Origin of the sequence: Arthrobacter sp. MAHUQ-56 (genome assembly GCF_019710585.1) — a bacterium.
Classification (GTDB): domain Bacteria; phylum Actinomycetota; class Actinomycetes; order Actinomycetales; family Micrococcaceae; genus Arthrobacter.
The window spans coordinates 55,542-167,538 of record NZ_JAIFZQ010000008.1 but is presented as its reverse complement, the minus strand read 5'-3'; the positions used below and the strand labels follow the sequence as shown (position 1 = coordinate 167,538).

Annotated in this window: 113 protein-coding genes (2 of these 113 only partly in view); 65 read left to right on the top strand and 48 right to left on the bottom strand. The window is 67.1% G+C overall.

The genetic code is table 11. The features are described from left to right. Nucleotides 1-627 carry the 3' portion of a PhzF family phenazine biosynthesis protein gene (locus tag K4G53_RS04960; protein WP_221384389.1) on the top strand. It extends 225 nt beyond the left edge of the window, so only the last 627 of its 852 coding nucleotides appear in the window; its start codon lies beyond the left edge, outside the window; it ends in the stop codon at nt 625-627. Between the two features lie 93 nt (nt 628-720). After that, nucleotides 721-1,347, top strand: coding sequence for an FMN reductase (locus K4G53_RS04955; protein WP_221384752.1), 627 nt, complete (start codon nt 721-723; stop codon nt 1,345-1,347). Nucleotides 1,348-1,359: 12 nt separating this feature from the next. Here the strand turns inward: K4G53_RS04955 and K4G53_RS04950 are convergent, their stop codons facing one another. Further along, nucleotides 1,360-1,926 (bottom strand): hypothetical protein, encoded by a 567-nt coding sequence (locus K4G53_RS04950; protein ID WP_221384388.1) that lies wholly within the window; start codon nt 1,924-1,926, stop codon nt 1,360-1,362. Between the two features lie 3 nt (nt 1,927-1,929). Beyond that, on the bottom strand, nt 1,930-2,247 hold the full coding sequence (locus K4G53_RS04945; RefSeq protein ID WP_221384387.1) for a hypothetical protein: 318 nt from the start codon (nt 2,245-2,247) through the stop codon (nt 1,930-1,932). A gap of 650 nt (nt 2,248-2,897) precedes the next feature. Between K4G53_RS04945 and dnaB the strand changes: the two genes are divergently transcribed. Further along, on the top strand, nt 2,898-4,283 hold the full coding sequence (dnaB, locus tag K4G53_RS04940) for a replicative DNA helicase (RefSeq protein ID WP_221384386.1): 1,386 nt from the start codon (nt 2,898-2,900) through the stop codon (nt 4,281-4,283). Here the strand turns inward: dnaB and K4G53_RS04935 are convergent. Continuing rightward, a complete protein-coding gene (locus K4G53_RS04935; protein WP_221384385.1) occupies nt 4,280-5,281 on the bottom strand; it encodes an acyl-CoA thioesterase in 1,002 nt (333 codons plus the stop codon). The two genes, dnaB and K4G53_RS04935, sit on opposite strands and share 4 nt — an antisense overlap. A gap of 150 nt (nt 5,282-5,431) precedes the next feature. Next, nucleotides 5,432-5,866: a DoxX family protein gene (locus K4G53_RS04930; RefSeq protein ID WP_221384384.1), complete on the bottom strand. Its 435-nt coding sequence runs from the start codon at nt 5,864-5,866 to the stop codon at nt 5,432-5,434. Between the two features lie 121 nt (nt 5,867-5,987). Between K4G53_RS04930 and K4G53_RS04925 the strand changes: the two genes are divergently transcribed. The 3 genes from K4G53_RS04925 to K4G53_RS04915 all read left to right on the top strand — a co-directional run bounded on the left by K4G53_RS04925 (nt 5,988) and on the right by K4G53_RS04915 (nt 8,450). Beyond that, a complete protein-coding gene (locus K4G53_RS04925) occupies nt 5,988-7,340 on the top strand; it encodes an MATE family efflux transporter (RefSeq protein ID WP_374226146.1) in 1,353 nt (450 codons plus the stop codon). Nucleotides 7,341-7,397: 57 nt separating this feature from the next. Next, entirely contained in the window at nt 7,398-7,988 is a 591-nt protein-coding gene (locus K4G53_RS04920) for a hypothetical protein (protein ID WP_221384383.1), read from the top strand. Between the two features lie 102 nt (nt 7,989-8,090). Next, nucleotides 8,091-8,450, top strand: coding sequence for a hypothetical protein (locus K4G53_RS04915; protein WP_221384382.1), 360 nt, complete (start codon nt 8,091-8,093; stop codon nt 8,448-8,450). Nucleotides 8,451-8,478: 28 nt separating this feature from the next. Here K4G53_RS04915 and K4G53_RS04910 read toward each other — a convergent pair whose 3' ends face one another. Further along, a complete protein-coding gene (locus K4G53_RS04910) occupies nt 8,479-9,024 on the bottom strand; it encodes a CGNR zinc finger domain-containing protein (protein ID WP_221384381.1) in 546 nt (181 codons plus the stop codon). Between the two features lie 71 nt (nt 9,025-9,095). On the opposite strand from K4G53_RS04910, the gene K4G53_RS04905 reads away from it, so the two are divergent. Further along, nucleotides 9,096-10,139, top strand: a complete 1,044-nt coding sequence (locus K4G53_RS04905) for an EamA family transporter (protein ID WP_221384380.1) — start codon at nt 9,096-9,098, stop codon at nt 10,137-10,139. Nucleotides 10,140-10,242: 103 nt separating this feature from the next. Here K4G53_RS04905 and K4G53_RS04900 read toward each other — a convergent pair whose 3' ends face one another. Further along, the gene (locus K4G53_RS04900; protein WP_221384379.1) at nt 10,243-10,509 is read right to left on the bottom strand and encodes a WXG100 family type VII secretion target; all 267 of its coding nucleotides are present in this window, start codon (nt 10,507-10,509) and stop codon (nt 10,243-10,245) included. Between the two features lie 214 nt (nt 10,510-10,723). Here K4G53_RS04900 and K4G53_RS04895 point away from each other — a divergent pair, with 214 nt between their 5' ends. Continuing rightward, on the top strand, nt 10,724-10,996 hold the full coding sequence (locus tag K4G53_RS04895) for a DUF2277 domain-containing protein (RefSeq protein ID WP_221384378.1): 273 nt from the start codon (nt 10,724-10,726) through the stop codon (nt 10,994-10,996). A 3-nt stretch (nt 10,997-10,999) separates the two neighbouring features. On the opposite strand, the gene K4G53_RS04890 is transcribed toward K4G53_RS04895, so the two are convergent. The 6 genes from K4G53_RS04890 to K4G53_RS04865 form a co-directional block, all read right to left on the bottom strand. Beyond that, entirely contained in the window at nt 11,000-13,276 is a 2,277-nt protein-coding gene (locus K4G53_RS04890; RefSeq protein WP_221384377.1) for a cation-translocating P-type ATPase, read from the bottom strand. A gap of 43 nt (nt 13,277-13,319) precedes the next feature. Next, entirely contained in the window at nt 13,320-13,559 is a 240-nt protein-coding gene (locus tag K4G53_RS04885) for a cation transporter (RefSeq protein ID WP_308287822.1), read from the bottom strand. Nucleotides 13,560-13,609: 50 nt separating this feature from the next. Further along, complete coding sequence (locus K4G53_RS04880; protein WP_221384375.1) at nt 13,610-13,969, bottom strand: metal-sensitive transcriptional regulator; 360 nt, start codon at nt 13,967-13,969, stop codon at nt 13,610-13,612. 278 nt (nt 13,970-14,247) lie between these two features. Next, nucleotides 14,248-14,763, bottom strand: a complete 516-nt coding sequence (locus K4G53_RS04875; protein WP_221384374.1) for a universal stress protein — start codon at nt 14,761-14,763, stop codon at nt 14,248-14,250. A gap of 55 nt (nt 14,764-14,818) precedes the next feature. Further along, nucleotides 14,819-15,580 (bottom strand): class F sortase, encoded by a 762-nt coding sequence (locus K4G53_RS04870; RefSeq protein ID WP_221384373.1) that lies wholly within the window; start codon nt 15,578-15,580, stop codon nt 14,819-14,821. Between the two features lie 106 nt (nt 15,581-15,686). After that, nucleotides 15,687-16,373, bottom strand: a complete 687-nt coding sequence (locus K4G53_RS04865) for a hypothetical protein (RefSeq protein WP_221384372.1) — start codon at nt 16,371-16,373, stop codon at nt 15,687-15,689. Between the two features lie 281 nt (nt 16,374-16,654). Between K4G53_RS04865 and K4G53_RS04860 the strand changes: the two genes are divergently transcribed. Genes K4G53_RS04860 through K4G53_RS04850 form a run of 3 tightly spaced genes read left to right on the top strand, consistent with a single transcriptional unit; the run spans nt 16,655 to nt 18,299 of the window. Then, the gene (locus tag K4G53_RS04860) at nt 16,655-16,855 is read left to right on the top strand and encodes a hypothetical protein (RefSeq protein WP_221384371.1); all 201 of its coding nucleotides are present in this window, start codon (nt 16,655-16,657) and stop codon (nt 16,853-16,855) included. Nucleotides 16,856-16,912: 57 nt separating this feature from the next. Next, complete coding sequence (locus K4G53_RS04855) at nt 16,913-18,019, top strand: exo-alpha-sialidase (protein WP_221384370.1); 1,107 nt, start codon at nt 16,913-16,915, stop codon at nt 18,017-18,019. Next, on the top strand, nt 17,979-18,299 hold the full coding sequence (locus K4G53_RS04850; protein WP_260323248.1) for a MoaD/ThiS family protein: 321 nt from the start codon (nt 17,979-17,981) through the stop codon (nt 18,297-18,299). Before K4G53_RS04855 ends, K4G53_RS04850 begins: the two co-directional genes overlap by 41 nt. A 92-nt stretch (nt 18,300-18,391) precedes the next feature. Here the strand turns inward: K4G53_RS04850 and K4G53_RS04845 are convergent, their stop codons facing one another. Together K4G53_RS04845 and K4G53_RS04840 are read right to left on the bottom strand one after the other, a co-directional pair. Next, nucleotides 18,392-18,628: a hypothetical protein gene (locus K4G53_RS04845; RefSeq protein WP_221384368.1), complete on the bottom strand. Its 237-nt coding sequence runs from the start codon at nt 18,626-18,628 to the stop codon at nt 18,392-18,394. Between the two features lie 106 nt (nt 18,629-18,734). Then, nucleotides 18,735-19,985 (bottom strand): pyridoxal phosphate-dependent aminotransferase, encoded by a 1,251-nt coding sequence (locus K4G53_RS04840; RefSeq protein WP_221384367.1) that lies wholly within the window; start codon nt 19,983-19,985, stop codon nt 18,735-18,737. Nucleotides 19,986-20,471: 486 nt separating this feature from the next. Between K4G53_RS04840 and K4G53_RS04835 the strand changes: the two genes are divergently transcribed. From K4G53_RS04835 to K4G53_RS04815, 5 genes are read left to right on the top strand one after another with little or no spacing between them, the layout of a single operon-like run. Beyond that, the gene (locus K4G53_RS04835) at nt 20,472-21,554 is read left to right on the top strand and encodes an ABC transporter substrate-binding protein (protein WP_260323245.1); all 1,083 of its coding nucleotides are present in this window, start codon (nt 20,472-20,474) and stop codon (nt 21,552-21,554) included. 3 nt (nt 21,555-21,557) lie between these two features. Then, nucleotides 21,558-22,439 (top strand): ABC transporter ATP-binding protein, encoded by an 882-nt coding sequence (locus tag K4G53_RS04830; RefSeq protein WP_221384366.1) that lies wholly within the window; start codon nt 21,558-21,560, stop codon nt 22,437-22,439. Further along, nucleotides 22,439-23,320 (top strand): ABC transporter permease, encoded by an 882-nt coding sequence (locus tag K4G53_RS04825; protein WP_221384365.1) that lies wholly within the window; start codon nt 22,439-22,441, stop codon nt 23,318-23,320. Before K4G53_RS04830 ends, K4G53_RS04825 begins: the two co-directional genes overlap by 1 nt. A gap of 52 nt (nt 23,321-23,372) precedes the next feature. Next, nucleotides 23,373-24,341: a TauD/TfdA family dioxygenase gene (locus tag K4G53_RS04820; RefSeq protein ID WP_221384364.1), complete on the top strand. Its 969-nt coding sequence runs from the start codon at nt 23,373-23,375 to the stop codon at nt 24,339-24,341. Then, the gene (locus K4G53_RS04815) at nt 24,338-25,690 is read left to right on the top strand and encodes an LLM class flavin-dependent oxidoreductase (protein WP_308287821.1); all 1,353 of its coding nucleotides are present in this window, start codon (nt 24,338-24,340) and stop codon (nt 25,688-25,690) included. The genes K4G53_RS04820 and K4G53_RS04815 overlap by 4 nt, the downstream gene beginning before the upstream one ends. A 130-nt stretch (nt 25,691-25,820) precedes the next feature. On the opposite strand, the gene K4G53_RS04810 is transcribed toward K4G53_RS04815, so the two are convergent. After that, nucleotides 25,821-26,321, bottom strand: coding sequence for an SRPBCC family protein (locus K4G53_RS04810; RefSeq protein WP_221384363.1), 501 nt, complete (start codon nt 26,319-26,321; stop codon nt 25,821-25,823). Between the two features lie 252 nt (nt 26,322-26,573). On the opposite strand from K4G53_RS04810, the gene K4G53_RS04805 reads away from it, so the two are divergent. Further along, nucleotides 26,574-27,089 (top strand): flavin reductase family protein, encoded by a 516-nt coding sequence (locus K4G53_RS04805; protein WP_221384362.1) that lies wholly within the window; start codon nt 26,574-26,576, stop codon nt 27,087-27,089. Nucleotides 27,090-27,128: 39 nt separating this feature from the next. On the opposite strand, the gene K4G53_RS04800 is transcribed toward K4G53_RS04805, so the two are convergent. Both K4G53_RS04800 and K4G53_RS04795 read right to left on the bottom strand, forming a co-directional pair. Further along, a complete protein-coding gene (locus K4G53_RS04800) occupies nt 27,129-28,823 on the bottom strand; it encodes an alpha-amylase family protein (RefSeq protein WP_221384361.1) in 1,695 nt (564 codons plus the stop codon). Then, nucleotides 28,820-29,860: a TIGR03885 family FMN-dependent LLM class oxidoreductase gene (locus K4G53_RS04795; RefSeq protein WP_221384360.1), complete on the bottom strand. Its 1,041-nt coding sequence runs from the start codon at nt 29,858-29,860 to the stop codon at nt 28,820-28,822. Before K4G53_RS04795 ends, K4G53_RS04800 begins: the two co-directional genes overlap by 4 nt. Before the next feature lie 169 nt (nt 29,861-30,029). On the opposite strand from K4G53_RS04795, the gene K4G53_RS04790 reads away from it, so the two are divergent. Together K4G53_RS04790 and K4G53_RS04785 are read left to right on the top strand one after the other, a co-directional pair. Continuing rightward, on the top strand, nt 30,030-30,953 hold the full coding sequence (locus K4G53_RS04790) for an AEC family transporter (protein ID WP_221384359.1): 924 nt from the start codon (nt 30,030-30,032) through the stop codon (nt 30,951-30,953). A 52-nt stretch (nt 30,954-31,005) separates the two neighbouring features. Next, the gene (locus K4G53_RS04785; RefSeq protein WP_221384358.1) at nt 31,006-32,094 is read left to right on the top strand and encodes an ATP-dependent DNA ligase; all 1,089 of its coding nucleotides are present in this window, start codon (nt 31,006-31,008) and stop codon (nt 32,092-32,094) included. 151 nt (nt 32,095-32,245) lie between these two features. On the opposite strand, the gene K4G53_RS04780 is transcribed toward K4G53_RS04785, so the two are convergent. After that, entirely contained in the window at nt 32,246-33,565 is a 1,320-nt protein-coding gene (locus tag K4G53_RS04780; protein ID WP_221384357.1) for an MFS transporter, read from the bottom strand. A 233-nt stretch (nt 33,566-33,798) separates the two neighbouring features. On the opposite strand from K4G53_RS04780, the gene K4G53_RS04775 reads away from it, so the two are divergent. The 12 genes from K4G53_RS04775 (at nt 33,799) to K4G53_RS04720 (ending at nt 45,227) form a co-directional block, all read left to right on the top strand. Further along, nucleotides 33,799-34,668, top strand: a complete 870-nt coding sequence (locus tag K4G53_RS04775; protein ID WP_221384356.1) for an IclR family transcriptional regulator — start codon at nt 33,799-33,801, stop codon at nt 34,666-34,668. Nucleotides 34,669-34,808: 140 nt separating this feature from the next. Continuing rightward, nucleotides 34,809-35,690: a shikimate dehydrogenase gene (locus K4G53_RS04770; protein WP_221384355.1), complete on the top strand. Its 882-nt coding sequence runs from the start codon at nt 34,809-34,811 to the stop codon at nt 35,688-35,690. Beyond that, entirely contained in the window at nt 35,690-37,570 is a 1,881-nt protein-coding gene (locus K4G53_RS04765) for a bifunctional sugar phosphate isomerase/epimerase/4-hydroxyphenylpyruvate dioxygenase family protein (RefSeq protein WP_221384354.1), read from the top strand. Before K4G53_RS04770 ends, K4G53_RS04765 begins: the two co-directional genes overlap by 1 nt. Nucleotides 37,571-37,612: 42 nt before the next feature. Continuing rightward, nucleotides 37,613-38,485, top strand: a complete 873-nt coding sequence (gene pcaH / locus K4G53_RS04760) for a protocatechuate 3,4-dioxygenase subunit beta (protein ID WP_221384353.1) — start codon at nt 37,613-37,615, stop codon at nt 38,483-38,485. Nucleotides 38,486-38,487: 2 nt separating this feature from the next. Next, nucleotides 38,488-39,045 carry a protocatechuate 3,4-dioxygenase subunit alpha gene (gene pcaG / locus K4G53_RS04755; protein WP_221384352.1) on the top strand — a complete coding sequence of 186 codons (558 nt, stop codon included), beginning with the start codon at nt 38,488-38,490 and terminating at the stop codon, nt 39,043-39,045. Beyond that, complete coding sequence (locus K4G53_RS04750) at nt 39,042-40,517, top strand: lyase family protein (protein WP_221384351.1); 1,476 nt, start codon at nt 39,042-39,044, stop codon at nt 40,515-40,517. Before pcaG ends, K4G53_RS04750 begins: the two co-directional genes overlap by 4 nt. After that, a complete protein-coding gene (locus K4G53_RS04745; protein ID WP_221384350.1) occupies nt 40,510-41,328 on the top strand; it encodes an alpha/beta fold hydrolase in 819 nt (272 codons plus the stop codon). The genes K4G53_RS04750 and K4G53_RS04745 overlap by 8 nt, the downstream gene beginning before the upstream one ends. After that, complete coding sequence (gene pcaC, locus K4G53_RS04740; protein WP_221384349.1) at nt 41,325-41,795, top strand: 4-carboxymuconolactone decarboxylase; 471 nt, start codon at nt 41,325-41,327, stop codon at nt 41,793-41,795. Before K4G53_RS04745 ends, pcaC begins: the two co-directional genes overlap by 4 nt. Then, nucleotides 41,792-43,006 carry a thiolase family protein gene (locus K4G53_RS04735; protein ID WP_221384348.1) on the top strand — a complete coding sequence of 405 codons (1,215 nt, stop codon included), beginning with the start codon at nt 41,792-41,794 and terminating at the stop codon, nt 43,004-43,006. The genes pcaC and K4G53_RS04735 overlap by 4 nt, the downstream gene beginning before the upstream one ends. A gap of 3 nt (nt 43,007-43,009) precedes the next feature. After that, nucleotides 43,010-43,711: a 3-oxoacid CoA-transferase subunit A gene (locus K4G53_RS04730; protein ID WP_221384347.1), complete on the top strand. Its 702-nt coding sequence runs from the start codon at nt 43,010-43,012 to the stop codon at nt 43,709-43,711. A gap of 1 nt (nt 43,712) precedes the next feature. Then, nucleotides 43,713-44,390: a 3-oxoacid CoA-transferase subunit B gene (locus tag K4G53_RS04725; protein WP_221384346.1), complete on the top strand. Its 678-nt coding sequence runs from the start codon at nt 43,713-43,715 to the stop codon at nt 44,388-44,390. Nucleotides 44,391-44,414: 24 nt separating this feature from the next. Next, nucleotides 44,415-45,227, top strand: a complete 813-nt coding sequence (locus tag K4G53_RS04720; RefSeq protein ID WP_221384345.1) for an IclR family transcriptional regulator C-terminal domain-containing protein — start codon at nt 44,415-44,417, stop codon at nt 45,225-45,227. Between the two features lie 203 nt (nt 45,228-45,430). On the opposite strand, the gene K4G53_RS04715 is transcribed toward K4G53_RS04720, so the two are convergent. Beyond that, entirely contained in the window at nt 45,431-46,768 is a 1,338-nt protein-coding gene (locus K4G53_RS04715; protein WP_221384344.1) for an MFS transporter, read from the bottom strand. A gap of 139 nt (nt 46,769-46,907) precedes the next feature. On the opposite strand from K4G53_RS04715, the gene K4G53_RS04710 reads away from it, so the two are divergent. From K4G53_RS04710 to K4G53_RS04685, 6 genes are all read left to right on the top strand, one after another. Further along, nucleotides 46,908-47,744 (top strand): shikimate dehydrogenase, encoded by an 837-nt coding sequence (locus K4G53_RS04710; RefSeq protein WP_221384343.1) that lies wholly within the window; start codon nt 46,908-46,910, stop codon nt 47,742-47,744. A 71-nt stretch (nt 47,745-47,815) separates the two neighbouring features. Next, entirely contained in the window at nt 47,816-48,595 is a 780-nt protein-coding gene (locus tag K4G53_RS04705) for an IclR family transcriptional regulator C-terminal domain-containing protein (protein WP_221384745.1), read from the top strand. Between the two features lie 114 nt (nt 48,596-48,709). Next, entirely contained in the window at nt 48,710-49,882 is a 1,173-nt protein-coding gene (locus K4G53_RS04700; protein ID WP_221384342.1) for a Re/Si-specific NAD(P)(+) transhydrogenase subunit alpha, read from the top strand. Further along, complete coding sequence (locus K4G53_RS04695; protein ID WP_221384341.1) at nt 49,882-50,202, top strand: NAD(P) transhydrogenase subunit alpha; 321 nt, start codon at nt 49,882-49,884, stop codon at nt 50,200-50,202. Before K4G53_RS04700 ends, K4G53_RS04695 begins: the two co-directional genes overlap by 1 nt. Continuing rightward, a complete protein-coding gene (locus tag K4G53_RS04690) occupies nt 50,199-51,572 on the top strand; it encodes an NAD(P)(+) transhydrogenase (Re/Si-specific) subunit beta (protein ID WP_221384340.1) in 1,374 nt (457 codons plus the stop codon). The genes K4G53_RS04695 and K4G53_RS04690 overlap by 4 nt, the downstream gene beginning before the upstream one ends. 71 nt (nt 51,573-51,643) lie before the next feature. Next, a complete protein-coding gene (locus K4G53_RS04685) occupies nt 51,644-52,564 on the top strand; it encodes a diacylglycerol kinase family protein (protein WP_221384339.1) in 921 nt (306 codons plus the stop codon). 18 nt (nt 52,565-52,582) lie between these two features. On the opposite strand, the gene K4G53_RS04680 is transcribed toward K4G53_RS04685, so the two are convergent. From K4G53_RS04680 to K4G53_RS04660, 5 genes are all read right to left on the bottom strand, one after another. Beyond that, nucleotides 52,583-53,308, bottom strand: a complete 726-nt coding sequence (locus K4G53_RS04680; RefSeq protein ID WP_221384338.1) for an aspartate/glutamate racemase family protein — start codon at nt 53,306-53,308, stop codon at nt 52,583-52,585. A 10-nt stretch (nt 53,309-53,318) separates the two neighbouring features. Next, nucleotides 53,319-54,749, bottom strand: a complete 1,431-nt coding sequence (locus K4G53_RS04675) for an amidohydrolase family protein (RefSeq protein ID WP_221384337.1) — start codon at nt 54,747-54,749, stop codon at nt 53,319-53,321. 31 nt (nt 54,750-54,780) lie between these two features. Continuing rightward, complete coding sequence (locus K4G53_RS04670) at nt 54,781-55,569, bottom strand: aspartate/glutamate racemase family protein (protein ID WP_221384336.1); 789 nt, start codon at nt 55,567-55,569, stop codon at nt 54,781-54,783. After that, a complete protein-coding gene (locus tag K4G53_RS04665; protein WP_221384335.1) occupies nt 55,566-56,249 on the bottom strand; it encodes a GntR family transcriptional regulator in 684 nt (227 codons plus the stop codon). Before K4G53_RS04665 ends, K4G53_RS04670 begins: the two co-directional genes overlap by 4 nt. 78 nt (nt 56,250-56,327) lie before the next feature. Then, a complete protein-coding gene (locus tag K4G53_RS04660; protein WP_221384334.1) occupies nt 56,328-57,686 on the bottom strand; it encodes an MFS transporter in 1,359 nt (452 codons plus the stop codon). 320 nt (nt 57,687-58,006) lie between these two features. Between K4G53_RS04660 and K4G53_RS04655 the strand changes: the two genes are divergently transcribed. Further along, on the top strand, nt 58,007-58,540 hold the full coding sequence (locus K4G53_RS04655; RefSeq protein ID WP_221384333.1) for an HPP family protein: 534 nt from the start codon (nt 58,007-58,009) through the stop codon (nt 58,538-58,540). Here K4G53_RS04655 and K4G53_RS04650 read toward each other — a convergent pair. Continuing rightward, a complete protein-coding gene (locus K4G53_RS04650; RefSeq protein ID WP_221384332.1) occupies nt 58,500-59,342 on the bottom strand; it encodes an ACT domain-containing protein in 843 nt (280 codons plus the stop codon). The two genes, K4G53_RS04655 and K4G53_RS04650, sit on opposite strands and share 41 nt — an antisense overlap. Nucleotides 59,343-59,503: 161 nt before the next feature. Between K4G53_RS04650 and K4G53_RS04645 the strand changes: the two genes are divergently transcribed. Continuing rightward, nucleotides 59,504-60,580: an FUSC family protein gene (locus K4G53_RS04645; protein ID WP_221384331.1), complete on the top strand. Its 1,077-nt coding sequence runs from the start codon at nt 59,504-59,506 to the stop codon at nt 60,578-60,580. Here K4G53_RS04645 and K4G53_RS04640 read toward each other — a convergent pair. Further along, entirely contained in the window at nt 60,564-61,733 is a 1,170-nt protein-coding gene (locus tag K4G53_RS04640; RefSeq protein ID WP_221384330.1) for an aromatic acid/H+ symport family MFS transporter, read from the bottom strand. The genes K4G53_RS04645 and K4G53_RS04640 overlap by 17 nt on opposite strands. 214 nt (nt 61,734-61,947) lie before the next feature. Between K4G53_RS04640 and K4G53_RS04635 the strand changes: the two genes are divergently transcribed. Together K4G53_RS04635 and K4G53_RS04630 are read left to right on the top strand one after the other, a co-directional pair. Beyond that, on the top strand, nt 61,948-62,691 hold the full coding sequence (locus K4G53_RS04635) for an IclR family transcriptional regulator (protein WP_221384743.1): 744 nt from the start codon (nt 61,948-61,950) through the stop codon (nt 62,689-62,691). A 103-nt stretch (nt 62,692-62,794) separates the two neighbouring features. Next, nucleotides 62,795-63,982, top strand: coding sequence for a 4-hydroxybenzoate 3-monooxygenase (locus K4G53_RS04630; RefSeq protein ID WP_221384329.1), 1,188 nt, complete (start codon nt 62,795-62,797; stop codon nt 63,980-63,982). 40 nt (nt 63,983-64,022) lie between these two features. On the opposite strand, the gene K4G53_RS04625 is transcribed toward K4G53_RS04630, so the two are convergent. Continuing rightward, nucleotides 64,023-64,565 carry a TetR/AcrR family transcriptional regulator gene (locus K4G53_RS04625; RefSeq protein ID WP_221384328.1) on the bottom strand — a complete coding sequence of 181 codons (543 nt, stop codon included), beginning with the start codon at nt 64,563-64,565 and terminating at the stop codon, nt 64,023-64,025. Between the two features lie 56 nt (nt 64,566-64,621). On the opposite strand from K4G53_RS04625, the gene K4G53_RS04620 reads away from it, so the two are divergent. Further along, on the top strand, nt 64,622-65,677 hold the full coding sequence (locus K4G53_RS04620; RefSeq protein WP_221384327.1) for an FAD-dependent monooxygenase: 1,056 nt from the start codon (nt 64,622-64,624) through the stop codon (nt 65,675-65,677). A gap of 61 nt (nt 65,678-65,738) precedes the next feature. On the opposite strand, the gene K4G53_RS04615 is transcribed toward K4G53_RS04620, so the two are convergent. The 5 genes from K4G53_RS04615 to K4G53_RS04595 form a co-directional block, all read right to left on the bottom strand. Next, nucleotides 65,739-67,559, bottom strand: coding sequence for an iron ABC transporter permease (locus K4G53_RS04615; RefSeq protein ID WP_221384326.1), 1,821 nt, complete (start codon nt 67,557-67,559; stop codon nt 65,739-65,741). After that, on the bottom strand, nt 67,556-68,623 hold the full coding sequence (locus K4G53_RS04610; protein ID WP_221384325.1) for an ABC transporter ATP-binding protein: 1,068 nt from the start codon (nt 68,621-68,623) through the stop codon (nt 67,556-67,558). Before K4G53_RS04610 ends, K4G53_RS04615 begins: the two co-directional genes overlap by 4 nt. Before the next feature lie 43 nt (nt 68,624-68,666). Then, nucleotides 68,667-69,740 (bottom strand): extracellular solute-binding protein, encoded by a 1,074-nt coding sequence (locus tag K4G53_RS04605; protein WP_221384324.1) that lies wholly within the window; start codon nt 69,738-69,740, stop codon nt 68,667-68,669. A gap of 232 nt (nt 69,741-69,972) precedes the next feature. Next, nucleotides 69,973-70,437 carry an acyl-CoA thioesterase gene (locus K4G53_RS04600; RefSeq protein WP_221384323.1) on the bottom strand — a complete coding sequence of 155 codons (465 nt, stop codon included), beginning with the start codon at nt 70,435-70,437 and terminating at the stop codon, nt 69,973-69,975. 70 nt (nt 70,438-70,507) lie between these two features. Beyond that, a complete protein-coding gene (locus K4G53_RS04595) occupies nt 70,508-71,011 on the bottom strand; it encodes a GNAT family N-acetyltransferase (RefSeq protein WP_221384322.1) in 504 nt (167 codons plus the stop codon). Nucleotides 71,012-71,168: 157 nt separating this feature from the next. Here K4G53_RS04595 and K4G53_RS04590 point away from each other — a divergent pair, with 157 nt between their 5' ends. From K4G53_RS04590 to K4G53_RS04580, 3 genes are all read left to right on the top strand, one after another. Continuing rightward, nucleotides 71,169-71,699 (top strand): MarR family winged helix-turn-helix transcriptional regulator, encoded by a 531-nt coding sequence (locus K4G53_RS04590; protein ID WP_221384321.1) that lies wholly within the window; start codon nt 71,169-71,171, stop codon nt 71,697-71,699. A 56-nt stretch (nt 71,700-71,755) separates the two neighbouring features. Further along, nucleotides 71,756-71,911, top strand: a complete 156-nt coding sequence (locus tag K4G53_RS04585; RefSeq protein WP_221384320.1) for a hypothetical protein — start codon at nt 71,756-71,758, stop codon at nt 71,909-71,911. Between the two features lie 82 nt (nt 71,912-71,993). After that, nucleotides 71,994-72,839 (top strand): serine/threonine-protein kinase, encoded by an 846-nt coding sequence (locus K4G53_RS04580; RefSeq protein ID WP_221384319.1) that lies wholly within the window; start codon nt 71,994-71,996, stop codon nt 72,837-72,839. On the opposite strand, the gene K4G53_RS04575 is transcribed toward K4G53_RS04580, so the two are convergent. Both K4G53_RS04575 and purB read right to left on the bottom strand, forming a co-directional pair. Then, nucleotides 72,836-73,513, bottom strand: coding sequence for a histidine phosphatase family protein (locus tag K4G53_RS04575; protein ID WP_221384318.1), 678 nt, complete (start codon nt 73,511-73,513; stop codon nt 72,836-72,838). The two genes, K4G53_RS04580 and K4G53_RS04575, sit on opposite strands and share 4 nt — an antisense overlap. A gap of 144 nt (nt 73,514-73,657) precedes the next feature. Beyond that, entirely contained in the window at nt 73,658-75,100 is a 1,443-nt protein-coding gene (gene purB, locus K4G53_RS04570) for an adenylosuccinate lyase (protein ID WP_221384317.1), read from the bottom strand. A 167-nt stretch (nt 75,101-75,267) separates the two neighbouring features. Between purB and K4G53_RS04565 the strand changes: the two genes are divergently transcribed. Together K4G53_RS04565 and K4G53_RS04560 are read left to right on the top strand one after the other, a co-directional pair. Then, nucleotides 75,268-75,570 carry a hypothetical protein gene (locus tag K4G53_RS04565; protein ID WP_221384741.1) on the top strand — a complete coding sequence of 101 codons (303 nt, stop codon included), beginning with the start codon at nt 75,268-75,270 and terminating at the stop codon, nt 75,568-75,570. Then, nucleotides 75,570-76,916: a hypothetical protein gene (locus K4G53_RS04560; protein ID WP_260323238.1), complete on the top strand. Its 1,347-nt coding sequence runs from the start codon at nt 75,570-75,572 to the stop codon at nt 76,914-76,916. Before K4G53_RS04565 ends, K4G53_RS04560 begins: the two co-directional genes overlap by 1 nt. A 20-nt stretch (nt 76,917-76,936) precedes the next feature. Here the strand turns inward: K4G53_RS04560 and K4G53_RS04555 are convergent, their stop codons facing one another. Beyond that, on the bottom strand, nt 76,937-77,833 hold the full coding sequence (locus K4G53_RS04555; RefSeq protein ID WP_221384316.1) for a hypothetical protein: 897 nt from the start codon (nt 77,831-77,833) through the stop codon (nt 76,937-76,939). Nucleotides 77,834-78,029: 196 nt separating this feature from the next. After that, the gene (locus K4G53_RS04550; protein ID WP_221384315.1) at nt 78,030-78,455 is read right to left on the bottom strand and encodes a phage holin family protein; all 426 of its coding nucleotides are present in this window, start codon (nt 78,453-78,455) and stop codon (nt 78,030-78,032) included. Nucleotides 78,456-78,473: 18 nt separating this feature from the next. Between K4G53_RS04550 and hisC the strand changes: the two genes are divergently transcribed. The 5 genes from hisC (at nt 78,474) to K4G53_RS04525 (ending at nt 84,085) form a co-directional block, all read left to right on the top strand. Beyond that, a complete protein-coding gene (gene hisC / locus K4G53_RS04545; protein ID WP_221384314.1) occupies nt 78,474-79,592 on the top strand; it encodes a histidinol-phosphate transaminase in 1,119 nt (372 codons plus the stop codon). A 149-nt stretch (nt 79,593-79,741) separates the two neighbouring features. Beyond that, a complete protein-coding gene (gene pdhA, locus K4G53_RS04540; protein WP_221384313.1) occupies nt 79,742-80,965 on the top strand; it encodes a pyruvate dehydrogenase (acetyl-transferring) E1 component subunit alpha in 1,224 nt (407 codons plus the stop codon). Continuing rightward, nucleotides 80,965-81,945, top strand: coding sequence for an alpha-ketoacid dehydrogenase subunit beta (locus K4G53_RS04535; protein WP_221384312.1), 981 nt, complete (start codon nt 80,965-80,967; stop codon nt 81,943-81,945). The genes pdhA and K4G53_RS04535 overlap by 1 nt, the downstream gene beginning before the upstream one ends. Nucleotides 81,946-81,952: 7 nt before the next feature. Beyond that, entirely contained in the window at nt 81,953-83,467 is a 1,515-nt protein-coding gene (locus K4G53_RS21430) for a dihydrolipoamide acetyltransferase family protein (RefSeq protein ID WP_221384311.1), read from the top strand. Between the two features lie 9 nt (nt 83,468-83,476). Next, the gene (locus tag K4G53_RS04525; RefSeq protein WP_374226149.1) at nt 83,477-84,085 is read left to right on the top strand and encodes a phosphatase PAP2 family protein; all 609 of its coding nucleotides are present in this window, start codon (nt 83,477-83,479) and stop codon (nt 84,083-84,085) included. Nucleotides 84,086-84,117: 32 nt separating this feature from the next. Here K4G53_RS04525 and K4G53_RS04520 read toward each other — a convergent pair whose 3' ends face one another. From K4G53_RS04520 to K4G53_RS04500, 5 genes are all read right to left on the bottom strand, one after another. Further along, complete coding sequence (locus K4G53_RS04520) at nt 84,118-84,453, bottom strand: hypothetical protein (protein ID WP_221384309.1); 336 nt, start codon at nt 84,451-84,453, stop codon at nt 84,118-84,120. A gap of 159 nt (nt 84,454-84,612) precedes the next feature. After that, nucleotides 84,613-85,041 carry a universal stress protein gene (locus K4G53_RS04515; RefSeq protein WP_221384308.1) on the bottom strand — a complete coding sequence of 143 codons (429 nt, stop codon included), beginning with the start codon at nt 85,039-85,041 and terminating at the stop codon, nt 84,613-84,615. Nucleotides 85,042-85,085: 44 nt separating this feature from the next. Next, nucleotides 85,086-86,378, bottom strand: coding sequence for a PLP-dependent aminotransferase family protein (locus K4G53_RS04510; protein WP_221384307.1), 1,293 nt, complete (start codon nt 86,376-86,378; stop codon nt 85,086-85,088). 70 nt (nt 86,379-86,448) lie between these two features. Further along, nucleotides 86,449-87,108, bottom strand: coding sequence for a hypothetical protein (locus K4G53_RS21220; protein WP_260323237.1), 660 nt, complete (start codon nt 87,106-87,108; stop codon nt 86,449-86,451). A gap of 168 nt (nt 87,109-87,276) precedes the next feature. Continuing rightward, nucleotides 87,277-87,834 carry an NAD(P)H-dependent oxidoreductase gene (locus tag K4G53_RS04500; RefSeq protein WP_221384306.1) on the bottom strand — a complete coding sequence of 186 codons (558 nt, stop codon included), beginning with the start codon at nt 87,832-87,834 and terminating at the stop codon, nt 87,277-87,279. Nucleotides 87,835-87,954: 120 nt separating this feature from the next. Here K4G53_RS04500 and K4G53_RS04495 point away from each other — a divergent pair, with 120 nt between their 5' ends. The 6 genes from K4G53_RS04495 to K4G53_RS04470 all read left to right on the top strand — a co-directional run bounded on the left by K4G53_RS04495 (nt 87,955) and on the right by K4G53_RS04470 (nt 96,103). After that, nucleotides 87,955-88,566, top strand: a complete 612-nt coding sequence (locus K4G53_RS04495; protein WP_221384305.1) for a TetR/AcrR family transcriptional regulator — start codon at nt 87,955-87,957, stop codon at nt 88,564-88,566. Nucleotides 88,567-88,922: 356 nt separating this feature from the next. Further along, a complete protein-coding gene (locus K4G53_RS04490; RefSeq protein ID WP_221384304.1) occupies nt 88,923-89,906 on the top strand; it encodes an ABC transporter permease in 984 nt (327 codons plus the stop codon). Between the two features lie 2 nt (nt 89,907-89,908). Then, entirely contained in the window at nt 89,909-90,898 is a 990-nt protein-coding gene (locus K4G53_RS04485) for an ABC transporter permease (RefSeq protein WP_221384303.1), read from the top strand. Then, nucleotides 90,895-93,132, top strand: coding sequence for an ABC transporter ATP-binding protein (locus K4G53_RS04480; protein ID WP_221384302.1), 2,238 nt, complete (start codon nt 90,895-90,897; stop codon nt 93,130-93,132). The genes K4G53_RS04485 and K4G53_RS04480 overlap by 4 nt, the downstream gene beginning before the upstream one ends. 49 nt (nt 93,133-93,181) lie before the next feature. Then, the gene (locus K4G53_RS04475) at nt 93,182-94,897 is read left to right on the top strand and encodes an ABC transporter family substrate-binding protein (protein WP_221384301.1); all 1,716 of its coding nucleotides are present in this window, start codon (nt 93,182-93,184) and stop codon (nt 94,895-94,897) included. Between the two features lie 123 nt (nt 94,898-95,020). Continuing rightward, the gene (locus tag K4G53_RS04470) at nt 95,021-96,103 is read left to right on the top strand and encodes a Gfo/Idh/MocA family oxidoreductase (protein WP_221384300.1); all 1,083 of its coding nucleotides are present in this window, start codon (nt 95,021-95,023) and stop codon (nt 96,101-96,103) included. Between the two features lie 51 nt (nt 96,104-96,154). Here the strand turns inward: K4G53_RS04470 and ald are convergent, their stop codons facing one another. Continuing rightward, a complete protein-coding gene (ald, locus tag K4G53_RS04465; protein WP_221384299.1) occupies nt 96,155-97,273 on the bottom strand; it encodes an alanine dehydrogenase in 1,119 nt (372 codons plus the stop codon). 231 nt (nt 97,274-97,504) lie between these two features. Here ald and K4G53_RS04460 point away from each other — a divergent pair, with 231 nt between their 5' ends. Next, nucleotides 97,505-98,725, top strand: a complete 1,221-nt coding sequence (locus K4G53_RS04460; RefSeq protein WP_221384298.1) for a CdaR family transcriptional regulator — start codon at nt 97,505-97,507, stop codon at nt 98,723-98,725. 53 nt (nt 98,726-98,778) lie between these two features. Here the strand turns inward: K4G53_RS04460 and K4G53_RS04455 are convergent, their stop codons facing one another. Genes K4G53_RS04455 through ptsP form a run of 3 tightly spaced genes read right to left on the bottom strand, consistent with a single transcriptional unit; the run spans nt 98,779 to nt 101,761 of the window. Then, nucleotides 98,779-99,606: an alpha/beta hydrolase gene (locus K4G53_RS04455; RefSeq protein ID WP_308287820.1), complete on the bottom strand. Its 828-nt coding sequence runs from the start codon at nt 99,604-99,606 to the stop codon at nt 98,779-98,781. Further along, a complete protein-coding gene (locus tag K4G53_RS04450; RefSeq protein WP_221384297.1) occupies nt 99,606-100,028 on the bottom strand; it encodes a helix-turn-helix domain-containing protein in 423 nt (140 codons plus the stop codon). Before K4G53_RS04450 ends, K4G53_RS04455 begins: the two co-directional genes overlap by 1 nt. Nucleotides 100,029-100,075: 47 nt before the next feature. Next, nucleotides 100,076-101,761: a phosphoenolpyruvate--protein phosphotransferase gene (gene ptsP / locus K4G53_RS04445; protein ID WP_221384296.1), complete on the bottom strand. Its 1,686-nt coding sequence runs from the start codon at nt 101,759-101,761 to the stop codon at nt 100,076-100,078. A gap of 161 nt (nt 101,762-101,922) precedes the next feature. Here ptsP and K4G53_RS04440 point away from each other — a divergent pair, with 161 nt between their 5' ends. From K4G53_RS04440 to K4G53_RS04415, 6 genes are all read left to right on the top strand, one after another. After that, nucleotides 101,923-102,651, top strand: a complete 729-nt coding sequence (locus K4G53_RS04440) for a TetR/AcrR family transcriptional regulator (protein WP_221384295.1) — start codon at nt 101,923-101,925, stop codon at nt 102,649-102,651. A gap of 100 nt (nt 102,652-102,751) precedes the next feature. Beyond that, nucleotides 102,752-104,791, top strand: coding sequence for a PTS mannitol transporter subunit IICBA (locus tag K4G53_RS04435; RefSeq protein WP_221384294.1), 2,040 nt, complete (start codon nt 102,752-102,754; stop codon nt 104,789-104,791). After that, nucleotides 104,791-105,954 (top strand): mannitol-1-phosphate 5-dehydrogenase, encoded by a 1,164-nt coding sequence (locus K4G53_RS04430; protein ID WP_221384293.1) that lies wholly within the window; start codon nt 104,791-104,793, stop codon nt 105,952-105,954. Before K4G53_RS04435 ends, K4G53_RS04430 begins: the two co-directional genes overlap by 1 nt. 91 nt (nt 105,955-106,045) lie before the next feature. Then, complete coding sequence (locus tag K4G53_RS04425) at nt 106,046-106,567, top strand: N-acetyltransferase family protein (protein WP_374226145.1); 522 nt, start codon at nt 106,046-106,048, stop codon at nt 106,565-106,567. Between the two features lie 38 nt (nt 106,568-106,605). Continuing rightward, nucleotides 106,606-107,043: a MarR family winged helix-turn-helix transcriptional regulator gene (locus tag K4G53_RS04420; RefSeq protein WP_260323234.1), complete on the top strand. Its 438-nt coding sequence runs from the start codon at nt 106,606-106,608 to the stop codon at nt 107,041-107,043. A gap of 28 nt (nt 107,044-107,071) precedes the next feature. Then, complete coding sequence (locus K4G53_RS04415) at nt 107,072-108,298, top strand: MFS transporter (protein WP_221384291.1); 1,227 nt, start codon at nt 107,072-107,074, stop codon at nt 108,296-108,298. A gap of 85 nt (nt 108,299-108,383) precedes the next feature. Here K4G53_RS04415 and K4G53_RS04410 read toward each other — a convergent pair whose 3' ends face one another. The 3 genes from K4G53_RS04410 to rraA all read right to left on the bottom strand — a co-directional run. Further along, nucleotides 108,384-109,823, bottom strand: coding sequence for a sugar porter family MFS transporter (locus tag K4G53_RS04410; protein ID WP_221384290.1), 1,440 nt, complete (start codon nt 109,821-109,823; stop codon nt 108,384-108,386). Between the two features lie 180 nt (nt 109,824-110,003). Beyond that, nucleotides 110,004-111,662: an MDR family MFS transporter gene (locus tag K4G53_RS04405; RefSeq protein WP_221384289.1), complete on the bottom strand. Its 1,659-nt coding sequence runs from the start codon at nt 111,660-111,662 to the stop codon at nt 110,004-110,006. Between the two features lie 98 nt (nt 111,663-111,760). Then, nucleotides 111,761-111,997, bottom strand: partial view of a ribonuclease E activity regulator RraA gene (rraA, locus tag K4G53_RS04400; RefSeq protein WP_221384288.1) — the 3' portion only. The gene runs 258 nt beyond the window's last position; the window shows 237 of its 495 coding nt (coding positions 259-495); its start codon lies beyond the right edge, outside the window — the gene reads right to left on this strand; it ends in the stop codon at nt 111,761-111,763.

Sequence of the window (111,997 nt, the reverse complement as noted above, 5' to 3'; positions counted from 1 at the left end):
GAGTTTCCGTTCGCTGGCCACCCCACTTTGGGCTCGGCGCACACCTGGCTGGAGGCCGGGGGAGTGCCCCGAACCGACGGCTACGTGGTGCAGGAGTGTGGCGCGGGCCTGGTCCGGATTAAGCACGACGGCGGCCGCCTTGCCTTCGCTGCCCCGCCCCTCACCCGCTTCGGCGCACTTGGTGAGCAGGAGCGGCAGCAGGTGGCGGAGGGGCTCGGCCTGGCTGCCGGCGACATCGTGGACTCGTCCTGGCTGGTCAACGGTCCGGAGTGGATTGGCGTCCTGCTGGAGTCCGCGGAGCAGGTCCTGGCCATCGATCCGGATACGGCTGCTTTGGGAAACCTCAAGGTCGGGGTGCTCGCCCCGCACGAGCCCGGCGCGGATGCGGACTTTGAGGTCCGCACGTTCCTGCCCGGTGAAGCGTTGGTGGAGGATCCTGTGACAGGCAGTTTCAACGCGGGTGCGGCGCAGTGGCTGATCGGCAGCGGCAGGGCCCCTGAGTGCTACGTGGCCTCGCAGGGCACCGTCCTGGGGCGCTCGGGGCGCATCCATGTCGAAGCCGGGGGCGGAGACATCTGGGTAGGGGGCCACTCAACAACCTGCATCAAAGGAAGTGTGCTGCTCTGATTTGCCGTTCGGGAATATCCGGGCGGCAGGGGAAGTTCAGGAGTATAGATGCAAATGCATATAGCTGAACTAAACGAGCACCAGGAGAACGTCATGGAAACCCGCCGCATCACCGTCCTCTCAGCCGGACTTGGCGTACCGTCATCCAGCCGCCTGCTGGCGGATCAGCTTGGAGCCTCGGCAGAGCGCCAGCTCAAGGCCGCCGGCTACGAGGCAGCAGTGGAAGTAGTGGAACTGCGGGATCTGGCCGTAGACATCGCCAACAACTTTGTCACCGGTTACGCCGGGCCGCGCCTGGCGGAGGTCATCGCGGCCGTGGAAGCATCGGACGGAATCATCGCCGTGACCCCTGTATTCAGTGCCTCGTACAGCGGCCTCTTCAAGTCCTTCATTGACGTCCTGGATCCCAAGTCCCTGGATGGCAAGGCGGTCCTGCTGGGTGCCACCGGCGGCACGGACCGCCACCAGATGGTCCTGGACTACGCCCTCCGGCCGCTGTTCAGCTACCTGCGCACACGGATGGCACCTACCGGCGTTTTCGCCGGACCGCAGGACTGGGGCACCGCCGAAGAGGACGGGGCATCACTGGCAGACCGCATCGAGCGGGCCGCGGGCGAGTTCACCAGGCTGCTTGAAGGGGCGCAGCCCGGCCGCAAGCCGGCACCCTTGGAATCCTTGCCCTTCGAGCAGCTGCTGGCGGGAATCGCCGGTTCCCGCTAGCGCTCCAGCCCTCTAGTCGTCCAGCAGGGCAATGAACTCCCGCGCCTGCTTCAGCGAGATGTCCGAGTGCCGGGTCAGTGCGTTGGCGGCGGCCTCGGTATCCCCGCTGCGGGCAAGGGTGCGGATCCTGCCGTAGATTTCATCGTTCAGCATGTTGCTGCTCACCTCGCGGGTCACGTCGCCCTTGCTGGCGATGGCCCGGTAGCGGTACGGAAAGCGCTGCGGTTCATCGTCATCGTCGTCCGGGACCGGCGCGGCCTCGGGGGTCCGGTATGGCTGGGGGTGGGCAGCCAGGGCGCCCACGGCGTCCCGCGAAGCGCGCAGCCCCTCGCCGGTGGCTTCGTAGTACAGCTTGATGGCTGCCATCGCCTGGCCCTGCGCGATCAGGGCATACAGCCGCCGGTGTTCATCCTCCGACAGCTTTGCTGCCGCTGCCCTCGCTGCCTCCTGCGGCGTGGGCGCCGGTTCGACGGGCGCCGCGCTGCGCGAAGCCTTGCGGTTGGCGATGCCACGGTATGCGAAGAGGACCGCCGCCATCACGGCGAGAAGGATCAGGACCGGGACCACGAGGGATTCCATTGTTCAGTACCGTTCTGTGTGCTTCCTGGCCGCAGCCAGGTCCGGGTAAATTGCCGGGCTATCCGCCCGCGAATGGTCCTGCAGGCCGGTGGTCCGCCGCTGCGCGCCGCCGGGGTGGCTGCCTGGCTCCAGCCGGGCCCGCGCGGCCATTGCGGCCTGGACTTGGGCAGCATAATGCCTGGCCGCCCGCTCGGCGAGTTCGCGCTGGTATTTGTCGGCCTCGGACATGCCGGTGCCCCGCGGCCGGAGGGCCGTGGCCAGTCCCCACAGGATCGCCGCCAGTACCACCGCAGGCAACAGCACCAGCAGTAGATCGCCCATACCTAGAGCTTATTCCAGTTCCAGGTTATCCACAGCAATATTCACTGCTTCGTACATAGGCCGGGGACAGCGCGGTCATGCTCCTGCTGCCGAATATGATCAACACCACGGCCCCGCCAAAATCGCTGGTAAAGGCACAAGGCCTGGCAGGGGCCGCCCGAACCCTTCGCCAGGCTGTGGATGAAATTCCCCGGAAGAAATATTTACTCCACATGCTGGTGATGATGTTTCCGCTGGTCAGCGGCGTCCCGGTCACAAAAGAATTTTACTTTCCACAGGCTTCCCCACAGGCTGTGCACAAGCTATGCCACATACTGCACAGGTTATCCACAGTCCCGTGGACGGTCGGGCTTTGCCGTTCGGCACGGGGCGGCTAGCGTAGCGGGGTACCTGTTCTCCGGGGCCGGCGGTACGCGTAGGCGGCTCTGTCCAGGGCTCTCGCGCACGGCCGCCCGCTCCCCTGTGGAAAAGCTGTGGACACTGGGGATAACCCTGTTCGGCCTGGACGCGGACCGCCTTTCGGCACCGATGTCGGAGCCTTCCGGTAGATGTGGACAGGTGGCGACGTCCGGTGACCGGGCGGAGCTTTGGGAACGGGATGGATCATCACCGGGGCCGCCAGGACCCGGTACAAATTGAGGACGGCAGCTTTGTCAATCGCGCATCTGGACCCTGTCGAGGCAACCCGCGGATCGGACGCCAGCCGGAAACCACCGCAGGACATCGCTGCCGAACAGTCGGTCCTTGGCGGCATGATGCTTTCCAAAGATGCCATTGCCGACGTCGTGGAGATTCTCCGGGGACAGGACTTCTACCGCCCGGCCCACGAGACCATCTACGAGGCCATCATCGACCTTTACGGACGTGGTGAGCCTGCCGATGCCGTTACGGTCTCGGACGAACTGACCAAGCGGGCCGAGATCAACAGGATCGGCGGCCCGGCCTACCTGCACGAACTGATCCAGACCGTCCCCACCGCTGCGAATGCCGGCTACTACGCCGAGATCGTCGCGGAGCGGGCCGTCCTGCGGCGCCTCGTGAACGCCGGAACCAAAATCGTCCAGCTGGGCTACGGCTCCGACGGCGAGGTGGAGGACCTCGTCAACCAGGCGCAGGCGGAAGTGTACGCCGTGGCCGAGCGCCGCACCGCGGAAGACTACGTGGTGCTGAAGGACGTCATGGAGTCCACCGTGGACGAGATCGAGGCGTCCGGCCATCGAGGCGAAGGCATGACCGGCGTCCCCACGGGATTTTATGAACTGGACGAACTCACCCACGGGCTGCACCCCGGCCAGATGATTGTCATCGCCGCCCGTCCGGCCGTGGGCAAGTCCACCTTCGCGCTGGACTTTGCCCGGTCCGCCGCCATCAAGAACAACCTGTCCACCGTGATGTTCTCGCTGGAAATGGGCCGGAACGAGATCGCGATGCGACTGCTTTCCGCGGAAGCCACCATTGGCCTCCAGGACCTCCGCAAGGGAACCATCAAGGACGAGCAGTGGTCCAAGATCGCCACCACCATGGGCCGGATGAACGACGCTCCTCTGTTCATCGACGACAGCCCGAATATGTCGCTGATGGAAATCCGGGCCAAGTGCCGCCGGCTGAAGCAGCAGCACGACCTCAAGCTGGTGATCCTCGACTACCTGCAGCTGATGAGCTCGGGCAAGAAGGTGGAGTCCCGCCAGCAGGAAGTTTCGGAATTCTCCCGTGCGCTCAAGCTCCTGGCCAAGGAACTCCAGGTGCCGGTGATCGCTCTTTCCCAGCTGAACCGTGGTTCGGAGCAGCGCTCTGACAAGAGGCCCATGGTTTCCGATCTCCGTGAATCCGGTTCCATTGAGCAGGACGCGGACATGGTGATCCTGCTCCACCGCGAGGACGTCTACGACAAAGAATCCCCCCGCGCGGGAGAAGCGGACATCCTGGTGGCCAAGCACCGTAACGGTCCCACCAAGGACATCGTGGTGGCGTTCCAGGGCCACTATTCGCGCTTTGCCAATATGGCGGGCGACGCCGGCGGCGGCGGAGGGTTCTAGGCTGCGTCGGTCGGGGTGCCGGCAGCCGCCGCCTGCGCCAGCAGGTGGTTGGGCAGCCGGTTCCCGGGCGCCGTGCCCCGGATTTCGAGTAGTTCGCGGGCATGGGCGTGGAGCCGCTTGTCCTCCCCGCTGACCGGCACCCACGCGGGCACCGGCACGGAGGTTCCTTCCTCGTCGCGGGCCACCATCACCGTGAGGCAGTAGGTGGTCAGGTTGAGTTCACGTCCCTTCGGGTCGCCCGAGCGGACATGTACGGCGATATGCATGCCTTTGGTTCCGGTGTAGACGAGGCGCGCCTCCACCTCCACCACGTGGCCGATCAGCAGCGGCCGGTAGAAGCGGACCCCACCGGAAAATACGGCAACGGTGTCCCTGCCGCAGTACCGGGATGCGCAGACGTACGCGGCCTCGTCAATCCACTTCATCACGATGCCGCCATGGACTTTGCCGCCCCAGTTGACGTCGGTGGGTGCAGCCATGAACCTCAGTGTCACGCGCTCTGCGGTTCCGGCATCGGTATATTCCTGGCGCTTCATGGCTTCCACGATCTGCTCACGGACCTTGATGCGCGCCAGGGCGTGGTCGCGCTGCTCAATCTCCGCCGGGGTGGCAGGCTCGAACTGAGGCACAGGGATGGGTTTGCCGTCCTCGCCCACCGCCACGAAGATCACCATGCACTGGCTGCGCATGGTGGCCGGGCCGCCCTTGGGGTCGCCCGAGGACACCACTGTCTGGATGTGCATGGAGGACCGGCCGGTGTACACGATGGTGGCTTCGACCTCCACCATGTCGCCGCTGTTGACGGGGTCGGCGAAGTGGATGTTGCCCACGTATGCGGTGACGCAGTAGGACTTGGCCCATCCGACCGCTGCCGCGTAGGCGGCCTTGTCCACCCATTCCAGCACGGTGCCCGCGTCTACCGACCCGCTGTGCCCCACGTCCGTGGGGGCGGCCAGGAAGCGGAGGGTCACGGAGTTGGGGCGCCCGGTCTCAGTCATGCTGCGATCATACTGATGGCTTCTGTTACCTGCCGGTTGGGCCCGCAACAGAACGGCCGGATCGGATAATTGCCGCTTAAATTCCGACGGCGGCCGGACACTTTGGGTGGCCGGCCGCCGTCGGGCGGGTTGGGGTGCCGGTGGGGACGGCTAGGCGAGGACTGCCAGACGGGAGTTGCTGCGGCCGAAGAGGGCGCGGTCGACGGAAAGGCGGCCCGGGCCGGTGAGTGCGAGTGCGAAGGAGGCTGCGGCTAGGAGCAGGACGAGTTCGTAGCCGCCAGCCGCGGCGAAGACGCCTGCGGATGCGTGCACCAGGACCAGGGCGCCCAGCATATCCAGGACCAGGAGTGCGGCAACCACCCGGGTGAGGATGCCCAGAACCAGTGCCACGCCGCCCGCCAGTTCCAGGACGGCGACTGCGGGGGCCGCGGCTTCAGCGGCGGGTACGCCCATCTTGGCGAAGGAGGCCTGTGTTCCGGCAATGGTCCATTCGTTGAACTTCTGCCACCCGTGGGCTGCGAAGAGGAAGCCCAGGACGACGCGAAGGGCAGTGAGTGCGGTGGTGGTAAGTCGTGACTGGTTCATAGGACAACTCTCCCGCGCCAATAGTTGAAGAGTCAACTATTTCCCGTGTGGGATTCGTCATGCCGGGCGCGGGACCCCTGCCCGGCGGGCGGCGGCAAGGAAGCGCCGATAAGCTGGCAGCGTGTCCCAACTGCCGCCTCCTGCCGCTGCGCCTGCCACCCGGACGCCTGCCCGCGAGATACTGCGCCTCGCCGTCCCCGCCTTCGGCGCCCTGGTGGCCGAGCCGCTCTTCCTCCTCGCCGACTCGGCCATTGTGGGCCATCTTGGCGTGGCCCAGCTGGCGGGTGTGGGACTTGCCTCAGCTGTGCTTCAGACCGTCGTCGGACTTATGGTCTTCCTGGCCTACTCCACCACTCCCGCCGTAGCGCGAGCCATCGGTGAGGGGCAGGTGGGGAAGGCACTCGCCGCCGGGCGCGACGGCGTCTGGCTGGCGCTGCTGTTGGGCGTGTTCCTTGCGATGGCGGGCTTCCTGGCGGCGGAACCGCTGATTGGCCTGCTGGGTGCCCAGGGCAGCGTGCGGGTATTCGCCGTGGATTACTTCCGGTGGTCCATGCCGGGACTGGTGGCCATGCTGTTGATCTTTGCCGGCACCGGGGTGTTGCGGGGCCTGCAGGACACCAGGACTCCCTTGGTGGTGGCTACGGCAGGGTTCGGCGTCAACATCGTGTTGAACCTCTGGCTTGTGTACGGCCTGGGTTGGTCCGTCGCCGGTTCGGCTGCGGGCACCAGCCTTGCGCAGTGGGCCATGGCGGCCGTCTACGTGGTCATGGTGCGCCGGAATGCGGCCCGCCACGGCGTCAGCCTCTTGCCCAGCTGGCGCGGCATCCGCAGCATGGCGCGCGTGGGGTCCTGGCTGATGCTGCGCACCCTCAGCCTGCGGGCGGCTATCCTTGCCACGGTGCTGGTGGCCACGGCCCAGGGCGAGGTCAACCTCGCCGCCCACCAGCTGGCCATGACCATTTTCTCCTTCCTTGCCTTCGCCCTCGATGCCCTGGCCATCGCGGCGCAGGCGCTGATCGGGAAAGAACTGGGCGCCTCCAATGCAGCAAGGGCGCGGCTGCTGACCCGGACCATGGTCCGTTGGGGTGCTGGCTTCGGCGTCGTGACCGGGCTGCTGCTCGCGGTGCTGGCCCCCTCCGCCGGCGCGCTTTTTACCTCCGATCCGCAGGTGCAGTGGGTCCTGGCTGTGGCACTGTGGGTGCTGGCGGCCGGGCAGCCCGTCGCCGGGTACGTCTTTGTCCTGGACGGCGTGCTGATTGGCGCCGGAGACGCGCGGTACCTGGCACTGGCGGGGCTGGTGAACCTTGCGTTCTATGCCCCGTTGCTTGCTGCGGTGGCTGTTTCCGGTGCAGCCGGCGCGGCCGGGCTTGGATGGCTTTGGGTGGCCTTCGGAATTGGTTACATGGCCGCCCGTGCCTGCACCCTGGGCCTGCGCGCGCGGTCCGACCGGTGGATGGTGCTGGGATCCACCTGAGGTTGCGAACGGCGGTCACCGGTTCGACGTTCCAGGCGCCGCCACTAAACTGGAGCGGTGACGCAACCATTGACACCGGCGGGCGCTGCTCCCGGAACCGCCCACCGCACCGACCTCTGGAAGCCGGTCCTGCTCCGCGCAGCCGCGGCCCTGGTATTCGGCGCCGTCACGGTTTTTTGGACCTCGCCCTCCGTTGAGGTCATGGGCTGGGCCGGCGGCCTCTACCTGCTGGCCACCGGCGTGCTGGCCATCCGGGGCATCCCTGCCGCAGGCCTGGGACAGAAGTCTCCGGCCGGCAAGATGCTGTCCGCCGCAGGAGCGGCCCTCGCCGGCGCCGGGGTAGTGGTGGCCCTGCTGCATACCGACCTGCTGTTCGGTGTGATAGCTGCGCTGGGCCTGGGTGTGGCAGGAGTCCTCGAACTGGCCTGCGGGCTGCGCTGCAGGGGAGGCCATGTGCTGGCCCGGGACTGGATTGCTTCCGGGGTGGTCGGGATTGGAACGGCCGTGCTGCTGCCGTTCTTCATCGGACTCGGCGCCCACGCCCTCCTTGGCGTCGCGGGAGGCGGGGCCATCATTTCCGGCGTCCTGTGGGTGCTTTCCGGACTGACCCTGCGGCACGATGCCCGGCCCGTGCCCGGAAAGCCGTAAACTAGGAGGGGTGCCGTTCTACTTTCTGTAGAAATTTCGGAGGCGCCACCGCTCATCCGCAACACCAGGCCGGCTGCACGCCGCCTCCAGGAAGGAACCATCGTGGCTGACCAGCATCCAGGAAAACCGCGCAAGCTGCGGACCTCGGTGAAGGGGCCGCTGATGTTTTCCGCATTCTGGGCCGTCGCCGCCTTTGTGGCAGTCCTGGTGTTCGCTTCGGGGGGAAGCGCGCGCGCCCCCCGCTTTGACCTGGCTTTCACCGCCGCCGGCATCGCCTTCATCGTCACGCTGGTGATTGCAGCCATGCTGTCGATGAGCTACAAGGAAAACGCCGAACATCTTGGCAAGGGATCGGGAGTCAACCTCAGTTCCAGCCCGAAGTCGACGCACGGTTTCGGTGCGCCGGGCAGCCAGAACCCGCCTGTGCCCGGTGACGGCGCGGACGGCAACCCCGAACGCTAGGACGCCCGGGGGCCGCCCCTCCCGCAAACTATCCGGCTGCCGCCTGCCTGGCGCGGTAGGCTGCCACGTGCGCCCGGTTGGCGCAGTTGCCGGTGTCGCAGTAACGCCTGGAGCGGTTGCGGCTCAAGTCCAGCACCGCCGCGTTGCAGTCCTCGGATTCGCACGTACGCAGGCGGTCCATCTCCTTGCTGCGGATGACGTCAGCCAGCGCCATGGCCGCCTCCGTTCCCATCCGGTCCGCCAGTGGTGCTTCCGGGGCGGTGGCGTGAAGGTGCCAGTCCCAGCCGTCGTGCTTCACCAGCTGCGGCAGCGCGCGGGCATCCCGCAGCACCCTGTTCACGGTTTCCACCGCGGCGTCCTCGCCGGCCGTCCATGCTGCTGCCAGCACCGCCCGCAACTGCCGGACGCTTTCCAGTTCGCCGGCATCCCGGGTCCGGCCGCCGCTGAAGCCCTCGGCTGCCAGGAACGCGTCAAGATCGGTCACCGAACCCAGGCCTTCCCTGCCGTTCGCCGCGGAATTGACCAGGTTCACCACCGTCCGCAGCGCCACCTCGGTGTCAGGGGCAAAGACCATGTTGACTCCTTACTGGGCGGGGGCGTACTGTCATGACCATTACCCCACTTTACTCCTGACAGGAGGCGACGGTGCCTGCCGCCAACAACAGCCACACCCATCACGCCAGCGTCTCCAGCGCGCAGCGCAGCGTCCTCGCGTCCGGCCTTGGCATCGCGCTCTTCTCGTCCGCAGTCTTCGGCCTTTCGGGCTCCTTCGCCAAGGCCCTCCTGGAAACCGGCTGGTCGCCGGGGGCGGCAGTCACCGCCCGGCTCACGGGGGCAGCCCTGATCCTTGCCATTCCGGCCGGGTACGCCCTCCGCGGCCGCTGGCACCAATTGCGGAACAACTGGATCACCATCCTGCTGTTCGGGGTCACCGGGGTGGCGGCGTGCCAGCTGTTCTACTTCAACGCGGTGGCCCGGCTGTCCGTGGGCGTCGCGCTGCTCCTGGAGTACCTGGCGCCGGTGATCATCGTCCTGTGGCTTTGGGCGGCCAGCCGTAAGCGGCCCCGGGTGCTGACCTTCGGCGGAACGCTGCTGTCCCTGGCTGGCCTGGTGCTGGTGCTGGACCTGACGGGCGCGGTCAAGGTGGACCTGGTGGGCGTCCTCTGGGGCGCCGCGGCGGCCGTATGCCTTGCCATCTACTTCTTCATCACCGCCAAGGAGAACGACACCCTGCCACCTATCGTGCTGGCCTCCGGCGGGCTGATGGTCGGCGCCGTGGTCATGTGGCTTGCCGGCGCCACAGGTCTGCTCCCCATGGCGTTCAGCACGGCGGACACCAGGCTGGGGCCATGGACCACGCCATGGTGGGTCTCCCTCGCGGGACTGGTGGTCCTGGCCACCGTCCTGGCCTACGTCTCGGGCATCATGGCCGCCCGGGCCCTCGGTTCCAAAGTGGCATCCTTCGTATCCCTGACGGAAGTCCTTTTCGCCGTCCTGTGGGCGTGGCTGCTGCTTGGCGAGCTGCCGGGCCCCATCCAGCTGCTCGGCGGCGTGCTTATCGTGGGCGGGGTCATCCTGGTCCGGCTCGACGAGCTGCGGAGCGCAGCTGCGGCAGCGGGCGGAGCTGCGGCGGCTCTCCAGGCGGCGTCCCCGCTGGAACACGCGAACGACGTCGAACCCGTCCCTTAGGCCCGGCCGCCGCGTTCCAGGCGGGTCATCCCCTTAAAAACCAAGGATCCGGGCACCTTGCGGTGCCCGGACCCCTGGCGGCGGCAGTCCTGCCGCGAAGGCGCTAGCCCTGGGAGGCCTGGCTCTGCTGCTCGGCGTTGCGCTTGGCCTGTGCGCCGGCGTCCTTCAGGGCTTCGGCAACCTTGGTCAGCATGGTGGTGTGGGTACCGGACCATTCCTGGCGGAACTTGTCCGCGTCCGGGCCCTTCCAGTCGGTGCCGCTCAGAACCTTGGTGAGAGTGGACTTCTGCGTCTCGATCTCGGACGCACCTGCCTGAAGCTTGCTGCCGAGCTGGCGAAGCTGCTCAACGTCTGCACCCCAAATAGCCATCAGTTTCTCCTTGTTAGGTAGTGGATCCGAACCAGGTCGGCGTCCCCAGCGGCCTCCCGGCCTATCCGGAAGATCCATTGCCTAAAACCTACCCCGGCGTCCGAAAGAGTGTCGATGGGCACCCCTGCCCATGCCGGACTCCCCATGAACGGTCCCGGTGACGGGACGGGAGGAGGGGTCGATTCCAGGCGTCGGAAGAGCCTAGCATGGCGGTATGTGCCGGAATATCCGAACCCTCCACAACTTTGAACCCCACGCCACCTCCGAGGAAGTGCATGCCGCGGCGCTGCAGTACGTCCGGAAGATCAGCGGCAGTACCAAGCCGTCCAAGGCCAACCAGGAGGCTTTCGACGAGGCGGTACACGAGATCGCACACATCACCCAGCACCTGCTGGACTCCCTCGTGACGCAGGCGCCACCGAAGGACCGGGAGGCCGAGGCTGCCAAGGCCCGGGCGCGCGCCGCCGTGCGGTACGGCGCGGCCTGAGGATCAGCCCCGCGGCTTCCCGAAGCTGCGCAGCCGCAGGGAGTTGGCTACCACGAGCACGGAACTGGCAGCCATCGCTCCGCCTGCGATCATGGGGTTGAGCAGGCCCAGGGCGGCCACCGGGATGCCCACCGCGTTGTAGAAGAACGCCCAGAACAGGTTGGTCTTGATGGTGCGCAAGGTCCGCCGGGACAGCTCGATGGCCTGTGCCACCTGCGCCAGGTCGTTGCCCATCACGGTGAGGTCCGCCGCTTCGATGGCGACGTCGGTTCCGGACCCCATGGCGATGCCAAGGTCAGCCTGCGCCAGGGCAGCCGCATCGTTGACGCCGTCCCCGGCCATGGCCACGGTGGCGCCGGCGGCCTGCAGCCTCCGCACCGCCTCAACCTTCCCCTCGGGCAGGACGCCGGCATAGACATCCTCCGGAGCGATTCCGACGGCGGCAGCCACCTGCACGGCGACGGCAGCATTGTCCCCGGTCAACAGGATGGGCCGCAGCCCCAGCGACTTCAGGCGGGCAACGGCGGCAGCGGAACCGTCCTTCACGGTGTCGCGCAGGCTGATAATTCCGGCAGGCTTCCCCGCCACGGCAACGCAGATGGCCGTGGCGCCGGATTTTTCCGCCGCGGCGAGGGCGGCCCGGTGGCCCGGCTCCAGGGTGATTCCGTTCTGCTCCAGCCAGCCGAGGCGGCCTGCGAGGACGGTCCTGCCCTCCACGGTTCCCGACACGCCGCCGCCCGGCGCGGAACTGAAACCCTGCACGGAAGGCAAGGGGCCGTCGTCGTCCGCTGATTCCCCGGCGGCGGCCGCGGCGATGGCCCGCGCCACCGGATGCTCCGAGGCGGCCTCAACGCTACCGGCAAGCCGGAGGAATTCCCGCTCCTGGAAGCCGTTGAATGCCAGGGTCCCGTCCACGGCGAGGACCCCGGTGGTCACGGTCCCGGTCTTATCGAGCAGGATGGTGTCCACGGTCCGCGTGTCCTCCAGGACCTGGGGGCCCTTGATCAGGATGCCCAACTGGGCCCCGCGCCCGGTGCCGGTCAGGAGGCCCACCGGGGTGGCCAGGCCGAGGGCGCAGGGGCAGGCGATGACCAGGACGGCGACGGCGGCGGTGAAGGCCTGCTGCAGGTGTCCGCTGCCGGCGCCTGCGCCGGGGAACAGGAACCAGAGGACGAACGTCACCGCAGCGATGGCCAGGACCACCGGAACGAAGACTGAGCTGATCCGGTCTGCGAGCCGGGCGATGGGTGCCTTGCCGGTTTGGGCCTCGGATACCAGGCGTGCCATCTGGGCCAGGGTGGTTTCGGCGCCCACCCGGGTGGCCCTGACCAGCAGGCGGCCGGAGGTGTTGATGGTGGCGCCAGTGACCCTGCTGCCCGGCCCCACCTCGACCGGTACGGATTCGCCGGTGACCAGGGAGGCGTCCACGGCGGAGTTGCCGTCGATGACGACGCCGTCGGTGGCGATCTTCCCGCCCGGACGCACTACCAGCACGTCGTCCACCTGCAGCCGGTCCACCGGAATGGTTACCTCACCGCCGGAACGCAGTACGGTGGCATCCTTCGCTCCCAGGTGCAGCAGGGCCTGGAGGGCATCGCCGGCTTTCTGCTTGGCGTTGGCTTCGAGGTACCTGCCCAGGAGCAGGAAGGTGGTGACGACTGCTGCCACTTCGAAGTAGAGGCCGCCGGTTTCCATGCCTTCCATGCCGGGGTGCCCGGTCATCCCGGGATCGGCTGCCAGTTGCCAGGCGGAGAACAGGTAGGCGGCCGTCACGCCGATGGACACCAGGGTGTCCATCGTGGATGCCAGGTGCCGTGCGTTGATGGCCGCCGCCCGGTGGAATGGCCAGGCAGCCCAGGTCACCACCGGAAGCGCAAGGACAGCCGCCGCCCATCCCCAGTTGGGAAACTGGAAAGCGGGGAGCATGGACACCAGGAACACCGGGACCGTCAGCACTGCGGCGACGATCAGGCGTGGGCGCAGTTTCGTGGCGGGGACCGCTGCCGCTGCAGGTGCCCTCTCTTCGACGGGTGGGTGCGGCGTGCGGACGCTCGCCTTGTAGCCCGCCGCGTTGACCGTGTCCACCAGTTGCTCGTCGGTGATGCCTGCCGGGGCGGTGACGTAGGCGGACTCCAGCGGCAGGTTGACGGTGGCGGCAACGCCGTCAAGCTTGCCGAGTTTCTTCTCCACGCGGTTCACGCAGGAGGCGCACGTCATGCCCTCGATATCGAGTTCCACCACCCTGGTGCCGGGCGGATGCAGTAATTCCTGGTGGGCCATGTCAGCTTCCGTGTCGATTGGTTCCTCCGGGTCGAGCCGGCGGCTAGGCCTCGCTGGCGACCACGAGGTAGCCCGCCTCCGCGACGGCCTCGCCGATCTCCGAAGGTGCGAGTTCCTTGCTGGACGTGATGGTGACAGTGGAGATGGCTCCGGCGTTCAGCTCGACGTCCACCGCTTCAACTCCTTCCAGCGCTTCCAGTTCCTCGGTGACTGCCGAGACGCAGTGGCCGCAGGTCATGCCGGAAACGCTGACGGTTGTGGTGGTGGGGGAGGTGGTGCTCACGGATTTCTCCTTCATTCAGAGCCGGCGGTTGCCTGCTGCGGTGGTGGGTTTCAGCGGAGCAGCCGGCCGATGGCGTCGGCAGCTTCCTTGACTTTGGCGTCGATGGCTTCGGCACGTGCCTCCGGGTCCGGCTCCGAGGCCGCACCGACCACGCAATGGCCGATGTGCTCCTCGACGAGGCCGAGGCTGACCGCGTGCAGCGCCTTGGTGACGGCGGAGACCTGGGTGAGGATGTCGATGCAGTACTTGTCCTCATCGACCATGCGGGCAATGCCGCGCACCTGCCCCTCGATGCGTTTCAGCCGGCGGAGGTACGCGTCCTTGTTGCCCGTGTATCCGTGCTCCGCCGCTTGAGGTTCCTGCACCGGCGGGGCTGGGGCCTGCAGGGCTGCTTCTTCGGTAGCGCTCATGCAGTCAACGTATACCCCTCTAGGGTATAAGCGCAAGTACCCCCTGGGGGTATTCATGGGCTGAGCACAAAAAAGCTCCGGAGTGCGTTATTGGGGGATACGCACTCCGGAGCAGCTCTTGGGCATTTCCGGCTTCCACCGCTGGTGGTCCGGGCCTGCTGGATTTAGCTTACGGGCTGGCAGGGCGGTCCGCCAGCACCGCGAATAACTACTTTCGCTTTACTTTCAGAGGCCCGGAAAAGAGTCCTTCCAGCCGCCGGACGCGGAGGCCATGCTGGTCAACGCCGCTCCCCAGGGGCGGCCTTGCGGTAGGGAACCACCAGCACCGGCCTGCTTTGGTGGTGGCTCAGCCAGGCGCCCACCGACCCGTTCAGCGCCTCTGACAGGCGGTGGGAAAAACCGCGTTCGGAGGTTCCCACGATGATCATCGGCGCTTCCACATCCGCCGCCAGCCGGCCCAGTGACCGGGCGGGATCGCCGCTGAGGGTCCGCAGGGTCCACTCGACAGCCGGCCCCCCGGGCGCGGCCGCCTCGAGTGCATCCTGGATTTGTGCCTCCAGCCCCGTGGTCAGGGTCCGAAGTTCCTCGACTCCGGCGTCCCGCCGCAGCGACAGCCGGTGCGCGGAGCGGGCCGGGTCCCAGTCCACCAGGTAGCTGGCTTCGTCCACATAGGCGCACACCATCGGCGCGCCCAATCCGGCAGCAAGCCCGGCCGCGGCCTGCAGGACTTCCGGGTGCTGCCGGGGCATGATGCCCACCAGCAGCGGCTTGCCCTTGAAGTGATCGGATGTCATGACGCCCATTTTCCGCCCCGGGGGGCTGCGTGAACAGGTGCTTCAGCGCTCGCGGCTAGGAAGCAGACGGGTATGCGGTTACTACTACGTTCCTGCCCCACGGGTCCTCCGTGAAGCAGCTGATGAGGACCAGTCGGTTGGGCACCATGTCCCAGACGGGACTGTCCTTGAGGCTCGATTTGTCGTAGGTGCTGACGCTTTCAACGCGGTAGCTGATGGTGCCGGCCGCCGTAGCGACGTCGAATTGGTCGCCGGCCGCCGCTGCCGAACTGAGGTGGTTGAAGGGCGCATCCGCGCCTTCCCAGCTGTGGCCGATGACATAGGTGGTGTTGCCGGACCCGCTGCCCGGGACACCGAACGCGGTCAGCCAGTAGCCGTCCTTCGTGGCGGGCGGCTCGATGGTCCGGCTGGATTGGGCGGTGCCATCGACGTCCAGCGGGTGGACAACGACGTCGAACGCGGCGGACGGGTAGTAGATGCGGACGGGAGGTGCGGCCGGCGGGAGCACCACTTCAGGCGCTGCCGCCTGGCCCGCTGCCGCCTTGCCCGCGGCCGCCAGGCCCGTGGGCGCTGCGCCGGTGGGCGTTGCGGCCTCCACTGGTGGAACGGTGGCCGCCGGAGCAGCGTCCGTGGGGCGGGAGCTCGCTGCCGCCCGGGTATCCTGCGGTGCCGGCTGCGGCTGATGGAACAAGGGAGCGCCGAAGGTGAATAACAGGAAGGCGAGCACGCCGCAGAAAAGGATTGCGAGGTCGCCGCCGTTCCAGCGGCGCCAGCGCCGGGATTGGGCAGCCGCGTGTTTGCTGCGTTCCTTGGTCATCGTGCTCCTGACGCCCCTGGCGGGAGGTGGAAGGAAGGCGCCCTGCCGGGCACTGGCAGGACGCCTTCCTTGTCGACGGGCCACGCGTGGTGGCAGTTTCGGTGCCCTAGCCGGCGGTGTGGGGCGAGGGGGACCTGCGGCGGACGGCCACCGCCGCGCCCGCGGCAGCCAGGGCTCCCACGCCGGCGAGCCACGCGGGCGGGGCCTCCTGGCCACCCACCGCGGTCTGGGCGTTGTATCCCTCGTTCGTTCCCACGACGGCTTTTGCGCCCGGCGCCGCTGCTGCCTGCTGCGCGGCCGGAGCCTTCTGCACGGCCGGAGCTTTCTGCGCGGCAGGAACCTGGGCGGCTGCCTGCTGGGCAGGAGCTGCCGAGGGTTCAACCGCCGCAGGCGATTGAACCGGAGCCGACTCGACCACGGGTGTTTCCGCGGGCGGGGACGCCGGGGGATCGACGACGGCGGGCTGCTCTTCGGCAGGCGGCGTCGCCGGAGGGGTTACGGGCGGGTCGACGACGACCGGCGGGTCCACCGGAGCCGGAGCCTGGCAGCCATTGGCGAAGATGTCCTTGCCGGTGCTCCAGTTCAGGCCATCTGGCAGGCCGGGGCCCGGCGGGATGATGTCGTCGGCATGGGCATCGTGGCCGGCGTAGCCGGGTTGATGAATGGTAACCGTAAGGTAGCCCTTGCCAGCCGCGTGGCAGAACGTTGTGTTGTTGGCATCCGCGATGGCGGGCGCCGCGACGGCCAGTGCCGCCAGGCCCACCGCCCCTAGTGTTGCCATGGTGCGTTTCATGTTTTTCTCCCCAGATTTGTGGTGAAACGGACCCTGCAGGCGGGGCGGCGGCGGTTGTGCCGTGTGCCCCAGCAACACGGTCAGCTTGCTTGAGGTTTCAGGCTAGGGGCGCCGCCTGAAGCAGTCGCGAGTAGGGAATACTCGTCTTTTTCCGGCGCCAGGCGGGCCGGGTCACTTGCCGGTACCCTAAACGCCGCGGTGGCTACCTGTTCCTGCCGGCGGGACCTTGTCCACCACCATGCCCGCGCCTAACGTTGAAGGTGACGGAAGGCGGGTGGCTCGTGGAAATTTTCATGTGGTGGCTGGACCTGGACCTCCCCACCAAGGAGTGGCTGCGGGAGAACCTCTATGCGGAGGAATTGCCACTGGCAGTGCTGCAGGGCATTGCAGAGGCCGGCGGACCGCATCCGGACAATCCGGCCGCGGCGCTGACCACTGCGGACTGGGACTTCATCCAGACGCAGTCGGAGTTCGTGGACTGACTGCCTGCCAGGGATAGGCCCTGAAAACCGTTGCGGCCAGCCCGCAGCGGTGGTTGCATGGTGCGCATGGCAACGGCGGCGAACTTTCTCCTGGCAATTGGCACCAAAAAAGGACTGTGGCTGGCTACCAGCCAGGACCGGCGGGAGTGGTCCTTCACCGGGCCCCACTTCCTGATGTCGGAGATTCCCAGCATTGGGATCGACACCAGGGAAGGCCGCACCCGGATCCTGGTGGGCATCAGCAGCCCGCACTGGGGACCAACCGTCGCGCACTCGGACGACCTGGGCGCCACCTGGACGGAGCCCGAGCAGGGCGCCATCAAGTTCCCCGAGGACACCGGCGCGGCGCTGGAGCGGGTTTGGCAGATCTATCCGGACGCCGGTTCCCGCCCCGGAGTGGTGTGGGCCGGAGCCGAACCGATTTCCGTCTGGAAGTCCACCGACGGCGGCGAACACTTCGAGCTGAACCGCGGCCTGTGGGACCATCCCCACCGCAGCGAATGGGGTGCCGGCTACGGCGGTGCGGCGGCCCATTCGATCGTGGTCCACCCGGACGGGGAAACTGTCCACGTCGCCATGAGCACCGGCGGCGTCTACCGTTCGTTCGATGCCGGCACCTCCTGGGAGGCGCGCAACCGCGGCATCTCCGCCTATTTCATGCCGGACCCGAATCCGGAGTTCGGCCAGTGCGTCCACAAGATTGCCGCGGACGCGGCTGCGGACGGGCGGCTGTACGCCCAGAACCACCACGGCGTCTACCGCACGGACGACAACGCGGACACGTGGACGTCGATCGCGGAGGGCCTCCCAGCCGACTTCGGTTTCGTGATGCTGGCCCATCCCCGCCGGGCCGGCACCGCGTGGGTCATTCCGTTGAAGGCAGACGGCGAACGCATTCCGCCGGACGGGAAGCTCGCCGTCCACCGCACGGAGGACGCCGGCGAAACCTGGACGCGGCTCAGCACCGGGCTCCCGGAGCATGAATACAACAGCATCCTTCGGGACGCGGCATCGGTGGATGCGGCGGAACCGGCCGGAGTGTACTTCGGTACCCGGGGCGGAAGCGTCTACGCCAGCGCGGATGAGGGCGGAACGTTCGCGGAGGTGGCGTCCCACCTGCCGGATGTCCTGTGTGTCAGGGCGGCCGTGGTTGCCGGTGCCTGAGGTTTCGCTGGTGCTTCCCAGCGTGCTGCAGCCCCTGGCCGGCGGGCAGTCCGTACTGACTGCACCCGCCGGCGGCCCAATGACGGTGCGGGAGCTGCTTGATGCTGTTGCCGCGGAGTACGCAGTCCTGGGCCGGCGGCTGCGGGACGAGACCGGCGCCCTGCGGCGGTTCGTCAACATTTACGTCGGCGGGGACGAGGTGCGGCGGCTGAAAGGCCTGGAGACCGAGGTGGAACCGGGCCAGGAAGTCCTGGTGATCCAGTCGGTGGCCGGCGGCTGAAGGCGGGAAAGGGGGCTGTCAGGCGGCGGGCAGTCCTTACTGACTACGCCCGCCGCCATGGCAACCAGGGCAGAGGCCGGGACGGGTGGCGCTCAGGCGACGCGCCACACGCTGCATTCGTCAGTATTGATTGCCTTGCGCAGGCCGGTGAGGCGGTCCAGGATCCAGACGACGCCGATGCCCGGCGCGGTCTCCTGGACGCTGCCGCGGCGGATCACGACGTCGTCGTACGAGGGGCCCACGGAGAGGCGGGCTTCGATTTCGTCACCGCGGCGGAGCTGGTCCAGGGCGCGGACTCTGGTTACATGCGTGGTCGCTTTCTTCAACATGGCGGGGCCTCCTGGCTGGGGCTGGTGCCGGCTCTTGCCTGCACTACCAGTGTGGCGGCGCAATGTTGCGTACCGGTTTCCCCGCTGTTAGGGACCGGTTAGTTCTTCAATCCGCCACTGTTTCCAGCTCGTAGGCCGCGCCGCGGTTGCGGTAGGCGGCCAGGAACGTGGAGATCCGGCGGACCGCTTCCTCGATCTCACGCACCGACGGCAGGATGACGAAGCGGAAATGGTCCGGCGTGGGCCAGTTGAAGGCGGAGCCGTGGGAGACCAGGATCTTCTGGTCCTGCAGGAGGTCCAGGACAAACTGTTCGTCGCTGTCGATGGGGTAGAGCTCCGGGTCCAGCCTGGGGAACAGGTACATGGCCCCCGATGCCGGTACGCACGTCACGCCGGGAATGGCGGTCAGGAGCTTGTGCGCCAGGTCCCGCTGCTCGCGCAGCCGGCCGCCCGGCTTCACCAGCGCCTCGATGCTTTGGTAGCCGCCGAGGCAGGTCTGGATCGCGTGCTGGGCAGGAACGTTGGCGCACAGGCGCAGCGAGGCCAGCAGCTCCAGGCCCTCCCGGTAGGCGGCGGTGGCGGCCAGCGGCCCGGTGATGGCCACCCAGCCCGCGCGGTAGCCGGGCATCCGGTAGGCCTTGGACAGGCCGCTGAAGGTCAGGCAGCACACGTCCTCGGCCACGGCGGCGGTGTGGATATGCTTGGCGTCTTCGTACAGCACCTTCTCGTAGATCTCGTCGGAGAACAGCACCAGGTTGTGCTTTCGCGCCAGGGCCGCGAACTGTTCAAGGATGTGGCGCGGGTAGACGGCACCGGTGGGATTGTTCGGATTGATGATCACGATGCCCTTGGTGCGGCTGGTGATCTTTGCTTCCACATCGGCCATGTCCGGCCACCAGTTCTCCGCCTCATCGCAGAGGTAGTGCACGGGCTTGCCGCCGGTGAGGGTCACGGCGGCGGTCCACAGAGGGTAGTCCGGGGCGGGGACCAGGATCTGGTCGCCGTTTTCCATGAACGCCTGCAGGCACATGGAGATCAGTTCGCTGACGCCGTTGCCGATCACGATGTCCTCGACCCCGATGTTCATCAGGCCGCGGGTCTGGTAGTACTGCGAGATCGCTGTCCGCGCGGTGAAGATGCCCTTCGAGTCGCTGTAGCCTTGGGCGCCGCGCAGGTGGTGGATCATGTCCACCACCACGGACTCCGGCGCTTCCAGGCCGAACGGCGCCGTGTCCCCGAGGTTCATCTTCAGGATCCGGTGTCCTTCGGCCTCCATGTTCTTGGCCGCCTGGAGGATAGGCCCCCGGAGCTCGTACCGGACGTTCTGGAGTTTGCTGGAGTGCTGCATGGGGCGCATGGTTGATTTTTTCACACCCGGACGACGACGGCGCGCCGGGGTGCAGTTCCGCCGCCGCAGGCCACGGCGGGCCGCGGTAACAAACGAAGCTCCTCGGCAGAAATATTGGCGCCGCCCACCTGGCATTTCCGGGACCGTGTGCCGTCTGTTGTGATGCCCGTGCGGGCGGGGCGCCGGCAATCCACCGTTCAAAGTACGGCTCCCGTTGCGCCGCAGTGGACTTGCGGGTCGCCGCGTGAACCGCCATTAACCTCCGATACCCGGTTGCCGTACGTTCCGATGCGACATGTGTCGCCCGGCGGCACAACATGCAGCAAAGTGTCTGCGCACTACGCCGCAGGGACTTCTGTTAACCCCGTTTTCCCGCCGTTGCCTGCAGTTTCCCGCTGTTAAGCCGCCGCTTCTGCCGGTGGTTCTTCTCTGTTCTAGTGGTTGCCACGAGCCGGATGGTCCGGATCCACCCGAACTGCAGAAAGACCCACAACCATGAAAAACCGACTCCTGCCCGCACGAACTATCCGCACCACAGGCACGGCATTTGCCATGGCTGCGGTTGTGGCAGTCACGCTGGTGCTGTCCGGTTGCGGCGGTCCGGCAACGGCACAACAGGCCGGGAGCGACGGCGGTGCCGAAGTGAAAACCGTCCGGTACCAGGGTTCGCCCAACACAGTAGCCCTGGTGGAATTGGCCGAAGACCTCGGCTACCTCGGCGACGTCAAGCTCGAATGGGTCAGTAACACCACCAGCGGGCCGCAGAGCATCCAATCCGTGGCCACCGACCAGACGGACATCGGGGGAGCGTTCACCGGTGCCGTGATCAAGCTGATCGAGGCCGGTGCGCCCGTAAAAGCCGTCATCAACTACTACGGCGAGGACAAGGAGACCTTCACGGGATACTACGTGGAGGAAGGCAGCCCCATCCGGACCGCCAGGGACCTGATCGGCAAGAAGATCGCCGTGAACACCCTTGGCGCCCACCACGAAGCCGTGATCACCACGCACCTCAAGAACAGCGGCCTGACTCCCGAGGAAATCAAGCAGGTGCAACTGGTGGTGGTTCCGCCGAACGAAACCGAAGTGGCCCTGCGCAAGAAGCAGGTCGACGTCGGCACGCTGGGCGGAGTGCTGCAGGACCGTGCGCTCGCGGAGGGAGGCCTGCGTGCGCTCTTCACCGACGTCGGTGTCATCGGAGGACCGTTTGACGCCGGGCAGTACGTCCTTCGCAATGACTTCCTGGCCAAGAACCCGGAGACCAGCCGGACGCTGGTCACCGGCGTGGCCAAGGCCATCGAATGGCAGCGGAGCACCCCACGCGAGCAGGTGATCGCCAAGTTCGAGGAAATCATCGCCACGCGGGGCCGAAACGAGAGCACCGAGGCGCTGAAGTACTGGAAGAGCGTGGGCGTTGCCTCGGCGGGCGGACGGATCCAGGACACCGATTTCACCCGCTGGGCCGACTACCTGAAGTCGGCCGGGATCATCAGCGGTGACCTCGATGCCTCCAGGCTCTACACGAACGGGTACAACCTGCTGGAAACTCCAGCGCCGGCCGCAACCCCGAAAGGATAGACGATGACCCCCAAGATCAGCCTTCGAAACGTCACGAAGGAATTCAGTATTCGGCCGGGCAAGGGAACCAGCCGCCGCCAGGGGGAGCCCTCAGTCCTCACCGCCATCGGCAGCCTCAGCCTGGACGTCGCAGCCGGGGAGTTCCTCACCCTCGTGGGCCCCAGCGGTTCCGGCAAGACCACGCTCCTGGACCTGCTGGCCGGGCTCTCACGCCCCACATCGGGAGAGGTCCTGGTAGACGGAAAGGAAGTGACCGGACCGGGCCAGGACCGGGCGGTCGTCTTCCAGCAGTACGCGCTGTTTCCCTGGCGGACGGCGTCGGCCAACGTTTCCATGGGCCTCGAGAACACCGGCCTGTCCAGGAAACAGCGGGCGGCGAAGGCCAGTGAGTTCCTGGACCTGGTGGGCCTTGCCGGGTTCGGGGACCGGTATCCGCACGAACTGTCCGGCGGTATGAAGCAGCGCGTGGCCATCGCAAGGAGCCTCGCCTATGAGCCGGACGTTCTGCTGATGGACGAGCCCTTCGCCGCCCTTGACGCCCAGACCCGTGAACAGCTCCAGGACGAGCTCCTGCGGATCTGGAAGGCGACAGGCAAGACCATCGTCTTCATTACGCACGGGATCGACGAAGCGGTGTACCTCGGCCAGCGGGTGGCGGTGCTGAGCGCCCGGCCGGGAAAACTCAAAGAAATCGTGGACATCAACATCCCGGACCGCGACGGCGACGCGGACATCCGCTCGCACCCCGCCTTCGTGGAACACCGCCACCAGGTGTGGTCCCTGCTGCACGACGAAGTCCGCCTGGCCCAGGACTCCGGCCACCGGAAGATCCTGCCTGACGGCACCGCACCCGATGAACAGCCCCACGAAAGGAGCGCAGCCTGATGAGTACAGTGTTGACCCGCCCGCAGGAGGCGCCTGCCGCCGTCGGGCCCTCACCAGCCCTGCCCCCGGCGGAACGCCGGAAGGCGGGCAGAATCTCCTACGTGGCACACGCAGTGGCCCGCGCCGGCTGGAAATCCCTGGCCGTACTGCTGTTCCTGGCCCTTTGGGAAGTGGGGCCTCTGTACCTGGCCACCCCCTCAACCCGGGTGTTCCTGCCGCCGCTGCACGAAGTCCTCGCCGCCGGTGCCAGGCTCGTGGAAGCGGGGCAGCTGCAGAGCCATCTGCAGGCCAGCCTTACGCGCTCGGTGTCCGGCTTCGGGATTGCAGTGGTCACGGCTGTGGTGCTGGGGCTCCTGATCGCCTGGTACGGCTGGCTGAATTCGTTCCTGAACCCGCTCCTGGAGCTTTTCCGGAACACGGCCACCCTGGCCCTGCTGCCGGTATTCACCCTCCTGCTGGGCATCGGCGAGGAATCCAAGATCACCATCGTGGCCTACGCCGCGTTCTTCCCGGTGCTGCTGAACACGATCGCCGGCGTCCGGACCGTGGACCCGCTGCTCATCCGTGCCGCCAAGTCCTTGGGCCTGAACAGTTTCCGGCTCTTCCAGAAGGTGATCCTGCCGTCTGCGGTCCCCACGATCTTCACCGGGATCAGGATGGCCGGGACATCGTCCATCCTGGTCCTGATCGCCGCCGAAATGGTGGGCGCCAAGGCCGGGCTGGGCTACCTGATCGTCAATTCGCAAATGAGCTTCCTGATCCCGGACATGTACGCCGGCATCCTGACCGTCTCCGTGCTGGGCCTCGCCGTCAACGCCCTGCTCGTGGCGCTGGAACGGCACTTCTCCCGCTGGCGCACCGCCGTCGGCTCCACATCCTGAACTGCCCTACTGACCACCTGAACTGCCCTACTGAACTGCAAAGGAAGACCCAATGACCGTCATCACCGAAACCAAACTCCAGTTCACCAAGCTGAGCGCCCGCATCGGCGCGGAAATCCGCGGCCTGGACCTTAGTGGCGACCTGACGCCGGACACGGTGGCGCAGATCCGTGCTGCACTGAACACCCACAAAGCACTCGTGTTCAGGGAGGCCAACGTCCGCACCGATGAGGACCAGGTGCGGTTCGCCAGCCACTTCGGCCCGCTCACCAAGGCCCACCCCACGGTGGCCTCGGTGGACGGCAAGCCGGCGGTCCTGCCGGTGGACAGCGAAAACGGGAGCGCCAACAACTGGCACACGGATGTCACGTTCGTCGTGAACCCGCCGCAGGCCTCCACCCTGCGCAGTATCACCCTGCCGGTGTACGGCGGCGAAACCCTGATCGCATCCTCGGCCGGCGCCTACCAGGACCTGCCCGGGGAACTGCGGGACTTCGCCGACACCCTGTGGGCGATCCACACCAACGACTACGATTACTCCGTCCCGAAGAACCTGGAACATGCCAACGCCGACGAGCGGCGCAAGGAATTCACGCGCATCCACTTCGAATCGGCCCATCCCGTTGTCCGTATCCATCCGCTGACCGGTGAGCGCGGGCTCTTCATTGGCGGGTTCGCCCAGCGACTCCGGATTGTTGGCTTGTCCAACACCGAATCCAAGGACATCCTGCGCCTGCTGCAGGCGTACGTGACCAGGCCGGAGAACGTGGTCCGGGTGAACTGGGAGCCGGACCAGCTGGTCCTGTTCGACAACCGCATCACCCAGCACTACGCGCCGGACAACTACGACGGCCAGCCCCGCCAGCTGAACCGCGTCACCATCGCCGGCGACGTCCCCCGCGGAGTGGACGGCCGCAGCAGCACCGCCATCAAGGGCGACTCGTCCGCCTACTCGGAGACCGTCGTCGTGCCTGGAATTTCCCAGGCTCCGGCCTTCGCGGCAGCCGGGGCAAACCAGTGAGCGCGCCGGAAAGCGGCCCACGGCAGCTGCACTTGAACGCCTTCCTGATGAGCACCGGCCACCACGAAGCATCGTGGCGGCTGCCGGAGAGCAACAGTTTCGCCGGCACGGACGTAAGGCATTTCCAACGGCTGGCCCAGACGGCAGAGCGCGGAAAGCTGGATTCAATCTTTTTCGCGGATTCACCGGTGCTGCACGGGAACGTGGCCCAACGGCCCTACGCCAGCCTGGAGCCGACCGTCCTGCTCGCGGCCATAGCGGCCGTTACCGAGCGGATCGGGCTGATCGCCACCGCCTCCACCACCTACAACGAGCCGTATAACCTGGCTCGGCGCTTCGCCTCGGTGGACCACATCAGCGGAGGCAGGGCCGGCTGGAACGTGGTGACCACGGCTGGCGACGCTGCAGCCCGGAACTTCTCACTGGCCGGCCAGCCGGCCCACTCGCAGCGGTATGAGCGGGCCGCGGAATTCCTGGACGTGGCGCAAAAACTTTGGGACAGCTGGGAAGACGGCGCCGTTGTGGCGGACAAGGGCGCCGGAGTGTGGGCAGACAGTTCCCGGGTCCATGCGGCCAACCACGAGGGGAAGCATTTCCAGGTGGAAGGCGCCTTGGATGTTCCCAGGTCCGTCCAGGGCCGCCCGGTCATCGTCCAGGCCGGCTCCTCCGAGGACGGCAAGGAGTTCGCATCCCGGTACGCGGAGGCGGTATTCACTGCCCACCAGACCCTCTCCGACGCCCAGGACTTCTACGCTGACCTAAAGAGACGGACGACGGCGGCCGGCCGGGACCCGGAATCCCTGAAGATCCTGCCCGGCATTGTTCCCGTCATCGCCGCCTCCAGGGCCGAAGCGATTGAGTTGGAGCGCGAGCTGGATGAACTGATCCTGCCCGAACACGCCCGCAGGCAGCTCGCCAGCGTGCTGCGGGTGGCACCTGAATCCCTGAAGCTGGACGCCCAGCTTCCGGCAGACCTCCCGTCGGAGGACGAGATCGAGGGCGCCAAGAGCCGGTACACGCTGATCGTGAACCTCGCGCACCGTGAACATCTCACGGTGCGCGAGCTCATCGGGCGGCTGGGCGGCGGCCGCGGGCACCGGACGTTCTCCGGCACCCCGGAGCAGGTGGCTGACGCCCTCCAGGAATGGTTCCAGTCGGGCGCGGCCGACGGATTCAACATCATGCCACCGGTGTTGCCCTCCGGGCTGGAGATTTTCGTGGACCAGGTGGTCCCGATCCTGCAGGACCGTGGCCTGTTCCGGAGCGAATATACGGGACGCACACTGCGCGAACACTACGGGCTGGCCATACCGGCCAACTCCCACAACCGGCTGCTGCAGCCTGCGTAATCCTGGCCAAAGAGTGCCCCGCCATGCTGATCCAGCAATGGCGGGGCACTTTCCTTTGTGCACCACAGGCATGGCGCTGAAGGCCCCGGCAGCGGGCGGACGCCTGCAGCGCGTGGCCGCCTGGCGCGTGCTAGGCCTCGCTGGCGTGGGCACCTGCCGAGTGCTGCTCCACCAGCAGGCTCAGGCGCTCCGAACTCAGGCGCAGCGCCTCCAGCTCGCGACGGCTGTATTCATCAATCGTGCGGTGCATCAGCCCCGGGAGTTCTCCGGCTGCTGCGCCATCCACCTCGAACTCGTGCGTGAGGGTCACCTCCGAGTTGCCATCCGCACGGAGGATCATCCAGCTGCCGCCGAGCCTCAACAGTGGGTGCTCCAAACCGACCTGCCGGAATTCGGCGCGGTGTCCGGCAGCATCGAAGAGGCGGTGGCAGCGGCTGGAGTTCAGGGCACCGTTGGCCACGAAGGACGTGCGCAGTTCATGCTCGGCGTCATCGCCGCTGACCCGTTCGGAGTAGACGGTCAGCCCGTCCAGGAACGGCCAGTGGGAGGAATCACGCAGTACCGTGAAGATCAGGTCGGCCGGGGCGTTGATGGTAAGCCGGTGAGTGGTCCGCTGCGTCGTCAACGACACGTGGTACACCTCCTGTAATCTGCTGGGCTTTTTAGCAATCTAGGCCAGCCGGGCATGGCACGGGGGATTTCCGTCCTCCTGCGTCACGGCACGAAATCCGGGGTAACACTTGCTCCCGTCAAGGGGCATTCCTGGTCGCCGGATGAAGTCCGGCGGCCCCGCGTTGCGCAAGGGGTCGGCAGGTTTCAGCCGAAGTTGAGGCGTGAATGCGGGGGTGGTTGATTGGGGTCACCCGCCTTTGAAAGGACACCCATGACGGACCAATATGACCTCACTCCCCGCCGCCTGCGCCATGTTATGGGGCACTTCGCCACGGGCCTGACGGTGATCACCGCCTCGACTGAGGCCGGGCCGGCCGGCATGACCTGCCAGTCGTTTTCGTCCCTTTCGCTGGAACCGGCGCTGGTTTCCTTCAGCCCGGCGCGCACGTCCACCACCTGGCCCCTGCTGCGGGCAGCGGGCCGGTTCGCCGTCAACATTCTCCCTGCTGAACACCAGCATCTGGCGGCCCAGTTTGCGCGCTCCGCCACGGACAAATTCGCTGGCGTCAGCTACTCACCGTCGCCGCTTGGGAGCCCGGTCCTGGACCAGGCCCTGGCGTGGGTGGATTGCGAGCTCGAGCAGGAGTACGACGGCGGCGACCACACCATCGTTGTGGGCGCAGTCCGTGCCCTGAGTGCCCGGGCTGGCGCAGAGCCCCTTGTCTTCTTCAAGGGTTCCTACGTGGGCATCGGCTCCCGGCCGGGCACTCTGGAGAGCGTGGCATGACCTGAACCGGGCGTCCCGGCACGACGCCGGGCGCCCGGGTTACGGTGCCAGCCGGTCGCCTTTGCGGTGCACCCGGAACCAGCGGTAGCCGTAGCGCCCCAGTTCCACCTGGAAACTGCCGTCGGGCTCCAGGGGTGCGTTGCCGCCGTCGAACAGGTCCAGCAGCATGGCGTTCCGGTAGGCCTGGCGCGGACCGTCCTCCGGTTCCACCCTTCCACTGACTTTCACCGGATCCTCGCCGAGGTTGTGCAACAGCACCAGCGTGCCGCCGTCGGAACTGCACGTATGGGCGAACACCGACGGTTCCGGCTGGTCGATGATCTCGAACGCGCCCCACCCCAGCTCCGGCGCCTCGCGGTACCGCGCGATCAGCGTGGCCATGAAGTTGAACAGCGATTCCGGGTCCCGCTTGCCCGCCGCGGCGTTGACGTTCTCCGGCCCGTACTCGCCCCGCACCAGGGGGGCCACCAGGTCCGATGCCTTGGCGCTGGAGAAGCCGCCGTTCTTTTCGTTGTTCCACTGCATGGGCGTCCGCACCGCGCCCCGGCTCTTCTGCCGCAGGTCCTCGCCCATGCCCAGTTCCTCACCGTAGAAGAGCACAGGCGTGCCGGGGAGGGAGAACATCAGCGAGTACACCATCCGCAGGCGCTCCTGGTCCCCGCCCAGCATCGGAGGCAGCCTCCGCCGCAGGCCCCGGCCGTAGATCTGCATGTTCTTCTCCGGCCCGAACGCGGCAAAGACCTCCTGGCGCTCGCCGTCGCTGAGCTTGTCCAGCGTGAGCTCATCATGGTTCCGCACGAACATGGCCCATTGGTTGTCCGGGTGGATGGGCGGGCGGCTCTTGAGCGTCTCCGCCAGCGGCCGCGCGTCCTGCCTGGCCAGGGACAGGTAGATGTGCTGCATCGACATGAAGTCGAACTGCATGTTCAGCTCGTTGCCCTCCGGGCCGCCGAAGTACTCCAGCTGCTCCTTGTAGGGCAGGTTCACCTCCCCCAGCAGCACGGCGCTGCCGTTGCGGCGGCTGACGAAGCTGCGCAGGGCGCTGAGGTAGGCGTGGGGGTCGATGTTGGCGGCCCGGTCCTTTGGCTCGCCTCGGGTCTCCAGGAAGAACGGCACGGCATCCAGCCGGAAACCGTCCAGCCCCAGTTCCAGCCAGAGCCCCATGGCCTTGGCGATCTGGTCCCTTACCTGCGGGTTGGTCACGTTCAGGTCCGGCTGGTACTTGGCGAACATGTGCAAATACCACTCGCCCGTGGCCTCGTCCTGCGTCCACAGCGAGTTCTCCTCCCCGGGGAACACCACTTCGGAGGACGTGTCCGGGGGAGTGTCCTGCCGCCACACGTAGAAGTCGCGGTAGGGGTTGTCGGTCGATTTCCGGGCCTCAATGAACCAGGGGTGGTGGTCGGAGGTGTGGTTCACCACGAAGTCTGCGATGACCCGCATGCCCCGGTCCTTGGCGGCGCGGATAAACTCCACCAGGTCACCCAGGGTGCCGAGCCGCCGGTCCACGTTGAAGAAGTCGGTGACGTCGTAGCCGTCGTCCCGGTCCGGCGACGGGTAGAACGGCATCAGCCAGATGCAGGTCACGCCCAGGGCGGCGAGGTAGTCCACCCGTTGGGTGAGGCCGGCGAAATCGCCGGTGCCGTCGCCGTCGTCGTCAAAGAACGTCTCCACATCCAGGCAATAGATGACGGCGTTCTTCCACCACAGGTCGGAGGTCTCGGCGATCCTCATGCGGAAGCGTCCGACGCCGGGTTGGCAGCCGCCGCCGCCAGTTGCGGTTCCGCGGGAGTACCGGAAGGGGTGCTTCCCGGGGTGCGCAGCTGCGGGAGCACGTCGGCGGCGAACGCATCGATGAAGGGCGCCTGCTCCTGCCCCACGAAGTGCAGGTACAGCTCGTCGAAGCCCAGCTCCACGTATTCGGACAACCACTCAACGTGCCGGTCCAGGCTTGCGGAAATGTTTACCGAGCTTCGAACCTGCTTTTCGCCCACATGCTCGCCTACGCCGTCGAAATGCCCTGCGGTGGGCAGGTCCCAGGGGACGGGCGGGGCGAACGTGTTGGTCCGCCACTGGTCGAGCGCGATCGCTGCCGCCTCCTCCTCGCGGCCGGCCCAGGACAGATGGACCTGCAGCACCGCCTTCCCCTTGCCACCGGCCTCCCGGTAGGCGGAGAGCATGTCCCGAAGCTTCGCCGCCGGCTGGTTGATGGTCACCAGCCCATCAGCCCAGGCCGCAGCCCTCCTGGCAGTGTCCACGCTGATGGCGGGCGCAATGAGCGGCGGCGGGGAACCGGGGACATCCCAGATCCGCGCCTGCTCCACGGTGACCAGGCCCCGGTGGGTGACCTCCTCGCCGCGGTGCAGCCGACGGATCACGTCCACGCACTCCTCCAGCCGGCGCTGCCGGACGTCCTTCGGCGGCCAGGGGTCCCCCGTGACGTGCTCATTCATGTTCTCGCCGCTGCCGGGGGCGAACCAGAACCTGCCCGGGAACATGGAGGCCAGCGTCGCTGAGGCGTGGGCGATGATGGCCGGGTGGTAGCGCTGGCCGGGCGCGGTCACCACGCCGAACCGCAGGCCGGTGGTGGCCAGCGCCGCGCCCAGCCAAGACCAGGCGAAGCCGGAGTGTCCCTGCCGTGCGGACCACGGCTCGATGTGGTCCGAGCACATGGCCGCGTCGAAGCCCGCGCGCTCGGCGTGCTGGACGTCCTTGAGCAGCTGGCCGGGGCTGATCTGTTCATGCGATGCGTGAAATCCGACAGTAACCATCGTTAACCTCTACCGTCCGGGCAGGTACTGTGTCGAGGGTCCCGGGGTTTTCCGGTCCGGACGCGGCGCAACGCCGCCTGCCCGCACTTGTCGGATAAGTTTGTGACTTGTACTACTGCGCTTCGCCGAAGGCCTGCGCAGGCAGCGGAAGTGGAAGGAAGTACCTCTTGTGGGCGGTGTGCTGATCGGGCTGGCTGTGATCGGCGTCGTCATTGCGGTGGGCTATGTTGCCGCACGCTGCGGGCTGGGCGGCGAGTCCACCATTTCTGCGCTGACCAGGACCGCCTTCTTCATCACCAACCCCGTGCTGCTCTTCACCGTGGTGCTCAAATCCGACCTGTCCGTGGTCTTTTCCGCCTACGTTCCGCTTGCCATGATCACGGCTGCGGTCACCGCGCTGCTGTACGTTGCGGCCAGCCGGATCTGGTTCCCCCGGCCGTTGGCCGAAACGGCGGTCGGGGCCATGGCGGGTTCCTACGTCAACGCCAACAACATCGGCATCCCCATCACCCTGTACGCCCTGGGTGACGCCACCCCCGTGGCCCCGGTGCTGCTGGTCCAGCTCCTGCTGTTCGCCCCGCTGGTCCTGACCCTGCTGGACCTTTCCGCGGCCGGCCGGTTCGCGCCCCGCCTGATGCTGACCCAGCCCTTCCGCAACCCCATGATCATTGCCTCGCTGCTCGGCGTGGTCCTCGCAGCCTTCCACGTGCAGCTTCCCGCCCCGGTGATGGCGCCCCTGACGCTCCTGGGCGGCGCCGCCGTTCCCGTCGTGCTGCTCGCCTTCGGCATGTCGCTGCACGGAACCAGGATGCTTCGAAGCGGCGGACACACGGCCGAAATCCTTACTGCCACGGCACTCAAGTCCGCAGTGATGCCGGCGCTGGCGTTCGTCGTCGGCCGCTTCCTGTTCAACCTGGACCACCGCATGCTCCTGGGCGTGGTGCTGATGGCGGCGCTGCCCTCGGCGCAGAACGTGTTCCTCTTCGCCAGCCAGTACGGACGCGGCGTGGCCGTGGCGCGCGAAACCATCCTGCTTTCCACCGCGGCGGCCGCCCCGGTGCTGGTGCTGATTGTCTGGCTGCTGGCGGCCTGAAGCCGGGCGCGCCGCCCTACCGCCCGGACACCTGCCGGGCAAGAATGGGCACATGGAACTTCCCGTGATGCCGCCCGTCCCGCCCATGCTCGCCAAGGCCGTCAGCGGCATTGACGGCATCCCGGGAGGCGGGGCCCTCAGCTACGAGCCCAAATGGGACGGCTTCCGGTCCATCATCTTCCGCGACGGCGATGACCTGGAGATCGGCAGCCGCAACGAAAAACCCATGACCCGCTACTTCCCGGAACTGGTGGAGGCCCTCAAGGAAAACCTGCCGCTGCGGTGCGTCGTGGACGGCGAGATCATCCTGGTGGGCGCTTCCGGGGACCGGCTGGATTTCGACGCCCTGCAGCAGCGCATCCACCCAGCCGCCAGCCGGGTGAAGCTGCTGGCCCAGCAGACCCCGGCCAGTTTCGTGGCGTTCGATCTCCTGGCCCTGGATGACGATGACTACACCGGCAGGCCCTTCGCGGAACGCCGGAAGGCGCTGGAAAAGGCGCTCGCGGCCAGCAAGGCACCCGTCCACCTGACCGCCGCCACCACGGACAAGGGCACCGCGGCGCAGTGGTTCGAGCAGTTCGAGGGGGCGGGGCTGGACGGCATCGTGGCCAAGCGCCTGGACGGCAGGTACGAGCCGGACAAGCGCGTGATGTTCAAGGTCAAGCACGAGCGCACGGCCGATTGCGTGGTGGCCGGCTACCGGCTGCACAAGAGCGGGCCGGACGCCGTCGGTTCGCTGCTGCTGGGGCTGTACAAGGACGACGGCGGCCTGGCCAGCGTGGGTGTCATTGGCGCCTTCCCGATGAAGAAGCGCCAGGAGCTGTTCGAGCAGCTGCAGCCGCTGGTAACGGACTTCGACAACCACCCCTGGGCCTGGGCCAAGCAGGAGGAGGGCGAACGGACGCCCCGCAACGCCGAAGGGAGCCGCTGGAGCGCCGGGAAGGACCTGTCCTTCGTTCCGCTGCGGCCCGAACTGGTGGTGGAGGTCCGGTACGACCACATGGAGGGGGAGCGGTTCCGCCACACGGCCCAGTTCAACCGCTGGCGGCCGGACCGGGACCCGGAATCCTGTACCTACGAGCAGCTGGAGGAGCCGGTGAACTTTGACCTGGCTTCGGTGCTGGAGACCGGCCGGGGGTAGGGCGTCGCCGTTCACCACCGTGCCTTCCTGCCCAGTTGGTGATGGCGGGCCCGGCGCCGCGGCATGGAAAAAGCCCGCCACCCCTGGATTTACCAGGAGGCGGCGGGCTTTTTCTGCGAAGTAACCGGGCAGGAACGTACGCGCTGGAGGCCTACTTCAGGCCGAGCTCCTTGGTGGGGGTCCGGAAGGACTCCTTGGCGGTCAGGGCCGAGACTGCTGCAACGGCGCAGATGATGGCCGTGAAGATGCTGATCTGCACCCACCCGCCGGGCTTGATGCCGCCCATGGCCGCCACGATCGCCGGGGCGAACCCTGCCATCAGGAAGCCCAGCTGCGTGCCGATGGCCAGGCCGGAGAAGCGGACCTTGGTGCTGAACATCTCGGCGTAGAAGGACGGCCAGACGGCGTTGGCGGCTGCGTAACCGCCGGAGAACATGCCGATGGCGGCCAGGAACATCAGCGGGACGCTGCCGGACTCCAGGCTGAGCAGGAACAAAGGGGTCAGCGCCGCGCTGGCCAGGGCCCCGTAGATGAAGACGGGCTTGCGGCCGATCCTGTCTGCGAGCATTCCGAAGAGCGGCTGCGTGCCCAGGGCCACCAGGTTGGCGCCCACCACCAGCCACAGCGTAGTGGTCCCGTCCACGCCGGCAACGGTCTTGGCGTAGCTGATGGCCAGGGTGCCGAACACGGTGGAGACGGCGGCGATGAAGGCGCAGCAGATGACGCGGAGGACGTCGCGCCAGTGGCCCTTGAGCAGGTCGGCCACGGGGAGCTTGGCGATGTCGGCGTTCTTGCGGGCTTCCTCGAAGGCGGGCGGCTCGTGGAGCGTGCGGCGGATGAGGAACGCCACGACGACGACGGCGGCGCTGAGCCAGAACGGGATGCGCCAGCCGATGCCGAACTTGATCTCGTCCGGCAGGGCCAGGACGGGGATGAACACCAGGGCGGCGAGGATTTGCCCGCCCTGGGTGCCGGTGAGGGTCCAGGACGTGAAGAAGGAGCGGCGGTTGTCCGGGGCGTGCTCCAGGGTCATGGAGGAGGCGCCGGCCTGCTCGCCGGCGGCGGAAAGGCCCTGGCAGAGGCGGGCCAGCACCAGCAGTGCCGGAGCCCACCAGCCAACCGTGTGGAAGTCCGGGAGGCAGCCGATGACGAAGGTGGAGGCACCCATGAGCAGCAGGGTGAACATCAGGACCTTCCGGCGGCCCACCCGGTCACCGAAGTGGCCCAGGATGATGGCGCCGATGGGCCGGGCCACGTAGGCGAACCCGAAGGTTGCGAAGGACATGATGGCGGCGTTCGCATCGGCGTTGGGGAAGAAGACGGTGGGGAAGATCAGCGCCGCGGCGGAGCCGAAGATGAAGAAGTCATAGTATTCGACGGCGCTGCCCAAGAAGCTGGCGAGGGCCGCCTTCCTGGGCGTCCCGGCAGAGGTGAGGGCACCCGCCCCGGTGGACGGAAGTGTCTGGCTCATGGTGTTCCTTTGGTGTGACGACATTGTCGCGATGGATCTGGGGGTCGCAGCCGCCGCTGCCTTGGTGCGGGCGGGGCGCGGTGCGGCTGGAGTCCGGAAGAGACCCGGGCGTCAGTAGCCACATGGTGGGAGCTACTTGCGCGATAAAGAAACTATGACTGTGAGGGCAGTCACCTGTCAAGAAAATAATCACGATCTAGAAATAGCTCTCACATTGTGGCAATATCGATGGCATGAGTGTGAACCAAACCACAGCGGCCAATGAAGAATCCGCTGTTGCTGCCCCCGCCGCTGCAGAGCCCGTGAACGCCATGCCCCCGGAAGCCAAGGTGGGCGCACGCCCCGCCGAGCGTACCGACATGGTGGGCAAGGCCCTGGGCCTGCTGGTCCTCCTGGGCGACGAGCCGCGCGGCGCCAGTGCCGCGGAGATCTCCCGCCGGGCAGAACTGCCGTTCAGCACCACCTACCGGTTGCTCGGGTCGCTGACCCGCGACGGCTTCGTCGACTACGAGCCCGACGGCCGCCGGTACCACCTGGGCCTGCGGATCTTCCAGCTGGGCCAGCGGGTGTCCAACCACCATGGTTTCGCCGGAACCGCCATGCCCATCCTGCGCAGGGTCACCGAGCAGACCGGCGAGGCCACCATCCTCAGTGTCCGCGACGGCCTGCATCACCTGACCGTCAGCAAGGTGGATGGCCCCCAGACCTTCCGAGTGACCAGCGACCCCGGCCACCTGGGCTCCCTGTCCACCACCGCCGTCGGCAAAGCCCTGGTGGCGTTCGCCGAGGATGAGGAACGGGAGCGCCTGCTGAATGAGCTTCCTCTGGAACGCCTGGCCGAGAAGTCGATCACGGACCGCGGCGCCTTCCGGGCGGAGATCGAGGAAGTGCGCCGACGCGGGTACGCCGTCATGGACGAGGAGAACGAGGCCGGCATGCGTGCGGTGGCGGTGCCTGTGCTCAACAGCCAGGGCCATGCCTTTGCGTCGCTTGCGACTGCCGTCCCCGTCTTCCGCATGGGCCTGGAGGAGCTCGAGGCCCACGTCCCGGTCCTCCAGGAGGCCGCCGCCGAACTGGCCGCCCGCCTGCCGCAGCGCGGCTAGCAACAGAAGCCGCGCTAAATATTCTGTTCGCATCTAGAACACTAGTGCGACAAGTGAACATTTGCTGTACTGTAATCCCTATCACCGGCACGCCTTCCGCAATTCGGGCTCCCGGTGCCGTTACCAAAGGAGCTGCACGGATGAGTATTCGAACTGAGTCCTACCTCGTGGGACTGGTTGGAGACGGCGTCACGCCGTCGCTCACGCCGCCCATGCACGAACGGGAAGGTGACGTGCAGGGCCTGCGCTACCTTTACCGCCCCATCGACCTGCTGGAACTGGGACTAGGGGGCGACGCCGTGGGCAGCATCCTGCAGAGCGCACGCACCTTGGGCTTCAACGGGCTCAACATCACCCACCCCTGCAAGCAGCTCGTCCTGGAGCACCTGGACGAAATCTCCGCCGACGCCCGCCGCCTGGGTGCCGTCAACACGGTGGTCATCCGGGACGGCCGCTTCATCGGCCACAACACCGACTTCTCCGGCTTCGCCGCCGCCCTGGCATCCGGCCTGCCCGGGGCGGACCTGGACCGCGTGGTGCAGCTCGGCGCCGGCGGCGCCGGGTCCGCCGTCGCCTACGCCCTGCTCACCGCCGGCGTCCGCCGCCTGGACCTGGTGGACATGGACCCCGCACGGGCGGAGGCGCGGGCCGCCGAACTGGCCGGCTTGTTCCCGGACCGCACCGTAACAGCGGGCACGACGGCGGAGCTGCCGCAGCTGATGCCCCTCGCCGACGGCCTGGTGCACTGCACCCCGGTGGGCATGGCTGCCCACCCCGGCGTTCCGCTGGACCTGGACCTGCTCGAGTCCCGGCACTGGGTGGCCGACATCGTCTACCGCCCCATCGAGACCGAGCTGGTCCGGGGCGCCCGCGCCAAGGGCTGCGACGTCCTGGACGGCGGCCGGATGGCCGTGGGCCAGGCCGCCGACGCCTTCCGCATTTTCACCGGCCTGGACGCCGACCCGGACCGCATGCGCAGCCACTTCCTGGAGCTCGTCGCCGCCGAGGAGGTGGCCGCCTGATGCGCACCGGAATCGCCACCGTCTGCCTGTCCGGCACCCTGAAGGAAAAGATGCAGGCCTGCGCCATCGCGGGCTTCGACGGCATCGAGATCTTTGAACAGGACCTGGTCACCTCGCCGCTCAGCCCGGAGCAGGTGCGGAGCATGGCCGCGGACCTGGGCCTGGGCCTTGACCTCTACCAGCCGTTCCGCGATTTCGACGGCGTCACCCCGGACCTGCTCAAGGCCAACCTCCGCCGGGCCGAGGCCAAGTTCAAGCTCATGTCGCGCCTGGGCATGGACACCATCCTGGTCTGCTCCAACGTTGCCACTGCCACCATCGACGACGACGGCCTCCGCGCCGAACAGCTGGCCCAGCTCGCCAACCTGGCGGGCGACCACGGCGTCAAGGTGGCCTACGAAGCCCTGGCCTGGGGCAAGTACGTCAACGACTACGAGCACGCCTACCGGCTGGTGGAAATGGTGGACCACCCCAACCTGGGCACCTGCCTTGACTCCTTCCACATCCTGTCGCGTGACTGGGAGACCTCCCACATTGAGGCGTTCAACCCGGAGAAGATCTTCTTCGTCCAGGTGGCCGATGCCCCCAAGCTCTCCATGGACGTCCTGTCCTGGAGCCGGCACTACCGGGTGTTCCCCGGCGAAGGCCAGTTTGAGCTGGCCAAGTTCATGGGCCACGTGGTCCGGGCAGGCTACAGCGGCCCGGTCTCCCTTGAGGTCTTCAATGACGTCTTCCGCCAGTCGGACGTGGAGCGGACGGCCGTGGACGCCATGCGCTCGCTCATCTGGCTGGAGGAGCAGAGCGCCAAGTGGCTCGCCGGGAATGCGGCCGGTGGTGCCGTTGACGCCGGCGGCGCGCTCCGCCGTCGTTATCCGATGGAGCTGGCCACGCTGCCCAAGGTCAGCGAGCCCGCAGGCTTTAACTTCGCCGAAGTGAAGGCGGACGACACCGCGCAGCTGGAGAAGCTCCTGGGCCAGCTGGGCTTCGCGTTCGAGGGCCGGCACCGCACCAAGGACGTCCAGCTGTGGACCATGGGCCAGGCGCGCGTCATCATCAACGAACAGGCGGCGCAGCACGCCGAGCCCGCGATCGCCGCGCTGGGGTTCGACGTCGATTCCCCCGTGATTGCCTCCGCCCGGGCCCAGCAGCTCAAGGCCCCCGTGGTGGCCCGCAAGGTCCAGGCGGACGAGGAAGTCTTCCAGGGCATCTGCGCCCCGGACTCCACCGAAATCTTCCTCTGCCAGGGCAGCCCGGACGGCACCGCGGCCTGGACACGGGAGTTCGGGGAGGGGCTGGAACACCCGTCGGCGGGAGCCAGCGCGGTGATCGACCACGTCAACCTTGCCCAGCCGTGGCAGCACTTCGACGAGGCCGTCCTCTTCTATACCAGCGCTCTGGCCCTGGAACCGCAGCCGTTCGCGGAAGTTCCCAGCCCCAGCGGACTGGTGCGCTCGCAGGTCATGCAGACCTCCGACGGCGCGGTGCGGCTGGTCCTGAACCTGGCCCCGGTCCAGCAGGCGCCGGCCCGCCAGACGTACCAGGAGCACATCGCGTTCGCCGTCACGGACCTGGTGGCCACGGCACGTTCCGCCCGCGGCCGCGGCCTTGAGTTCCTGCAGATCCCGGCCAACTACTACGAGGACCTGGACGCCCGCTTCGACCTTGAACCGGGTTTCCTGGCCACCCTCCAGGAGCTCAACCTGCTGTACGACCGGGACGCCGACGGCGAATTCCTCCATTTCTACACCGCCACCGTGGGCAGTGTGTTCTTCGAAATGGTGGAGCGGCGCGGCAGCTACGACGGTTACGGCGCCCCCAATGCCCCGGTCCGGCACGCCGTCCAGTACGACTCCCTGCACCGCAGCCAGCCTTCGTCCTAACGCCACCAAACCCACCCACGCCACCAAGAAAAGGAGCCCGCCGTGCCAAAAGACGTCACCGCAGAGCTTGAATCGGAGGAGCTCGTGCCGCCCGCAGAGCCCAAGGCAGCGCACGCGCCCCTGGACGCCGCCGCGGAGTCCCAAGCGGACCTGAGCGCGGAAATCAACGCGCTGGGCGAGGCCTACCGGCGCGCGCTCAAGGACGGTGCCCAGCCGGAGACCCAGCCGCGGCTGGACTACCCGCCGTACCGCAGCAGCATCCTGCGCCACCCCACCAAGAGCCTGCAGCACGCCGACCCGGAAACCATCGAGCTGTACTCGCCGGCGTTCGGGCACCAGGACGTGCACGCGCTGGAATCGGACCTGACCATCCAGCACAACGGTGAGCCCCAGGGCGAGCGGATCATCGTGGCAGGCAGGGTCCTGGACGGCGACGGCCGCCCCGTGGCCGGGCAGCTCGTGGAGATCTGGCAGGCCAACGCCTCCGGCCGCTACATCCACAAGCGCGACCAGCACCCGGCCCCGATCGATCCCAACTTCACGGGCATCGGCCGCTGCATCACCGGCCCGGACGGCTCGTACCGGTTCACCACCATCAAGCCCGGCGCGTACCCCTGGAAGAACCACCTCAACGCCTGGCGTCCGGCGCATATCCACTTCTCGCTGTTCGGCACCGAGTTCACCCAGCGCATCATCACCCAGATGTACTTCCCCGGCGACCAGCTCTTCCCGCTGGACCCCATCTACCAGACCATCGTGGACCAGGACGCGCGCGACCGCCTGGTGGCCACCTACGACCACAGCCTCACCGAGCCCGAGTGGGCCCTGGGCTACAACTGGGACATCGTCCTGACCGGTCCCAAGCGGACCTGGACCGAAAACGAAGCATACGGCGACGCCGGGGATGAGGAGTAGAGATGAGCACCAAACTGGTACCCACCCCCGGACAGACGGTCGGTCCGTTCTACGGCTACGCCCTTCCGTTCGAGAAGGACAACGAGCTCCTGGCCCCGGGCTCGCCCGGTTCCATCCGCCTGCAGGGCACGGTCTATGACGGCGCCGGTCACACCATCCCGGACGCCATCCTGGAAATCTGGCAGCCGGACGCCAAAGGCAACATCGTCCAGCGCACTGGTTCCCTTGTCCGCGACGGCTACACCTTCACCGGCTGGGGCCGCGGCGCGGTCGGCAACTCCGGCGTTTTCACCTTCACCACCGTCAACCCCGGCCCCACGAAACCGGGCGCCGCACCGTTCATCTCCGTGGCGCTCTTTGCCCGCGGCCTCACCAACCGGCTGTTCACCCGGATCTACCTGCCGGAGGACACCGAGGCCCTGGCCAACGACCCGCTGCTCAGCTCGCTCGATCCCGAGCGCCGCAGCACGCTGATCGCCCGCCGCGACCCCGACGGCGGCCTCACCTGGGACATCCGTCTCCAGGGCGAGGACGAGACGGTCTTCCTGGACTTCCAGTGACCCACGCCGCCGCCCTGGGAGATCTGCGCGCGTTCGCGGAGGAGGCCGACGCCGGCCTGCTCAGTCCCGTCTCAGCGTCACCCCTGGTGGCGGCGCTGACGGGGGACCGGGCAGTGCTCGCGGCCATCCTCGCCGTCGAGTCCGGCTGGGCCGCCGTGCTGGAACGGGCCGGCCTGGCACCTGCCGGTTCCGCCGCCGTCGTCGCCTCCGCTGCCGAAGCGGGCCGCTACGACCTGGCCGATATCGCGCTGCGCGCCCAGGGCGGCGGCAACCCGGTGATCCCGCTGCTGGCGGACCTCCGGAAGAAGGTGGCCGCGCTGGACACCGCCGGGGTGGGCGCGGGAAAGGCCATCCACACCTCCCTGACCAGCCAGGACGTGCTCGACACCGCCCTGATGCTGCTGGCCCGCAACACGGCGCACGCCGTGCTGGCGGACCTGAAAGGCACCACGACGGCGCTCGCCGCCCTGGCGGCCCAGCATGCGGACACGCTGTGCGTGGGCAGGAGCCTGACCCAGCATTCGCTTCCCTTCACGTTCGGGCTGCGGGCCGCGCAGTGGTTCCACGGCGTGGCCGCCGCAGGGCGGCAGCTTGCGGCCCTGGACTTCCCGGTCCAGTTCGGCGGCGCGGCGGGAACACTCGCGGCCGGAACGGTGCTGACCGAGGGTTCGCGGGCGACGCCGTTCTCATTGGCGGACGCCCTGGCATCCCAGCTTGGCCTCGACCCTGCGGCGGCGCCGTGGCACACCAACCGGCTGGCCGTCACCTCCCTCGGCAACGCCCTGGCATCCGTGCTGGACGCGTTCGGCAAGATCGCCGCTGACGTCCTCTTCCTTAGCCGCCCCGAGGTGGGGGAAGTGGCCGAGCCGAAGGCGGCCGGACGCGGTGTCTCCTCCGCCATGCCGCAGAAGCAGAACCCGGTGCTGTCCGTCCTGGTCCGCAGCGCCGCGCTGCAGGCACCCCACCTGGCGGCCCAACTGCACCTCGCAGCCGCCAACTTCAACGATGAGCGCCCGGACGGGGCCTGGCACACCGAGTGGCCGGCCCTGCGCCAGCTGCTGGCGCTGTCCCTCGGGGCCGCCGGCCTCATCCGCGAACTTGCCGGGGGGCTGCAGGTGTTCCCTGACGCAATGCGCCGCAACCTGGACCTCGCCGGCCCCCTGCTGCTGGCCGAGGGCGTTGGCGCCGCCGTCGCCCCGCTCCTGGCGGAGACGGACGGCCGCACGGGCAAGCAGCAGCTGCAGGGCGTGGTGGACCGAACCCTGCAGGCGCCTGCCGCTGAGCAGGCCGCCACCTACCGCAAGCTGCTGCGCGAAACGGTCCCCGCCGCCGTCGTCCCTGACGCCCGGCTGGAGGAACTCCTGGACCCCGCCAGCTACCTCGGCCAGGCCGCGGAAATTTCCCACCGCATCCTGGCGGCTTTTCCCGACTTTGTTGCACCTACCGACGCGAACGGAGATTCCCGTGGCTAAACCGGCCCTGAAGGCAGCGCTGCTGTCACCCCAGCGATCCCTGGGCGACCACCCCCTGCTGGTGGTGGGACCCTCCCTGGGCACCTCTTCAATCCTGTGGAACCGCGTGGCGTCCCTGCTCGGCAATGACTACGACGTGGTGGCCTGGGACCTGCCCGGCCACGGCGTCTCGCCCGCCGCCACGGAAACGTTCGACGTCGCCGCGCTCGCCGGCGCAGTCGTCGACCTGGTCGATTCCATCGCCCCCGGCGAAGACTTCCACTACGCCGGTGTTTCGCTGGGCGGCGCCGTCGGCCTGCAGCTGGGCATCAAGCACGGGGAGCGGCTGAAGAGCCTGTCCGTGCAGAACAGCGGCGCAAAGATCAGCACGCCCGAGGCTTGGCTGGAGCGCGCCGAAACCGTCCGCGCCCAGGGGACCCCCGTGATGATCCAGGGATCCGCGCAGCGCTGGTTCGCCCCTGGCTTTATGGAACGCGAGCCCGAATTCAGCAGCCGGCTCCTGCACTCCCTGCGCGACGCCGACCGCTTCAGCTACGCCTTCTGCTGTGAGGCCCTGGCGGCGTTCGATGTCCGCCAGGAGCTCGGCAGCATCCAGGTCCCCACGCAGGTGATCGCGGGGGCACTGGACGGCGTGGCCACCCCGGCCATGGCTGAGGAAGTGGCGACAGGCATCACCGCCGGGGGCGGCACCGCCACGGCGGTGACCGTGGAGGGTATTTCGCACCTTGCCCCGGCGGAGGCGCCCGGGCATGTCGCGGACCTGATGCGCAGCCTGATGGCCTGGGCCGAGTCGCGGGCGGCCGCCAAATGAGCTCTGACACCTCACGGAACGGTGTGGTCCAGCCCGGCGCCACCAGCCAGGAGATTTACGACGGCGGCATGGTGGTCCGGCGCGAGGTGCTCGGCGACGCGCACGTGGACCGGGCCAACGCCAACAAGGACGAGTTCACCGGCGACTTCCAGGACATGATCACCCGCATCGCGTGGGGCGGCATTTGGACCAGGCCCGGCCTGACCCGGCAGATGCGTTCCGCCGTCACGATCACCGCCATGGTGGCCCACGGCCACTGGGAGGAGCTGGCCATGCATATCCGCGCCGCCCTCCGCAACGGCCTCAGCAGGGACGAGATCAAGGAAATCCTGCTGCAGACCGCCATCTACTGCGGAGTCCCCTCCGCCAACACCGCCTTCAAGACCGCCCAGCAGGTCTTCCATGAAATGGACAACACAGTAATCGACAGCACCCACCGGAATCCCGGAGAACCAGAGGAATCATGAACCAGGCTTTTGTGTACGACGCCGTGCGCACCCCGTTCGGCAAGTTCGGCTCCGGCCTTGCCGCCGTCCGCCCCGACGACCTTGCCGCGCACGTGATCAGGGAATCCGTGAAGCGCGCCCCGGCGCTTGATCCGGAACGGATTGATGAGGTGGTGTTCGGCAACGCGAACGGCGCCGGTGAGGAGAACCGCAACATCGCCCGGATGGGCACCTTGCTGGCCGGGCTGCCGGTGTCGATTCCCGGCACCACGGTGAACCGGCTCTGCGGGTCCTCGCTGGACGCGGCGATCATCGCGTCCCGCCAAATCAACGCCGGCGACGCCGACCTGATGCTGGTGGGCGGCGCCGAGTCGATGTCCCGCGCCCCGTGGGTGCTGCCCAAGACCGAGAAGCCCTACCCGGCCGGGGACATGACCCTGGCCTCCACCACCCTGGGCTGGCGGCTGGTGAACAAGGCAATGCCCAAGGAATGGACCATCTCCCTGGGCGAGGCCACGGAGCGGCTCCGCGAGAAGTACGGCGTGACCCGCGAGGCGCAGGACGAGTTCGCCGCCGCCTCGCACAACCTGTCCGCCGCCGCCTGGGACGAGGGCTTCTACGACAACCTCGTCACCCCGGTTCCCGGGACGGACCTGGTCCGCGACGAGGGCATCCGCCCCGGCTCTTCGGCCGAGAAGCTGGCCGGGCTGAAAACGGTCTTCCGGGCCGAGGACGGCACGGTCACGGCAGGGAATGCTTCGCCGTTGTCCGACGGCGCCTCCGCGGCCTGGGTGGGCAGCGAAGCTGCCGCGGGGCTGCTCGGGCTGGACCCGCTGGCACGCATCGCGGGGCGCGGTGCGCACGCGAACGATCCGCAGTATTTCGGCTACGCGCCGGTTGAGGCGGCGAACAAGGCCCTCGCGAAGGCGGGCATCGGCTGGGACCAGGTGGGCGCCGTCGAACTGAACGAAGCGTTCGCCGCGCAGTCCCTGGCGTGCATCAACGCGTGGGGAATCGACCCCGCTATTGTGAACCGGCACGGTGGCGCGATCGCCATGGGCCACCCGCTCGGCGCCTCCGGGACCCGGATCCTGGGCACCCTTGCCCGGTCCCTGCAGGCCTCCGGCGAACGCTGGGGCGTGGCCGCCATCTGCATCGGCGTGGGCCAGGGCCTGGCCGTCGTGCTTGAAAACGTCACTTCTTCCGCAGCAAAGAACACAGGAAAGGCATAAGCCATGCTGAACTTTGTCGACTCGGTCCAGGCTGCCGTAGCCGGGATCAAGGACGGTTCCACCGTGATGATCGGCGGGTTCGGCAACGCCGGCCAGCCCTTCGAACTGATCGATGCGCTGCTCGAATGCGGCGCCACGGACCTGACGGTGGTGAACAACAACGCCGGCCAGGGCGACCAGGGACTGGCCCTGCTGATCAAGGAAGGCCGGGTGAAGAAGATGATCTGCTCCTTCCCGCGGCAGTCCGATTCCTGGCACTTCGACGCCAAGTACAAGGCCGGCGAGATCGAACTCGAACTGGTGCCGCAGGGCAACCTTGCCGAACGCATCCGCGCCGCCGGTGCCGGGATCGGCGGGTTCTTCACCCCCACCGGGTACGGCACCATGCTCGCCGAGGGCAAGGAAACCCGGATCATCGACGGCCGTGGCCAGGTCTTCGAAACCCCCATCCACGCCGACGTCGCCCTGATCAAGGCCCTCAAGGCGGACGGCAAGGGCAACCTGGTGTACCGCAAGACCGCCCGGAACTTCGGCCCGATCATGGCCGCTGCCGCGAAGCACACCATCGCCCAGGTCTCCGAGATCGTCCCCACCGGCGGGCTGGACCCCGAGAACGTGGTGACCCCGGGAATCTACGTCAACACCATCGTCAAAGTTGCCGGCAGCGGCAGCCCCGCTGCAAACACCAACCCGAAGGTGGCCTGAGATGAGCCTCACCGAAACCAGCATCAAGAGCTCCGAGACCCCGCTGGGCCGGGATGACCTCGCCCGCCTGGTAGCGAAGGACATCGCGCCGGGTTCGTTCGTGAACCTCGGCATCGGGCAGCCCACCCTGGTGTCCAATTACCTCACCGAGGAACAGAACATCACCCTCCACACCGAGAACGGCATGCTCGGCATGGGTCCGGAAGCCACGGGCGACCAGATCGACGAGGACCTCATCAACGCCGGCAAGATCCCCGTCACCGAACTGCCCGGCGCCTCCTACTTCCACCACGCGGACTCGTTCGCGATCATGCGCGGCGGGCACCTGGACATCTGCGTCCTGGGCGCCTTCCAGGTCTCCGCCAACGGTGACCTGGCCAACTGGCACACCGGCGCACCCGGGGCGATTCCCGCCGTCGGCGGTGCCATGGACCTGGCCACCGGCGCCAAGGACGTCTTCGTCATGATGACCCTCCTGACCCGCGAAGGCGCGTCCAAGATCGTCGAGGCCTGCACCTACCCGGTCACCGGCGTCGGCTGCGTCACCCGCGTCTACACCGACAAGGGCGTCTTCCTCACCGGACCCGAGGGCGTCACCGTCCGCGAAACCTTCGGCTGCACCCTCGAAGAACTCCAGGAACTGGTCCCCGTCCCGCTTAAAGCCGCCACGGCCGCCTGAGGCCGGGGCCTAGGATTGGTAACCATGACCGACGCCGCAGGTACCGACACCCAGACCGCCCCGCAGGCCAGCGACCAGTACGTCCAGTCGCTGGCCCGGGGCCTGGCGGTGATCCGGGCCTTCGACGCCGAGCGTCCGGTCATGACGCTCTCCGAGGTGGCTGCCCGCACCGGGCTCACCCGCGCCACCGCCCGCCGGTTCCTGCACACGCTGGTGGAGCTGGGCTATGTGCGCACCGACGGCAAGACCTTTGCCCTGACTGCCAAGGTGCTCCAGCTGGGCTACGCGTACCTTTCCGGGTTGTCCCTGCCGCAGCTGGCGCAGCCGCACCTGGAGGAGCTGTCCCTCAAGCTGGGGGAGTCCACGTCCGCGGCCGTGCTGGACGGCACCGACATCGCTTACATCGCCCGGGTGACCACGCGCCGGATCATGACCATCGGCATCACCGTTGGCACCCGCTTCCCGGCCTACGCGACGTCAATGGGCCGGGTCCTGCTCGCGGCACTTCCGCCCGCGGACCTCAAGGCGTACCTGGCGGCTGCGGAGATCAAGCCGCTCACTCCCCGCGCCCTGGGAAGCGTGCCGGAGTTGCTGGCCGTCCTGGACACCGTACGGGCACAGGGTTGGTGCGTGCTGAACCAGGAACTGGAACTGGGCCTGATGTCGGTTGCCGCTCCCGTGTACGACGGATCCAAGGTGGTGGCAGCGGTGAACGTTTCCCTGCAGGCCCAATCCGTGGAGGCCAAGCCGGATCCGGACGCCTACCTGGCATCCGTGGCGCAGGAGATCAAGGCGACGGCGGCCCTCATCTCGGCGGACCTCACCGCCCGCGGCTAGGAGTTCCGGGTCGCGCAGCCTGCCCGGCCTTCACTGCGCAGGGGCAGTCCCCGCGCAGCGAGCCAGAACTTCACTGCGCAGCCCGGTACGTCCGGGCACGGCGCAAAAAGGAAAGGAACGACGGCGGGTGCTTCCCGCCGTCGTTCCTTTCCTTTTGTCCCGTACCGGCTTATCCCGTACCGGCTTATCCCGTACCGGCGCTGCTACCGCACGTGGTTGCCCAACTCGCGCAGCGGCGTCTTGGCGGTTTCGCGGGCCCACAGCGCACCGATCACGGCCAGGATCGACGACGCGGCCACGATCCAGGCGGCCGGCCCCCAGTTTGCCTTCTCGGCGCCGACCAGGGCGGTGCCCAGCAGCGGAGTGAAGCCGGCGCAGAGGATGCCGATCTGGAGCCCGATCGCCATGCCGGAGTAGCGCACCTTGACGTTGAAGAGCTCGGAGAACCACGCCGGGTAGATCGCGTTGGACATGGCGTAGGTTCCGGCGGTGATCAGGGTGCTGGTCAGGAAGATCATCGGGATGTTCCCCGTGGAGATCACCGAGAAGTACACGAAGATCATGGCGCCGGAGCCCAGGACGCCGCCGATGAAGATGGGCCGGCGGCCGAAGGTATCGGACAGCCTGGCCATGAGCGGCTGGCTGGCGATGGCCAGGACGTTGCCCAGGATGCTGACCCAGAGCATGGTGGAGGCGGGAACGCCCACTGAGACAGCGTAGGCGAGGCCGAACGACTGCATGAACGTGTTGGTGACGGTCTCGAAGGACATCAGCGCCACCTGGAAGAACTGCGCCGGGTGGGTCTGGAACATCTTGGCGAAGGGAAGTTTCACCAGTTCGCCGTGGTCGTGCTTCTCCTCGAAGACTTCCGGCTCCTCCAGCGAACGGCGCACCAGGTACGCGACGATGAGCACGACGAGGGAGAGCCAGAACGGGATCCGCCAGCCCCAGGCGAGCCGGTCGGCCTCGCTCATGGCAGCGACGGGCAGGAACGCCAAGGAAGCCAGGACGATGCCGGCGGAGATGCCGCTCATTGCGAAGCTGGCGAAGAACCCGCGGCGGCCTTCAGGTGCTTCCTCGGTGGAGAGTGCCGAGGCGCCTGCTGTCTCGGCCCCGGCCGACAGGCCCTGCATCAGGCGAAGCACCACCAGCAGCGCGGGGGCCCAGTAGCTGGCCGTGTTGAAGTCGGGCAGGACGCCGATGAGGAACGTGGCACTGCCCATCAGGACGAGGGTGAGCACCAGGGTGTTCTTGCGGCCGATCTTGTCGCCGAGGTGGCCGAACACCACCGCGCCGAACGGGCGGGCCACGTACGCGACGCCGAACGTGGCGAAGGACGCGATCAGGGCCACGGTTGGGTCGCCCCCCGGGAAGAAGATCTTCGAGAAGACCAGGGAGGCGGCAGTGGCGTAAATGAAGAAGTCGTAATACTCCAGGGCGCCGCCAAGGAAGGCGGCCAGCGCTGCTTTCTTGGCGCGCTTGAGCTGGCGCTGTGCCTCAGGCGTGGACTGGGCCTGGGCTCCTGCTGCGATGTCGGTCATGGTGGGGTTCCTTCCACGCTGAAGGTGGGGATATTCTTCTTGATTTGTACGCATACCGAACAGGTGTGCGAAATGCGTCTGAAAAGAGGATACTAGCTGGTGACACCAATCACAATGCCGTCCCGCGAAAGGTGCACCAATGAAACCCTCAACGGAAGCTTCCCGCCTGGTCCTGGTTGGCTCAGCCGCCTCCAAGGCGATGTCCCCGGGCCTGTGGAACCCCGTACTGCAGAAACTCGGCAGCGGCTGGACCTACGAAGCGTGGGACGTTCCACCGGGGGGTGACCTGGCAGGAGTCCGCCGCAGGCTCCTGGATCCCGGGATCGTCGCCGCCAACGTGACCATGCCGCACAAGCACTGGGCGGCGGAAACAGCGGATGGGGCAACGGATGCCGTCCGGCGAAGTGGCGCCTGCAACCTGCTGGTCCGGCAGGGGAATGAGCTGGTGGGCCACAACACCGACATCACTGCGGTGAGTGTGCTGCTGGGCCGGCAGTTCCAGCGCCATGCCCTGCTGCTCGGGGCCGGGGGAGCTGCCAGGGCAGTCCTGGTGGCACTCAGTGGAAACGTTGGCACCGTCTCCATCACGGACCGCGATCCCCGCGCCGCGGAGGAGTTGCTGGCTCTTGCCGGCAGTCTCGGCGTTGACGCGCGCAACGTCACCTGGCAGCAGGCGCAGGACCTGGCCCGCGATGTGTCATTGGTGGTCAATGCCACCCCCATCGGCAAGGACGCCTCTGATGCGCCGGCCTGGGGCGGGAAGCCGCTTGCTCCAGACGCCGTCCTGTACGACTTCGTCTATGCGGGCCACACCACGGCGAGCGTTGCCCGGGCCCGTGAGCTGGGCATCCGGTCTGTGGACGGATGGGAACACCTCCGTGAGCAGGCCGTAGCCATGGTGCCCCTCCTGGGGCTCGACGGACAGGCCCGGTTGCTGCTGCAGCAGACGCTGGAGCGGCTCCGGGCGGCGATATGATCGGACAGGCGCTGGAGCCCGGCGGACCTGTACGGGTGCGCCAAACCGTCGGGAGAGGAACCACAGTGCCCATCGAGGAGCAGGCAGCCTACTTTGTGAAGTCGGTTGAGAAGGCCTTCGACGTGCTGCTCGCCTTCACCCCCGACCAGCCGCGGCTCACCGTGTCGCAGGTCGCTGCCCGGACCGACATGACCCGGGCCTCTGCGCGCCGGTTCCTGCTGACCCTGGCGGATCTTGGTTACCTCCGTGCCGAAGGCCAGGCCTTTGAACTGACCGCCCGGTCGCTGGACGTCGGCCGCGCCTACCTTGCCAGCCTCACCTTGCCCGGAGTGGCGGAGCCGCATCTGAAGGAACTGGCCGAGGAGCTGAACGAAACCACTGCCCTCTGCATCCTCGACGGCGCCGACGTGGTCTACGTCGCCTGCGTGCCGTCGCCGCGGCTGCTGAGCGTATCGATCACCGTGGGCACCCGGTTCCCGGCCTGGGCCACTTCCATGGGCCGGGTGCTCCTTGCCGGACTGCCCCCGGCGCGGCTCGAGGAGTACCTCCGCACGGTCCAGCTGCACCGCTTCACCGACCGCTCCATCGGCAGCGTTGAGGACCTGCGGACCGAAGTCGAAGCGGCCCGCATCAAGGGCTGGTCCATGGTTTCCCAGGAACTCGAGGAAGGCCTGCGCGGCGTGGCCGTGCCCGTGCGGCGGGGAAACGAGGTGGTGGCCGCGGCCAACGTCTCCCTGCAGACCCACCGCGCCGCGGCCCAGGACATCGAAGCATCGGTCCTTCCCCGGCTGCTGGAGGCCGCGCGGCGGATCGCCCTCGATTACGGCGGCCCGGTACGCGGCAGCAGATAACTGTTTGCCACCAAGCCCGCCGCCCCACTCCCGCAGCAGTCCCCGGCGATCTAGACTCAAGCCAGCGCGTGCAGCAGAGCCGCCGCCGCGCTCGTCAGGAAGGGGAGTCGGCGGGTGAAACTGGGCATTCCGCGGGAACGGCGGGAGGGTGAACGGCGCGTTGCCGCCACCCCGGATACGGTGAAGCAGCTGGCGGGCATGGGCCTGGAGGTGCTGGTGGAGGCCGGCGCCGGGGAGGCCGCCGGGCACCCCGACCTGGACTACCGGCAGGCCGGCGCGGCCATCGTCCCCCAACTGGACCCCCGGGCCATCGACGTCCTGGCCCATGTCCGCCCCCTGGACCCGAACATGGCCGCGGCACTCCCGCGGGGAGCCGTGACGGTTGGCCTCGCGTCGCCGTCGTCCGAACTGCCCACCGTGCAGGCGCTCGCGGACGCCGGCGTCACGTCCTTCGCCCTGGAACTCGTGCCCCGCATCTCGCGCGCCCAGTCCATGGACGCACTCAGCTCCCAGGCGCTGGTGGCCGGCTACCGCTGTGTCCTTGAAGCGGCCATCCGGCTGCCCCGGTTCTTTCCGCTCTACATGACGGCGGCCGGCACGGTTCCGCCGGCACGGGTACTGGTCCTCGGGGCCGGCGTGGCGGGGCTGCAGGCCATCGGCACCGCCAAGCGGCTGGGTGCACGGGTCTTCGCCAACGACATCCGGCCCGCCTCGGCGGATGAGGTGGCCTCGATGGGCGGCACCTTCATCCGGCTGGACCTTGAGACGGCGGAGGCCGCCGGCGGTTACGCCCGGCAGCTGAGTTCCGACGCCGGGACCCGGCAACGGCAGCTGCTGGCACCGCACGTGGCCCAGGCGGACGTTTTGATTACGACGGCGGCAGTCCCCGGGCGTCCCGCACCCCTTTTGGTGACCCGCGAGATGGTGCAGGGCATGCGTACGGGATCGGTCGTCGTCGACCTCGCCGCGGAGTCCGGCGGCAACGTGGAGGGATCGGTGCCCGGCCAGGACATCCCGATCCCCACCGCCGACGGCACTGGGACGGTCACCCTGGTGGGCCTGAAGGACCCGGCCTCGGCCATGGCGTCGGACGCCTCCCGGCTGTACGCCAAGAACGTGGCCAACCTGCTGTCCCTGCTGGTCCGCGACAGCGCACTCACCCCGAATTTCGACGACGAAGTGGTGGCCGGTGCCTGCCTGACGCATGACGGCGCAGTGCGGCACCAGCCCACGGCCGCGCTGCTTGCTGAACGGGCGGCGGCCACGGCGAGGGAAGGAGCGCTCTGATGGACGGCATTGCCCTGCTGACGGTGACGGTGCTGGCGGTGTTCGTCGGCTTCGAGGTGGTGTCCAAGGTGTCCAGCACCCTGCACACGCCGCTGATGTCCGGCGCCAACGCCATCCACGGCATCATCCTGGTGGGCGCCATCATCGTGGCCGGCCAGGCCGCGGAGCCGCTGGTCCTGGCCGTGGCGCTGCTCGCCGTCGTCCTCGCCACCGCCAACCTGGTGGGCGGGTTCGTGGTGACGGACCGGATGCTGCACATGTTCCACGCCAGGAAGGACGCGGGCCAGACGGCCGCCGCCCGGAAGGCAGGCGGCAAATGAGCTTCCTCGACCCCGTCTGGACCGCCCTGCTGTACCTCGCGGCCGCGGTCTGCTTCATCCTGGCGCTGCGCGGGCTCAGCTCCCCGCGCACTGCCCGGCGGGGGAACCTGGTGGGCGCACTCGGTGCCCTGATCGCCGTCATTACCGTCTTCCTGTCCGTCCGGATGGACAACATTCCGTGGATCCTGGGCGCCATCGCGGTGGGCAGCGCGGTCGCGGCGCCCGTGGCCAGGCGCGTGAAAATGACCCAGATGCCGCAGTTGGTGGCGCTGTTCAACGGCGTCGGCGGTGGTGCCGCTGCCCTGGTGGCCCTCCTGGAACTGGGACACACGGACAATCCCTGGGTCCGGCTGGCCATCGTGTTCACGCTGCTCGTGGGGGCGGTGTCCTTTGCAGGCTCGGCGGTGACGTTCGCCAAACTGCAGGAGCTGATGACCACCCGGCCCGTGGTGTTCCCGGGACTTCCGGTGGTGATGGCACTGGTGCTGCTCGCCGCGGTGGCCTGCGGTGTGGCCGTGGTCCTGGCCGGTTCGCCGGTGCTTGCGGGCCTGCTGCTGCTCCTGGGGCTCGCGGCCGGCGTCCTGCTGGTGCTGCCGGTGGGCGGCGCGGACGTACCTATCGTCATCTCGCTGCTGAACGCCTTCACGGGCCTGGCGGTCGCGGCGTCCGGCGTGGTGCTGGGCAACGTGCTGCTGGTGGTGGCCGGCACCCTGGTGGGAGCGTCCGGTACCATCCTCACCCGCGCCATGGCGGCGGCCATGGGGCGGAGCGTGGCGGGCATCCTGTTCGGCGCCTTCCGGGGAGGTTCGACGGCGGGCTCCACGGCCGTGAGCGAGCGTCCGGTCCGTTCGTCCTCGCCTGAGGACGTGGCAGTCCTGCTGGGATACGCCCAGCGGGTCATCATCGTGCCCGGCTACGGGCTGGCCGTGGCCCAGGGGCAGCACACTGCGGCGGAGCTTGCGCAGGCCCTGCAAGCGCGGGGAGTCGACGTGGACTTCGCCATCCACCCGGTGGCCGGACGTATGCCGGGGCACATGAATGTGCTCCTGGCGGAGGCGAACGTGCCCTACGAATCGCTCAAGGAAATGGGCGACATCAACCCGGAGTTCAAGACGACTGACGTGGTCCTGGTGGTGGGGGCCAATGATGTGGTGAACCCGGCAGCCAAGACCTCATCCGGCTCGCCCATTTACGGGATGCCCATCCTGGAGGTGGCGCAGGCACGGCAGGTGGTGTTCCTCAAACGCTCCATGCGGCCGGGTTTTGCCGGCATCGAGAACGACCTGCTGTATGAACCGCAGACCTCGCTGCTGTTCGGGGACGCGAAGGACTCCCTGGCCCAGGTGCTGGGTGCGGTCAAGGCCTTGTAGTCCGGAACCGCACCCGCGGCGGGTTACCCTTCTTTCAGAAGCTTGCTTTCAATCCGCCATCAGAGGACGCCATGACTGACACCAGTTCCCCTTCGCCCAAACGTGCCGCCGTGGTCATCAATCCCGCAAAGACGGTGGATATCGACGTGCGCGACCTCATGGCCAAGCACTGTGAGGAAAACGGCTGGGGCGAAACCCTGTGGTTCGAGACCACGGAGGAGGACCCCGGCGTCGGGCAGGCCAAGGAGGCACTGGCCCAGGGGGCGGACCTCATCATCGCGGCCGGCGGCGACGGCACCGTCCGCTGTGTCGCCGAAGTCCTTGCCGGCGGGGATATTCCCATGGGCCTGCTGCCGCTGGGCACGGGGAACCTGCTGGCCCGCAACCTGGGCATCGACGTGACCGACTTCGACGGTGCCCTGTCCGGAGCCCTGGTGGGCACGGAACGGAAGATCGACGTGGTCCGCGCCCGCCGGAGCGACCCGGACAAGGACCAGGTGTTCCTGGTGATGGCGGGAATGGGCTACGACGCCACCATCATGGCGGACACGAACCAGGAACTGAAGCACAAGGTGGGCTGGCTGGCCTACGTCGATGCCGGGATCCGGAACCTGCCCGGAAAACCGGTCAAGGCCACCGTGCTGATCGACGGCAAGAGGGTTGTCCACCGGGGAGTCCGCAGTGTGATGGTGGGCAACTGCGGCAAGGTCCAGGGCGGCCTGGAAATCTTCCCGGAGGCCAAGATTGACGACGGCCTGCTGGACATCGCCGTCCTCGCCCCCCACCACGGCAAGCTGGGTTGGCTGTCCGTGCTGGCAGGCATCATCGGCAAGGGGAAGACCAAGGACACCGCCGTGGAGTACTTCCAGGGCAAGACGGTGGAGATCACCCTGGAGCACAACGACAACTACCAGCTGGACGGCGACCACGAGGGCGAGAACAAGCACGTCCGGATGACCATGGAGCCTGGCGCCCTCACGCTGCGGATGTAGTCCGCCGGGCAGCGTCGTTCAGCCCAGCAGCCTGCCCCAGCGCGGTTCCAGCAGCGGCGCGCCGGCCAGCTTCAGCGCATGCCAGAGGGTGACCGCCACCGAATCCAGAACGGGCACTCCGGTGCTTTCTTCGACCTCCGCCGTGATGTTGGCCCCGTAGAGGTTGGTGCAGAGGTACACCAGGGCATCGGGTGAGGCGGCTGCGAGTTCCAGGGAGCCGGGGCGCATCTCGTCGTCGGTGACCCGGGCGAAGGACTCGTTGTCGCTCAGGCCCAGTGCCCGGTGGTCCACGGTCTTGATGCCTTCGCGCTCATAGGAAGCGATGACCTGGCGGTTCACGTCCTCCGTGTAGGGGGTGAACAGCCCGATCCGCTCGGTGCCGAAGATCCGGAACGCCTCGAGGTAGGCCAGGGTGGAGGTGGTGGCCGGGATGCCGGTGGCGCCACTGATTTCGGCGGCCAGTTCGTGGTCGTGCGCGGCTCCCAGCCAGGAACCCGACGTGCCGTTCCAGGCAATCACGTCCACGTCCGCCGTCGCCAGCAGCTTTGCCGCTTCGCGCATGACGGCGGGATCGAACTGCCGGTCGGAGGAGTCATCCAGGGCGATGCGGGTGACCGGGATCCGGGTGAAGTGCACCGTAACGTCGGTGCGGGCGCCCAGGATGCGGTAGGTCTGCGGTTCCAGGCAGGTGTTGGAGGACGGCACGATCATACCGATACGGAAGGGGCGTGTGGTTGCGGGCATGCGGTGCTCCTTAGGAGATGGCGGCGGGCAGGTGGGCGGCTTCGGCGGCGGCGGACTGGTGCTGCCGGAAACCGTTGCGGGCCACGAACCGCCCTGCGGCTCCGGGGTCGTGGAAGCCGTCTGCGTCCAGGACCACGCGGCCATTGGAAACCACGACGGCGGGCCAGCCGGTGAGCGCCTTGCCGTCGAAGGGTGAGAAGTCCGTTCCCATGTGCAGCGCGCTGCCGTCCACGGTGCGTTCCTCGGCGGGATCGAAAACCACCAGGTCGGCGTCGAACCCTTCGGCGATCACGCCCTTGCCGGGCAGGGCGTTGATCCGGGCCGGCTCGGCGGCGAAGGCGCTGACGAACTGTTCCACCGTGGCGCCGGCGGCGGTCATCGCCGTGAACGTGACGGGCATCCGGGTCTCCACGCCGGGCAGGCCGTGGGGCATGAAGCGCACGTCGTCGGTGCGTTCGCGCTTCTGCGAGAGGTCGTAGCAGGAATGGTCGGAGGAAATGGTGTGGATGGCGCCGGCGGCCAGGCGTTCCTTGAGGGCGGCCACCGTTTCGGGGTTGCGCATGGGCGGGCAGCAGGCGAACCATTCCGGGAAGGCCGAGGAGTAGACGGAGTCGTCCAGCGTGACGTAGTGCGGACAGGTTTCGGAGAAGGCTTCGAGGCCGCGTGTCCGGGCTTCGGACACCAGGTCCACCGCGCCGGGGGTTGACTGGTGGACGAAGTAGACGGGTGCACCCGTGTATTCGGCCAGGGCCAGGGTTTCCTTGACCGAGATTTCTTCAGCCAGTTCGGGCCGGGTCCGGTGCAGGTGTTCGATGCCGATCCGGCCGTCCTGCGCGTGCTGCTCGGTGCAGTCCGTAATGATGGGGTCGTGTTCGGCGTGGATGTAGGTGAGCCCGTCCAGCCTGGCCATTTCCCGCATGACTTTCAGGATCGTGTCCCCGTCGGCCATGGTGGTCCCGCGGTTGGTGGTGTACATCTTCACCGAGCGCACGCCCTCGGCGGCCAGCTGCTCAAGCTGCCAGGGGACTGTTTCGTCCCAGCTGATCACGGCCCCGTGGAGGGCCACGTCGCAGCGGGAGTCGGTGGCCAGTTCCTTCTTGTGCAGGACGGCGGCCAGGGGGGTTTCCTGCGCATCCCGGGGGATGCCGAAGTCGATGATGGTGGTGGTGCCGCCCCACAGCGCGGCGGTGGATGTGGTCCGGTAGTCGTCAAGGGTGCGGAAGCGCCCGGTCACCTGGGCCACGTGGCAGTGCCCGTCCACGCCGCCGGGAATGACGAGCTTGCCGGTCGCGTCGATGGTGCGGTCCGCGGCAGGCGCCGGTTGGGCGGCGTCGAGGAGGGCGGCGATGCGCCCGTCCTGCACCACGATGTGTGCTGCCCGGCGGCCGGAGCTGTTGACAACCGTGGCGTTGGAAATGACGAGTTCTGGCTGGTTGGACATCGGTGTCCTCCTTGGATGGTTGAAGTCTGGATCAGGCGGAGGGCTGGGGCAGGGCGGCGTTCTCCTGGCGGGCGGCCAATGCAGCCTCCAGGTTGCCGGACAGGCCCTTGCGGTCCTTGGCGGGGGGTGCGGCGAAGGCGCCGGCGCGGTGGGGGCCGGACTGCAGCCCGGCCACTGCCTCCGCCATGCGGACCCCCGCGGAGATTCCGTCCACCACGGGGACCGGGATCAGGCCGCGCAGGTCCCGGGCCAGTCCGGCGAGCGGGGCACCTGCCAGGATGACGACGTCGGCGCCGTCCTCGGTGACGGCCTGCAGGCTGAGTGCCAGGAGGGTTTCCTTGAAGTCCTGCTGCACGGCGCCGATGCCGTTGAGGGATTCGTTGATGGAGCGGATGGAGGCGAGCCGGCCGGCCAGGCCGAATCCTTCCACGCATTCGCGGTACCAGGGTTTGATCCGGTCGGAGATGGCAATGATGGAGAAGCGGTGCCCCTGCAGCGCCGCTGCGCACAGCGCGGCCTCGGTGATGCCGATGACGGGCACCGCTGCGAGCTCCTTCAGGGCCGGCATGCCAGGATCGCCGAAGGCTGCCACCACGATGGCGTCCACTGGAGCCGCTCCGGGGCGGGTGTGTTCGGCGATGACCTCGGCCACCGCCCCCGCGGCGATGAGGGATTCGAAGCGGGTTTCGATGTATTCGACGCCGTGGCCGGCGGTCCGGAGTACCAGCTCCGTGCCGGGGGCGGCGGACCGGAGCGCTTCGGCTTCGATCAGCGCCGTGACATCGTCGCTGATGTTGGGGTTGATGACCAGGAGTTTCATTTTCTCTTCCGGTGGAATTCTGGTTCGGTCTTCTGGAAGTCCTCGGGGAACTGTTCCCGGTACTTCCCGATGTGGGACGCGGACTGGGCGGCCGCCCGGTCCGGGTCGCCGCTGGCGATGGCGGCGTAGAGCTCGCGGTGTTCGCGGATGAGTTCGGGCAGGTCGCTGACGTGGCGGAACAGCCAGTGCATGCGGCCCTGCAGCGGCTCCAGGGCGGATTTGAGGAAGTTGTTGTCGGCGATGCCGGTGATGGCGTCGTGGAATTCGCTGTTGGAGCGGTGGGCCTCCATCACCGCCCCCTTGGCGAGGAAGCCCTCTGCGTCGTCCAGCAGCCCCTTGAGGTAGGCGAGGTCGTCGGCGGTGGCCCGCTTGGCCGCGAGCCGGCAGGCCAGCACCTCCAGGGATTGGCGGACGTCGAAGAGGTCCTCCACGTCCTTGGGGCTGAGGCTGCTCACTTCCGCCCCGCGTGCGCCGCGGTCGCTGATAAGACCCTCCTGGCGGAGCATGCGCAAGGCCTCGCGGACCGGCAGCCGCGATACGGAGAACTCGGCTGCCAGGTCGCGTTCCACCAGCCGCGTGCCGGGAGCGTAGTGCCCTTCGAAAATCCGGGTGCGGAGGGTGTCCCGGACAGTCTCGCGGAGGGGGCGGTCCTTGTCCTGGGTCTCTTCTGCGGTCAGCATGGTGCTCCATTCGGATTTTGTGTGGCACTGCCCCCGGCTGCGGGGGCGTTGTCTGCAAGTTTCCCTGCGAGGGTCAGCTTAGACAGGAAGCCGCTTGTTGTAGTTGAGGGTCAGGACTGAGACGCCCATGATCACCGCGGAACCCACGAAGTAGAGCAGCGCCCAGGTGTAGGAACCGGTGGCCCCGACAATCAGGCCGACGACGATGGGGGTGACGAAGCCGGAGATGTTGCCGCTGAGGTTCATGGCTCCGCCGAGGACGCCGGCGTTGGTGCGGCCGCCCAGGATGGAGGGGATGCTCCAGAACAGGCCTACCCAGCGCAGGAAGAACAGGACCACGGAGAGCAGGACCACGGCGGTGGTGGAGTCAGGGACCACGGTGACGCCCACCAGGCCGCCAATCACCACGGCGCTGGAGATGCCCAGGAGGGTGCGCATCACGAGGTTGGCGGAGGCTCCGGACGCGCGCCACTTGTCGGCGATGGTGCCGCCAAGGATTTCGCCGACGAACCCGGCACCGAAGATCACCAGGGTGGACCAGCCGATGGTCTTCAGGTCGAAGCCCTTGGCCTGGGACAGGTACAGCGGCCCCCAGGTCAGCAGGCCGTAAAAGACGCCGTTGAACCCGAGCCAGCCCAGGCACATGGCCCAGAAGGAGCGGAACTTGAGGTAGGGGAGCAGGCCGCGCTTACCCTGGCTGCCGTCCATGGCCGCCTCGGCGTCCTCGGCGGCGTGCGATGCCTCGATGTAGGCGGCCTCGGCGTCGTTCACGCCCCGGTGCTCGCGGGGGTTGTCCCTGACGTACCACCAGACGGCGATGCCCATGAGGACGGTGGCGGCACCGGCGATGACGAAGGACCAGCGCCAGCTGCCGGTGGCCGCGATGAGTCCGGCGATGATGATGCCGCCCAGTCCGGCACCCAGGGGAGCGCCGGCATCCAGGATGGTGGCGCCGCGCCCGCGTTCGGACTTGTGCATCCAGATGGCGTTGAGCTTTCCGCCGGCCGGCATGACGCCGGCCTCGGTCACGCCGATGCCGAGCCGGGCGATGAACATGCTCAGGAAGCCGCCGGCCATGCCAGACGCCGCAGTGGCGGCCCCCCAGCCGACGCAGGAGGCCGTCATGACCTTGCGCGGACCGAACCTGTCGATCAGCCAGCCCACGGGAACCTGCATGAGCGCGTAGGTCCAGAAGAAGGCCGACAGCAGCAAGCCCACGAGTTCGGGGGCGAGGTTGAATTCCTTTTGGATGATGGGCAGTGCGACGGAGATGGATCCCCGGTCGATGTAGTTGACGGACACGAGGACCAGCAGCAGCAGGAACAGGCGCCAGCGGACGGCGGTGCGCCGTTGCGTGCCGTCCTTTCCGGTCGTTCCGGTGGGGCTTGGCGTGGCTTCGTCGGGCGTGGCCGTTGTTTCAGTGTTTGGGATGGACACAGCTTCTCCTTCACGGGGAAGTTACGGGGAATGGTAGCGAATGGCAATGTGGAAGGCAGTGCGCGGGGCGGGTCCGCCCTTGGCTGGAAAGTTGCCGTCGGGGATGTTCCGGAGCATACGGCGGGGCTTCACTTTTGGGATCCCAATTTGGGATCCCAAAAACAAAGGTAGAAGTGAGCCAAGCCACTGTCAAGGGGTTGGCCCCAACTTGCCGCAGGGCCTGCGAAGAAACGGATTGTGACTGCACCGCGAGGGTACGTGGGCGGTGAGAGGTCCCAAAAACCTTGGGAGCGACTCGCCGACTGCAAGGAGGAACCGCCATGGAGACGCCGCTTCTGCAACGCGCAAAGGACCGCTGGGGCAAGCTGGGGACCGGGCTCTATGCGGCCGTCCTCAGCATCGTGGTGCTTGCCGCGAGTGGCCTGGTGGGGCTCCTCCTCCACCTCCCATGGCTCTTTCCAAGCCTCGGGCCGACGGTAATGCTGTTCTTTGAATCCCCCGGGGAGAAGGCGTCGAGGCCGCTCAACACTGTGGTGGGCCATGGCGTGGGGCTGGTGGCGGGGGCGCTCTGCCTCTACGCCTTTGGCTTCCAGGACCAGCCCTCCGCTCCCGTGGGCGGACTGACGCCGCTGCACGTCCTCAGCGGGGTCCTGTCGGTGGGCCTGACAACCCTCGTCCTGACCTGGCTTGGGTTGCCCCACCCGCCCGCCGGTGCCACCACGCTGATCGTCAGCCTCGGGATCCTGTCCACCCCGGTCCAGCTGGCCTCCATGGCCGGGGCCATCATCCTGATCACCGTAGTGGGCTGGGGTCTCAACGTGCTGCTGGGGACCCGGCCGGCCAATAAGACATAGTTTCAGCCAACTCGGCAAGCCGGTGGGCCCGGGCCGACTCCGCCGGGGTGAACGGTTCGCCCGGCCGGGAAAAGGTGATGGGGCCGTGCCAGGCGGTGGGGATCTTAAGGCGCGTCCCGTCGTCGGGCCCTTTGCTGCCCGCGTCCGACGGCGGCACGATCCTTGCGTGCAGCAGCTCGGCCACCGCCAGTGGCAGTTCGTCCGGGGCGGCAGCGATCCGCGCCGCGAGGCTCAGAGCCCGGGTCTGCCCGTCGGCCATGGCCAAGGCCGTGGTGGGCCAAACGTGCGGGGTGCGGCCGCCGCCGTCGAGCAGTGCACCCAGCAGCTCGCGCTCTCCCACCAGGCCCGGGGCTGAGAGGACAAACTCATCCAGGACCCCGCCCGGCACCGGGTGGACGTGGATGCTGAGGATGTTGGTGTCCAGACGCGCCAGCGCCCGGGTGATCCGCTGCAGTGCGCCAGGCTGGTCCCGGAGCACTGCCCGCGCCCGCCACAGGGCCGGTGCTGCCGCCAGCCGCTTCCGGTGCCGGAGCGCCGGAGCATGCAGCCAACCGCGCAGGAGGCGCGCGGCGGACGGCTCCGCCACCCAGATCGCCAGGACCGTCGCAGTGAGCGTCAACACCAGGACCTTGGCCGCGTAGGGAAGGTGGGCCTCCACTATCAAGGCGTGGACCAGCAGTTCGACGGGAAGCATCGCCGCGATGGTGGCCATGGTCTGCCGGGTCCTGGGCGGTTCGGGCATCAGCCCACAGACTTCGCAGCGCAGTTCGGCCGTGGGCGCGTTCCGTGTACGGGGCTTCATGACTCAAGCATTGTGGCGTGCTGTTTCGGCTGCGTTGCCTGCCGATTCCATTCATGGGAACGCGGGGCCCTGCTTCCGGCGCCCGCCCCGTAGGATTTAGGGCAGGAACGTCAGCGCGGCCGCCACCGGAATCCACCCCTGCAGGAAGGCGCTGTTACCCCTTGAAGATGATGGCCGAGATGTTCAGCATTGCCCCCGGGAACAAAGACCACCATCCGGCGCTGAGATGTGCGGTGGGCGTCTTCGTCCCGCTGATCACCCTGCTGCTCCTGGGCCGCCTCGACCTGGCGATTTTCGCGTCGTTCGGTGCCTTCACGGGGATCTACGGCCGTGGGGAGCCGCACGGCGTGCGCTTCGTGCTGCAGCTTCGGGCCGGCCTGCTGATGCTGCTGGTCATCCTCCTGGCGGCGCTCGCGGCGAGGATGGGCCAGGCGTGGGGCCTGGACGCGGGGACGAACACCTGGCTGCTGGTCCTGGCCACCACCCTCGTGGCCGGTGGTTGCTCGGTGGCCATCTCGTGGCTGCGCCTGCGTCCTGCCGGCTCCCTGTTCCATATCTTCGCCTTTGCAGCCATCGCGTCCATTCCCAACCAGCCGCCATTGTGGCAGGGCATGCTGGCCGCCGTCCTCACCACCGTGTTCTGCCTGCTCGTCGGGTTTTCGTCCCGGGTGCTGCCCAGCCACCGGACCCCGTGGACCAGGCCGCCACGCATCCGCCGGACGCCCGCCGAGAAGCGGGCGGCGTGGCTTGAAGGCTTGGGCTACCTCGGGGCTGCCGGGCTTGCCGGCTCCCTGGCCACCTGGGCCGGGGAGTCCCTGGGGTTCGGCCACAACTACTGGGCCATGGTGGCGGCTGTGGTCCCGCTCGTCGGGCACAGCACGCGGCACCGGGTGCGCCGCGGCATCCAAAGGATCATCGGAACGGTCCTGGGCCTGCTGGTCCTGGCAGCGGTACTGCTGGTGGGGCTGCAGCCCTGGCAGACGGTGCTGGTCATGGCACTGTGCCAGTTCGGCGCGGAAATGTTCATCATCCGCCAGTACCTCCTGGCCCAGGTCTTCGTCACGCCCCTTGCCCTGGTCTCCACGCTCCTGGTGGTTCCCGCGTCCCCTGCCGTCCTGCTCCGCGACCGGATCATCGAGACGGTCATTGGTGCCGCCGTCGGCATCGCCGTGGTCCTGGCGCCCGGCGCGTGGCGGCGTGTGCGGAGCAGGCCGGACCAGGTTACGACGGCGGCCTGACCGCCTTCACCGTCCGGACCGCGCGGATGGTGTGCGGCACTGCTGCCAGTGCCACTACGGCGGTGGCGGCAGCGGCTACAAAGACGTAGAAACCCCAGGGGTAGGCGATGTTGGCAGCAACGAGCGCTCCCGTGACGGCAGGACCCATGATTGCTCCGAGCCGGCCCACTCCGGCGGCGAAGCCCAGGGCTGTGGCGCGGAGGGCCGCCGGGAACAGCTGGCTGACCCAGGCGTAGACCAGCACCTGTGCGCTGAACACGAATACGCCCGTGACAAAGACTGCCGCGTTGAGCAGCAGTTCGCTTTGGATCTTGACGCTCAGGACCGCCAGGAATACGGCGGAGAGCCCGAACCACAGCAGCACCACCCGCTTTGTGCCGTGCTTGTCAGCCAAAATCCCTGCGATCACCAGGCCCACCACGGCGCCGACGTTGAGCACCAGCAGGAGGACCAGGCCGGTGCTGACCGTGTAGCCCGCGCCGGCCATCAACTGCGGAAGCCAGGTGTTCAGGCCGTAGACCAGGAGCAGGCCCATGAAGGATGCCGCCGCGATGGCCAGCGCCACCAGGGGGTACGGCTTCCGTGCCAGGTCCCGGAAGCTTGCGCGGGCTGCGGCCGGTTCTTGCCCTGCGGCGGAAGGGAGGGTCTCCGGGAGCTTGAACCACAGGAAGGGTGCCAGAGCGAAGCCTGCGAGGCCGCCCACGATGAACATCGTCCGCCAGTCCGGGATCAGCATCAGGGCAAGGAAGGACGTGGCCACGGCGCCGGCGTGGTAGCCGGTCATCGTGCGTGTGGTGGACTTCCCGGCGGTACCTGCCGGAGCATAGTCGTTCATGTAGGCCAGGGCGGCCGGGAGGCATGCTCCCAGGCCCAGTCCGGCCAGAAGCCGGAAGACGCAGAACACCGCGACGTTAGGTGCGAACACCACGGCAATGGTGAAGATCGAAAACCACAGGACGCACGCCACCAGGAGGCGGCGCCGGCCAAAGCGGTCTGACAACGGGGCGATGAACAGGGCGCCGGCGCCAACGCCGACCAGCGAGATGGTGGCGGCCCACGTGGCGCCCACGGCGTCGAAACCAAGGTCGTGGGTCTTGATCAGCGTAGGTATGACGGTGCCCAGCACCACCAGGTCAAATCCGTCAAGGACCATTGCCAGCCAGCAAAGCCAGACCGGCCACTTGGAACGGTGTTGAGATGGCGCAAATGACATAGAAATACCTCGGCGTATCTTCCAGGAGTTCGGGCGGCGGGCTGCTTTGCCTTGGTGGTTTGGGCAGCGTCACCCAAATCCCCAATGAGGTTTGTATCACTAGGGGGTGTAATCTGGGACAACTTTTCCCATTCAACGGAAGCAGGTGACCGTCCTGGCCAACTCCCCCTCCGGCGATTCGGTGGTGGACCGCATCGTCCGGCTGATTTCCGCCTTTCCCCAGGATGTCAGCGCCCTGCAGCTCAGCGAGCTTGCCCAGCGGGCAGGCCTGCCGCTCACCACCACCCACCGGCTGGTGGGCCAGCTCGCCGCGCACGGCCTGCTCGAAGCGTCGCCGGGCGGCATGGTGCGGCCCGGCCTGAGGCTCTGGGAACTCGTGAACCGTACCTCCCCCACGCTCGCCCTGCGCCAGGCGGCCATGCCCTTCATGGAGGATATCCAGCAGGTCCTCAACCAGAATGTGAACCTGGCCGTGCTGGACGGCTGGGAGGCGCTCTTCGTTGAGCGCCTCTCGCGGCGCGGGTCGGTGGCCAACCGCGCCCAGGTTGCGGGCCGCATGCCGGTCCATGTCTCGTCGGCGGGCCTGGCACTGATGGCACATCAGGAGAAGGCCGTCCAGAATGACTACCTTGAGCAGTTCGCGGACCCTGCCGGCAAAATCACCACGGACGCCGTCCGCGTGCTGCTGGGCGAAGCCGCACACCAGGGCTTTGCGCAGTTGAAAGGCGTCGTGGATCCGGACACCTGGGGCATTGCCGTCCCCGTCCTCAACCGCAGGAAGCGCGCCGTGGCCTCGCTCGGCGTCGTGGTTCCCCTGCGCGAGATGCGGCTGCAGGCACTGGTGCCCGCGCTCCAGACCGCGGCACGTGGCATCGCCCGGCAGCTTGCGGATCGCTGATCCGTTCAACGGAATTGGTGTAACGGCAGTCACGGCGCGGCCCGCACACTGGATGCCAGACCGATCCCGCCCCTCCGGGGCCCGCAACGAAGCGAGAAGAACCATGGCACGCAAAACCATTTCCACCCAGGTGGCCATCATGGGCGGCGGCCCTGCAGGGCTCATGCTGTCCCACCTCCTGGCCAACGCCGGCATCGAATCGGTGGTCATCGAGGTCCGGAGCCACAAGGAGATCGCCGAAACCGTCCGTGCCGGCATCCTCGAGCACGGTACCGTGAACCTGCTGGTGGACAGCGGCGTCTCGGACCGGGTGCTGCGCGACGGTGACCGGCACGACGGCATTGAGCTGCGCTTCAACGGAGAAAGCCATCGCATCGACTTCAAGGACCTGGTGGGGGAGTCGGTGTGGCTGTACCCGCAGACGGACGTGTTCCTCGACCTCGCGGCGCGCAGGAAGGCCGACGGCGGCGACGTCCGCTACAGCGTCACGGACACCACAGTGCATGACCTGGAGGGCAAGCCGAAAGTCTGGTTCACGGACGCGGACGGCGTCGAATTCGAGATCCAGGCCGACTTCCTGGTGGGAGCCGACGGTTCCCGCAGCCACTGCCGGTTCCAGATCCCGGAGGCCCACCGCAAGTGGTACTTCCACGAATACCCCTTCGCCTGGTTCGGCATCCTCGCGGAGGCGCCGCGCAGTGCGGACGAGCTGATTTACGCCAACTCCGCCAACGGCTTCGCCCTGATCAGCCAGCGGACGGAAACCGTGCAGCGGATGTACTTCCAGTGCGATCCCAGGGAGAACGTGGCTGAGTGGGATGACGAGCGTATCTGGGCTGAATTCCGCAGCCGGGTCAACGGCAACGGCTTCGAGCTGAAGGAAGGCCCGGTCCTGGAAAAGATGGTGCTGCCGTTCCGCAGCTTCGTCCACACCCCCATGCGGTACGGCAACCTGTTCCTCGCCGGCGACGCCGCGCACACGGTCCCGCCCACCGGAGCCAAGGGCCTGAACCTGGCTATCAACGACGTCAAGGTCCTCTTCGAGGGGCTGGACAACCACTACAATTCCGGCACGGACACGCTCCTGGACACCTACAGCGACCGCGCCCTGGCCAGGGTCTGGAAGGCCCAGCAGTTCTCCTACTGGATGACCACCATGCTGCACACCCCGGCCGACGCGGACGATTTCTCCCGCGCCCGCCAGCTCGGTGAACTCAACTCCGTGGTCTCGTCCCGGCACGGCATGGCCTATCTCGCCGAGGCCTACACCGGCTGGCCCGCCTCCTCCTAGGTGGCTTTGAAAAGCACGACGGCGGGGCTGGGGCCTGCTTTCACGGCGCCAGCAGCAGCCGCCGGAACCCCGCGGCAATGGCAGCAGGGTCCGGGCTTTCATTCCGCCGGACGGTGAGCAGGTGCAGCAGGAGCCCGTCACCGTAGTCCGCCACATCGCGGGCGCGCGCTGCTGCATCCGCCACCCCCAGGGCAGTCAGTGCCAGCTCCAGGTTGCGCACCAGCAGCAGATGGCCCGCAGTGACGGACCCGGGGTGGTCCAGCGAAAAGGCCAGGCGCGCACGGGTGAGGCCCGCGTGCTCTCCGGCCAGCGCCAGCACCAGGCCTGCCAGTTGTTCGGCGAGTTCGCCAACGTCGCGGGGCGGACCGGCGGGCCCGGAATCCTGGAAAAGCGCGCCGTCCAGCTGCAGCAGGCGCTCCAGCACCGCCTCCACGAGGGTGCTGCGGCTGCGGTAGTAGTTGGACGTGGTCCCCTCGGCGACTCCGGCCGCCGCATCTACTGCCCGGTGGGTGAGGCCCTTCAGTCCCCTGTCCGCCACTACCGCCAGTGCGGCGTCGAGGAGCTGGGTTCGGCGGTCAGGCATGCCCCCAGTCTAATAACGCCCTTCCATTGCACTACAAAAGTAGTAAAATTGCCGCCATGGAGACGATCACGATCGTTGGTGGAGGAATTGCAGGACTGGCATTGGCTGCCTGCCTGGACCCGGACCGGTTCGAGGTAACCGTCCACGAGAAGCGGCCCGAATTGCCCACTGTGGGCACCGCGCTGGGGATGTGGCCCACGGCCCAACGCGCGCTGGCGCGGCTGGGGGTGCTGGAGGAGGCCAGGGCAGCCAGCCCGGTGATCGGCAGCGGCTCGATCCGCAATGGCGCCGGCGAACCCTGGGCAACCGTCGATGCCGGCGCCATGTTCGCCATCTCCCGGATCGACTTGCTGCAACTCCTGGACTCCGCCGTCCCGGCGACTGTGCGGCGCGTGACGGACAACGTTCAGCACGTACCGGGTGGCGGCGGCCTGGTAGTCGGGGCCGACGGCGTCCACAGCGTGGTGCGCCGCGAGGTCTGGGGTGCCGGCACCGCGGCACGGCTCACGCCGTACCTTGCCCTGCGGGGGATCCTGCCCTCCCCCGTCAACCAGGACGCGGTGGGTGAGTACTGGGGCCGCGGGGACCTGTTCGGCATTGCCGCGGCCCGGACCGGCACCCTCTGGTATGCCGGCTACCGGTCTGGCCTCGGCCCCTATGGGATCGATGTGGCGTCAGTGCTGGACCAGGCCCGGGAGCGCTTCGCCGGCCACGCGCCCGCCATCCGGGAGGTGCTGGCAGCCGCAACTCCGCAGGATTCGCTGGTGCAGCGGCTCTGGACAGCCCCGTACCTTCGTTCCTACATCCGCGGCCGGACCGTGCTGATCGGCGACGCCGCCCACGCCATGACCCCGAACCTGGGCCGCGGCGCCTGTGAGTCACTGGTGGATGCGGTGACGCTGGCGGAGCTCCTCAACACGCTCCCGGAAGACCAGGCACTGCGTGCCTATGACCGTAGCCGCCGCCTCCGGAGCCAGGCAGTGAGCGGGGCCTCGGCCGTCCTCAACCGGGTCGCCATGGCCGAACGCGCCCAGCCCTTCCGTGACCGCCTGCTCAACCTGGCACGGCGACGGCAGTCCCGTGCCGCCGTCGTCAACAGCACCGGCGGCTGACCTGCGGACGCGACAACAGCCCACGCTGGATCATCGGACCCGTCCCAGCCAACCCTCCCGCTTAGCGGACGGCGGCAGCGGGACGGGCGGCGTCGTCCTCTCCCGGCGCAGGGGCGCCGGGAAGTGCCTGGCCGGCGGTCCCTGGGACGGAAGGTGACCCGGGCAGGCGTTTCCTGCCGGTGCGCCGGCGGGACCGGCCATAGACGAAATACATGGTGAGGCCGGTGATCACCATGAGCAGGACGGTGTACACGAACGTGTTGGCGATACCCTCGGTGCCTTCGGCGCCGTCGGTGTTCGCCTTGATCACCAGGCCCAGCGGCTGGACCAGCGGGTGGGCCAGGAAGATGGCGGTGTCGTAGTCGTCGAGCAGGCTGTTGAAATTCAGCGCGGTAACGGCAGCCGCCGCCGGCAGCACCAGTGGCAGGAGGATCCGCCGGAACACGTACAGGGTCTTGGCGCCCATGATGGTGGCCGCTTCTTCGAGGGATGAGTTCACGGAGGCGAAGGACGCCTTCAGCATCCGCAGCGTGAAAGGAATCTTCACGGTGACGAAGGCGATCAGCAGGATCACCGTGGTGCCGGTCAACACGGCGCCGCCCACCAGCGGGTTGGGATGGTCGTAGCTGATGATCAGGCCCAGTGCCAGGAGCGCCGAGGGCAGGATCCAGGGGATGTGCAGCAGGTACTCGAAGGCGGCGGCCACCCAGTTCCTGTACTTTTGCAGCAGCCGTGCCACGAAGAGCAGGCCACCCACGGCGATGAGGGCCGCCAGCGCGCTGTACACGACGCTGACAATGAAGGGCCGCAACCCCGACTGCTGGGTGAGGACGCGGACGTAGTTGTCCAGCGTCAGATTGCCCAGTGAGAGCTGCCCCGTCTGGATGGCGGCTCCGTCAGCGAATGAATACAGGATGATGAGCACCACCGGCAGCGTGTACACGGCAAAAAGCACGTACGCCACGGCGTGGACCGCCGCGTTGGCCACCGGGTTGGTGATCTCCTGCTTCTGCAGTTCGGAGGACACCTTGGACACCGAGAAGTAGGTGCCACCCTTCTCGAGCCTGGACATCACGGACAGCATCACCATGGTGGCCAGGCCCAGGATCACTGCCAGCAGCGCCGCGAGATCCCTGGAGGTTGGGCTGTTGGTGAAGGTCAGGATCATCGGGGTGATTGTTTGGAAATCCCGGCCACCCAGGACCTGGGGCGCGCTCAGGGCCCCGAGGCCGGTCAGGAAGGACAGGATGGTGACCGCGAACAGCGTCGGTTTGAGCATGGGCAGCACGATCCGCCGCAGGATGGTCCAGGTGGAAGCGCCGAGGTTCTTCGCAGCCTCGATGGTCTGGTAGTCGATGCCCTTGAGCGCATTGGCCACGAACAGCATGTGGTTGGTGGTCGTGGCAAAGGTCATGACCGCCAGGACGGCGAAAAACCCGGAGAACCAGCCGGCGTCCATCCCGGGAAACACCTTCACCAGCAGCGACGTGACAATGCCTTTGTCCCCGTAAATGAACTTGTACCCGGCCGCCAGCACGATGCCGCCGTAGATGAAGGTGGAGGCGTAGCCCAGGAACAGGATCCGTGAACCGCGGATCCGGAAGTAGTGAGTCATCAGGACGATGAAGATGCCCACCAGGTTGACCGTGACGGACAGAGCCACTGCCAGCAGGAAGCTGTTCCCCAGCGCTTTCATGGCGCGCTGCGACGAGAACAGCTTCTCCGCCGCCCGTCCCGAAAAGCTGCCGTCCGGGAAGAACGTGGCGATCAGGACGTTGATGTTGGGCCAGACCAGGAATGCGGCAATGAACCAGGTGAGGACCGCGCCGACCACCAGGACGAAAGGGGAGCGGACCATCCCGCGGACCGGGGTCCCCGTCATGGCAGGGCCACCGCCTCGTCCTGGTTCCGCAGTGCGGAGCCTGAGGCCGGGTGGTACTGCAGCACATGCCCGGGCTGCAGGTACACAGTGGCTTCCGTGCCGGGCTGCGGGTGGGCGCCTCCGTCCTCCCTGACCAGCAGGCGGACATCCGCGCCGTGGCTGCGCACCACGTAGCGGCTGTGCAGGCCATGGTAGGTGCGGGACACCACTGTTCCGGGAAGTCCGACGGCGGTGCCGCCCTCCGCAGGCGCCGCGAGTGACGCTTTTTCCACCCGAAGGTAGGAGCTGGCGTCCGTGCTCAACTGCGCCCCGGAAAGGCGGTTCACTTCAGCGACGAACTCCGGGGTGAGGGCGGAACTGTCGCCAATGAAATTGCAGACGAACTCCGTGGCGGAGTGGTCGTAGATTTCCTGCGGCGTCCCCACCTGCTCGACGACGCCCTTGTTGAAGACGGCCACCCGGTCACTCATTGCAAGTGCCTCGTCCTGGTCGTGGGTGACATACACGGTGGTGATGCCGAACTCGCTTTGCAGGTCCTTGAGCTGCTGCCGGAGCTGGTGCCGCAGCTTCGCATCGAGGTTGGAGAGCGGCTCGTCCAGCAGCAGGATCTTTGGCCGCAGCACGAGGGCGCGTGCCACGGCAACGCGCTGCTGCTGGCCGCCGGACAGCTCCGCCACGTTCTTCGACAGCTGTTCGTCGCTGAGGTCAACGCGCCGGGCTATGTCCCGGACCAGGCGGTCGCTGTCCGTCGGCTTCTCTTTCCGGACCCGCAGGCCGAAAGCGATGTTCTCCCAGACGCTCATGCTGGGAAAGAGGGCATAGTTCTGGAACACCATGCCCACCTGCCTCTTGTCGCTCGGGAGCCGCGTGACGTCCTTGCCGTCCACCCGGACGGTTCCCTTGGCGGGCTGGATGAAGCCCGCCAAGGTGCGCAACGCCGTCGTCTTTCCGCAGCCGGATGGCCCCAGCAGCGTGAAGAACTCCCCGGGCCGGACATGCAGGTCCAGCTGCGGAATGGCCGTGAAATCGCCAAAAGTAACTTCGATGTTGTCCAAGCGGATCATGTCAAACCTGTCTGGTGGAACGGCGAACGGAGGGCGCGGCCGGCTACGTCATGTATTCGAGCTCGATCTTCTCCACCCAGGCGCCCATGTTCTCCTGCACGAAATCCCAGTCGATGTCCTGCTGTTTCAGGTCCGCGAAGAAGTCCACCACCTCGGGGTTGGCCTGCGCCTGGGCCCCCTTGTTCACCGGCATGGAATTGAACTGCTTGGCGAATTGGCCCTGGGTCTCGGCGCTGCCGAACCAGTCGATGAACTTCTGGGCCTGCTCCTTCTTCTTGCTGCCCTTCACCAGGGCAACCTGCTCCACAGCCAGGGGAACGCCCACGGAAGGTATCACCGTTTCAACGTTCACCTTGAAGGACTTCTCCCGGTCGGCGATGATCGAGGACGGCATTTGGCCCATATCAACCTCGCCCGAGGCGATGCGCGCGAAGAGGTCCGTCTTGGCTACGGCAGGGCTCCCGTTCTGGAAGTACTGCTCCACCTGCTTCCAGCCTTCATCGGATACGCCCAGGTCGCCGGAGTCGTCGCGGTAGCGGCTGAGGATACCGGCGAAAACCAGCTGCGCGGTGGCGGTGCCAAGGCCGGTGACCCGCTCATAGCGGCTCTTGAACGCGTCCTTCGTCCACAGGTCCGTCCAGTCCTTGGGCGCGGCGTCCTTGGAGAACTTGTCCGAGTTGTAGCCGAGCAGGATGGCCTGCTTGACCAGCGGCCAGTAGGTCTCCCCGTCGCCTAGCTCCTTGTCCACGTCGCCGGCCCAGGACGGCTGGTACGCCTCCAGGGCGCCCTCGTTCTTGATCTGCGAGAAGTACATGTTGTTCAAGCCGAACGCGACGTCGGCGATGGGGTTGTTCTTCTCGGCGATGAGCTTGTTGGTGGCGTCGGCACCGCCGGCGCCCACGATCTCGATCTTGAAGCCGGCCTCGGCCGCTTTGGCGGTCAGCCAGTCCCCGCGGCCTTCGCCGTTGGAGTTGGTGTACACCACCAGGGTGTCGCCCGAACCGCCGGCGGACTGCGGGCCGCCTTCGGACGGGGCGGGGGTTGCCGCGCCGCTCCCGCAGCCGGCAAGCAGGACGACGGCGGCAACGGCGGCGACCAAATTGGGGAATCTACGCACGATCAGGACTCATTTCTGGACTGGAACCGGAGCATGTCCGCACAGCCTATAGCTGGGCATGGCAAAAAGCGGGCCGTTATAGCTATCGATTCGATAAACAGCCCGACTGCCTACTCTGGACCGGCAGTGGAAATGGGGCGCGCCCTGCGCGTTAACGCCCGGTGAATCCTGCTGTCCGGCAATGGGGGGCCGACGGCGGAAGCCGGGCTCCGCCGTCGTCATGGCGTCCGCGTCAGTCCTGGACTGATCCTTGCTGGTGTGTTCCGTCCTTGACGGCGGTTTCTGTGAGGTGATGCGTGGGGATGCGGTCCCGGTCGTAGGTGATCTCCGTGTAGCCGTGCGGCTCGGGCTTGCCTTCGGAGTTGAGGTTGACGAAAACGATCTCCTCGATGGTGAGGATGCTTTGCCGCGTGATCATGTTGCGGACCTCCGCCCGCATGGTCAGTGATGTCCGGCCAAAGCGCGTGGCTGTGAGGCCCATTTCGACGAGGTCGCCCTGGACGGCGGAGCTGACGAAATTGATTTCCGAGATGTACTTGGTGACGGCGCGTCCGTTGCCCAGTTGCAGGATGGCGTAGATGGCGGCTTCTTCGTCAATCCACTTCAGCAGGCTGCCGCCGAAGAGTGTCCCGTTGGCGTTCAGGTCCTCGGGACGGACCCATTTGCGCGTCCGGAAGGTGATGTCTGCTGTTTCCATAGGCCGAGATTAGCCGAACGCACCGCAGGCCCTCGGAGTGTGACGGCCTGCGGCGCGGGCGGCGTTGACGCTATGCCATGGCCGTGTGGGCGGCGGTGCGGGCGTTGATGCTTTTCGCGTAGCAGTAGGAGTGCTGCACACCGATGTACGGGCCGAAGTTGGGTATGGCCTCGAAGCCCGAATTCTCGTAGAAGTTCCGGCCGTCCGGCTGGGCGGAGCCGGCTTCCGCCTTGATGCGGGTGATGCCCTGCTTGAAGGCTTCCGCCTCAAGCGCTGCAAGGATGGAGCTGGCCACGCCTGAGCCGCGGGTGTACGGCAGGACATACAGGCGCTTGATTTCTGCCGTCGCCGCGTCCAGCAGGCGCAGGCCGCCGCAGCCTACCGGCTGTCCCGACCCCTTGTCATAGGCCACCAGGAAGACGGCGCAGTCGGCGCCCGACGGCGGCGGGCCGGGCTCGTGGTCGGTGCTGCCGAAGCGGGCGTCGAGTTCGGCCTGCTGCGCGCGGCGGAGGTCGGCCCCCACCGGGTTGGACCAGGGAACTTGCCTGATGTTGAGACGCGGATTGGTCTGCATGCCTGCCTCGATTCGCCGGAGGGATATGCCTTCCAAGGCTAGAAGGAGGCGGTTACGGGGGTGTTTCTCCGGGGTAAGCACTGAGGAACAGCAGAGAACCTTCTTGAAGATCCAAGTCACTTGGCGGTCTAGTTATCAGCTGGTCTAGACTGATTCCATGGTGTTCACAGGCAACGAGGGATCCGGTTACTGGTATGGACCCGACGGGCAGTTGGACTACAGCGCCGCCGTCCTGAAGGCGCTGCGCGACTACCGCTCGGCCGAGACGGCCATCCGGCGCTCCACCCGGGATTCGATGGGCATGGGCGAGACGGATATCCTGGCGCTGCGCTACCTGTTGCGCGCCCAGGCGTCGGGCAAGCAGGTGGTACCCAAGGACCTGAGCCATTTCCTCAACATCACCAGCGCCTCCACCACCTCTCTGATCGACCGGCTTGTTGCCAGCGGCCACGTCCGCCGCGAAGCCCACCCCTCCGACCGCCGCTCGGTAGTGGTCATTCCCACTGTTGAGTCGGATAACGAGGTTCGGGAGACGCTGGGCGCGATGCACCGGCGCATGATGTCCGTCTCCGAGTCGCTCAGCGCCGAAGAAGCCAGGACGGTGATCGATTTCCTGCAGCGCATGACGCAGGCCTTGGAAGCCGTGGAGCAGCACGAAGGAAAAAAAGTATCTAGTCCGGCTAGCTAGTTCGCCTAGTTATATGTAAGCTTACGATTATCCTAAAGTTGCTTTCCAACGGAGTCGTGAGTGTGTTGGTTTCTTTTGCCGAAGTTCCGCCGATTGATTTCCTCACCAATCGCTCCTGCCTGCATCACAGGACTGCGCTGTTGATTTCTTCTATCCTGGACGGCACCACTGCGCCGCAGGATGACGTTCCGGCAGCGGTTCCTGCCGCATGAGCGCGGTCGGGCTGGTGACGGCTGAACCGGCACTGGAGGCGGGCGGCAAGGACGCAGCGGAAGTCGTTGGGGGCGCTTCCGGTTGAGGGAACGGCTGGGGCGGGGATCCGCGGCAGAGGTCTTCCGTGCCGTGGACCTGGCAGGGGGTCCCGATACGGCCATCAAAGTGGCCGCCGGGGACGGGCGCAGGCGGCAGGAAAGAATCCGGAATGAGGCCGCCATCCTGGCAGGCCTTGACCACCCGTCCATCGTCCGGTTCATCGCCGCGGGGAGCATGCCCGCCGGCGGGGCCTTTTCCGGCCGGCCCTTCCTGGCGCAGGAGCTTGCCCTGGGGGTTAGCCTTGCTGAGACCGTCCGTATCCGGAGGCCGGGTCCAGGCGAGGTTGCCGGATGGGCCCGGGGCCTGTTCAGCGGTCTCGCACACCTGCATTCCGCCGGACTGGTGCACCGGGACATCAAACCGGCCAACCTGATGCTCAGCGGCCTGCGCAGGAGCCCGGTGCGGATCATCGACTTTGGAATCGCTGCGGCGGTGGGAGCGGCGCCCGAGCCCGGGATCTCCTCCGGCACGGTGCACTACATGAGTCCCGAACAGGCCTCGGGCGGCGTGGCAGACCCTTCGTGGGATGTGTACGCCACGGGCCTGGTCCTGCTGGAGCTTCTCACCGGGTCCAAGGCGTTCCCGGGCACCGCCATCGAGTCCTTGGTTGCCCGGACCCTGCGGTCCCCGGAGGTGCCGGACCATCTGGGCGGCTGGAGCGGATTCCTGCGGGCCCTCACGGCAATGGAGGGAAGCCGGCGGCCGACGGCGGCAGAGGCGGCCGACATGGCGGCGCAGCTCATGCCTCCCGTGCCCGAAGTCCGGGAGGCGCGGCCTTGCCGGACGATGCCGGTGTTTCCCGCGCGCCGGCACCGGCAGCGGGTTTAGGGTCCGGTCACGGCCTTGCCTGTGGGATCTTCCGCCGTGGGGTCGGCCAGGGCCAGACCGCCCACGGGGCTTCCATCCCAGTGGATCAATGTCCAGCCGGCAGCGGGGCTGCCTTCCAGCGCCACAATTCCCGTGTTGGCCAGGACGTGGCGGGCGGCAAAGTCGTGGTCTGCTCCTTCGGCCCGCAACCCGGCCCACGTGCGGATGGCGGCGCCGTGGCTGACGACGGCGACGGTACCGTGGCGGCGGTGCGAAGCCTGTTCGGCGACGTGCGCAATGGCCGCGTCAAAGCGTTCGAAGAACGTGTGGCCGTCCGGCCCCGCGGGCATGCGCCGGTCCAGGTCGCCGGCCGCCCAGGCGATGACCGTGCCCATGTAGCGCTTGTGGGCTTCGTGGTCCGTCAGCTTCTCCAGGGAGCCTGCTTCGATTTCATGCAGGCCGTCCAGCACCGTGACGTCCAGGGTGTGCAGGCGGGCGAGGGGTTCGGCGGTGATCTGCGTCCTGATCAGCGTGGAGGCATACAGGGCTTCGATGGGCTCATTGGCAAGGGACCGGGCCATGGCTTCGGCCTGGCGGCCGCCCAGCTCGGTCAGGCCGGGGCCGGGGTGGGCAGTGTCCAGCTGCCCCAGAACGTTGCCCGGGGTTTCGCCGTGGCGGATAAGCAGCAACTTCATGCTCCCAGTTTCCCACCTTCGGCCCGGGCGGAATGACGCGCCGGGACACCGCCGCTGCCACCCCCGGCTGCCAGCCCCGCGGCAAGGTGCCGGGCCCCGAAGAGCCCGGCGCCGACGTCGTACTCCCTGCCTTGCCGCGGGCCCTTACTTCAGGTGGTCCACCAACTGGTCCGCGATGCCCGTGTACTTGCCCGGCGTCAGGGCCAGCAGGCGGGCTTCCGCCTCCGCGGACAGGCCGAGGCTCTGCACGAATTCCTGCATGCGGGCGGCGTCCACGCGGTGGCCGCGGGTGAGGTCCTTGAGCCGCTCGTAGGGGTTTTCCATGCCCTCGACGCCGGCGATCGCCTCCGCGCGCATGACCATCTGGATCGCCTCGCCCAGGACTTCCCAGTTGGTGTCCAGATCCCCGGCGAGCACGTCCTCGGCAACGTCCAGGCGTTCCAGCCCCTTGGCCACGTTGGAAATGGCCAGGAGGGAGTGGCCGAAAGCGACGCCGATGTTGCGCTGGCTGGAGGAGTCGGTGAGGTCTCGCTGCCAGCGGGAGGTCACCAGTGTGGAACCCAGGACGTCCAGGAGGCCGGAGGAGATCTCGAGGTTGGCTTCGGCGTTCTCGAAGCGGATCGGGTTGACCTTGTGCGGCATGGTGGACGAGCCCGTAGCGCCGGCCACCGGGATCTGCGCGAAGTAGCCGATGGAGATGTAGCTCCAGATGTCGGTGCAGACGTTGTGGAGGATGCGGTTGAACCGCGCGACGTCCGCGTACAGCTCCGCCTGCCAGTCGTGGCTCTCGATCTGCGTGGTCAGCGGGTTCCAGGTGAGCCCGAGTCCCTCGACGAACGACTTGGACACCTGCTGCCAGTCGGCGCCGGGAACGGAGGCCACGTGCGCGGCGTAGGTGCCGGTGGCGCCGTTGATCTTGCCCAGGTACTCCGTTTTGGCGATGCGGTCCAGCTGGCGGGTAAGGCGGTGCGCGATGACGGCCAGTTCCTTGCCCAGGGTGGTGGGGGTGGCAGGCTGGCCGTGGGTGCGGGACAGCATGGGCACCGCGCGGTTGTCCTGCGCCATTTTGCTGATTTGGGCCACGAGGTTGCGGGCTGCCGGGAGCCATACGTCCTCAACGGCACCCTTGATGCCAAGCGCGTAGGACAGGTTGTTGATGTCTTCGGAGGTGCAGCCGAAGTGGACCATGGCGGTCAGGTTTTCGATCCCGATCGCCGGCAGGCGCCGGCCGATGTAGTACTCGACGGCCTTGACGTCGTGCACGGTGACGGCCTCGATTTCGGCGAGTTCGGCCACGGAGGCGGCGTCGAATTCGGTGACGATGGCGCGGAGCTGGTCCTGCTGCTCCCCGGTCAGGGGGCCGGCGCCGGGAAGGACGCTGTTGCTGGTCAGATGGATGAGCCACTCGACTTCGACGGCCACGCGGTCGCGGTTCAGCGCTGCCTCCGACAGGTAGTCCACAAGCGGGGCGACGGCGGCCTGGTACCGGCCGTCCAGCGGCCCCAGCGCGATTTTTTCGGGCGACGCGGCGAGGGCCAGGCGTCCTGAGGGCGTACGGGTGTCAGCTGTGGCGGCAGTTTCAGGCATGTGCTGATTCTTTCACGAAGTCCGGCGGGGCCTTAAGCGCCGGATTCCACGTTACTTGTCCACATAGCCGACGGCGGTGCTTACCTGCCGCCGATGTCCTCCCTAGCGTGGAAACACGGGGACTGAGGCGCGACGAGCAGCAGTCCGGGCAGCGGCGGGGGTGCGGCATGGCAAACGACCTGGCGGACGGGATCTGGGGCGGAGGGCTGGGCACCAGCGTTGCGGTCCAGGAGTTGGCGGCGAGGCTGGCGCGCTGCGCCGGCCGGACCGAGGAAGTCCTCAATGGGTTCCGGGAGATCCAGATGCTGGAGTGGCAGTCTCCTGCCGGACAGGCCTATCGGGATGCAGTCAGTCTGCAGGCAGTAGCGGTGCGCCGGGCAGTGGATCGGCTGCACGAGGCCTCGGTGGCAGTTGCCGCGCACGCCCGCGCGGCGTTGACGTCCGACTGCTCCTATGGCGGCCGGCCCTGATGGCCGAAATAACCCCATCAGGCTCCGGCGGCCCCATCCGTGTCTCGCCCCCGGCTCCCGACGGCAACCTGACGGTCAGGGGCGGTGTGGGTGGGATTACCGTGCAGCTGGAGGAACTGGACGTTGGTGCACGCAAACTGGACGGCCTCGCCGAACAGCTCGCGAATGTGGAGGCCGAGGTCTTCAACGCTTGGCGTGACCTGGGCGCACACCAGAATGAGCCGCGGAGCACCGGAACCGCGGCGCTTACCGTCGTGGGTGACGCCCGGGACGCCGTCCAAAGCGTCAGGCTGGAGTTGCAGCGGATCAGCAGCCATATCCGGGGCTGCCGGTTCGAGTATGAACTGGCTGAGGAAAGGGTCCGGCATTTGCGGACCCTGGGTACTTCGCCGCCCTCGGTGGAGATGCAAAAGCACGTGGACTTCTGGCGGACAGGATTCCTGAACGGCGCTGCCACCGAAATGCTGGCGGGAAACGCCGTCACCGGACTTCCCACGATCGAGCCACTGCTTGAATGGGCTGATCCAGGGCTTCGCACGGGCACGGTCGCCGTCAAACGGGAAGAAAGCATGGCACTGCATCTCGACGCTTCGCCGGCAGGGCTGCTGGAGCGGGTCAGGCTGCTTGAGGAACGCGGCAGCGGCTTGATCGAGGTTATCCAAGTGGATAACGACGGAAAGAAGGCCTATATCGTCCTCGTTCCCGGTACCCAAATCAATGATGCCGACGAGGGCACCAACCCGTTCGATCTGGGCGGGATAGTCGATGGGCTGGGCAGCAATTCTGAGCACGTCAACGCTGCTGTCCTCCGGGCGCTCCGGGACGCCGGTGCGGAGCGGGGCGCAGACGTGGTCGCCGTCGGTTACAGCCAGGGTGGGATCCACGCCATGAACCTTGCAGCCGACGAGCGGTTCCAGGACGAGTACGGCATGAAGTACGTGCTGACCGCAGGATCACCTATTTCACGCATTACACCTCCACCAGGCGTCAGTACGTTGCACCTGGAGCACCGCACCGACTGGGTGCCGGGCAGCGACGGTATGCCGAACCGGGATGCCAGGAACCAGGTCACGGTCACCATGACCAACGACCTCTATGTCCGTGGAGGGGAGGACGCCGAGCTGGGCCCCGGGCACCGGCTCGACGGATACGAGGAGGCCGGGCGCCTCGTGGCAGGGAGTAAAGACCCTTCACTGATGCAGTCCACGGCCGTGCTGGGCGCCGTGCTTGGTGCCGGCGGCGCCGCCACCGCCACGCGTTTCTCTTTATCGAAGACGCCACCGCCACCTGTTCCCATGGACCGCAGGGACCCCTTCTCCGGGCGGCCGCAACCCGGCGCCAAGTGAGGGGCATAGCTAGGGCGGGTTCAGGAGATCTGGGCCGCGTGCATCTCGGCGTAGGCGTCGAAGCGGCTCTGCTCCGGCTGCGGGGCGGGCTGCGGGGCCGGTGGCTGCGCTGCCGCGGGGCACCGGTAGTTGTAGTCGAGGTTCCCTGCGGTGAACTGGGTGGTCGTGACGGTCGCCCCGGGCGTGAGGGGGTCGGACGCGCAGTACTCCTGGGCAGAGGACACAGATTCTGCACCCGCCAGCCAGTTCTTGAGCCGGTAGAGGCTGCTGGCGGGGGCGATTTCGCCTGCAATCCCACCGAATTGGTACCCCGTGGAATAGATGCCTACCTCTGCGCCGGCGCCCACCAGGTAATCGGTCATGCCTTCCAGTTCCGCTGCGTTCGCGGTCTTGTCCGATAACCAGCTGTTTCCCGTTTCGACGTCCAGCCACCACATGCGGCCCACTGTGTAGCCACCCGCTTGCTTCAAAATCACGACGTCATTGAAGGCCATGGCGTACCCATGGACGTAGGCGCAGGCCGGGGACGCACTACCGTCGCACATTCCGTAGGGGTTGCTGATGCCATTGCCCAGGTAGGTGTTGGCAGCCGGCCACCATGGGGTCTCAACAGGCCCCGTCGCCGCGGTGTTCACATACACGGCAGTAGGTGTGCCCCCCGTTGCAGCCGGGGTGCGGTCCGCCCAGGCCAGCTGGTCAGCCAGGCACGGGTTCACCGTGTCGGGCCTCCCCCCGTTCACTCCGACAATCGCGAACGCCGGGGGTGCAGGCAACTCACCGCCGCACTGGGGCCAGGAGATGTCATTGCCGAGAACCGCTTCCGTGGGCGCGGCGGCTGTTTCTGCGTCTGCGTTCGCCGGGCCCACCTGGAGGGCGAACAGCAGACAGGCAGCGACCAGGATTCTTACCGGCTTCATTCTTCGACCCCGAGCTTCCGTAACTGACAGCAATGGGCACTTCGGTGGCCCACGGGAAGCAGCCTAGGAAGCGTGGCCCTGAGGGGTCATGGGTGGCCGGTACTGGAATTTTGGAGGCTATCGGGGGAAACAAGGCGGAGGTGTACCCGATTCTGCGCCTACTCCTACTTGGGCGGGCAGGTTCCGGTTGCGCGGGTCAACGCCGGCCGCCCGGCAGCAATCCTGCCACCAGCGAGACCAGGGAGATGATGATCGCTGCCAGCACCGCCGTCCAGAAGAAGGAATCGATGCTGAGGTGGATGGGCGTGTAACTGCTGAGCCACGCGGTCAGGTACAGCATGGCGGCGTTGATGACGATGGCGAACAGCCCCAGCGTCAGGATGGTGATCGGCAGCGCAAGGAGCCTGACCAGCGGCCGCACGAAGGCATTGACCACGCCGAAGATGAGGCCGATGAAGAGATAGGCGAGGATGATGCCGATCGTATCCGCGTCCTGCGAGATGCCGGACCTGGCCACGGCGTCGGATGTTGCAGTGCTCGAGATGTCCATCCCAGGCAAGATCCAGCTGGCCACCCAGAGGGCTGCGGCGTTGACGACGATCCGGAGAATAAGCGAACCCATGCCACTAGGCTAGTGGCCATGACCCCATCTGAGACCAGGGCAGGCGGAATCGCGCCGCGCCCGGTGCTGGACCGGCTGCCACGTTACGCTGCGGGCAAGCCCCCCGCGGCCGTCGAGGGAATGGCCAGCTACAAGCTGTCCTCGAACGAGAACCCGTTGCCCCCGATTCCCGCCGTCGTGGAGGCCATCGCCAGCCAGACGGACTTCAACCGCTACCCCGACCCGTTGAGCAGCAAGCTGCGTGCCGCGCTCGCCGACTTCCTCGACGTGCCCGCGGAGGACATCGTTACCGGAGCCGGCAGCCTGGGCGCGCTGAACCAGATCCTCGCTGCGTTCGCCGGACAGAACGAGGACGGCAAGGCGGACGAGGTCATCTATGCGTGGCGGTCATTCGAGGCCTACCCCATCAGCGTGGGACTGGCAGGCGCGGAAAGTGTCCGGATCCCGGTCACGGCAGACGGCAGGCATGACCTCGACGCCATGGCGGCCGCCGTCAGTGCCCGGACGAAGGTGATCCTTCTCTGCACACCCAACAACCCCACCGGTCCGGCCCTGAAGACGGCCGAGACCGAAGCATTTATCCGGTCCGTCCCGGCCGACGTGGTGGTGGTGATCGACGAGGCATACCAGGAATTCGTCCGTGCCGGGGACGCTGTGGACGGAATCTCGCTCTACCGCAAGTACCCCAACGTGGTGGTGCTGCGGACCTTTTCCAAAGCACACGGCCTGGCAGGACTCCGGGTGGGCTACAGCGTCTCCCACCCGGAACTGACCCAGTACCTGCGGGTGGCCGCAACACCGTTCGCGGTGTCCCAAATTGCGGAAAAAGCAGCGGTCGTGTCGCTGCAGAATTATGCCCAGGTTGTGGAAAGGGTACAAAGGCTCGTCGATGAGCGGGAGCGCGTTGCCAGTGGGCTGCGGGAGATCGGGTGGGACGTACCGGACGCGCAGGGCAACTTTGTGTGGCTGGCGCTCGGTGCTGAAAGCGCCGCATTCGCAGAGCTGGCGGCGGCGCAGGCGCTGTCGGTGAGGGCGTTTCCGGGAGAGGGCGTCAGGGTGAGCATCGGGGAAGTGGAGGCCAACAGCCGCTTCCTCCAATTGTGTGCCGACTATACAAAGGCGTCCGCCACTTCCTAGCGCTTAACAAGTAGCCCTTCCGCTACTTACCGAAGATAAAGTTAGGATCAGTAAGCCATTGTATATGCCTTGCCGGGAATGTATTCCCGTTGAGGCATATATCCCAGCGACATTTGCATTGCATCGGATGCGGCAAGCGAGGAGACGGTATGGGCACTCATCTGCCTTCCACCGAGTTCGACGGAACAGCGGTAGACGACCAGCGGGAGGCTGACGCTGAGGCCGTCATGGGTGATCCCACGGCCCAGATGGTGCAGCTGCTCGGCCCGGACGGGAAATTGGGCACCGATCCGCTGTTCAGCGACTATGCGGACAAGCTCACGCCGGAAGCCCTGCGGGGACTCTACGCTGACATGGCCGCCATCCGCCGCTTCGACATCGAAGCCACCGCCCTCCAGCGCCAGGGCCAGCTTGCACTGTGGGTGCCGCTGACGGGCCAGGAAGCCGCCCAGATCGGTTCCGGCAGGGCGAGCCAGCCGCAGGACTACATCTTCCCCACCTACCGTGAACACGGCGTGGCCCTGACCCGCAACGTTGACCTGGCCGAGCTGCTCCGCCAGTTCCGCGGCGTGTCCAACGGCGGCTGGAACCCCAGGGAAACCAACTTCCACCTCTACACCCTGGTCCTGGCCGCGCAGACGCTGCATGCGGTGGGCTACGCGATGGGAATCCAGCGCGACCAGAAGCTGGCCGGTACGGGCGGCAACGAGCCGGACGCCGCCGTCATTGCCTACTTCGGCGACGGTGCCAGCTCGGAAGGCGACGTCCACGAATCAATGGTCTTCGCGTCCTCCTACAACGCGCCCGTGGTCTTCTTCTGCCAGAACAACCACTGGGCCATTTCCGTGCCCACCAACGTCCAGACCCGGGTTCCGCTGTCCAACCGGGCCAAGGGCTACGGCTTTCCCGGCATCCGCGTGGACGGCAACGACGTCATCGCGGTCCACGCCGTCACTGAATGGGCACTGGAACACGCCCGCCAGGGCAAGGGCCCGGTCCTGATCGAGGCCTTCACCTACCGGGTTGGTGCCCACACCACTGCCGATGATCCCACCAAGTACCGCCACTCCGACGAAGAAGACGCGTGGCGGGCCAAGGATCCGCTCTCCCGGCTTGAGAAGTACCTGCGTGCGGAGGCCCTGGCTGACGACGCTTTCTTCGCCAAGGTCAAGGCCGACGGCGATGAGCTCGCCGCCTACGTCCGGCGCACCGCACATGATCTTGAGAACCCGGACATCCGGCAGGCCTTCGCCAACGTCTACGCCGAAGCACACCCGCTGGTGGCCGAGGAACTGGCATGGTTCGAGGAATACGCTGCGGGATTCGCCGGCGAGGAAGAGACCGCCGCGCAGGCAGCAAAGGCAGGCCACTGATGACAACGATGACCATTGCGAAGGCCATCAACGAGGGCCTGCGGGCCACCCTGGCCGCCAACCCGAAGGCGCTCCTCATGGGCGAGGATATCGGCCCCCTGGGAGGTGTCTATCGCGTCACTGACGGGCTGATCGGCGAGTTCGGCCCTGACCGTGTGGTGGATACCCCGCTGGCCGAATCCGGCATCATCGGCACGGCCATCGGCCTGGCCCTGCGCGGGTACAGCCCTGTGTGCGAGATCCAGTTCGACGGTTTCGTCTTCCCCGGGTTCAACCAGATCACCACGCAGCTGGCCAAGATGCACGCACGCAGCAACGGCAACCTGACGGTTCCCGTCGTCATCCGCATCCCATACGGCGGGGGCATCGGCTCGGTGGAGCACCATTCCGAATCACCCGAAGCGCTGTTCGCCCACACCGCCGGTGTGCGCATCATTACCCCGTCCAATCCGCACGACGCCTACTGGATGATCCAGCAGGCCGTGGAGTGCCAGGATCCGGTCATTGTCTTTGAACCGAAGCGCCGCTACTGGCTCAAGGGGGAGGTCGATGTTGCCGGTCCGGGTCCATCAGCCGATCCCTTCAAGGCACACGTCCTGCGTGAGGGCACCGACGCCACCATCGTGGCCTACGGCCCGCTGGTCCCCGTGGCCCTTGCCGCAGCCAACGCCGCGGAAGAGGACGGCAGGAGCGTTGAAGTCATCGACCTTCGCTCCATCTCGCCCATCGACTTCGATACCGTCACGGCCTCGGTGCAGAAGACCGGCAGGCTGATCGTGGCCCACGAAGCCCCCACGTTCGGCGGCATCGGCGGGGAGATCGCGGCCCGCATCAGTGAGCGCGCCTTCCACTCACTGGAGGCACCCGTGATCCGCGTTGGCGGCTTCCACATGCCCTATCCCGTTGCCAAGGTGGAGGAAGACTACCTTCCCGACATCGACCGCATCCTGGAGGCGCTGGACCGCGCCCTCTCCTACTGAGGACACCATGACCCTTAATAAGTTCAACCTGCCCGACGTCGGCGAGGGCCTTACAGAGGCCGAAATCGTCTCCTGGAAGGTCAAGCCCGGCGACGCTGTCGCCATCAATGACGTCCTCTGCGAGATCGAAACCGCCAAGTCGATCGTGGAACTGCCGTCCCCGTTTGCCGGGACGGTCAGCGAACTCCTGGTGCAGGAAGGGGTGACCATCGACGTCGGCACCGCCATCATCAGCGTCAGCGACGACATCTCCGGCGACCCGACGCCAGCTGACGTCCGCGCGCCGGAAGTAGCTGCACCGCCAGTACAGAAGGCCCAGCCGGTACCGGAAGTGCAGCCTCTTTATGGCAAGCTGCCCGACGGCGGCGCACAGGACAATGCCCAGGAAAGTGCCCCGGCGGGTGGTCCCCTGGTGGGCTCGGGTCCCAAGGCCGACGCCGTCAAGCGGCGCCCGCGGAAGGCAACGCCCGCCGCGGCCGTGTCCGTGAACGCCCCGGAGGTGGAACCGGTGCAGCCCCGCTCCGCGGCTGAAGTCACCCAGGCCCCCGCGCAAGCCGCAGCGCCCGCAGAGGCTGCCGCCGTCGTCGACAATCGGCCTACCCTTGGCGCTTCCATTACGGGGCTGGTCAACCGCGTCCTGGCCAAACCGCCGGTCCGCAAGATCGCCCGCGACCTGGGCATCGACCTTGCCGACGTGGTGGCCACGGGTTCGCGCGGCGAGGTGACGCGGGAGGACCTGGTGAGCTACCAGGCCCAGCGCGACGCGGAACTGGACAAGGCCGACGGCTTCTGGGGCAAGGCCGGGAAGCCGCAGGACCAGCGGGTGGAGCGGATCCCGGTCAAGGGCGTCCGCAAAGCCACGGCCAAGGCGATGGTGGAATCGGCTTTCGCCGCGCCGCACGTGAGCATCTTCGTGGATGTTGACGCCAGCCGCACCATGGAGTTCGTCAAGCGGCTCAAGTCTTCCCGCGACTTCGAAGGCATCAAGGTCTCACCGCTTCTCATCCTGGCCAAGGCCGTCATCTGGGCCGCCGCCCGGAACCCCAGCGTCAACGCCGCCTGGGTGGACAACGCAGACGGGACGGCCGAGATCCAGGTCAAGCACTTCATGAACCTGGGCATCGCCGCGGCAACCCCGCGCGGCCTCATGGTCCCCAACATCAAAAACGCCCAGGACCTGTCCCTGAAGGAACTTGCGCTGGCGCTGAACAACCTGGCCACCACTGCCAGGGCCGGGAAGACCCAGCCCGCCGAGATGCAGGGCGGAACCCTTACCATCACCAACATCGGGGCGCTGGGCATCGATACCGGCACGCCCATCATCAACCCGGGCGAGGTGGCCATCGTGGCCTTCGGCACCATCAAGCAAAAGCCCTGGGTCCTTGACGGCGAGGTCATTCCGCGCTGGATCACCACGCTTGGCGGATCGTTCGACCACCGCGTTGTGGATGGTGATCTGTCTGCCCGCTTCATGGCCGATGTCGCGGCCATCCTGGAAGAGCCAGCGCTCCTCCTGGACTAGGCGGTGGCCATCGGCGGACCGGTCCGCACCAAGAACCTCACGGCCAGGTGGCTGACGGAAGCGTTCCAGCCGCCGGTGGTGGTCAGCATCCAGCTTTTGATCAGCTCCCTGCCGGAACCGGGTTTCCCCGGAACTGTCGGCTACGGCGCGCTGGCGGCCCTGTTCGTGTGCGTGCTTCCCCTTTTCCTGCTCCTGATCCTGGTCAGGCGGGGCAAGGTCACGGACCACCATGTCAGCGACAGGAAGCAGCGCGCGCCGGTGCTTTTGATGGCACTGGGCTGCATCGCGCTGGGATTGCTGGTGCTGTCTGCGGTGGGGGCACCGCAGAGCGTGGTCGCCATGGTGCTGGCAGTCGTAGGGGGAGTGGCGGTGCTGGCCGCCGTCAGCCCGTTCTGGAAAATGAGCGGCCACGCCGCCGCCATCTCCTGCTCGGCGGTGGTCGCCGTATTGATGCTCGGGGCTGCATGGGCGCCGTTACTGCTGCTGGTCCCGGCCGTCGGCTGGTCCCGGGTGGTCCTGCGCGCACATTCCGTGGCGCAGGTAGTGGCCGGATCGCTCTTCGGGGGCCTGGTGATGGCCGGAATTTGGTGGCTGTTGAAGGGCTGGCTGGTCGGCTGACGGGCCCGGGAAGCCTCGGGAGGGTGGGAGCCCTAGAACGTGGAGTAGGCGGCGAACGCCTCGAGGATGGCCGGGTCTGCCGTGGTCCCCAGCAACACTGCAGCTGCGGTCATCAGGACGCCCATGCCGCCGGCCATGCCCGCCCACGCGGTCAGGAGCTTCCAGTCCTCGCGCAGGACACTGCGGACGGTGTGCGGAAGCTGGAGGTTCGGAGCGATGAGGTTGGGGGCGCTGTCCAGGCTGCCGTCATCGAGCAGGGCCACCACGCGGTCGTTGCTGCGGTCCACGCGCATGGAGCTGATGTGGTTGCCGTGGCGCGCGAGGAGGATGTCGTGGCCTACGAGCTGGCGGCGCTGGAGGGTGATCAAGTCAAAAGCCCCTTTGGTGGCGGTGGATTTCGGATGTCCACGCCTTTGGGGCCTATTCAATTTTATCGTTGCGCCTGCAGCTGAATTGGTGATATAGGCGTGAGAACGGACACCCCCCTCAGCGATTCGCACCACCAGGGGGAGTGTCCGGCGCAACTCTCAGTCGGCGTCGTACGTGTTGGCGATGTAGACGTCGCAGGGAGCGTTGTGGGCAACGCTGTTGGCCACGCTTCCCAGCACACGGCCGATGCCGTGCATCCGGCGGTTTCCCACCACGATGATCCTGGCGTCCATGCGGACGGCTTCCTTGATGAGGGCGTCCGCCGGCCGGCCCCGCGCGGCGGTGTAGGTCACCGTGATGTCCCGGCCGAGTGATTCCGCCACTGTCCTCGCAACCTGTTCGGCGGCGTCCGCATCCGAAACGATCCACTGGTCGGAGCCGCTGCCGAACACCTCTGTCCGGTCGCTGTCGAAGGCCGACACCACGTGCAGCGAGGCGCCAAGCGCCGCGGCAAGGTCCCAGGCGGACTCGGCCGCCTTCTTTGCGGTTTGGCTGCCGTCAACGCCCACAACGATAATTCCGGCCATATGCATGCTCCTTTGCTCGGTTTACGGCAATCGTGAGGCTTACGCTACAGGGCGGCCATGGCTTCCTGAAGCACCGGCGCCAGTCGCCGCACCCCTTCGGTGATAGCTTCCGGACCCACGGCACTGAAGGCCAGCCGGAGCTTGTTGGACGGATCGTCCGACGGCGTGAAGGCGGCACCGGGGATAAACACCACTCCCGCGTCGATCGCCTTGTGCAGCAGTGGATACGTGTCAATGCCCTCCGGCAGCGTTACCCAGACGAAGAACCCGCCCTGCGGGGTGGTCCACGTGGTTCCGGCGGGCATGTATTCCTTGAGGGCGGCGAGCATGGCGCGGCAGCGTTCGGCGTAGAGCCCGCGGTAGGTCTCGATCTGGCCCTTCCAGTCGTAGTCGCGGAGGTAAGCGGAGACCAGCATCTGGTTCAGGGCCGGCGGGCAGAGCGTCACCGATTCCGCGGCAAGGTAATAGCGCCGCTGCAGGTGCTCGGGCACGAGTGCCCATCCGATCCGCAGCCCGGGGGCAAAGATTTTGGAAAAGGAACCCAGGTAAATGACGTCGTCGGGATTGTCCGCCCGGAGGGGGGCAAGTGGCTGGCCTTCGAAGCGCAGCAGCCCGTAGGGATTGTCCTCAAGGATCAAAATATTCGCACGGCGGCATATGTCCACTATTTGCTGGCGGCGCTCCCTGGCCAGCGTGATCCCGGAAGGGTTGTTGAAGTTGGGGATGGTGTAGAGGAACTTGATGCTCTTGCCGGCGAGCTGGAGCGCGGCAATCCGGGCTTCGAGCAGTTCGGGGACCAGGCCGTACCCGTCCATTTCAACTGTTTCCACCTGGACCTGGTAGGACTCGAAGGTGTTCAGTGCGCCAACGTAGGTGGGGTCCTCCACCAGTACCACGTCGCCGGGGTTGCAGAACAGTTTGGTTGCGACGTCCTGCGCGGACTGGGAACCGGCCGTGATCACCACGTTGCGGGGCGAGGCGTCCTTGATGCCCTCCGCGGCCATTACCTCGCAGATCTGCGTGCGCAGTTCTTCGGTTCCCTGCCCCGGGCCGTACTGCAGCGCCGTCAGCCCGTCTTCGGAAATGATTTTGGCAGCCGTTGCGGCCAGGCGTTCCATCGGCAGTGACTGGAGGTAGGGGCTGCCGCCGGCCAGTGAAACCAGCCCGGGGCGGAGCGAGATGTCGAAGACATCCCGCACGGCAGACTGCCGGATGTTGGCCGCCCGTTCGGAGAACAGTTCCTCATGGCGGTGGGCCGAGGTGGCGGCGCGTTCGATGGCATCAATGGCTTCGGCTGGCAGCGTGCCTGCCGCGGCATCAAGTGTTTCGTGGCTCACACCCACAGGATACAGCTGTTAGTTGCCTAAAAAGCAACGACTGTTGTTGATTGCGCACCTGTTGTTGGGACTACTTCACCTTGAGGGCGTCCGCCAGGCTCTGCCCGTTGACGTGGATATCGGCGCGGATGGCACCCACCGCCGCCACCGCCGTCTGCGTCAGTTGCGCCTCGATGCGGGGCGCGTCGCAGGGGCTGTCCGGCCGCAGTGATCCCGTCAGGTAGAGAGTTACCGTGGTGCCGTCGAAGCTGCCGGAGAGGAAGGTCAGCCGTGAACCTGCCAGCGCGTTGTACAGCCGGGGCAATGCGGTGCCGGTGGCCTGCGGCGCCTGCGGGCTGGCCAGCAGGGCGGACACCGATGAGGCGAGTGCGTCACCGGATGCGGGACCGGTCGTGGGAAGCGCTACCAGGCTGTCATTGCAGCCGAAGCGGACGCCGCGGCTGCCGCCGTCGGCCGGAAGCACGTAGTACGCAGTCACGGGCCGGGTTGGCGCGGTGCCCGGGCCGCCGCTGCCGACAAGCCTGCCTTCGGGGGAGGCCTGTGGCGCGGCGGGAACTGCCGTGACGGACGGTGCCGCGCCACGGAGGCCCGCTGCGGCCGGGCTGGAAGAAGCCCCAGGCTCCACCGGGGGCTGGTCCGTGCAGCCGCCGAGCGCAACGGGCAGGGCCAGGCAGGCGGACGCAGCCAGCAGGCCGGCCGCGTATGCCTGCCGGTTCCATCCGTCTGCCATCCTGCACCGCAATCCGCTCCCGGGAACTTGAGGGGATTAACGCTACGGTCCCCGCCTCCCGCATGGATGTCTGGCAGGTACCGGTTGGGACAAGAGTTGGTCACGGACCGTACCCGGATGCGCCAGTGCCCGGCACGCCATGGCGTGCCGGGCACTGGAAGCCGTGCGTCAGGCTGCGGGGCTGGAAGCGGCGAGGGCGTCGAAGATGCCCTTGATCTGCTCCACGATCTCGGCGTCGTCCTTAGGGTGGATCTCCGCGAAGCGGACCATGGAGCCAGGGACGGCAAGCTTGACGTCCCCGAGCACCTCGGCGCCGGCGATACCCACGGCCTTGCGGGCCTCGTCCTGGGCCCAAACGCCTCCGTACTGTCCAAAGGCGGTGCCGACGACGGCGGTGGGCTTGCCTGCCAGCGCACCCGCGCCGAAGGGGCGCGACAGCCAGTCGATGGCGTTCTTCAGCGCGGCCGGAACGGTGCCATTGTGTTCAGGGGTCACGAGCAGGATGGTGTCCGCCTCGTTGGCTGCGGCGCGCAGGGCGGCTGCGGCGGCAGGTACCTGGCCGTCGACGTCGATGTCTTCGTTGTAGAACGGGATGTTGCCGAGGCTTTCGTGGATCACCACGTCCACCTGCTCGGGGGCGTTGAGCTGGATCGCTTCGGCAAGCTTCTGGTTGGTGGATTCGGCACGAAGGCTGCCGACGAGGGTAAGTACGGTGCTCTTGGTCATTGAGGCTCCTGGGTAGGGCCGCGGCGGGCCGCGGGACGAACAAAATTTCAGGCTTTTCAGGCCTTCACCAGACTAAACGGACCGTAGTCCGGTTCTATTCCCCGCGGCTACACTGTTTTTGTGAGCCTGATCCCAATGCGGCCGGGAACCGGCCCGGCCGCGCCCGCCGAACGCAGCGATGCCGCCCGGAACCGGGAGCGCCTGGTGGCGGCTGCCCGGGAGTTGATTGACGAGTGCGGGGCCGAAGGGCTCACCATGGACCGGCTGGCGGAGCGGGCGGGGGTGGGCAAGGGAACGGTTTTCCGCCGCTTCGGAAGCCGGGCGGGCCTGATGCTGACGCTGCTCAACGAGTCAGAGGCCGCCTTCCAGTCCCGCTTCCTCTTTGGGCCTCCACCACTGGGCCCTGGCGCCCCCGCGCTTGACCGCCTTGTTGCTTTTGGGACTGAACGGATCGCGTACGTCGTCGCGTACGGGGATCTTGTGCTTGCCGCCGAAGTTGCGTCGCGGGGCCGTTTCGAGGTGCCCGCCGCGGCACTCTGGAACAGGCATGTCGAAATGCTGCTCCGGGAGGCCCGTTTTGGATCCTCCGATCCCTGGCTCATGGCCGGTTCCCTGACTGCGACGCTGGACCCCGGGCGGCTCCTGCACCTTGTCCGGGAGCATGGCGTGACAAGCGCACAGCTCGCCGCCTCGTGGCGGGATCTTGTCACACGAGTAGTGGGCGGCGGGTAGATTACGCGCCTGGAGCCCCCCGCGTCCAGTCACACCAACTTCACAGAACTATTCATAACGATCTGATACGGCGCGCCGGATTTCAGGGGATTACCGCGCTTTTCGGGCTGGGGCTTGTGATAGTTTCCTCTGGAATGTGACCCGCGACATAGTCCACCAGGACCGGCCCTTGGGCTGCGGGAGGCCAGCTACCCGCTGGTACAGGACCCGGTGAGGCGGCACAATCCGTGCTTGTCCGGGGGAGACGGAAGGATCCAGCAGTGATGGTTGAGTTGGCCAGCGGCATGGCATACCAGCGGACACCGGGGTGTTCCTCCGTTCGGCACCCGGCGGCGCTGCCGGAGAAATAGCGCGCCATGCTCAAGTACCTCGCAAAGCGCGGCATCACGTACCTGGTCATGATTTTCCTGACCACCTCGGCCGGATACTTCCTGGCCGTCAGTTCGCTCAAGCCGGCGCTGCTGGAACAGGAACGCATTCCCCGGCCCACCCCGGAGCAGGTGGCCAATTCCATGCGCCTCAAAGGGCTGGACCCGGACCTGAGCCCGTGGGAACGGTACGTCGACTGGCTCACCGGCATCGTGACCCGGTGGGACTGGGGCCGGAGCCCCAACGGGGCCTATATCAACGCCGAATTCGGTGACCGGGTCTGGATCTCCACCCGGCTCTTCCTGGCATCGATCATCCTGACCCTGGTCATCGGCGTCGCACTTGGCGTCTACTCGGCGGCCCGCCAGTACAAATTCCAGGACCGGGCCATCACCTCCTACAGCTACCTGGCCTACATCGTCCCGGCCCCCATCGCCTACTTCCTGGTGCAGCTGGGCGCCATCAACATCAACGAGACCGTGGGCAGCCGCATCTTTTTCGTCACCGGCATCTCCACCCCGGGCATATCGCCCGGGTGGCCCCAGTTCGTTGACCTGTTGGCGCACTACGTCGTGCCCACCCTCGCCATCACCCTCGTGGGCTGGGGCGCCTACCAGATTGCGCAGCGCCAGTACCTGCTGGACAACGTCAACGCCGACTTCGTCCGGACCGCACGTGCCAAGGGCCTGAGCCGGAACCAGGCGATCGCCCGGCACGCGCTCCGGGTCTCATTCATCCCGGTCGCCCAAAGCATCGCCTTCACCATCCCGGCCATCTTTGCCGGCGGCTTCTTCGCCGAAAAGATCTTCGCCTGGCCCGGCGTCGGCTCCTGGAGCATCGACGCCATCTCGCTGCAGGACGTCAATGCCGCCACGGCCACGCTCGCTTACGGCTCCGTCATCTTCGCCATCGGCGCCATCCTGGCGGACTTCGCCACCACGCTTGTCGACCCGAGAGTGCGGGTGCAGTAACAATGACCAACCTGAACGCCGTCGACCCGGCAGCCGTGGCCCAGGACGCGCACCTGGAAAGCGCCGACGTCGTCATCGGAAAATCCACCATCATTTTCCGCCGCTTCCTCCGGAACAAGACAGCGGTGGCCGGCCTGGCCATCTTCCTGGTCCTGACTCTTTTCTCGTTCATCGGCGGGTTTTTCACTCCCTGGGACAAGGAAACCATCGACCCCTTCAACATCGGGATGCCGCCCTCCGCCGAGCACTTCCTCGGCACCTCCCAAGCCGGCATCGACCTCTACGCCATGACGGTCGAAGGCACCAGGATCTCCATCCTGATCGGCCTTGTGGTGGGCCTCGTCTCGGTCCTGATCGCCGCCGTCTACGGCTGCACCATGGCCTACTTCGGCGGCAACGTGGACAAGGTGATGCTGTTCGTCCTGGAGGCCTTGATCATGATGCCGGCGCTCCTGGTGGTGGCCGTTGCCACCAGCGGCGGCGGCGCGGGCCTGAAACGCGACCTTCCGTCCTGGCTGCTGCTCATCATCGTCCTGCTGGTCTTCAGCTGGATGGGCACCGCCCGCTTGATCCGTTCCATGTCCATGTCCCTGATGCAGCGGGACTTCGTCAAGGCGGCCCAGTACATGGGCGTACCGCCGCGGCGCATCGTCTGGCGCCACCTCGTGCCGAACATCGGATCGCTCCTGATCCTGGACATCACGCGGGGCGTCACCGCGGCGATCCTTGCCGAAGTTGCCTTCTCCTTCATCGGCATCGGCATCAAAGTCCCGGACGTAAGCCTCGGGGTGCTGATCGGGGGCGCCACCTCCCAGGTCCAGACATTCCCCTGGATGTTCTGGGTTCCGCTCACTGTCATGTTCCTGCTGACGGGTTCACTGGCCATGATGAACGACGGCCTGCGCGATGCCTTCGACCCCAGCTCCAGTTCCACCGGCGAGGCACGGCAGGCCAAAATCCGGAAAACCCGCGCGGAAAAGAAGACGGCATGAGCAGCGAAACCACCACCGGAGCCACGGGACCAGCACGGCCGGAGGTGGAGCGCCTGCATGTGGCAGGGTTGCACGCCCCTGCCGACGCAGTCTTGTCGGTCCGTGACCTGAATGTTCGCTTCAATTCAGAGAATGGTGTGGTCCACGCCGTACGTGGCGTCGACTTGGACCTGATGCCCGGCAAGACCCTGGGAATCGTGGGTGAATCAGGCTCGGGCAAGTCGGTCACCTCCCTGGCCATCATGGGCCTCCTCCCGTCCACGGCCGAGGTTTCCGGCTCCGTCCGCCTCAAGGGCCGCGAACTGCTGGGACTGAGCGACAAGGCCATGTGCGAATACCGCGGCAATGAACTCGCCATGGTCTTCCAGGACCCGCTGTCCTCCCTCACCCCCGTCTTCACCGTCGGCACCCAAATCATCGAAGCGCTGACCATCCACCATCCGGCCATGAGCCGGAAAGCCAAGGAGGCGCGCGCCGTCGAACTTTTGGCCATGGTGGGTATCCCCAGCCCCAAGGACAGGCTGCGTGCCTTCCCGCACGAGTTCTCCGGCGGCATGCGGCAGCGCGTGATGATCGCGATCGCCATCGCCAACAACCCGCGTGTCCTCATTGCGGATGAGCCGACGACGGCACTGGACGTCACGATCCAGGCCCAGGTGCTTGAGGTGCTGCATACCGCCCAGGAGGAGACCGGCGCCGCCGTCGTCATGATCACCCACGATCTCGGCGTGGTTGCCGGGATGGCGGACGACATCATGGTCATGTACGCGGGCAAGCCCGTGGAGACCGGTGCCGTGGACGATATCTACTACGACCCGCGGATGCCGTACACCATGGGGCTGCTCGGAGCCGTGCCGCGCGTGGACGTGGCGGAAAAGTCTTCGCTCGTTCCCATCGAAGGCATGCCCCCGAACCTGCTCAACACGCCCACCGGATGCTCGTTCGCGCCCCGCTGCCCGCTGGCCTCGGACGCATGCCTTGATGGCGAACCCGCCCTGGCATCCGTCGACGGCCAGGGACTGCACAGTGCCGCCTGCATCAAATCCGACGCCCTGGGCGGGGACGTGGATGTCCACGACGTGTTCGCGGCCCCGCCCGTGCCGGTGTCCCGCTTCGACGCGGTTCCCCGGGCCGAGCGGACCACCGTGTTGCAGCTCAAGGACGTGAAGAAGCACTTCCCGCTGACCAGGGGTGCGCTGATCAAACGCAGGATCGGTACCGTCAAGGCCGTGGACGGCGTGAGCTTCGACATCCGCGAAGGCGAATGTTTCTCCATCGTGGGCGAATCGGGTTCCGGCAAGACCACCACCCTGCTGGAGATCATGGAGTTCCACCAGGACCAGGACGGCGAGGTGGTGATCGGCGGCCTCAGCAACAAGCAGGCGGCGGACGCGAAGACCAAGGCAAGGATGCGCCGGGAACTCCAGATGGTGTTCCAGGACCCCACCGGCGCCCTGGACCCCCGGTTCACCGTGTACGAAGTCCTCGCCGAGCCACTGCAGAACGCCGGCATGGACCGGGCGGCCATCAGGAAGCGGATCATGGAGCTGATGAAGCTCGTGGGCCTGCAGCCGGACCACGTCAACCGCTTCCCCAACCAGTTTTCCGGCGGGCAGCGGCAGCGCATCGGGATAGCCCGGGCACTGGCCGTCAACCCTAAGCTCGTGGTCCTGGACGAACCCGTCTCGGCCCTGGATGTTTCGGTCCAGGCCGGCGTGATCAACCTCCTGGACCACCTCCGCGCGGAACTCGGCCTGAGCTACCTGCTGGTGGCGCACGATCTCTCGGTGGTCCGCCACATTTCGAACCGGGTGGCCGTGATGTACCTCGGGAAGATCGTGGAAATCGGCGAGGTGGACAGGGTCTTTGACAACCCGCGCCACCCCTACACCCGGGCGCTCCTCTCGGCAATCCCGGTGCCCGACCCGCGGCTGGAACGGACCCGGGAGCGCATCATCCTCCAGGGCGACCTCCCGTCGCCGCTGCAGGCGCCCAAGGGCTGCAACTTCGCCACCCGTTGCCCTGTCTTCGCCGCGCTGCCGCCGGCGAAGCAGGAAAAGTGCCTCAGCCTGGAACCGCCGTTGGAGTCCGTCAGGCCTTCAGCGGCCGCGCAGGCCCTGCAGAATGCCCCCGTACACCCGTACGACCAGCGGTTCGCGTGCTTCTTCCCGGACGGCGCACTGGATGAGGACATGCTGGTGGTCCACGAACCGGCGGAGAACCATGCACCCTAGATTTTTCAGCCCCACAAGCACCACCACTCGCACCAATGAAGGGAAAACCATGAGGAAACTGAACAGGATCGGCGGAGCTGCAGCCGTTGCTGCGGCCCTGGCGCTGACAGCGTGCGGCGGTGGCGGTGCCAGCGGCCCCGAAACGGCCAAGGGGCAGGAGGCAGGCAGCGACCTGTCCAAGCTCATCAGCATCAACGAGAAGCCCGCCGCGGATCTTCAGCAGGGCGGCAAGGTCACCCTTCCGCTGGGCAACATCGGGCCGGACTTCAACGGGTTCTCCAACAACGGCAACAGCGCGGACAACTCTGCCCTGCAGGTTCCCATGAACCCGGTTGCCATGAACAGTGGCGGCATCGGCGGCTGCTGGAAGGTGGACTTCAAGGGCAAGGTCACCCCCAACAAGGACTTCTGCGAGTCGGTGGACAGCCAAGTCAAGGACGGCAAGCAGACCATCACCATCAAGGTGAACCCCAAGGCCACCTACAACGACGGCACCCCCATCGACGTCAAGGCCTTCAAGAACACCTGGAACATCCTCAAGAGCCCCGACGCCGGCTACGACATCGTCAGCTCCGGTGCCTACGAGTTCGTTGACTCCGTCGAGGCAGGAAGCAGCGACAAGGAAGTCATCGTCAAGACCAGCCGCCCGGTCTTCCCTGTGGATTCGCTCTTCTTCGGACTCATCCACCCCGCCGTTAACACCCCGGAGATCTTCAACGAAGGCTTCAACGGCAACCTGCACCCCGAGTGGATGGCCGGCCCCTTCAAACTTGACCAGTACGACACGGCCGCGAAGACCGTGACCCTGGTGCCGAATGACAAGTGGTGGGGCGCCAAACCGGTCCTGGCAAACGTGACCTTCCGCCAGCTGGAAACCAGCGCGCAGATCGCCGCGTTCAAGAACGGCGAGATCGACGCCATGTCCGCCAACACCATTTCCCTCTACAAGCAGCTGGACGGCACCAAGGATTCCGACATCCGCCGCGGCCAGCGTCTCTTCGCCGGCGGCATGAACCTGAACGCCCAGCGCATCACCGACGTTGCAGTCCGCAAGGCCATCTTCGCCGCAGTGGACCGCGAGGCGCTGCGCAAGGTGCGCTTCAACGGCCTTAACTGGGAGGAGCCGAGCTCCGGTTCCATGATGCTGCTGCCGTTCTCCGAGTACTACCAGGACAACTACCCGGTCAAGGAAACGGGGCCGGACGCCGCCAAGAAGGTCCTCACCGACGCCGGCTACACGGCCAACGCCAACGGCATCATGGAGAAGGACGGCAAGCCGGCTGCCTTCAAGATCAGCAACTTCGGTGACGACCCCACCACCCTCGCCTTCACCCAGACCCTGCAGAAGCAGCTCCAGGCAGGCGGCATGGACGTGGGCATCGACCAGCGCGCCTCCGCCGACTTCGGCAAGGTCCTCGGTTCCCGCGAGTTCGACATGAGCGTCTCCGGCTACACGGTGGGCGCGGACGCCACGGACGCCGTCAAGCAGTACTACGACTCCAAGACCAACGAGAACAAGCTGGGCGATGCCGAGCTGGACAAGAAGATCGCGGACCTTGCCTCCATTGAGGACAATGCAGCACGCAACAAGGCTGCGATGGACGTGGAGAAGGAGCACATGGCGAAGTACTTCTCCATGGGTGTGGTCATGAACGGCCCGCAGATCTCCTTCGTCCGCTCCGGCCTGGCCAACTACGGCCCCTCCCTGTTCCAGAGCAACTCACAGGTGCCGGACTGGACCACCATCGGCTGGGAAAAGAAGTAGCCGCCGGCTGATAGCGCCAGCCGCATAACGGAAGCCGGCACCTCCTGGCCACAGGGGGTGCCGGCTCGCTGTTTAGGACCGCCGGACCGTTTAAGACTGCCGGCCCGGGGTAGCGTTGCTTCCATGACCGGGACTGAAGCTGCACCCCGCACTATCCGCACCGCCGTCGTCGGCTACGGGCTGTCCGGCAGCGTCTTCCACGCGCCGCTCATCGCGGCGAACGACAGCTACGCGCTGAAGGTGGTTGCCACGTCCGACGCCGAGCGGCAGAAGGCCGCCCTGGCGCGGCTTCCGGACGTTGACGTTGTGCGCGACGCCGACGCTGTCCTCCGGCGGGCAGATGGCCTCGACCTCATCGTGCTGGGCACGCCGCCCGCAACGCACTATCCGTACGCCAAGGCGGCGTTGGAGGCGGGGCTGGATGTAGTCGTGGACAAGCCGTTCGCCGTCACCAGCAAGGAGGGGCAGGAACTGATCGGACTCGCCGGGCGGCTTGGCCGGGTACTGACGGTGTTCCACAACAGGCGGTGGGACGGGGACTTCCTTACCCTGCGGAAGCTCCTGGCCGCCCAGGCCCTGGGCCATGTCACCAGGTTCGAGTCGCGGTTGGAGCGCTGGTCACCCACGATTACCAAGGCCTGGAAGGCCAGGGCCACGGCCGCGGATGGAGGCGGTGCGCTTTTCGACCTAGGCAGCCACCTGATCGACCAGGCGCTGCAGCTTTTTGGCCCTGCCCAGGTGGTGCACGCCGAGTTGCGCGCCCGCAGGTCCGACGAGCGCGCGGACGACGATGTGTTCCTGGTTTTGCGGCACGAATCCGGGGTAACCAGCCACCTGACAATGAACATGCTGTGCGCCCAGCAGGGCCCGCGGTTCCGGGTGCTGGGTTCGGTGGGCGGCTTCACCAAGAACGGGGTGGACCCGCAGGAGCCCTACGTCGCGGCCGGCGGCAGTCCCCTCGATGCGGACTATGGTGTTGAGGCGCGGGAATGGGCAGGGCTGCTGGGCCGCGACGGGCACCTCGCAGCCCTGCCCACTGAACGCGGAAACTACCCCGAGTTCTACCGGATCCTGGCGGAGAAGATCCTCGACGGCGGAACAGCGTCAGCCCTGCCCCTCCCGGTAAACCCCGAGGACGCGGTCGAGGTCCTGAAGATCATCGAGGCTGCCCGCGACCTGGCTAAGAACCAATCGATTGCTCCCTAACCGCCGTTTTGGGGTTCAAATGGACAGCTACGGAGCAATCGATGGATGGGACTAGGCCGAAACCAGTTCGTGCCAGTCGGCAACGAGGGGCAGGTTGTGGGCCTCGGACACGGAGTGGTGTGCCACGTGGCCGGCGGCGATGTTGAGGCCGGCGGCCAGGGCGGGGTCGCGGTCGAAGGCGGCCTTGACGCCCAGGTTTGCCAGTGCAACGGCGTAGCGCAGGGTGACGTTGGTCAGCGCGTAGGTCGACGTGTTGGGGACGGCGCCGGGCATGTTGGCCACGCAGTAGAAGATGGTGTTGTGCACCTTGTACGTGGGTTCCTGGTGCGTGGTGGGGTGGGTGTCCTCGAAGCAGCCGCCCTGGTCCACTGCGATGTCCACCAGGACCGAGCCGGGCTTCATCCGGGCTACGAGGTCGTTGGTGACCAGCTTGGGGGCCTTGGCGCCGGGGATCAGCACAGATCCGATAACCAGATCGGCATCCACCACTGACTTCTCGATCTCGTACTTGTTGGACGCAACGGTCTTCAGCCGGCCCTGGTACTGGGCGTCGAGGTCGCGGAGGCGGTTGATGTTGATGTCCAGGATGGTCACGTCGGCACCCAGGCCCAGGGCCATGGCTGCAGCGTTGGTGCCGGCCACGCCGGCGCCCAGGACGACAACCTTGGCGGGGCGGACGCCGGGCACGCCGCCCAGCAGCACGCCCTTGCCGCCGGCAGGTGCCATGAGGGAAGAGGCGCCAACCTGGACGGAAAGCCGGCCGGCAACCTCGGACATGGGGGCCAGCAGCGGCAGGCTGCGGCCTTCCTGCACCGTCTCGTAGGCGATGGCGGTGACGCCGGAGTTGATGAGCTCGCGGGTCAGTTCGGGCTCGGCCGCCAGGTGCAGGTAGGTGAAGAGGATCAGGCCCTTGCGGAAGCGGTGGTATTCGGCCTTGATGGGCTCCTTGACCTTCATCACCATGTCCGCGCGGCCCCAGACGTCATCCGCCTCGTTGACGATCACGGCGCCTGCGATGGCGTATTCCTCGTCCGTGATGCCGGACCCCAGGCCCGCGCCGCGTTCCACCAGGACGGTGTGGCCGTGGGTGCGGAACTCGTGGACGCCGGCGGCGGTGATGGCCACCCGGAATTCGTTGTTCTTGATTTCTTTGGGGACGCCGATGATCATCGTGTGCTCCAGGTTCTGGGCCGGTGGGCCGGAAAGATGGAAGGATTTCGTGTTTCAACGATAAATCCGGCTGTGAGCCAGCCAACACGATGGTTTCGGAGGTGAGGAGCGAAAACCGCGCCATTCCGCGGGTTTTTCACCGCTTAGCTCGACATTCGTCGAGTCTTGGGGCGGCAAGTGTCGCCTGCTGTCCGTTCGTCCGGCCTGCGCCGCAGGCAGTAATGTGGGCGCATGCAGCAGCAGGGTGTGGAAGAGCTCGTGGAACAGGTGGCGCAAAAGCTGGGCCGGGGCCTGTCGCTCGAGGACCTGGACGGGCTGCTGCTGGCCTACAGCTCCAACCAGTCCCACGCCGACCGGGTGCGCGTGAACTTCCTGCTGAGCAAGAAGGTCCCTGCGGACGTGAGTGCGTGGCAGCTGTCGCACGGCATTGCCACGGCTGTGCGGCCCGTGGTGGTTCCGGCAAACCCGGACCTGGGCATGCTGGGCAGGGTCTGCGTGCCTCTGATGGTGCGCGGCTTCCGCGTTGGCTACCTGTGGGTGCAGCAGGACTCCGCGGAGGAAAGCCCGACGGCGATCCTCACCCAGCTGCCTGCCGTCAACCACGAGCTTGAGCTGCTTTCTGGGCTCCTGCTGGACTCCAACACTGCCGAATCCGAATTCCGGCGGGGCCGGGAGCGGGAATTCCTCTCAGCCTGTGCCGGCGAGCCCAACGCCGTGGCTGCCGTAGCGGGCTGGAAGGAAGTCCAGGGCCGCGGCCCGTGGCAGATGGTCACGGTGCTCGATGCCGACGGCTGGGCCAGCGGTCCGGACCCCATCGCGTCCACCCTGATCCACCGGTCAACAGCGCTCCAGGCAACCGTGGGCATGGACGCGGCCCTGTTCAGTGCGGGCACCGAAACCCACTCGGTGGTGCTGTTCCGCGAATCCACCGGCCGGGCCAACCACGCCCAGCTCCTGGTCCACTACCAGCTGGAACTGGCCAAGCGGTCCGGCCGCCCCGTGCACAGAATCATCCTGGGGATCAGTGAGGGGTTCGCGAAAACCCGCCAGCTGTCCGAGGCCTACCGCCAGTCTCGGGTGGCAGCCCAGGCGGCCGCCGTCGATCCCCAGCTCGGCGAACTGGTGGACTGCCGGTCCATTGGCGTGTACCAGCTGCTGGCCTCGGCCGGGGGAGGGGTGGGGGCCTGGGCGGATTCCGGCTCCGTCTACTTCCGGATGCTTGAGGACCATGACCGCAACAATGAGCTCATCCCCGTCCTGGAACTGCTGTACGACAACGACGGCGCAGTCCAGGACGTGGCCACCAAGCTCCACCTGCACCGCAGCAGCATCTATAACAGGCTGGGCCGGATCCGCCAGCTGCTGGGGGTGGATCCGCTGAAGGGCATGGTCCGCCTGGAACTGCACGCCGCGCTCAAGATGCGGCGCTGGGCCAGCCGGCCCAGGATCTGAGGTCAGCCCTGCACTGAGGTCAACCCTGCACTGAGGTCATCCCTGTACCGAGGTCAGCCCTGCACGGCGGGAATGGCCGCAAAAGCCGCGATGGCCTCCGCAACCTCCCGCGGCCGCAGGTGCTGGACCACGTGGCCGGCGCCCGGGATCTCCACGAACCGCCCCTGCGGCACAACGATGGAAAGCCGCATCGACCATTCCGGGCCGGCCACCTGGTCCCGGCTACCACGCAGGACCAGCACGGGCACGTCGATTCCGGCCAGGCGCTTTTCCGTGGGGTAGGCCATCATGACGGGAAGCTCGGTGAAGTACCAGCGCGGCCCGCACCGGAAGTAGTCCGAGAACACTATCCAGTTGGACCCCGCACTCTCCCGCAGGAGGGCGTCCAGGGACAGGGCCAGCGCCTGGCGCCTGACGCTTCTGTGCCGCTCATCCACCACCGGGCCCATGAGCACCAGTTTCTGCGCCTGCGCCGGCGCGTGGAGTGCGGCCTCGATGGCAAACTGCACGCCCATGGAATGGCCCACCAGGATGTAGGAACGGATGCCGTTGGCCTTCAGCGCCTGGGCGATGAAGGTGCCGTAGTCCGCCACGGAAAGCTGGCGGCCGGGACGGGGTGTTCCGGCGAAACCAGGCAGGTCGACGGAGTAGGTCGGGGCGGTGCGCGACAGCTCAAGGTGCAGCCGGCGATGGTAGCGGTGGGAAACGCCGATGCCGTGGACCAGGATGTAGGCCGGAACTGCCGGGGCCGCCGCTGCGTCCGGTCCCGGGGCCGGGGTGCCGTCGGTCCAAAGGATCCGGCCTGTGAAACCGTGGGCCTCCACGTCGGCGGAGTGCAGCTCAGCGTCGTTCCGGCGCCCCCAGGCCGATGAGGTACGCACTAAGCTCCCGTGCCGGCGTCGACCCCGGCGTTCTTGCCCTGCTTGCGCTTCTGTTCGGCTATCTTCTGCTTCTCGAGCCACGCCATGATGTCAGCCGTCCGGATGCGGCGGTGCGAGCCGCGGTACTCCACCGGGATCTCACCGCGGTCCGTCATGTTGCGCAGGTAGGTGTGCGAGATCCCTGCCAGCTCGGCTGCCTGCGAGGTGGTGAGCATTTCCTCGACGCTGCTGACCGTCACCGTTTCGCCTCGGCTGAGCCGGGAAAGGAGGTCCACGACGGCGTCCCTCGCCTGGGCAGGCAGGCGGTGGACCGTGCCGTCCACGAAGACGGTGATGTCGTTGCTGTCCGCGAGGGCGCGCGCGAGGCTGCTCGCCTCGCCGGCAGGGAGGCCGGCCGTGACCCGGGGGGCTATCAGTGCCATGGACGTAGCCTATCCCGCGGCGCGGCCGGCCTTGGCCGCCTGTTGGGTCAGAGGCCCAGTTCGTCCAGGACAGGCAGCTTTTCCCGGACCCATGCCCGCGCCTCGGTGGCGCTGGGTGCGGACAGGGCCAGCTTGGCCAGTTCCTGGGCTTCGGACAGGGTGACCGTCTTCAGGACCGCGGCCACGGCGGCCAGGGAGCGGGCCGTCATGGAGAGCGTGGTGACACCCAGGCCGGTGAGGACGACGGCGAGGGCGGGGTCGGCGGCCGCCTCGCCGCAGACGCCCACGGGCTTGTTGTGGCCTTCGGCCCGCGATCCTTCAACCGTGAGCCCGACGAGCCGCAGCACCGCAGGCTGCCACGGGGTGTTGAGGTTGGCGAGCGGGCCCAGCTGGCGGTCGGCAGCCATGGCGTACTGCGTCAGGTCGTTGGTGCCCAGGCTCGCGAAACCCACCTCGCGGAGGATCGATTCCGCGGTGAGGGCCGCGGAGGGGACCTCCACCATGACCCCGGGGGTCTTGATCCCGGCGTCGGCGCACATGGAGGCAAACCGGGCAGCTTCCTCGGCGGTGGAAATCATCGGCGCCATGACCCAGACGTCCGCTTCGGACTGGTTCGCTGCCAGGGCGATGGCCTCCAGCTGGCGGTCCAGGACGCCCGGCGTGGTGAAGTCGGTCCGGTAGCCGCGGACGCCCAGGGCCGGGTTGGGCTCGGTGGAGTCGGTCAGGAACGGCAGGGGCTTGTCCGCCCCGGCATCCAGCGTGCGCAGGACGACCTTCTTGCCGGGGAAGGCATCGAAAACGCTCTTGTACGCTGCGGCCTGCTCCTCCACGGAAGGTTCCGTGTCCCGCTCCAGGAAGCAGAATTCGGTGCGGAACAGGCCCACGCCCTGGGCGCCGAGCTTGGCTGCAGCCTCGGCGTCCTTGCCGCCGCCCACGTTGGCGAGCAGCGGCACTTCGTGGCCGTCCGCCGTCGTGCCCGTGCCGGTGAATTCGGACAGCAGCGAGGCTGTGGCTGCCCACGCCTCCGCTGCGGCGCGCAGGGAGTCGTCGGGTTCAGCCGTGACCGTGCCTGCCGCGCCATCAACAAACACCTCGGTGCCGTCCGCGATGTCATCCACCCCTACAGCGGCGACGACGGCGGGCAGGCCGAGCGAACGGGCGATGATGGCGGTGTGCGACTGGGGGCCGCCGCCGGCGGTGACAAGGGCCAGGACCTTGTTGGGGTCCAGGGTTGCGGTGTCAGCGGGGGCCAGGTCATCGGCCACCAGGATGAATGGGGTGGCTGAAGCCGGGATGCCCGGTGCAGGAACGCCGCGCAGTTCGGCCACGATCCTGGCGCGCACGTCCAGGACGTCCGTGGCGCGTTCGGCCATGTAGCCACCCAGGTTGTGCAGCATTTCAGAGACGGAGGAACCGGACTCCCAGATGGCCCGCTCGGCGGAGGCGCCCCGGGCAACAAGCTTGGCGGCACCCTTGATCAGCATGGTGTCCTTGGCCATCAGGGCTGTTGCCTCCAGGACGGCCTTGCCGTCCCCGGTGGCGTGCGCGGCACGCGCCTTCAGCTCGTCGTGGACAGCCTGGGAGGCTGCCTTCAATGCTGCGGTGGCTTCCTCGGCGGTGGTGCCCGCGGCCAGCTGTTCACCGGCGGCAGGTTCGCTGATCGGTTTGGGCATCTGCCGGACGGTGCCGATGACGCGGCCTGGGCTGACGCCTACTCCTGGGAAGTTCTGCACTGAAGGTCCTCATTCTCTGCCGGTTTGCCAGGCCCGCCGGATCGCCGGCGCCATGCCGGAACCGCCGGGGGACTGCTACGTCCGGGGGCGGGAAACGTGCCTGAAAAAATTGTATGTGATTCAGTTCATATAGCAATGCTATAGGTGCTAGGGTAGCGGTTATGAGTTTGGATGGCCAGCTTCCCGCCAAAATGCGGCTGCTCCGTGCGGCCGCGGAATTGTTGGCCAAGTCCGCCGGGGCGCCCGTCTCCACCCGCCAGATCACCCAGCTGGCGGGGGTTTCGGCGCCCACGCTCTACCACCACTTCGGTGACAAGGAAGGTCTGTTTGACGCCGTCGTCGCCGCGGGGTTTGAGGAATATGTCGCGGGCGAAAGGGATTTCGCCCCCTCCGGGCAGCCGCTTGAGGACATCCGGAGAATGTGGGACAACCACGTCCAGTTCGGCTTGAACCAGCCGGAACTGTACCTGGTGATGTTCGGCAACATCCGCCCGGAAAGCCGGCCGGCCATCGTGGCAGATGCCGAGGCGCTGATGGAGGAGATGCTGAACAAGGCAGCGGCGGCGGGCCAGCTCAACGTCCAGCCCAGGGAAGCGGCCAGGTCCATCCTGGCGGCCAACGTGGGCGTGACGCTGATGCTGATTGCGGAGCCCGCCTCCGAACGCAACCTTGAACTGTCCACCATGACCAGGGATGCCATGATCTTCGCGGTGTCCGCCGAACCGGCCAATGGCCCGGCTCCGGAGTCCACCGGGAAATCCTCGGTGGTGGTGGCAGCGATCGCCCTGAACGCCGCACTTCAGGCTTCGCACTCTGACCAGCTCTCGAGCTCGGAACTCAAACTTTTCCTCGAATGGCTGCACCGGATCTCCACCAGCCCGGCCGGCTGACCCGGCACACCACCAAAGCACCATCCGCTCCACCAGCAGTACGTCGTCGTATCTATCGGACCATCCTGCGGAGCAGCAGGAATGACGGTTAGGAAATCACATGGCAACAGAGACAGTTGCAAAGCCGCGCACCAGCGCCAGGGTCCACGTCCAGAAGTTCGGGACCTTCCTGTCCGGCATGATCATGCCCAACATCGGCGCCTTCATCGCCTGGGGCATCATCACCGCCCTGTTCATTGAGAAGGGCTGGCTGCCCGTTCCGCAGCTGGGTGGTTTCGGCGAGACCGGCGGAAAGCCCAACATCGGGCTGGTAGGCCCCATGATCACCTACCTGCTGCCGCTGCTGATCGGCTACACCGGCGGCAAGATGGTCTACGACGTCCGCGGTGGCGTGGTGGGCGCCATCGGCACCATGGGTGTGATCGTCGGTGCCGGCATTCCCATGTTCATCGGCGCCATGATCATGGGTCCGCTGGGTGGCTGGACCATGAAGAAGATCGACTCCATCTGGGACGGCAAGATCCGCCCCGGCTTCGAGATGCTGGTCAACAACTTCTCCGCCGGCATCTGGGGCGCACTGCTGGCGTTGCTGGGGTTCTACGGCATATCGCCGGTGGTCACGGCCTTCAGCGAGGCGGCAGGCAACTTTGTGAAGTTCCTGGTGAGCAACGGCCTGCTGCCACTGACCAGCATCTTCATTGAACCCGCCAAGGTCCTGTTCCTGAACAACGCCATCAACCACGGCGTGCTCACCCCGTTGGGCGTCCAGCAGTCGCTCGAGCAGGGCAAATCCATCCTCTTCCTGTTGGAAGCCAACCCCGGCCCCGGCCTGGGCATCCTGCTCGCGTACATGTTCTTCGGACGCGGTGCGGCCAAGGCCTCCGCTCCCGGTGCCGCCATCATCCAGTTCCTCGGCGGCATCCACGAGATCTACTTCCCGTACGTCCTGATGCGCCCGCTGCTGATCCTGGGCGCGATCGCCGGCGGCATGACCGGCATCGCCACGCTGGCCATCACCAACTCCGGCCTGGTGGCCCCGGCAGCCCCGGGATCCATCTTCGCCGTGCTGGCCCAGACCTCCCGTGACAGCTACTTCGGCGTGATCCTCTCCGTGGTGCTGGCGGCCACCGTGTCCTTCCTGGTCTCCTCGGTCATCCTGCGCACCACCAAGCACAGCGACGAGGTTGACCTCGGAGATGCCACGTCCCGCATGGAAGCGATGAAGGGCAAGAAGAGCTCCGTTGCCTCCACGCTCACCGGAGCCGGAGCCGGAGCGGGTGCCGCCGGCCAGGGCGGCGTGGGCGTCCTCGCCGGACCCGTGCGCAACATCGTCTTTGCGTGCGACGCCGGCATGGGCTCCAGCGCCATGGGCGCCTCGGTGCTGCGGAACAAGATCAAGGCGGCCGGCTTCCCGGACGTCAAGGTCACCAACGCCTCGATCGCCAACCTCACCGACACGTACGACGTGGTCATCACGCACCAGGACCTGACCGAGCGCGCCAAGCCGGCCACTTCCAGCGCCGTGCACTACTCGGTGGACAACTTCATGAGCAGCCCGCGGTATGACGAGATTGTCGAACTGGTCCGGGAAAGCAACACCGAAGGAGCCACGGCAACCGAAGGACCGGACGCCGGAGCAGGCACCCCGGGTGGGGCCTCCGCCTCCGCCCCGGTGGACGCGGCGCCCGCCGCAACTGCACCGGCCGGCGGTGAGGTCCTGGCACGGGAGAGCGTGGTCCTGAACGGGTCCGCCACCACGCGCGACGCCGCCATCGACGAAGCCGGCCGGCTCCTGCTGGCCCGCGGCGCGGTGGACGAAGGCTACATCGCAGCGATGCACGAGCGGGAAGCGTCAGTGTCAACCTACATGGGCAGCTTCCTCGCCATCCCGCACGGCACCAACGCCGCCAAGGACCACATCCGCAAGTCCGCGGTGTCCGTGATCCGCTACCCGGAGGGCATTGACTGGAACGGCAAGGAGGTGAAGTTCGTGGTGGGCGTCGCGGGCATCAACAACGAGCACCTGCACATCCTGTCCTCCATCGCCAAGGTCTTCACCAACAAGGAGCAGGTCGCCCGGCTTGAGGCCGCCACCTCTGAGGATGAAGTCCTCGAACTCTTCGGAAAGGTCAACGCATAGTGAAGGCAGTACATTTCGGTGCCGGCAACATCGGCCGCGGCTTCGTGGGCCTGCTCCTGCATGATGCCGGGTACGAGGTAGTGTTTGCCGACGTCGCGGAGGGACTCATCGCCCAGCTGGCGGCAGCCGACAGCTACGCCGTGCACGAGGTGGGGGAGAACCCCGCCGTGCGGACAGTGGATAACTTCCGCGCCCTGAATTCCACTGCCCAGGAAGCGGAGCTGGTCTCGGAGATCGCGACGGCGGACATCGTCACCACCGCGGTGGGTCCCCACGTCCTCAAGTTCGTTGCGCCCGTCATCGCCCGGGGTATCGTGGCGCGGGAGCCCGGGCTGGCGCCGTTGCAGGTGATGGCCTGCGAGAACGCCATCAACGCCACGGACATCCTGGCCAAGGAGGTGGCGGCCCAGCCGGGCGCCGCCGCCGGCGCCCTGGACGGCAAGGTGGTGTTCGCGAACACTGCGGTGGACCGGATCGTGCCCAACCAGGAACCCGGCCAGGGCCTGGACGTCACGGTGGAAACGTTCTACGAGTGGGTCATCGACCGCACGCCCTTCGGTGATGCCGCGCCGGTGATCCCGGGAGCCACGTTCGTGGACGACCTCTCGCCCTACATCGAGCGGAAGCTCTTCACGGTGAACACGGGCCACGCCTCGGCCGCCTACTTCGGTTTCGAGGCAGGGTTGGAAAAGATCTCCGATGCCATGGCGGACCAGGATGTCGCCGAGGATGTGCGGGCGGTGCTGGAGGAGACCAAGCAGCTCCTCGTGGCAAAGCACGGCTTCAGCAACGATGAGCAGGAGGCGTATGTCCAGAAGATCCTGGTCCGGTTCTCCAACCCGCACCTGCCGGATACGGTCAACCGGGTGGGCAGGGCGCCGCTGCGCAAACTGAGCCGGCACGAGCGGTTCATCGGACCGGCCGCGGAACTGGCTGAACGCGGAGTGGTTCCGGAGGCACTGCTGGGTGCCATTGCCGCAGCCCTGCGCTTTAACGACCCTGCCGACGCCGAGGCCACGGAACTCGCCGGCATCCTGGGCTCCAACAGTCCGGCCGACGCCACGGCGAAGATCACGGGGCTGGAGCCGGAGCACCCGCTGTTCAGCGCCGTGTCCACCCTCGTGGAGGAGCGGCAGGCAGAACTGGCGAGCACCTCCGCCTGACCCGCCACCGCGAAGACGACGTACCGCATAGGACGACGCCGGCACTTTCCGCAAGTGCCGGCGTCGTCCTTTTGTGTGGCAGGCTGGGCACGTGAGCCCCGAACCAGACACCACGCGTTCCTTGCTCGCTGCCGGCGCCGACGGCGGGACCTTCCTCCTCCGGCACGCCACCCGGGCGGACCTGCCCGCCATCGTCCGGCTGCTCGCCGATGATGCGATGGGCGCCGCGCGGGAGTACGGCGCGGACATGGCCCCCTATGAGCACGCCTTTGACGCCATCGACGCCGATCCGGCCCACCTGCTCCTCGTGGGGGAGCTGGTGCCGCAGGGGGAAGAAGCGGGTGCGGTGGTGGCCACGTTCCAGCTGAGTTTCCTTCCCGGCATCTCGCGCCAGGGCGCCTGGCGTTCGCAGCTCGAGGGCGTGCGGGTGGCCGGGGCACTGCGCGGGCAGGGCATCGGAAAACTGATGGTGCAGTGGGCCATCGACGAGTCCCGGCGCCGCGGCTGCAGCCTGCTGCAGTTGACCACCCACGCCAGCCGTACCGCGGCGCAGCGGTTCTACGGGCGCATGGGTTTCGAAGCGAGCCACGTCGGGATGAAGCTGGCGCTTTGACCGTTGACCGTTAGGTACCCTAAATGTTAGGGTACCTAATGATGAAAGATGCAGAACTGCAGGAGCTCGCCAGCGGGTTCCGCGAAGCCCTCCGCCACAGCGTCTACCTCGTCCGGCGCCTCGATGCCGACGGCGAGCTCAGCGCCGCGCAGCTCAGCACCCTCAAGATGCTGCTCGGCGACGGCCAGCGCGTGGGCGAAATCGCCCGGAACCTCGGCGTCCGCGTGCCCAGCGCCACGGAACAGATCATCAAGCTCGAGCGGGCCGGGCTGGCCCGCCGCGAGCCGGATCCCGCGGACTCGCGTGCCGTGCGGGTGGTCCTGACCGCTGAAGGGCGCGCCGCCGTCGAGTCCGCAAACCAGCGGCGCAACGAGGTGATGGCCGGGATCCTCAGCACCCTCACGGACACGGACCGGACCGCGCTGGCGGCAGCGCTGCCCGTCATCAGCAAAATCATCAACGCAGCCCAGAACTGACTCCCCCCGACAACTAGGAGCACCCTCCATGGACGGCCAGCTGGCAGAAACCCTGCAGGCACCAGAGAACACCCTCAAGGCCGAAAAGGCCTCTATCCTGAAGCAGCCGAAGGCGGTGTGGGCCACAGCCCTCGCCGCCGTCTTTGCCTTCATGGGCATCGGGCTGGTGGACCCGATCCTGCCTGCCATTGCCACCAATCTGGACGCCAGCCCCAGCCAGGTGTCCCTGCTCTTCACCAGCTACTTCCTGGTCACCGCGGTGGCCATGCTGATCACCGGCTTTGTCTCCTCCCGGATCGGGGGCAAGCGGACCCTGCTGATCGGGCTGGCCATCATCGTCGTCTTCGCCTCGCTCTCCGGCCTGTCCGGCAGCGTCGCGGAGCTCGTGGGCTTCCGCGCCGGCTGGGGCCTCGGCAACGCCCTCTTCGTGGCCACCGCCCTGGCCGTGATCGTGGGCGTCGCCAGCGGCGGCGCCGGGACGGCCATCATCCTCTACGAGGCGGCCCTCGGCCTGGGCATCTCCCTTGGCCCGCTCCTGGGCGCCCTCCTGGGCGGCTGGCAGTGGCGCGCACCGTTTTTCGGCACCGCCGTCCTCATGGCTGCAGCCTTCATCGCCCTCATCGCGCTGCTGCCCGGGACCCCGCTGCCTGAACGCAAGGTGCGCCTCCGCGACCCCCTCCTGGCGCTGGGCCACAGGGGACTGCGCACGACGGCGGCGAGCAGCCTGTTCTACAACTACGGCTTCTTCACCATCCTGGCTTTCACCCCGTTCATCCTCGGCATGGACGCCTACGGCATCGGCGGAGTCTTCTTCGGCTGGGGCGTTGCCGTGGCCGTCTTCTCCGTCTTCGTCGCGCCGGTCCTGCAGAACCGTTTCGGTGCCGTGAAGGTGCTCACCGGCACGCTGTTCCTGCTCCTGCTGGACCTGGCCGGGCTGGGGCTGGCGGCCGGGCACTCGGTGCCTGCCGTCGTCGTGCTGGTCATCGTGGCGGGCGCCCTGCTCGGCGTCAACAACACCATTTATACGGAACTGGCCATGGGTGTCTCCGACTCCCCGCGCCCCGTGGCCTCCTCCGGCTACAACTTCGTCCGCTGGATGGGCGGGGCGCTGGCCCCGTTTGCGGCGGCCCAGCTGGGCGAGCACTTCGGCCCGCAGGTGCCGTTCTTCGCCGGTGCCGGGGCCATGTTCGTTGCCATTGCCATCGCCTTCGGCGGCCGCTCGTACCTCTCCGCGCACGAACCGCACGTGGTGTAACAGCGTCCTGCCAAGCGAAAACAGCAAACCCTCCATCACCTGATGGAGGGTTTGCTGTTTTACTGCGGAACGTGATGGGGCGCTGCTAGCCCTTGGCGGAACCCTTGGGCACGAACAGCGTCTCGGCCTGCTCCAGGGACATGCCGTTCGTCTCCGGCACCTTGAACATGACAAAGAAGAAGGACGCCGCTGCGAACAGCGCGTACATGGCGTAAGTCAGCGGCAATGACGCGGAGGCCATCACCGGGAAGCTGAGGGTGATCACAAAGTTGGCCACCCACTGCGCGGCAGCGGCCAGGCCAAGGGCACGGGCGCGGATCCGGGACGGGAAGATCTCTCCCAGGAGCACCCACACGAGCGGCCCCCAGGATGCGCCGAAGCTCACTACGAAGATGTTGGCGGCCACGAGCGCCACGGGACCCCAGGCACCCGGCAGGGTGATGTTGTCACCCGATCCGGTGGCGGAGGAGAACGCCAGGGCCATGGCGCCCAGGGACACCGCCATGCCTACCGATCCCGCGAGCAGGATGGGCCGGCGGCCAACGCGGTCCACCAGGGCGATGGCCACCAGGGTCACCAGGATGTTGGTGACGGAGGTTGCCACGGAGATGGCCAGTGAGTCCTTCTCCTGGAACCCCACGGCCTTCCACAGGGTGGTGGAGTAGTAGAAGATCACGTTGATCCCCACGAACTGCTGCAGCACGGACAGGATGATGCCCACCCACACCACTGCCTGCAGGCCGAAGGTCTTGCCGCGGAGGGATCCCTTCTGGCCGGCCAGCTTGTCTTCCTCGATGGCTTCCTGGATTTCGCGGATGTGCCGGTCCGTGTCTTCGGCCGGTGCAATGGAGTCAAAGACCTTCCGGGCTTCGTCTTCCTTGCCCTTGAACACCAGGAACCGCGGGGACTCGGGCAGGGTGAAGGCTATCCAGCCGTACACGACGGCGGGCGCTGCTGCCGCGAGGAACATCCACCGCCACGCTTCAATGCCGAGCCAGAACCTTTGGTGCGCGCCGCCCGCGGACGTGGCCAGGAGCGCGTCGGACAGCAGCGCGGCGAAGATACCGGTGGTGATCGCCAGCTGCTGCAGCGAGGCCAGCCGCCCGCGGACCTGCCGGGGGGAAATCTCGGAGATGTAGGCCGGGGCGATCACGGACGCCAGGCCGATGCCCAGCCCGCCCACCAGGCGCCAGAACACCAGGTCCCAGATGCCGAAGGCGAAACCGGTGCCGAGGGCACTGACCAGGAACAGCAGCGCGCCCAACTTCATGGCGGGCACGCGGCCGTGGCGGTCGGCCACCTTGCCGGCAAGGAATGCGCCGGCCGCGCAGCCCAGCAGCGCGATGGCCACGGCGAAGCCGGTCACCGCCTCGGAGAGCGCGAATTCCTCCTTCATGGCATCCACCGCGCCGTTGACCACGGACGAGTCGAAGCCGAAGAGGAACCCGCCCACCGCCCCCGCGAGCGCCAGCCAGATCACCCGCCGCGGTATCCCGGTGGTTGTCTGCTCCTGTGCAGTGGGCATGGTTCTCCCTGGGTCTTGGGTTTGATGGATGCGGTGCGGACGTCGTCGGCTGCGGTACCGGCCAGAGAGCCGGCGCACACGCGCCTAACAGTGTGGCACGTCACGGCGCCTCGATCCACTCGGCGTCCTGCACATCAAGCGGCTGCCTCCCCTGACGCGCAGCAGAGGAGATTGGGTTTTCTAGTGGGCGATGGCCGCGGCAGTGTCCTCCGGCGAGGCCTTCTGGTCCGTCAGCTTCTTCCGCGGGAGGGCGAAACTGATGAGGAACGCCAGGCCGGTCAGCGCGGCCGCGGTCAGCATCACGGTGTCGATGGCACCGGCGAATCCCTCGGTGATGGGGCGGGTCAGCGTGCCGTTGGCGGTGTGGAGCCAGCTGGTGTCATTCAGGGAGTCGTTGGACGCGCCGTTCTTGAAGAAGTCGTACAGCTTCGCGTTGGCGGGGTCTGACGCCACTGCAGGGTCCTTGAGGACGGCCAGGTAGGCCGGATCCGTGGCGGCGGCCTTCATGCCGTCCGCAATCCTGTCGGCGGCCATGCTGAAGAGCATGGAGATGAAGACGGCGGTTCCCACCGCGCCGCCCATGGAGCGGAAGAAGGCCGCGGAGGACGTGCCCACGCCCATGTCGCGCGGCGGAACAGACGTTTGCATGGCCAGGGTGAGCGGCTGCATGCAGAAGCCGAGGCCGACGCCGAAGAAGACGGCGATGAGGCCCGGAACCCACAGGGCGGTGTCCACCCGCAGGGACAGGCCCATCACGATGGCGGCGGCGGTCAGGATGCCGGTGCCCATGATGGGGAAGATCCGGAACGTGCCGGAGGCTGAGATGGTCCGGCCGGCTGTGATGGAGCCGAACAGGATGCCCACGGTGAAGGTGATCATCATCAGGCCGGCTTCGGTGGGGGTGAGCCCCTTGACCAGCTGCAGGTACATCGGCAGCATGGCGATGGCACCGAACATGCCGATGCCGATGATGAAGTTCAGCAGCGACGACAGCCCGAACGTGAGGTTGTGGAAGAGCCGCAGGGGGATCAGGGCGTAGTCCCCGGCACGCTTCTCGGCCAGCAGGAACCAGGCGATGCCCACCACGCCCAGGCCGTAGCAGAGGAACGAGTTGGTGGACGCCCAGCCCCAGCTGCGGCCCTGCTCGGCCACGAGGAGGAGCGGAACGATGGCCACGGTGATGGCGGCGGCGCCCCAGTAGTCGATCTTCTGCTTCAGGTGCTTGGCGGGCAGGTGCAGGAACAGGAACACCACCACCAACGCGGCAAGGCCGATGGGCAGGTTGATGAAGAACACCCAGCGCCAGCCGTCAAAGCCCAGGATGTTGGCGGAACCGGCGAAGGCGCCGCCCACCACCGGGCCGAGGACCGAGGAGATTCCGAAGACGGACATGAAGTAGCCCTGGAACTTGGCCCGGTCCTTGAGGGACACGATGTCGCCGATGATGGTCAGCGCCAGGGCCAGCAGGCCGCCGGCGCCCAGGCCCTGGATGCCGCGGGCCACGGCCAGTTCGGTCATGGAATGCACCGACCCCGCGTAGAGCGAGCCCACCAGGAAGATGGCGATGGCTGCCAGGTACAGCGGGCGGCGGCCAAAGATATCGCTCAGCTTGCCGTAGAGCGGGGTGCTGACCGTGGACGTGATGAGGTACGCCGTGGTGGCCCAGGCCTGGAGCGAAAGCCCGTCCAGGTCATTGGCAATGGTGTAGATGGACGTGGACACGATCGTCTGGTCGAGCGATGCCAGGAACATGCCCAGCATCAGGCCCACCATCACGGTGACGATCTGGCGCCGGGTCAGCGTCTCTCCTGCGCCGGGCGCGGCAGTGGCTTTGGACATGGGTGCTCCAAGGGGAAGAAAAGGAAATCAGCAGCGATAGTTGCTTTCAGTAACTATCTTACCTGCTCTTTCTATTCCCCTGACTGCGGGTTGTTCCCTTAGGGCTCCACGAGGATGCCGTCCGGGTCGCACCAGACAGTGGCTCCGGGGCGGAAGGTCACGCCGTCGATCACCACGTCCACGTCGACCTCGCCCGCGCCGGCCTTCAGGCTCTTCTTCGGGTTGCTGCCCAGGGCCTTGACTCCGAGGTCCAGCTGCGCGATGGCCACCCGGTCACGGATGGCGCCATTGATAACGACGCCGGCCCAGCCGTTCGCCACGGCGCTTTCGGCAAT

Coding starts and splice junctions, on each gene's coding strand:
- K4G53_RS04935 (WP_221384385.1), bottom strand. CDS start 5,281: ATGACTGAGACCGGGCGCCCCAACTCCGTGACCCTCCGCTTCCTGGCC.
- K4G53_RS04620 (WP_221384327.1), top strand. CDS start 64,622: ATGGAGACGATCACGATCGTTGGTGGAGGAATTGCAGGACTGGCATTG.
- pdhA (WP_221384313.1), top strand. CDS start 79,742: ATGGGCACTCATCTGCCTTCCACCGAGTTCGACGGAACAGCGGTAGAC.
- K4G53_RS04555 (WP_221384316.1), bottom strand. CDS start 77,833: ATGAAGCCGGTAAGAATCCTGGTCGCTGCCTGTCTGCTGTTCGCCCTC.
- K4G53_RS04890 (WP_221384377.1), bottom strand. CDS start 13,276: ATGGCCCACCAGGAATTACTGCATCCGCCCGGCACCAGGGTGGTGGAA.
- K4G53_RS04590 (WP_221384321.1), top strand. CDS start 71,169: ATGGTGTTCACAGGCAACGAGGGATCCGGTTACTGGTATGGACCCGAC.
- K4G53_RS04765 (WP_221384354.1), top strand. CDS start 35,690: ATGCGCACCGGAATCGCCACCGTCTGCCTGTCCGGCACCCTGAAGGAA.
- K4G53_RS04470 (WP_221384300.1), top strand. CDS start 95,021: ATGACCGGGACTGAAGCTGCACCCCGCACTATCCGCACCGCCGTCGTC.
- K4G53_RS04845 (WP_221384368.1), bottom strand. CDS start 18,628: ATGTTGAAGAAAGCGACCACGCATGTAACCAGAGTCCGCGCCCTGGAC.
- K4G53_RS04840 (WP_221384367.1), bottom strand. CDS start 19,985: ATGCGCCCCATGCAGCACTCCAGCAAACTCCAGAACGTCCGGTACGAG.
- K4G53_RS04655 (WP_221384333.1), top strand. CDS start 58,007: ATGGAGACGCCGCTTCTGCAACGCGCAAAGGACCGCTGGGGCAAGCTG.
- K4G53_RS04675 (WP_221384337.1), bottom strand. CDS start 54,749: ATGTCCAACCAGCCAGAACTCGTCATTTCCAACGCCACGGTTGTCAAC.
- K4G53_RS04450 (WP_221384297.1), bottom strand. CDS start 100,028: ATGGCACTGATAGCCCCCCGGGTCACGGCCGGCCTCCCTGCCGGCGAG.
- K4G53_RS04870 (WP_221384373.1), bottom strand. CDS start 15,580: ATGACCAAGGAACGCAGCAAACACGCGGCTGCCCAATCCCGGCGCTGG.
- K4G53_RS04805 (WP_221384362.1), top strand. CDS start 26,574: ATGACGGACCAATATGACCTCACTCCCCGCCGCCTGCGCCATGTTATG.
- K4G53_RS04695 (WP_221384341.1), top strand. CDS start 49,882: ATGGACGGCATTGCCCTGCTGACGGTGACGGTGCTGGCGGTGTTCGTC.
- K4G53_RS04480 (WP_221384302.1), top strand. CDS start 90,895: ATGAGCAGCGAAACCACCACCGGAGCCACGGGACCAGCACGGCCGGAG.
- K4G53_RS04595 (WP_221384322.1), bottom strand. CDS start 71,011: ATGCAGACCAATCCGCGTCTCAACATCAGGCAAGTTCCCTGGTCCAAC.
- K4G53_RS04500 (WP_221384306.1), bottom strand. CDS start 87,834: ATGACCAAGAGCACCGTACTTACCCTCGTCGGCAGCCTTCGTGCCGAA.
- K4G53_RS04440 (WP_221384295.1), top strand. CDS start 101,923: ATGAGTTTGGATGGCCAGCTTCCCGCCAAAATGCGGCTGCTCCGTGCG.
- purB (WP_221384317.1), bottom strand. CDS start 75,100: ATGCCTGAAACTGCCGCCACAGCTGACACCCGTACGCCCTCAGGACGC.
- K4G53_RS04420 (WP_260323234.1), top strand. CDS start 106,606: ATGATGAAAGATGCAGAACTGCAGGAGCTCGCCAGCGGGTTCCGCGAA.
- K4G53_RS04835 (WP_260323245.1), top strand. CDS start 20,472: ATGAAAAACCGACTCCTGCCCGCACGAACTATCCGCACCACAGGCACG.
- K4G53_RS04775 (WP_221384356.1), top strand. CDS start 33,799: ATGAGTGTGAACCAAACCACAGCGGCCAATGAAGAATCCGCTGTTGCT.
- K4G53_RS04895 (WP_221384378.1), top strand. CDS start 10,724: ATGTGCCGGAATATCCGAACCCTCCACAACTTTGAACCCCACGCCACC.
- K4G53_RS04850 (WP_260323248.1), top strand. CDS start 17,979: ATGTCCTGTGTGTCAGGGCGGCCGTGGTTGCCGGTGCCTGAGGTTTCG.
- K4G53_RS21430 (WP_221384311.1), top strand. CDS start 81,953: ATGACCCTTAATAAGTTCAACCTGCCCGACGTCGGCGAGGGCCTTACA.
- K4G53_RS04680 (WP_221384338.1), bottom strand. CDS start 53,308: ATGCCCGCAACCACACGCCCCTTCCGTATCGGTATGATCGTGCCGTCC.
- K4G53_RS21220 (WP_260323237.1), bottom strand. CDS start 87,108: ATGGCAGACGGATGGAACCGGCAGGCATACGCGGCCGGCCTGCTGGCT.
- K4G53_RS04735 (WP_221384348.1), top strand. CDS start 41,792: ATGAACCAGGCTTTTGTGTACGACGCCGTGCGCACCCCGTTCGGCAAG.
- K4G53_RS04535 (WP_221384312.1), top strand. CDS start 80,965: ATGACAACGATGACCATTGCGAAGGCCATCAACGAGGGCCTGCGGGCC.
- K4G53_RS04715 (WP_221384344.1), bottom strand. CDS start 46,768: ATGACCGACATCGCAGCAGGAGCCCAGGCCCAGTCCACGCCTGAGGCA.
- K4G53_RS04900 (WP_221384379.1), bottom strand. CDS start 10,509: ATGGCTATTTGGGGTGCAGACGTTGAGCAGCTTCGCCAGCTCGGCAGC.
- K4G53_RS04475 (WP_221384301.1), top strand. CDS start 93,182: ATGAGGAAACTGAACAGGATCGGCGGAGCTGCAGCCGTTGCTGCGGCC.
- K4G53_RS04770 (WP_221384355.1), top strand. CDS start 34,809: ATGAGTATTCGAACTGAGTCCTACCTCGTGGGACTGGTTGGAGACGGC.
- K4G53_RS04725 (WP_221384346.1), top strand. CDS start 43,713: ATGAGCCTCACCGAAACCAGCATCAAGAGCTCCGAGACCCCGCTGGGC.
- K4G53_RS04955 (WP_221384752.1), top strand. CDS start 721: ATGGAAACCCGCCGCATCACCGTCCTCTCAGCCGGACTTGGCGTACCG.
- K4G53_RS04515 (WP_221384308.1), bottom strand. CDS start 85,041: ATGGCCGGAATTATCGTTGTGGGCGTTGACGGCAGCCAAACCGCAAAG.
- ald (WP_221384299.1), bottom strand. CDS start 97,273: ATGATCATCGGCGTCCCCAAAGAAATCAAGAACAACGAATTCCGGGTG.
- K4G53_RS04820 (WP_221384364.1), top strand. CDS start 23,373: ATGACCGTCATCACCGAAACCAAACTCCAGTTCACCAAGCTGAGCGCC.
- K4G53_RS04640 (WP_221384330.1), bottom strand. CDS start 61,733: ATGGTCCTTGACGGATTTGACCTGGTGGTGCTGGGCACCGTCATACCT.
- K4G53_RS04670 (WP_221384336.1), bottom strand. CDS start 55,569: ATGAAACTCCTGGTCATCAACCCCAACATCAGCGACGATGTCACGGCG.
- K4G53_RS04830 (WP_221384366.1), top strand. CDS start 21,558: ATGACCCCCAAGATCAGCCTTCGAAACGTCACGAAGGAATTCAGTATT.
- K4G53_RS04710 (WP_221384343.1), top strand. CDS start 46,908: ATGAAACCCTCAACGGAAGCTTCCCGCCTGGTCCTGGTTGGCTCAGCC.
- pcaG (WP_221384352.1), top strand. CDS start 38,488: ATGAGCACCAAACTGGTACCCACCCCCGGACAGACGGTCGGTCCGTTC.
- K4G53_RS04485 (WP_221384303.1), top strand. CDS start 89,909: ATGACCAACCTGAACGCCGTCGACCCGGCAGCCGTGGCCCAGGACGCG.
- K4G53_RS04875 (WP_221384374.1), bottom strand. CDS start 14,763: ATGACATCCGATCACTTCAAGGGCAAGCCGCTGCTGGTGGGCATCATG.
- K4G53_RS04800 (WP_221384361.1), bottom strand. CDS start 28,823: ATGAGGATCGCCGAGACCTCCGACCTGTGGTGGAAGAACGCCGTCATC.
- K4G53_RS04630 (WP_221384329.1), top strand. CDS start 62,795: ATGGCACGCAAAACCATTTCCACCCAGGTGGCCATCATGGGCGGCGGC.
- K4G53_RS04785 (WP_221384358.1), top strand. CDS start 31,006: ATGGAACTTCCCGTGATGCCGCCCGTCCCGCCCATGCTCGCCAAGGCC.
- K4G53_RS04615 (WP_221384326.1), bottom strand. CDS start 67,559: ATGACGGGGACCCCGGTCCGCGGGATGGTCCGCTCCCCTTTCGTCCTG.
- K4G53_RS04910 (WP_221384381.1), bottom strand. CDS start 9,024: ATGGTCTTTGCCCCTGACACCGAGGTGGCGCTGCGGACGGTGGTGAAC.
- K4G53_RS04565 (WP_221384741.1), top strand. CDS start 75,268: ATGGCAAACGACCTGGCGGACGGGATCTGGGGCGGAGGGCTGGGCACC.
- K4G53_RS04795 (WP_221384360.1), bottom strand. CDS start 29,860: ATGGTTACTGTCGGATTTCACGCATCGCATGAACAGATCAGCCCCGGC.
- K4G53_RS04625 (WP_221384328.1), bottom strand. CDS start 64,565: ATGCCTGACCGCCGAACCCAGCTCCTCGACGCCGCACTGGCGGTAGTG.
- K4G53_RS04610 (WP_221384325.1), bottom strand. CDS start 68,623: ATGATCCGCTTGGACAACATCGAAGTTACTTTTGGCGATTTCACGGCC.
- K4G53_RS04415 (WP_221384291.1), top strand. CDS start 107,072: ATGGACGGCCAGCTGGCAGAAACCCTGCAGGCACCAGAGAACACCCTC.
- K4G53_RS04690 (WP_221384340.1), top strand. CDS start 50,199: ATGAGCTTCCTCGACCCCGTCTGGACCGCCCTGCTGTACCTCGCGGCC.
- K4G53_RS04865 (WP_221384372.1), bottom strand. CDS start 16,373: ATGAAACGCACCATGGCAACACTAGGGGCGGTGGGCCTGGCGGCACTG.
- K4G53_RS04730 (WP_221384347.1), top strand. CDS start 43,010: ATGCTGAACTTTGTCGACTCGGTCCAGGCTGCCGTAGCCGGGATCAAG.
- K4G53_RS04550 (WP_221384315.1), bottom strand. CDS start 78,455: ATGGGTTCGCTTATTCTCCGGATCGTCGTCAACGCCGCAGCCCTCTGG.
- K4G53_RS04460 (WP_221384298.1), top strand. CDS start 97,505: ATGCAGCAGCAGGGTGTGGAAGAGCTCGTGGAACAGGTGGCGCAAAAG.
- K4G53_RS04560 (WP_260323238.1), top strand. CDS start 75,570: ATGGCCGAAATAACCCCATCAGGCTCCGGCGGCCCCATCCGTGTCTCG.
- K4G53_RS04685 (WP_221384339.1), top strand. CDS start 51,644: ATGACTGACACCAGTTCCCCTTCGCCCAAACGTGCCGCCGTGGTCATC.
- K4G53_RS04665 (WP_221384335.1), bottom strand. CDS start 56,249: ATGCTGACCGCAGAAGAGACCCAGGACAAGGACCGCCCCCTCCGCGAG.
- K4G53_RS04650 (WP_221384332.1), bottom strand. CDS start 59,342: ATGAAGCCCCGTACACGGAACGCGCCCACGGCCGAACTGCGCTGCGAA.
- K4G53_RS04930 (WP_221384384.1), bottom strand. CDS start 5,866: ATGAACCAGTCACGACTTACCACCACCGCACTCACTGCCCTTCGCGTC.
- K4G53_RS04435 (WP_221384294.1), top strand. CDS start 102,752: ATGGCAACAGAGACAGTTGCAAAGCCGCGCACCAGCGCCAGGGTCCAC.
- K4G53_RS04945 (WP_221384387.1), bottom strand. CDS start 2,247: ATGGGCGATCTACTGCTGGTGCTGTTGCCTGCGGTGGTACTGGCGGCG.
- K4G53_RS04720 (WP_221384345.1), top strand. CDS start 44,415: ATGACCGACGCCGCAGGTACCGACACCCAGACCGCCCCGCAGGCCAGC.
- K4G53_RS04575 (WP_221384318.1), bottom strand. CDS start 73,513: ATGAAGTTGCTGCTTATCCGCCACGGCGAAACCCCGGGCAACGTTCTG.
- K4G53_RS04405 (WP_221384289.1), bottom strand. CDS start 111,662: ATGTCCAAAGCCACTGCCGCGCCCGGCGCAGGAGAGACGCTGACCCGG.
- K4G53_RS04825 (WP_221384365.1), top strand. CDS start 22,439: ATGAGTACAGTGTTGACCCGCCCGCAGGAGGCGCCTGCCGCCGTCGGG.
- K4G53_RS04490 (WP_221384304.1), top strand. CDS start 88,923: ATGCTCAAGTACCTCGCAAAGCGCGGCATCACGTACCTGGTCATGATT.
- hisC (WP_221384314.1), top strand. CDS start 78,474: ATGACCCCATCTGAGACCAGGGCAGGCGGAATCGCGCCGCGCCCGGTG.
- K4G53_RS04950 (WP_221384388.1), bottom strand. CDS start 1,926: ATGGAATCCCTCGTGGTCCCGGTCCTGATCCTTCTCGCCGTGATGGCG.
- K4G53_RS04880 (WP_221384375.1), bottom strand. CDS start 13,969: ATGAGCGCTACCGAAGAAGCAGCCCTGCAGGCCCCAGCCCCGCCGGTG.
- pcaC (WP_221384349.1), top strand. CDS start 41,325: ATGAGCTCTGACACCTCACGGAACGGTGTGGTCCAGCCCGGCGCCACC.
- K4G53_RS04600 (WP_221384323.1), bottom strand. CDS start 70,437: ATGGAAACAGCAGACATCACCTTCCGGACGCGCAAATGGGTCCGTCCC.
- K4G53_RS04855 (WP_221384370.1), top strand. CDS start 16,913: ATGGTGCGCATGGCAACGGCGGCGAACTTTCTCCTGGCAATTGGCACC.
- K4G53_RS04410 (WP_221384290.1), bottom strand. CDS start 109,823: ATGCCCACTGCACAGGAGCAGACAACCACCGGGATACCGCGGCGGGTG.
- K4G53_RS04780 (WP_221384357.1), bottom strand. CDS start 33,565: ATGAGCCAGACACTTCCGTCCACCGGGGCGGGTGCCCTCACCTCTGCC.